This window comes from Shewanella algidipiscicola, from assembly GCF_003605125.1.
GTDB classification, from domain to species: Bacteria; Pseudomonadota; Gammaproteobacteria; order Enterobacterales; family Shewanellaceae; genus Shewanella; species Shewanella algidipiscicola.
Genome location: NZ_QPQT01000002.1, coordinates 230,686 through 346,028, shown reverse-complemented (window position 1 = coordinate 346,028; position 115,343 = coordinate 230,686). Strand labels below are relative to the sequence as shown.

General features: G+C 47.9%; 92 protein-coding genes and 2 tRNA genes (1 of these 94 running past the window's edge). 51 read left to right on the top strand and 43 right to left on the bottom strand.

Annotation, left to right across the window (positions count from 1 at the left end; all coding sequences use genetic code 11):
• Both DVO77_RS03640 and DVO77_RS03635 read left to right on the top strand, forming a co-directional pair.
• Nucleotides 1-773: the 3' end of an ATP-binding protein gene (locus tag DVO77_RS03640; protein ID WP_119977359.1), read on the top strand. It extends 1,195 nt beyond the left edge of the window; the window shows 773 of its 1,968 coding nt (coding positions 1,196-1,968); its start codon lies off the left edge, out of view; it ends in the stop codon at nucleotides 771-773.
• Between the two features lie 4 nt (nucleotides 774-777).
• Nucleotides 778-2,157, top strand: a complete 1,380-nt coding sequence (locus DVO77_RS03635; RefSeq protein ID WP_119977358.1) for a sigma-54-dependent transcriptional regulator — start codon at nucleotides 778-780, stop codon at nucleotides 2,155-2,157.
• A gap of 64 nt (nucleotides 2,158-2,221) precedes the next feature.
• On the opposite strand, the gene DVO77_RS03630 is transcribed toward DVO77_RS03635, so the two are convergent.
• The 5 genes from DVO77_RS03630 to DVO77_RS03610 form a co-directional block, all read right to left on the bottom strand.
• Nucleotides 2,222-3,490 carry a dicarboxylate/amino acid:cation symporter gene (locus DVO77_RS03630; protein WP_119977357.1) on the bottom strand — a complete coding sequence of 423 codons (1,269 nt, stop codon included), beginning with the start codon at nucleotides 3,488-3,490 and terminating at the stop codon, nucleotides 2,222-2,224.
• Nucleotides 3,491-4,073: 583 nt separating this feature from the next.
• Nucleotides 4,074-5,294, bottom strand: a complete 1,221-nt coding sequence (locus tag DVO77_RS03625; protein WP_119977356.1) for a phosphoenolpyruvate carboxylase — start codon at nucleotides 5,292-5,294, stop codon at nucleotides 4,074-4,076.
• Between the two features lies 1 nt (nucleotide 5,295).
• Entirely contained in the window at nucleotides 5,296-5,949 is a 654-nt protein-coding gene (locus tag DVO77_RS03620; RefSeq protein WP_110455897.1) for a hypothetical protein, read from the bottom strand.
• Nucleotides 5,950-9,621, bottom strand: coding sequence for an ATP-binding protein (locus DVO77_RS03615; RefSeq protein WP_119977355.1), 3,672 nt, complete (start codon nucleotides 9,619-9,621; stop codon nucleotides 5,950-5,952). It lies immediately after the preceding gene.
• Between the two features lie 289 nt (nucleotides 9,622-9,910).
• The gene (locus DVO77_RS03610) at nucleotides 9,911-10,621 is read right to left on the bottom strand and encodes a DUF3581 domain-containing protein (protein ID WP_119977354.1); all 711 of its coding nucleotides are present in this window, start codon (nucleotides 10,619-10,621) and stop codon (nucleotides 9,911-9,913) included.
• Between the two features lie 249 nt (nucleotides 10,622-10,870).
• Between DVO77_RS03610 and DVO77_RS03605 the strand changes: the two genes are divergently transcribed.
• The gene (locus DVO77_RS03605; RefSeq protein WP_249038097.1) at nucleotides 10,871-12,052 is read left to right on the top strand and encodes a flavohemoglobin expression-modulating QEGLA motif protein; all 1,182 of its coding nucleotides are present in this window, start codon (nucleotides 10,871-10,873) and stop codon (nucleotides 12,050-12,052) included.
• A gap of 86 nt (nucleotides 12,053-12,138) precedes the next feature.
• On the opposite strand, the gene mrcB is transcribed toward DVO77_RS03605, so the two are convergent.
• Nucleotides 12,139-14,361, bottom strand: coding sequence for a penicillin-binding protein 1B (gene mrcB / locus DVO77_RS03600; RefSeq protein WP_249038096.1), 2,223 nt, complete (start codon nucleotides 14,359-14,361; stop codon nucleotides 12,139-12,141).
• Nucleotide 14,362: 1 nt separating this feature from the next.
• On the opposite strand from mrcB, the gene DVO77_RS19175 reads away from it, so the two are divergent.
• Entirely contained in the window at nucleotides 14,363-14,521 is a 159-nt protein-coding gene (locus tag DVO77_RS19175; RefSeq protein WP_239473198.1) for a hypothetical protein, read from the top strand.
• 21 nt (nucleotides 14,522-14,542) lie between these two features.
• On the opposite strand, the gene hrpB is transcribed toward DVO77_RS19175, so the two are convergent.
• Nucleotides 14,543-17,047 carry an ATP-dependent helicase HrpB gene (gene hrpB, locus DVO77_RS03595; protein WP_119977352.1) on the bottom strand — a complete coding sequence of 835 codons (2,505 nt, stop codon included), beginning with the start codon at nucleotides 17,045-17,047 and terminating at the stop codon, nucleotides 14,543-14,545.
• A 79-nt stretch (nucleotides 17,048-17,126) separates the two neighbouring features.
• Nucleotides 17,127-19,337, bottom strand: coding sequence for a putative bifunctional diguanylate cyclase/phosphodiesterase (locus DVO77_RS03590; RefSeq protein ID WP_119977351.1), 2,211 nt, complete (start codon nucleotides 19,335-19,337; stop codon nucleotides 17,127-17,129).
• Between the two features lie 321 nt (nucleotides 19,338-19,658).
• Here DVO77_RS03590 and thpR point away from each other — a divergent pair, with 321 nt between their 5' ends.
• Nucleotides 19,659-20,192 carry an RNA 2',3'-cyclic phosphodiesterase gene (gene thpR / locus DVO77_RS03585; protein WP_119977350.1) on the top strand — a complete coding sequence of 178 codons (534 nt, stop codon included), beginning with the start codon at nucleotides 19,659-19,661 and terminating at the stop codon, nucleotides 20,190-20,192.
• Nucleotides 20,193-20,257: 65 nt separating this feature from the next.
• Here thpR and pepB read toward each other — a convergent pair whose 3' ends face one another.
• Nucleotides 20,258-21,535 (bottom strand): aminopeptidase PepB, encoded by a 1,278-nt coding sequence (gene pepB / locus DVO77_RS03580; protein ID WP_110455890.1) that lies wholly within the window; start codon nucleotides 21,533-21,535, stop codon nucleotides 20,258-20,260.
• Nucleotides 21,536-21,772: 237 nt separating this feature from the next.
• Between pepB and sfsA the strand changes: the two genes are divergently transcribed.
• From sfsA to DVO77_RS03520, 11 genes are all read left to right on the top strand, one after another.
• Entirely contained in the window at nucleotides 21,773-22,477 is a 705-nt protein-coding gene (sfsA, locus tag DVO77_RS03570) for a DNA/RNA nuclease SfsA (protein ID WP_119977348.1), read from the top strand.
• Between the two features lie 161 nt (nucleotides 22,478-22,638).
• Nucleotides 22,639-23,082: an RNA polymerase-binding protein DksA gene (gene dksA / locus DVO77_RS03565; protein WP_110455887.1), complete on the top strand. Its 444-nt coding sequence runs from the start codon at nucleotides 22,639-22,641 to the stop codon at nucleotides 23,080-23,082.
• 78 nt (nucleotides 23,083-23,160) lie between these two features.
• Nucleotides 23,161-24,054 (top strand): tRNA glutamyl-Q(34) synthetase GluQRS, encoded by an 894-nt coding sequence (gene gluQRS, locus DVO77_RS03560; RefSeq protein WP_162924138.1) that lies wholly within the window; start codon nucleotides 23,161-23,163, stop codon nucleotides 24,052-24,054.
• Between the two features lie 105 nt (nucleotides 24,055-24,159).
• Nucleotides 24,160-25,563: a polynucleotide adenylyltransferase PcnB gene (gene pcnB / locus DVO77_RS03555; RefSeq protein ID WP_162599132.1), complete on the top strand. Its 1,404-nt coding sequence runs from the start codon at nucleotides 24,160-24,162 to the stop codon at nucleotides 25,561-25,563.
• Nucleotides 25,563-26,051 carry a 2-amino-4-hydroxy-6-hydroxymethyldihydropteridine diphosphokinase gene (gene folK, locus DVO77_RS03550; protein WP_119977346.1) on the top strand — a complete coding sequence of 163 codons (489 nt, stop codon included), beginning with the start codon at nucleotides 25,563-25,565 and terminating at the stop codon, nucleotides 26,049-26,051. Before pcnB ends, folK begins: the two co-directional genes overlap by 1 nt.
• Before the next feature lie 79 nt (nucleotides 26,052-26,130).
• The gene (panB, locus tag DVO77_RS03545; protein WP_110455884.1) at nucleotides 26,131-26,925 is read left to right on the top strand and encodes a 3-methyl-2-oxobutanoate hydroxymethyltransferase; all 795 of its coding nucleotides are present in this window, start codon (nucleotides 26,131-26,133) and stop codon (nucleotides 26,923-26,925) included.
• Between the two features lie 31 nt (nucleotides 26,926-26,956).
• Complete coding sequence (gene panC / locus DVO77_RS03540) at nucleotides 26,957-27,805, top strand: pantoate--beta-alanine ligase (RefSeq protein ID WP_119977345.1); 849 nt, start codon at nucleotides 26,957-26,959, stop codon at nucleotides 27,803-27,805.
• Nucleotides 27,806-28,607: 802 nt separating this feature from the next.
• Complete coding sequence (locus DVO77_RS03535) at nucleotides 28,608-30,251, top strand: L-lactate permease (RefSeq protein ID WP_110455882.1); 1,644 nt, start codon at nucleotides 28,608-28,610, stop codon at nucleotides 30,249-30,251.
• 62 nt (nucleotides 30,252-30,313) lie between these two features.
• On the top strand, nucleotides 30,314-33,118 hold the full coding sequence (locus tag DVO77_RS03530; RefSeq protein WP_119977344.1) for an FAD-binding and (Fe-S)-binding domain-containing protein: 2,805 nt from the start codon (nucleotides 30,314-30,316) through the stop codon (nucleotides 33,116-33,118).
• A gap of 355 nt (nucleotides 33,119-33,473) precedes the next feature.
• The gene (locus tag DVO77_RS03525) at nucleotides 33,474-34,010 is read left to right on the top strand and encodes a DUF4124 domain-containing protein (protein ID WP_119977343.1); all 537 of its coding nucleotides are present in this window, start codon (nucleotides 33,474-33,476) and stop codon (nucleotides 34,008-34,010) included.
• A gap of 130 nt (nucleotides 34,011-34,140) precedes the next feature.
• Nucleotides 34,141-34,467 (top strand): DUF4144 family protein, encoded by a 327-nt coding sequence (locus tag DVO77_RS03520; RefSeq protein WP_119977342.1) that lies wholly within the window; start codon nucleotides 34,141-34,143, stop codon nucleotides 34,465-34,467.
• A 38-nt stretch (nucleotides 34,468-34,505) separates the two neighbouring features.
• On the opposite strand, the gene DVO77_RS03515 is transcribed toward DVO77_RS03520, so the two are convergent.
• The 5 genes from DVO77_RS03515 to mpl all read right to left on the bottom strand — a co-directional run bounded on the left by DVO77_RS03515 (nucleotide 34,506) and on the right by mpl (nucleotide 39,019).
• Complete coding sequence (locus DVO77_RS03515) at nucleotides 34,506-35,276, bottom strand: ABC transporter permease (protein ID WP_119977383.1); 771 nt, start codon at nucleotides 35,274-35,276, stop codon at nucleotides 34,506-34,508.
• Nucleotides 35,277-35,290: 14 nt separating this feature from the next.
• A complete protein-coding gene (locus DVO77_RS03510) occupies nucleotides 35,291-36,229 on the bottom strand; it encodes an ABC transporter ATP-binding protein (RefSeq protein WP_119977341.1) in 939 nt (312 codons plus the stop codon).
• An 84-nt stretch (nucleotides 36,230-36,313) separates the two neighbouring features.
• Nucleotides 36,314-36,844: a hypoxanthine phosphoribosyltransferase gene (hpt, locus tag DVO77_RS03505; protein ID WP_110455877.1), complete on the bottom strand. Its 531-nt coding sequence runs from the start codon at nucleotides 36,842-36,844 to the stop codon at nucleotides 36,314-36,316.
• Between the two features lie 18 nt (nucleotides 36,845-36,862).
• Entirely contained in the window at nucleotides 36,863-37,522 is a 660-nt protein-coding gene (locus DVO77_RS03500; protein WP_119977340.1) for a flavin prenyltransferase UbiX, read from the bottom strand.
• Between the two features lie 126 nt (nucleotides 37,523-37,648).
• Nucleotides 37,649-39,019 (bottom strand): UDP-N-acetylmuramate:L-alanyl-gamma-D-glutamyl-meso-diaminopimelate ligase, encoded by a 1,371-nt coding sequence (mpl, locus tag DVO77_RS03495; protein WP_119977339.1) that lies wholly within the window; start codon nucleotides 39,017-39,019, stop codon nucleotides 37,649-37,651.
• Between the two features lie 699 nt (nucleotides 39,020-39,718).
• Between mpl and katG the strand changes: the two genes are divergently transcribed.
• Both katG and DVO77_RS03480 read left to right on the top strand, forming a co-directional pair.
• The gene (gene katG, locus DVO77_RS03485; protein ID WP_119977337.1) at nucleotides 39,719-41,875 is read left to right on the top strand and encodes a catalase/peroxidase HPI; all 2,157 of its coding nucleotides are present in this window, start codon (nucleotides 39,719-39,721) and stop codon (nucleotides 41,873-41,875) included.
• A 333-nt stretch (nucleotides 41,876-42,208) separates the two neighbouring features.
• Nucleotides 42,209-43,243 (top strand): sensor domain-containing diguanylate cyclase, encoded by a 1,035-nt coding sequence (locus DVO77_RS03480; RefSeq protein ID WP_119977336.1) that lies wholly within the window; start codon nucleotides 42,209-42,211, stop codon nucleotides 43,241-43,243.
• Nucleotides 43,244-43,253: 10 nt separating this feature from the next.
• Here DVO77_RS03480 and DVO77_RS03475 read toward each other — a convergent pair whose 3' ends face one another.
• Complete coding sequence (locus DVO77_RS03475; protein WP_119977335.1) at nucleotides 43,254-44,231, bottom strand: LysR family transcriptional regulator; 978 nt, start codon at nucleotides 44,229-44,231, stop codon at nucleotides 43,254-43,256.
• Nucleotides 44,232-44,610: 379 nt separating this feature from the next.
• Between DVO77_RS03475 and DVO77_RS03470 the strand changes: the two genes are divergently transcribed.
• From DVO77_RS03470 to DVO77_RS03445, 6 genes are all read left to right on the top strand, one after another.
• On the top strand, nucleotides 44,611-45,120 hold the full coding sequence (locus DVO77_RS03470; protein WP_110455870.1) for a DUF2726 domain-containing protein: 510 nt from the start codon (nucleotides 44,611-44,613) through the stop codon (nucleotides 45,118-45,120).
• A gap of 108 nt (nucleotides 45,121-45,228) precedes the next feature.
• Nucleotides 45,229-45,717, top strand: a complete 489-nt coding sequence (locus DVO77_RS03465) for a cytochrome c3 family protein (protein ID WP_119977334.1) — start codon at nucleotides 45,229-45,231, stop codon at nucleotides 45,715-45,717.
• 10 nt (nucleotides 45,718-45,727) lie between these two features.
• A complete protein-coding gene (locus DVO77_RS03460; RefSeq protein ID WP_119977332.1) occupies nucleotides 45,728-46,417 on the top strand; it encodes a 4Fe-4S dicluster domain-containing protein in 690 nt (229 codons plus the stop codon).
• Nucleotides 46,414-47,355 carry a cytochrome c nitrite reductase subunit NrfD gene (gene nrfD, locus DVO77_RS03455; protein ID WP_119977330.1) on the top strand — a complete coding sequence of 314 codons (942 nt, stop codon included), beginning with the start codon at nucleotides 46,414-46,416 and terminating at the stop codon, nucleotides 47,353-47,355. The genes DVO77_RS03460 and nrfD overlap by 4 nt, the downstream gene beginning before the upstream one ends.
• Nucleotides 47,356-47,511: 156 nt before the next feature.
• Complete coding sequence (locus tag DVO77_RS03450; protein ID WP_119977328.1) at nucleotides 47,512-48,537, top strand: murein transglycosylase domain-containing protein; 1,026 nt, start codon at nucleotides 47,512-47,514, stop codon at nucleotides 48,535-48,537.
• 332 nt (nucleotides 48,538-48,869) lie between these two features.
• Nucleotides 48,870-49,925, top strand: coding sequence for a LysR family transcriptional regulator (locus DVO77_RS03445; RefSeq protein WP_119977326.1), 1,056 nt, complete (start codon nucleotides 48,870-48,872; stop codon nucleotides 49,923-49,925).
• Between the two features lie 137 nt (nucleotides 49,926-50,062).
• Here the strand turns inward: DVO77_RS03445 and DVO77_RS03440 are convergent, their stop codons facing one another.
• From DVO77_RS03440 to DVO77_RS03430, 3 genes are read right to left on the bottom strand one after another with little or no spacing between them, the layout of a single operon-like run.
• A complete protein-coding gene (locus DVO77_RS03440; protein ID WP_119977324.1) occupies nucleotides 50,063-50,788 on the bottom strand; it encodes an amino acid ABC transporter ATP-binding protein in 726 nt (241 codons plus the stop codon).
• A complete protein-coding gene (locus DVO77_RS03435; RefSeq protein WP_110455863.1) occupies nucleotides 50,781-51,461 on the bottom strand; it encodes an amino acid ABC transporter permease in 681 nt (226 codons plus the stop codon). The genes DVO77_RS03440 and DVO77_RS03435 overlap by 8 nt, the downstream gene beginning before the upstream one ends.
• Before the next feature lie 7 nt (nucleotides 51,462-51,468).
• On the bottom strand, nucleotides 51,469-52,203 hold the full coding sequence (locus tag DVO77_RS03430) for a basic amino acid ABC transporter substrate-binding protein (protein ID WP_119977322.1): 735 nt from the start codon (nucleotides 52,201-52,203) through the stop codon (nucleotides 51,469-51,471).
• Between the two features lie 277 nt (nucleotides 52,204-52,480).
• Between DVO77_RS03430 and rluF the strand changes: the two genes are divergently transcribed.
• Nucleotides 52,481-53,374, top strand: coding sequence for a 23S rRNA pseudouridine(2604) synthase RluF (rluF, locus tag DVO77_RS03425; RefSeq protein ID WP_211328757.1), 894 nt, complete (start codon nucleotides 52,481-52,483; stop codon nucleotides 53,372-53,374).
• A 65-nt stretch (nucleotides 53,375-53,439) separates the two neighbouring features.
• Here rluF and DVO77_RS03420 read toward each other — a convergent pair whose 3' ends face one another.
• Entirely contained in the window at nucleotides 53,440-55,497 is a 2,058-nt protein-coding gene (locus DVO77_RS03420) for a TonB-dependent receptor (RefSeq protein WP_119977320.1), read from the bottom strand.
• A gap of 152 nt (nucleotides 55,498-55,649) precedes the next feature.
• On the opposite strand from DVO77_RS03420, the gene DVO77_RS03415 reads away from it, so the two are divergent.
• The 4 genes from DVO77_RS03415 to DVO77_RS03400 all read left to right on the top strand — a co-directional run bounded on the left by DVO77_RS03415 (nucleotide 55,650) and on the right by DVO77_RS03400 (nucleotide 58,835).
• The gene (locus tag DVO77_RS03415) at nucleotides 55,650-55,916 is read left to right on the top strand and encodes a hypothetical protein (RefSeq protein ID WP_162924133.1); all 267 of its coding nucleotides are present in this window, start codon (nucleotides 55,650-55,652) and stop codon (nucleotides 55,914-55,916) included.
• The gene (locus DVO77_RS03410; RefSeq protein WP_110455859.1) at nucleotides 55,913-56,212 is read left to right on the top strand and encodes a hypothetical protein; all 300 of its coding nucleotides are present in this window, start codon (nucleotides 55,913-55,915) and stop codon (nucleotides 56,210-56,212) included. The genes DVO77_RS03415 and DVO77_RS03410 overlap by 4 nt, the downstream gene beginning before the upstream one ends.
• The gene (locus DVO77_RS03405) at nucleotides 56,209-57,831 is read left to right on the top strand and encodes a PepSY-associated TM helix domain-containing protein (protein WP_119977316.1); all 1,623 of its coding nucleotides are present in this window, start codon (nucleotides 56,209-56,211) and stop codon (nucleotides 57,829-57,831) included. The genes DVO77_RS03410 and DVO77_RS03405 overlap by 4 nt, the downstream gene beginning before the upstream one ends.
• A 287-nt stretch (nucleotides 57,832-58,118) precedes the next feature.
• Nucleotides 58,119-58,835, top strand: coding sequence for an oxidative stress defense protein (locus DVO77_RS03400; protein WP_119977314.1), 717 nt, complete (start codon nucleotides 58,119-58,121; stop codon nucleotides 58,833-58,835).
• A gap of 384 nt (nucleotides 58,836-59,219) precedes the next feature.
• Here DVO77_RS03400 and DVO77_RS03390 read toward each other — a convergent pair whose 3' ends face one another.
• The 4 genes from DVO77_RS03390 to DVO77_RS03375 form a co-directional block, all read right to left on the bottom strand.
• Nucleotides 59,220-60,410, bottom strand: coding sequence for a potassium/proton antiporter (locus DVO77_RS03390; RefSeq protein WP_119977312.1), 1,191 nt, complete (start codon nucleotides 60,408-60,410; stop codon nucleotides 59,220-59,222).
• 134 nt (nucleotides 60,411-60,544) lie between these two features.
• Nucleotides 60,545-61,324 carry a prolipoprotein diacylglyceryl transferase gene (gene lgt, locus DVO77_RS03385; RefSeq protein ID WP_110456751.1) on the bottom strand — a complete coding sequence of 260 codons (780 nt, stop codon included), beginning with the start codon at nucleotides 61,322-61,324 and terminating at the stop codon, nucleotides 60,545-60,547.
• 310 nt (nucleotides 61,325-61,634) lie between these two features.
• A complete protein-coding gene (gabT, locus tag DVO77_RS03380; RefSeq protein ID WP_119977310.1) occupies nucleotides 61,635-62,915 on the bottom strand; it encodes a 4-aminobutyrate--2-oxoglutarate transaminase in 1,281 nt (426 codons plus the stop codon).
• 25 nt (nucleotides 62,916-62,940) lie between these two features.
• Nucleotides 62,941-64,398 carry an NAD-dependent succinate-semialdehyde dehydrogenase gene (locus tag DVO77_RS03375; protein ID WP_119977308.1) on the bottom strand — a complete coding sequence of 486 codons (1,458 nt, stop codon included), beginning with the start codon at nucleotides 64,396-64,398 and terminating at the stop codon, nucleotides 62,941-62,943.
• 117 nt (nucleotides 64,399-64,515) lie between these two features.
• On the opposite strand from DVO77_RS03375, the gene DVO77_RS03370 reads away from it, so the two are divergent.
• Entirely contained in the window at nucleotides 64,516-65,451 is a 936-nt protein-coding gene (locus tag DVO77_RS03370) for a LysR family transcriptional regulator (RefSeq protein WP_119977306.1), read from the top strand.
• A gap of 146 nt (nucleotides 65,452-65,597) precedes the next feature.
• On the opposite strand, the gene DVO77_RS03365 is transcribed toward DVO77_RS03370, so the two are convergent.
• Nucleotides 65,598-66,122, bottom strand: coding sequence for a DUF3087 domain-containing protein (locus DVO77_RS03365; RefSeq protein ID WP_119977304.1), 525 nt, complete (start codon nucleotides 66,120-66,122; stop codon nucleotides 65,598-65,600).
• A 359-nt stretch (nucleotides 66,123-66,481) separates the two neighbouring features.
• Here DVO77_RS03365 and DVO77_RS03360 point away from each other — a divergent pair, with 359 nt between their 5' ends.
• From DVO77_RS03360 to DVO77_RS03350, 3 genes are all read left to right on the top strand, one after another.
• Nucleotides 66,482-67,831 carry a Na+/H+ antiporter NhaC family protein gene (locus DVO77_RS03360; protein ID WP_110456750.1) on the top strand — a complete coding sequence of 450 codons (1,350 nt, stop codon included), beginning with the start codon at nucleotides 66,482-66,484 and terminating at the stop codon, nucleotides 67,829-67,831.
• A gap of 232 nt (nucleotides 67,832-68,063) precedes the next feature.
• Nucleotides 68,064-68,765, top strand: a complete 702-nt coding sequence (locus DVO77_RS03355) for a DUF998 domain-containing protein (protein WP_119977381.1) — start codon at nucleotides 68,064-68,066, stop codon at nucleotides 68,763-68,765.
• A gap of 111 nt (nucleotides 68,766-68,876) precedes the next feature.
• Nucleotides 68,877-69,593: an RNA pseudouridine synthase gene (locus DVO77_RS03350; protein WP_119977302.1), complete on the top strand. Its 717-nt coding sequence runs from the start codon at nucleotides 68,877-68,879 to the stop codon at nucleotides 69,591-69,593.
• Between the two features lie 682 nt (nucleotides 69,594-70,275).
• On the opposite strand, the gene DVO77_RS03345 is transcribed toward DVO77_RS03350, so the two are convergent.
• Nucleotides 70,276-70,677 carry a VOC family protein gene (locus tag DVO77_RS03345; protein WP_110455848.1) on the bottom strand — a complete coding sequence of 134 codons (402 nt, stop codon included), beginning with the start codon at nucleotides 70,675-70,677 and terminating at the stop codon, nucleotides 70,276-70,278.
• Between the two features lie 177 nt (nucleotides 70,678-70,854).
• On the opposite strand from DVO77_RS03345, the gene DVO77_RS03340 reads away from it, so the two are divergent.
• Nucleotides 70,855-71,115, top strand: coding sequence for a DUF5062 family protein (locus DVO77_RS03340; RefSeq protein ID WP_110455847.1), 261 nt, complete (start codon nucleotides 70,855-70,857; stop codon nucleotides 71,113-71,115).
• A gap of 312 nt (nucleotides 71,116-71,427) precedes the next feature.
• On the opposite strand, the gene DVO77_RS03335 is transcribed toward DVO77_RS03340, so the two are convergent.
• Both DVO77_RS03335 and DVO77_RS03330 read right to left on the bottom strand, forming a co-directional pair.
• Nucleotides 71,428-72,306 carry a universal stress protein gene (locus tag DVO77_RS03335; RefSeq protein ID WP_119977300.1) on the bottom strand — a complete coding sequence of 293 codons (879 nt, stop codon included), beginning with the start codon at nucleotides 72,304-72,306 and terminating at the stop codon, nucleotides 71,428-71,430.
• A gap of 399 nt (nucleotides 72,307-72,705) precedes the next feature.
• Nucleotides 72,706-77,259, bottom strand: a complete 4,554-nt coding sequence (locus DVO77_RS03330; RefSeq protein WP_119977298.1) for an ATP-binding protein — start codon at nucleotides 77,257-77,259, stop codon at nucleotides 72,706-72,708.
• 121 nt (nucleotides 77,260-77,380) lie between these two features.
• Here DVO77_RS03330 and DVO77_RS03325 point away from each other — a divergent pair, with 121 nt between their 5' ends.
• On the top strand, nucleotides 77,381-78,292 hold the full coding sequence (locus DVO77_RS03325) for a LysR family transcriptional regulator (protein ID WP_119977296.1): 912 nt from the start codon (nucleotides 77,381-77,383) through the stop codon (nucleotides 78,290-78,292).
• A 268-nt stretch (nucleotides 78,293-78,560) separates the two neighbouring features.
• Here the strand turns inward: DVO77_RS03325 and DVO77_RS03320 are convergent, their stop codons facing one another.
• The 6 genes from DVO77_RS03320 to DVO77_RS03295 form a co-directional block, all read right to left on the bottom strand.
• A complete protein-coding gene (locus DVO77_RS03320; protein WP_119977294.1) occupies nucleotides 78,561-79,859 on the bottom strand; it encodes a cell envelope integrity protein TolA in 1,299 nt (432 codons plus the stop codon).
• 54 nt (nucleotides 79,860-79,913) lie between these two features.
• Nucleotides 79,914-80,624 (bottom strand): hypothetical protein, encoded by a 711-nt coding sequence (locus tag DVO77_RS03315; RefSeq protein WP_119977291.1) that lies wholly within the window; start codon nucleotides 80,622-80,624, stop codon nucleotides 79,914-79,916.
• 10 nt (nucleotides 80,625-80,634) lie between these two features.
• Entirely contained in the window at nucleotides 80,635-81,318 is a 684-nt protein-coding gene (locus tag DVO77_RS03310; protein WP_119977289.1) for a C39 family peptidase, read from the bottom strand.
• A 71-nt stretch (nucleotides 81,319-81,389) separates the two neighbouring features.
• Nucleotides 81,390-82,454 carry a hypothetical protein gene (locus DVO77_RS03305; protein WP_119977380.1) on the bottom strand — a complete coding sequence of 355 codons (1,065 nt, stop codon included), beginning with the start codon at nucleotides 82,452-82,454 and terminating at the stop codon, nucleotides 81,390-81,392.
• Between the two features lie 36 nt (nucleotides 82,455-82,490).
• A complete protein-coding gene (locus DVO77_RS03300) occupies nucleotides 82,491-83,165 on the bottom strand; it encodes a hypothetical protein (RefSeq protein ID WP_119977287.1) in 675 nt (224 codons plus the stop codon).
• Between the two features lie 192 nt (nucleotides 83,166-83,357).
• Complete coding sequence (locus tag DVO77_RS03295) at nucleotides 83,358-84,647, bottom strand: sigma-54-dependent transcriptional regulator (protein ID WP_162924132.1); 1,290 nt, start codon at nucleotides 84,645-84,647, stop codon at nucleotides 83,358-83,360.
• Between the two features lie 442 nt (nucleotides 84,648-85,089).
• Here DVO77_RS03295 and DVO77_RS03290 point away from each other — a divergent pair, with 442 nt between their 5' ends.
• The 9 genes from DVO77_RS03290 (at nucleotide 85,090) to DVO77_RS03250 (ending at nucleotide 95,587) form a co-directional block, all read left to right on the top strand.
• Complete coding sequence (locus DVO77_RS03290; protein WP_119977283.1) at nucleotides 85,090-86,250, top strand: pyroglutamyl-peptidase I; 1,161 nt, start codon at nucleotides 85,090-85,092, stop codon at nucleotides 86,248-86,250.
• Between the two features lie 55 nt (nucleotides 86,251-86,305).
• On the top strand, nucleotides 86,306-86,869 hold the full coding sequence (locus DVO77_RS03285; protein WP_119977281.1) for a SprT family zinc-dependent metalloprotease: 564 nt from the start codon (nucleotides 86,306-86,308) through the stop codon (nucleotides 86,867-86,869).
• 247 nt (nucleotides 86,870-87,116) lie between these two features.
• A complete protein-coding gene (locus DVO77_RS03280; protein ID WP_119977279.1) occupies nucleotides 87,117-87,830 on the top strand; it encodes an endonuclease in 714 nt (237 codons plus the stop codon).
• A gap of 3 nt (nucleotides 87,831-87,833) precedes the next feature.
• Nucleotides 87,834-88,565: a 16S rRNA (uracil(1498)-N(3))-methyltransferase gene (rsmE, locus tag DVO77_RS03275; RefSeq protein ID WP_119977277.1), complete on the top strand. Its 732-nt coding sequence runs from the start codon at nucleotides 87,834-87,836 to the stop codon at nucleotides 88,563-88,565.
• A gap of 46 nt (nucleotides 88,566-88,611) precedes the next feature.
• Complete coding sequence (gene gshB, locus DVO77_RS03270) at nucleotides 88,612-89,559, top strand: glutathione synthase (RefSeq protein ID WP_110455833.1); 948 nt, start codon at nucleotides 88,612-88,614, stop codon at nucleotides 89,557-89,559.
• A gap of 12 nt (nucleotides 89,560-89,571) precedes the next feature.
• Nucleotides 89,572-91,005 (top strand): alkaline phosphatase, encoded by a 1,434-nt coding sequence (locus tag DVO77_RS03265; protein WP_119977275.1) that lies wholly within the window; start codon nucleotides 89,572-89,574, stop codon nucleotides 91,003-91,005.
• A 392-nt stretch (nucleotides 91,006-91,397) separates the two neighbouring features.
• Nucleotides 91,398-92,423 (top strand): methyltransferase, encoded by a 1,026-nt coding sequence (locus DVO77_RS03260; protein ID WP_119977274.1) that lies wholly within the window; start codon nucleotides 91,398-91,400, stop codon nucleotides 92,421-92,423.
• Between the two features lie 288 nt (nucleotides 92,424-92,711).
• Nucleotides 92,712-94,379 (top strand): flagellar assembly protein A, encoded by a 1,668-nt coding sequence (locus DVO77_RS03255; RefSeq protein WP_119977379.1) that lies wholly within the window; start codon nucleotides 92,712-92,714, stop codon nucleotides 94,377-94,379.
• 113 nt (nucleotides 94,380-94,492) lie between these two features.
• Entirely contained in the window at nucleotides 94,493-95,587 is a 1,095-nt protein-coding gene (locus DVO77_RS03250) for a site-2 protease family protein (RefSeq protein WP_119977272.1), read from the top strand.
• Between the two features lie 136 nt (nucleotides 95,588-95,723).
• On the opposite strand, the gene DVO77_RS03245 is transcribed toward DVO77_RS03250, so the two are convergent.
• Nucleotides 95,724-95,810, bottom strand: a tRNA-Leu gene (locus DVO77_RS03245).
• A gap of 66 nt (nucleotides 95,811-95,876) precedes the next feature.
• A tRNA-Leu gene (locus DVO77_RS03240) sits at nucleotides 95,877-95,961 on the bottom strand.
• A gap of 315 nt (nucleotides 95,962-96,276) precedes the next feature.
• Between DVO77_RS03240 and DVO77_RS03235 the strand changes: the two genes are divergently transcribed.
• Entirely contained in the window at nucleotides 96,277-96,405 is a 129-nt protein-coding gene (locus DVO77_RS03235; RefSeq protein ID WP_110455829.1) for a DUF3149 domain-containing protein, read from the top strand.
• A gap of 84 nt (nucleotides 96,406-96,489) precedes the next feature.
• Here DVO77_RS03235 and DVO77_RS03230 read toward each other — a convergent pair whose 3' ends face one another.
• Nucleotides 96,490-97,101, bottom strand: a complete 612-nt coding sequence (locus DVO77_RS03230; protein ID WP_110455828.1) for a superinfection exclusion B family protein — start codon at nucleotides 97,099-97,101, stop codon at nucleotides 96,490-96,492.
• A gap of 455 nt (nucleotides 97,102-97,556) precedes the next feature.
• Complete coding sequence (tcdA, locus tag DVO77_RS03225) at nucleotides 97,557-98,378, bottom strand: tRNA cyclic N6-threonylcarbamoyladenosine(37) synthase TcdA (protein WP_119977270.1); 822 nt, start codon at nucleotides 98,376-98,378, stop codon at nucleotides 97,557-97,559.
• Nucleotides 98,379-99,040: 662 nt separating this feature from the next.
• Between tcdA and DVO77_RS03220 the strand changes: the two genes are divergently transcribed.
• Nucleotides 99,041-100,081, top strand: coding sequence for a porin (locus DVO77_RS03220; RefSeq protein ID WP_119977269.1), 1,041 nt, complete (start codon nucleotides 99,041-99,043; stop codon nucleotides 100,079-100,081).
• An 81-nt stretch (nucleotides 100,082-100,162) separates the two neighbouring features.
• Here the strand turns inward: DVO77_RS03220 and DVO77_RS03215 are convergent, their stop codons facing one another.
• Both DVO77_RS03215 and DVO77_RS03210 read right to left on the bottom strand, forming a co-directional pair.
• Nucleotides 100,163-100,822 carry a thiopurine S-methyltransferase gene (locus tag DVO77_RS03215; protein ID WP_119977267.1) on the bottom strand — a complete coding sequence of 220 codons (660 nt, stop codon included), beginning with the start codon at nucleotides 100,820-100,822 and terminating at the stop codon, nucleotides 100,163-100,165.
• 97 nt (nucleotides 100,823-100,919) lie between these two features.
• Nucleotides 100,920-101,264, bottom strand: coding sequence for a hypothetical protein (locus DVO77_RS03210; protein WP_119977265.1), 345 nt, complete (start codon nucleotides 101,262-101,264; stop codon nucleotides 100,920-100,922).
• Between the two features lie 216 nt (nucleotides 101,265-101,480).
• Between DVO77_RS03210 and DVO77_RS03205 the strand changes: the two genes are divergently transcribed.
• Entirely contained in the window at nucleotides 101,481-103,310 is a 1,830-nt protein-coding gene (locus DVO77_RS03205; RefSeq protein WP_119977263.1) for a serine/threonine protein kinase, read from the top strand.
• Here DVO77_RS03205 and DVO77_RS03200 read toward each other — a convergent pair.
• Entirely contained in the window at nucleotides 103,307-103,888 is a 582-nt protein-coding gene (locus DVO77_RS03200; protein WP_119977262.1) for an FxsA family protein, read from the bottom strand. The genes DVO77_RS03205 and DVO77_RS03200 overlap by 4 nt on opposite strands.
• A 282-nt stretch (nucleotides 103,889-104,170) precedes the next feature.
• Here DVO77_RS03200 and cutA point away from each other — a divergent pair, with 282 nt between their 5' ends.
• From cutA to galK, 4 genes are all read left to right on the top strand, one after another.
• A complete protein-coding gene (gene cutA / locus DVO77_RS03195; RefSeq protein WP_119977260.1) occupies nucleotides 104,171-104,494 on the top strand; it encodes a divalent-cation tolerance protein CutA in 324 nt (107 codons plus the stop codon).
• On the top strand, nucleotides 104,491-106,317 hold the full coding sequence (locus DVO77_RS03190) for a protein-disulfide reductase DsbD (protein ID WP_119977258.1): 1,827 nt from the start codon (nucleotides 104,491-104,493) through the stop codon (nucleotides 106,315-106,317). Before cutA ends, DVO77_RS03190 begins: the two co-directional genes overlap by 4 nt.
• 199 nt (nucleotides 106,318-106,516) lie before the next feature.
• Nucleotides 106,517-108,145, top strand: coding sequence for a cation:proton antiporter family protein (locus tag DVO77_RS03185; protein WP_119977256.1), 1,629 nt, complete (start codon nucleotides 106,517-106,519; stop codon nucleotides 108,143-108,145).
• 651 nt (nucleotides 108,146-108,796) lie between these two features.
• A complete protein-coding gene (gene galK / locus DVO77_RS03175; RefSeq protein WP_119977255.1) occupies nucleotides 108,797-109,978 on the top strand; it encodes a galactokinase in 1,182 nt (393 codons plus the stop codon).
• A gap of 397 nt (nucleotides 109,979-110,375) precedes the next feature.
• On the opposite strand, the gene DVO77_RS03170 is transcribed toward galK, so the two are convergent.
• From DVO77_RS03170 to DVO77_RS03160, 3 genes are all read right to left on the bottom strand, one after another.
• Nucleotides 110,376-110,798, bottom strand: coding sequence for a hypothetical protein (locus DVO77_RS03170; RefSeq protein ID WP_119977253.1), 423 nt, complete (start codon nucleotides 110,796-110,798; stop codon nucleotides 110,376-110,378).
• Between the two features lie 285 nt (nucleotides 110,799-111,083).
• Nucleotides 111,084-112,112 (bottom strand): NAD(P)H-quinone oxidoreductase, encoded by a 1,029-nt coding sequence (locus DVO77_RS03165; protein WP_119977251.1) that lies wholly within the window; start codon nucleotides 112,110-112,112, stop codon nucleotides 111,084-111,086.
• Nucleotides 112,113-112,593: 481 nt separating this feature from the next.
• Nucleotides 112,594-115,113: a S8 family serine peptidase gene (locus DVO77_RS03160; RefSeq protein ID WP_119977249.1), complete on the bottom strand. Its 2,520-nt coding sequence runs from the start codon at nucleotides 115,111-115,113 to the stop codon at nucleotides 112,594-112,596.
• Between the last annotated feature and the right edge of the window lie 230 nt (nucleotides 115,114-115,343).

Genomic DNA, 115,343 nt, shown 5'->3' with positions numbered 1-115,343 from the left:
GGTTGCGCCAGGCCAACGAAGAGGCCAGCCGCCTAGCCTCCCTAGGTGAGCTTTCGGCCGGCATTGCCCACGAAATCAATAATCCCACAGGGCTGATTGTGCATGCCATTTCACTGCTGAGCGCGGCAATCAAGGATCTAACACCTGCTGCAACCCACTACCAAAAGCACAACCCATTTTGGCGCATTGCCGGACTGGCACCAAACGATGCCATGGCCGAGATGGGCCAAAGCTGTCAAACGGTTGAAGAGGCCGCCACGCGCATCAGCCGTATTGTTAACGATCTTAAATGCTACGCTCTGCCCAACTTAGCCCAAGCACATCTGCCTATCGCCCTTAACGATGTGGTGCAAGTGGCGCTGCGCTTAACCAATAACCAGTGTAAGAGCTACCAAATCACCACCAACCTTTGCCCAGCAGATCCACTCATTAACGGCGATGCCCAGCAGCTACACCAAGTGTTGATTAACCTTATTCAAAATGCCTGTCACGCCTGCGACCCTTACACTGGCGCTATCAGTATCACCACCGAGGTTGATGCAGACCAAGTGCTGCTCACCGTGAGCGATAACGGCTGCGGCATGGACCGCGCCACCTTAAAACGCATCACAGAACCTTTCTTTACCACGCGCAGAAATAACGGCGGTTGCGGCCTGGGCTTGTCGGTCAGCAGCAGGATAATCAAACAACATCATGCTCAAATGCAGATCCAATCGAGTGTCGACCAAGGCACAAGCATCCGCTTAACGTTTGCGTTAGTACAACAGGATTAACCCCATGAAATTGGCCAGAAACATACTCTTAGTCGACGATGAAGCCTCATGGCTACGCACCTTAGCCGTCACCCTTAACCGCTTAGTGCCCGAAGCTGAAATCGACACCTGCGTCGATAGTCGTCAGGTGATCAATCGCCTACAGGTGGGCGATTACGCCTTAGTCCTACTGGACTTAACCATGCCTTTCGATTGTGGCGAAACGCTGCTGGCGATGATCCGCAGCGAGTTTCCTAACACCCGGGTGATCATCGTTACCGGCGTCAATGAGGTCGATACCGCAGTGCGCTGCATTAAAAATGGCGCTTACGATTACTTTATCAAAACCGATAAGGTGGAAGAGTTGGCTCAATCGGTACGCCGCGCGCTAGAAGTGGTGGGGCTGGAGCGTAATTACCTGCACATTAAGGAGCGTTTCTTAAGTCGCACCTTAGACAATCCACAGGCGTTTAATAATATTTTGACCTGCGAGCCGCAGATGCTCGATCAATTTCGCTATTTAGAAGCGGTCGCTTTTAGCCCTGAGCCTTTACTTATCTTTGGTCAAAGTGGTACCGGCAAGTGTGAATTTGCCCGCGCCTGCCACAGCCTCTACAGCCCACAAGCGCCATTTTTAACCATTAATCTGGCGGGGATCAGCAGCGAGGTGTTTGCCCAAAAGATGTGTGGTCATCTACACCACAATAGCGATGGCCAAGTCGATGCCGTGGCCGGTTTGCTGCATCAAGTGGGCGATGGTGTACTCTATCTTAATGAGGTAGGCGCCCTGCCACTGGCGGCACAAATCACCTTATTGGATCTGCTCGAAACCAGGCAATATTATCCACTGGGCAGCGACAGTGCCTATCCGGTGCGATGCAAATTTGTCGCCTCGACTCAAGATGATTTACTGAAATTACACCAAGCGGGGCAATTTCGTAGCGATCTGCTGTATCGTTTACGCGCCCATAAAATCAAGCTGCCGCCACTGGCCAACAGGCCGCTGGATATTTCGATGCTGATCAATCACTTCATCGCTCAGGCGGCCAGCGAGATGGCGTTGCCCGCACCGCAACAACCGGCCGACTTGGCCACTAAACTGGCGAGTTACAACTTTCCGGGTAATTTGCATGAACTTAAGGGGATGGTATTTGATGCGGTCAGCCGCAGTGATGGTGTCGCGCTAAATATCTCCCCCTTTATGGAGGCGATTAACGAGCATAAATCGCTGACACAAGCGCCATTAGATACGCTGGTTTTTCCTAAGGTATTGCCTAGTTTAGCCCAGATGAATCAGGCGTTAATTGATGAAGCCATGAGCCGCACCGCCAATAATCAAACCGCGGCGGCGCAGTTACTGGGCATTAGCCAAAGCGCCCTGAGTCGGCGCTTAAAAGGCCATTAATTGCCAAGCAGCATGAGTGGCTTGGCGCCACTCATGCATATATACGTGACTTAGGCGGACTGACTTAAGCAGGCTTAAGCTGCGCCTCTGGTACCTTAACAGTCTCGATGTCGTAAGCCTTTTCGCTGGCGTCGACTATGGTTAACACCGCCGCATCCCCCACTACATTGCAAGAGGTCAACACCATGTCGATCACCCTGTCTAGCGCCGCCACAATCACAAAGGCTTCGAGTGGTAATCCCATCTGATGGATCAACACGCCAATCATCACCATGCCACCACCAGGTACCCCGCCAGCGCCAACCGATAACAAGAAGATACTGAATAACAATGATGGCAACTGCTCCATCATGATGGGAGCGCCAAAGGCATTGGCGACAAAGAAAATCGCGATGGTGACATAAATCGACACACCGGTCATATTCATGGTCGCCCCTAGTGGCACGCCAAAACCTGCGACTGCGGGCTTAACCCCCAGCTTTTCTGTTAAGGTGCGCATGGTCACCGGAATGGTGGCATTGGAGCTTGCGGTAGATAAGGAAAACAAGATTTGCTCTTGTGTCTTAGCCCGAAACGCCTTGGCCGACACCGAGGTAAACAGACTGACGGCGATGGGGTAGATGATAAAAATCCACACCAACAACAAGGTAATGATCACCAGCATATATTCCATCACACTGACAAATAAGCTGGCCTCTAACGTGGCGCCTAACTTCAGCATTAAGGCAAACACCCCATAAGGCGCTAGCTGCATCACCACGCTAATCAGCTTCATCATTAGCTTGTTGCCCTCTTGAAACCCTTGGTTTAACAAGGGAACGGCATCGTCCATCGACTTAATCACCCCACCGACCAATAGCGCCATAAAGATCACCTGAAGCATATTGCCTGAGGAAAACGCGCTAACGGGATTACTGGGGACGATATCGACAATCAGTTGCATCAAGTTAGGTAGCTCAGTGGTGGCTATCACAACGTCAGAACCTGAGGCCATATCGATACCGACACCGGGCTCAACAATCAAGGCCACCGCCAGCGCAGTAGAGATGGCGAGCAGCGTATTAATAATATAAAACCCAAAGGTTTTACCACCGAGGCGGCCAAAACTCTTCAGGTCGTCTAGCTCCAGTACACCACAGACAATGCTGACAAACACCAAAGGCACAACCATCAACATGATCATATTGACAAACATGGTACCCACACCGCTAGCGATTTTGACCACCCATGCGGTTAACTGGCTGGCATCAGCCAAACCGTATTGCAAAATAGTGCCGAGCATGACACCCGAAAAGAGCCCGATAAAGATGCGGGTAGAAAGTGATTTTGTCATCTGTTTGCCTATTAAATTTAGCGTATCTGCTGCACGCTTTTATCTGTGTATCTCATCGATAGAGATTAAGATGTGAGGCGGGTACTCCCCCTGCTGATGCAGAGATAGTGGATCATGCTGGCAAGCTTTTCAATGGCCTTTGAAAAAAACCCCAAAAACAACAAGTAGATAACAATGAAAAATATAAACACTTAGCCCAATATTAACAAGGAGATAGACGGCCATCGCAAAGACACCCATAACACCAAACTTTTACATTGACCCACAAAAACAAACCTAACCACTCAATTTACAACCGGCAGAACCAGTATTTAACACTAACGAGTGGTGATATGGCAACACATAAACTCACAATTAAAAGCAATAACAGCTCAAACCACTGTCGCTTGGGTGTCGCTAGTGAAATACACTAGTCAGCACCGCTGAAAAAAGCGCCGACCCGTGCTGATAATAAGCAATAAAAAAACCATTAAATCAAAGTGTAAACACTTGATTTAATGGTTTTAAGGACGATTGCTTTATTTAAAGGCTATAACTTTTTTGGTCAATAGCGGCTTAGACCCAAGGCGTTATCCTCAGCAGGCTAGGCCAACCAAAGCTCCACATCACGAATAATAAAGTTACCACTGTAAGTGGGGTGCGGCTCACCAATGGGCTCTAATTCAAAATAGCGTCTGTGCTCTTCTGGCAATCCTTCGTAACCGCAGATCACCTGATACAACCAGCTCTCAGGATCCCACTCCAGCGTTTGCTGTTGATGGTATTGCAATGCCGATTGCCTTAAGCCTGAGTCGATCACCGCACAAAAATAATCATCGACCGCCAACTTGAGGGGGTTATCGGCAATTTCAAAATCTTCAGCATCGACCAAGGCAAACGCCACATCATGTTCGCGCACTAAGGTGTCACGCTCGACACGGCTAATGGCTTTCACTTGCGCCACCAGCTGTAACAGCTCAGCCTCATAGCCTGTGTTACTCACATCAACCGCCGCAGGGGCTAAGAGTGCCTCGGCGCGATTAAACAGAACTGGCAACTGCTTGTGGCTGACATGATCTGCCACCTGATAATCGGGATGTTGATCTGTGTATAACAACCAGCCCTTAAGTAAGCGTGTTCGCCCTTGGATCTGCCTAAAACGTCCAAGCAACTCCAATAACCGCCCCTGCACCACACTGAGTTCTTGGGTACAATCACTCAAGGTTTCTTGCAAGGTGGTGACCAGCAATTTACGCAGCTCACGAATATCACCGGCCAGCTCGCCAAGCTCGCTAAATTGGAACATCTCTAAGCCATTGAGCAGCTCACTGACTTGGCTTTGGGCCAATTCGTTTTCGCGAATTTTGGCATTAATGGTGCCGACATAACCAAACTCATTATTAATCCGGCTCCACAATACCCGTATCGAATAACGCAGCCCTTCGGCAAAGCTGTAAACGTGCTCACTCAGATCGGCTAAATAGGCTTCGCTGGCGCTGTAATCTACCGCATGGCGCGCCTCTTTATAGTGGCTCGCCAAGGTTTTGATGGTGGCAAGACCCGAGCCGACATTGGCATCGATTTGCCGATTACGCTCATCACTTAAGGTCTCTTCTAATAGCGCGCGCACCGACCGTTTGAGGCGTAAATCTTGCCCGGGTTTTGGTCGCCACAGGATCTCGGCTTTACGTAGCTTATCGATTGCTGCCGCGTTATCGCCCCCTTCGGCCACTGAGCCCGATAGGTACACATCCATGATAAGTTCGCTATGCCGCCCCAGTAGCTTAAGTAGCGTTACCCCGGATTGGTGTAAGTTACTACTCATATCAGATCAAGTCCCTTTGGGTGGCGGTTTCGGCCTGAGCTTCAAGGCTTAAGCCTTCAGTCTCGTCGATAAAACGAATCACTTCATAGAGGTAATCGAGTTTACCCGTGGCGATGTAGATCTGCTTTTCCACGTTAGGACGCAGCAGATACCCCAGCTCCACCAAGCGTTTAAACACCAACTTAATTTGTGCATCCACCTGAGTACTGCTAGAGCCAAATAAACGGTAGTGGCTGATCTTAGCCAGCTGCTCACGAAACGCGGGGGTATCTTCGATGCGCATCTGCAGTTCGCTTAAGCGCACCGCCGCCCCTTCGCAAAGCGGCGCATCTTGACCACTGGCTTCTTGCACCAGCACCAGCCATTCGACCAAAGGGATCAATGCATTACAGATATCGCGAAACTGAGACGATATCACCTTGCGCTCAGTGTCACCGAGCTGCAAGTAACCACAAAAAAACACTTCGCCTTCACCGGCCGATGCCACTGTACGGTTAATGCGGTTAAGGTACTGCTCGACACTGTCGCGGGTTGTCGATGACTTTAACGCACGCCACGCTTCTTCGTTACTGGTACGGCAGATAAATTCACCGCGCAGCAAACTTTCAATCAATGCGCCTTGGCCGACTAATACGGTTTGTGTGCTAGTACTCATTTATCCCGTCTCCTTGGCAAAACGCTGGCTTAACTTGTCGGCAATCGGATTTAATTGCGGCTTCACGACCTGTAATTTCTTGGTCTGTTTATTGATGATATAGCGGTTAACAAACAGATTTAGCACCTCTGACTCAGGGTTAGGGAATGCCCCTAACACGCTGATATTGTTGTTTTCACAGGCATCAAAAATCTTTTTCACGTTACCGTGGTGTAAGGTGCCTAACTCATCGATAGGCCAATGAATGGTCACATCGGCACGGCCACGCAGTAAGCGGGTAAAAGCCAGCAAGAACTTACATAAAATCAGGTAGGCCATACCATGGCTCGACGACTCATTAAGCTGTCTATCGGTGCGGATGATGAGGTCGCTGTTACCCTCTTTTAGGCGCAGCTCAATCTCTAATAACTTGGCGATGCCACCCGTTAATGCCGCGCGGCCAATAATGTCTAAGGCGCGGCGCATGCTGTTGGTGTAGTGCTCGTCGGGCAATTCGGCAAAGCCGTCGGCTTTCCATTGACGGAACGCCTTAACAAACACCTCAAGCTCTGGCCAAAACTCCAGTTCGCTGATGCGCGAGCGGATACGTACCGCCGACTCGCTCACCCCATCGAGAAACAGCTCTTCACCCACTTCGCGGGTAATACGCGCACTTTGCGAGGCAATACGGCGGTCGATATCGGCTAACACATCGTAAAAGGCGGTCAAATCGATACCAAAGTTACGCCCTTGCTCACGCAGGCCCATCACGGCTTGGGGCACCATCACATTGAGCAGCTGCTCAAGTTGTGGCACGAGCTTGCGATAATCGAGTAGGCGAATGCCTTTATCGTTAATAAAGCTCGACTCTTCGCGCGCACGATCCCAGATCTCCGACAGGCTCGACCCGGACTTACTGGCGATCACCGAATCAAAATGTTCAATATATTGCTTCACCGATCCCAGCAGTTGATCGCGGCGCAGTAACTGATCTTCACCTTGACGCAGGCGCTCAGCCAAGCTGCCTTGCAGTTCATCATTGCTTGCGGGCAATTTTAGCTCGGCCAGTTTACGCATCACGCTGCGCAATTTAGTGAGGTTTTCAGACGCTTCCACTTGAATCGCATCCGATTGCTTACGCTGGCTGTCGAGCTCCTGACGTCGCTGCTTGATCTCGTTGGCTTTGCGAGTCAACTGCTGCTCTAGCTCAGCGACCGCCATCTTGACCTTACTCAGCTCAGTTTGCAGCTTAGGTTTGCGTGACAACCAGGTGTGCTGGTACCAGTCATCGAAGCGCAGCACTTCACTGCGACGCTGTTCGGCTTTGCTGATGTCACTTTCAAGCTGACGTATCTCCTGCTTGAGCTTAACAATTTTGCCTTCATCGACACCGCGAGATTTAAGCTCATCTTTGTACCACTGCTCACAGGCTTTTTGCTCTGCTTTGGCGTCTTGACGGCGCTGGACGATATTGTTTTTCACTTGGGCTAACTGGTTGTCCAGAACCCCGACCACCTCTTGCCAGTAGGCGTTTTTCTCCATGCGGGCTTCGAGCTCTAGCTCTTTTTGCGCCGCTATCCACTCTTGATGCTGGGCATTAAGCTGCTTAATCTCGCTGTCGATACGGCTAAGGCGTTTTTGTGCCTCGGCTTTACGGCCGCTCAACGCTTGATTGATTTTCTCTTGTTCGCTGCGTTTATCATCAAACAGGCGACGCAGATCGTCACGGCTATTCTTATAGGCGGTCTTGGCAAAGGTCAGCTCACGGTTGAGCTCATCGAGTTCGGCGTTGCACGCCACCAGATGCGCTTCGGCCTCGGTTTGCAGCGCCTTGGCCGCCGCCAAGGCCTCTTCGGCTTCACTGTAACGGCTACGCAGCTCCTGCTCTGACGCGGCATAATCAGGGATATCAATGGCTTTAAGATCTAGAGCGATACCACAAAAGCTCTCTTGCGGCTCGGTTATGGTTGGGTGTAAGTCGCTGCGATGCAGTAACTCAGGATTAATCAGCTTACCAATATTGGCTTCCCACCCGCTGACCTCTTTGCGCAGGTATTCAAGCAGGGTGTGAGATTGGGGAAACAGCACATGGTGCAACTCGTCGAGGGCAGTTTGACGCTCAATGACCCTCAGTCCCGCTTGGCGCAGGGCTTCGTTGGCGTGATCGCGTTTGGCTCTGAGCTTGCGCTCATGGCTGCTTAGGCGTTCGACCTTGGCATTGCACACCTCTTGTTCTTCGTCTGCTTGGGCGATCCGTTCATCGAACACGGCCAAACTGAGCTTTTCCGCTTCGCTGTAGGTGACATTGTTAACCTGCATGGTCAACTCGGCGGCCGAGAGCTTGAGCTCATAGGCCTGTTCGCTGTGTTTCGCCCGCCCCGCTTCCAGCTGCTCGCGCCATTGTTGCTCTAGCGCCGCTAACTCGTTACGGCCCTGCTCTTGCTGCTTGTCGCGGGCTTCGCGATGCTTATCTTGCTCTTTATCGAGCTGCTCTAATTCGCGGTTAAGGTTGTCACCAATTTTACTGCGACGCGCATTGTATGCCGCCTCGACATCTTGGTGTTTTTCGGTTTGCAGCTTATGGCGCTCGGTTAAGTTATCTAAACTGGCGCGCCAGCTTGGTAGCTGGTCGAGATCCAATTTAGCCTGCTCAATATCGGCATCGAGAAACGCGCCGTGCTGATCTTCGATTGCGTCTAGATCGGCTTCAAACTTAGTCACATCGCCCTTGGCGGCAGACAAGTCTTGATTGAGCTCGTCGCGCTGCTCGCGCCACTCCTCGTCGAGTTGGCGCAGCTGCTCACCTAACGCCTTGGAGCGTTGCTGATTAAGCTCTTGGCGCTCAACCTCGGCGGTTTCATCTTTACTGTAACCACGCTTCAGGCCGCTCAGGCGCTGCTCGGCGCTGAGTAACTGATTAAATTCCTGTTCGAGCTTGTCGTACTCGGGGCGGATCTGCTCGAATCCTTGGATCAACTGGCTTTCACGGATCCAGGCTTCCACACGCTGTGGATTGAGGCGTGAGCTGGGCGGATTGACCCCATCTTCCTCTAAGATGGCGGCGATCATCGATTTGATGGTCTCCATCTTGCCTTCTTTCGAGTGCACCGCTTTGGCCAGTTTTTCGATATGGCGCAGCGAGTGTTCCTGCTGGCATAAGGAAAACTGCCGCGCATAGGCGCGCAGCTCACTGCGGTTACTGCCCGTGCTCAATAAGGTGCGATCGTTTTGTATGATGGCGCGATATTCTCGGGTGTTGAGTAAATTACTCACCGACACGCCGCTGCGTTTCATCTCGCGGCCCAGCTCTGCCATGTTGTGGCACAAAATCGAGTCGCCTTGCTGAGACTTCACATAGTCTGCTAGCTCAAATGCTTTGGCGATAAAACGGTAATTAACCCCTTTGCCATCACCCGCCGATGCCAGCACCGCTTGGCTATAAAGGCCATCGTCGCGTACATATTCATAGATGATGTAACTGGAATCGTGCGGCAGATACCAACGTTCGAAACTATCACGGGTTGAGGGCACGACCCGGCTCGGATATTCACCATAAAATACTGGTACCAGCCGCTGCAAGGTGGTTTTACCCGAGGCGTTGGTCCCACAAATATTGGTGTGTCCGTCGAGGGCGAGTTCAACAACGCCAGGTAGGTGCGTGTTTATCAGCACTATTCGATTCAAACTAGGCATCTTCTTCCTTAATGCAAACGGCGCTAGGGCGGTCATAGCGCGCATAAAAACCTCCCTACGCCAAGGCATAACGGCAGGTAGCAACAATCTAATGGTCACTAAAGTAAATCAAAGCGACAGGCTTGGCAATCGAGCGGCGCTCGAGGCGCTTTTGGACGTTTAAAAAGCACGCTTACATCGCAAAATCAGCTTAATAATGCGTCAATAAGGTGCAATGAGACGACTTAACCGCGCCCACAAAAAAGCTCGCACTTGGCGAGCCCTTAATATATAGCGGGTCACTTGACCGTTAGGCACCTTGGTAATCGATACGCCGCGCTTCATAACGCGCCACCATGGCGTCCATATCTTGCTCTTCAATGGCGCGCAGGCCACTCAGTACTAAGGTTTTAACGCCGGTGCCCACTAACTTATCACCACAGCGCAGCTCAAATTTAAGGGTGACATCGCCGCGCTTACCATCTATCACTAAAGTTTGCTCCACCAGAGACAGTTCAATGTGGTTAAAGTCCAATGTGACTAAGTCGAAAGCCATGCTCTCGTAGATCACTAATGGACGAGCGGGATTGATCATCACCCCTTGCTCGCGCATTAACGGCACTAATACGTGGGTAAAGTTAAGCCCAGAGAAGGCCACATAGCTGCGAATAAAAGATTCGGTTTGCACATCACACAAGGTGCTGTCGCCGCTACGCTCGACACTTAAATATTGTTTATCTTTATGGTCACAAATGGCAAAACGCTCGCCCACCTGAGGCGGAAACACCAAGGACACCCCATCGCCCACCATGCCTTCAAACTGAAAACGCATCTTTTGGCTCAAGCCATATTGACCTAATACTAAGGCAAACAAGAGATCGCCAGGCACGCAAAAACGTTTGGCTGCCACATCATGGATGGGGTTAAAGTCTTGTGCGACCTCTTTGGCAAAATCACTGGCTTGCTGGGCCGATACCGAAACACTTTGCTGTTCTTTTTTAAAATAAGGGCTTAGAAACATATGGGCTCGTTCAATCAGAGTTATCCAAAATTGGGGGCGCTAGTATATACCTGTTTACCAAAAACACTCACCCGATGACTTGGGGACAGTGATTAGTATAAATCATAGGTGCCACACTATCCCTTTCGCGATCATTTTGGGTCAGCTAGCATGATTTGGTAGCGAAAATGGCTAAGCTGAGTTAGCTTTAGCAACAGACAGATTTTGCACGGCAATAGCACCTCTTGGCCTGCATAATAGGTCTAGGCGATGTCGATTATCGGCATCTATCACCCTCTTTGTGAGATTGAACATTCTATGTCTAATGTGGCGCCTACCCTGTCGGCTATCGACACTCAGTTGCATCAGCTTGTTAAAGATATTGATATTTTAGAAGCCGTTAAACCGCTTAACTACCTGCAACAAAAACAGGCCTTCTTTGATAACCACTTTTCAATTGAGCCTCGCTTTATCTACGCCGATACCTCAATCGATCCGTTTAAGCTCAAACGCGATCTATTTAATCTACCGCTCGAGACGCTAGATGATCCCGATATCTACACCTTATATCTGGACATTGTTGACTCATATGTGGATAAAATCGATCAGTTTAAATCTATTGGCAGCAGTGAGTTTTTGTATGACTCGCTGCGTTACTATGGCGAGCCTAGCGAGAAAGATCTGCGCAATGCCCAGTTCATTTTGCACCTGCCCGATCTCCAACAGGATGGCGATGAGCCCCAGCTCGACGCGCAGGCGATAGGCGAGTTGTTGCAGCAGATGGCGCAGCAAGAAGACTACCAATGGCAGTTGCAGTTTGACGAGACCATGGTGGCCAACGCCTTAGTGTCTGGCACCACAGTGCGTATTAACAGCCATGCCCGCCTGAGTAAAACCGATGCGCTAGCCTTGGCGCATCATGAACTAGGAGTACATTTAGTCACCTCCCTCAATGGTAAACATCAGCCGCTGAAAATTTTGTCGCTGGGCTGTCCACTCAATACCATGACTCAGGAAGGCTTGGCGATTTTAAGCGAATACCTGTCGGGCAATCTTAGTGTTAAGCGCTTAAAAACCTTGGCGCTCAGAGTGATTGCGGTGCGCTCGATGATCGAAGATAAAAACTTTCGCACCACCTTCTTAATGCTTAAAGAAAATTATGGCGTCGAGCCCAACTTGGCTTACACCATTACCGCACGGGTATATCGAGGCGGTGGCTATACCAAAGATCACCTCTATCTCAAAGGCTTTAGCATGATCTTAAACGCCTATGAAAATGAACCGCTGTTTAATCACCTGTTGATGGGCAAAACCTCATTGGCTTATCTGCCCATGTTGTCGCGCTTAATCGCGAAAGGCATTTTATCTGCGCCGAAGTACATTACCCCCGCCTATAAAAACCCAGTGGCAAACAGCGCTGTGAATACCTTTATCACCCACGCCATTCGCTAACATTTGCCGCGTGCCATGCAGCTAAAGCCCATAAAAAAAGGAGGACGCGAGTCCTCCTTTTTTTATCATCGATACAAGCTGTAACCCTAACTGCCGGTCAATTTTTGCCACCAAGACAAGGGCTGACCACAGTTACGCACAGGGCGATAACTCTCACGCAGCGCAGGTAAGGCCATCACATTGTCGCAATCGGCCTCTTGCGCCACCCCGGTATCACGATCGAAATAACCTTGCACCACGCCCTCAACTGGGGTGCGCCTTAAACTGATGGGCGCACGCTGGCGTAAGAACTCCTGATACACCGCCATAGCGCCGCTGCTGCCATAGAGTCCGGTTTTACCATTATCGTCACGGCCGACCCACACTGAAGCGACATTTCGCTCATCGAAACCGGCAAACCAAGAGTCGCGTGAATCATTGCTGGTGCCGGTTTTACCCGCCAGCGTCACCCCAGGAAAGGCGCGGCCTAAACGGCTTGCCGTCCCCGACTGCGTCACTTGTGTCATGGCGTGCCGCACTAAGAAATCGCTGGCCACCGGGATAGCTTGATGGGTCTTAATGGGGCTGCCCGCTAAGGCTTGATTGTCCATATCCAGCACATGGGTCACCGCACTAAGCTGACGGTAACGACCATTATCGGCCAAGGTTTGATACACCTGTGCCACCATCAAGGGCGAGCCATTGACCGCCCCCAATAACATTGAGGGATACTCAGATATTTTATCTGGCCAGCCCGCCTTATCTAAGGTGGTAGCCACCGCATCGGTACCGATAGCCATGCCCAAGTTAACCGTGGGCACATTCATCGACTTTTTAAAGGCTGTTAACAAAGGCACCTGACCCGAAAACTGTTTATCGACGTTTTGCGGTGACCAGGTTTGGCCATGCTGGTTTGTTAGGGTGATCGGCTCATCTTTTAACGGCGTAGCCAACGTGTACTTATCAGCTTGAGTCAAGGCGCTGGCGTACACAAAAGGTTTGATCAATGAGCCTATGGGGCGACGTATCTCGACCGCACGGTTAAAACCATAATAACTTGGCACTTTATCACCCACCATGGCGGCAATACCTGCCGAATACTTATCGGTGACCACCATGCCCACTTGCAAGGCTTTATCGCGCTTAGCCAACTGCTTCATGGTCGACTCCACCGCCGTTTCGGCGGCTTCTTGCGCCATAGGATCTAACGTGGTGTATACCTTAATGCCCGATTGCTGCAACAGAGCATCGCCATAACGCTCGCTCAACTCATGGCGCACCACGGCAAAAAATGCCGGTAACTTTTGCTGCACCGATTTATCAAACTGGCGTAATCCCAGCGGCGAGTCGACCGCAACCTTATATTGCGCCACAGACAACTGCTGCGCCTCCATCAACAACCGCAGCACCAGATCGCGCCTAGCTTGCGCCCGCTCAGGGTAGCGCCACGGATTGTAATAAGATGGCCCTTTGATCACTGCCACTAAAAAGGCTTGCTGCGGCAGGGTCAGCTCGGCGATGGGCCGACCAAAATAGAACTGCGACGCCAGCCCCATGCCATGCACGGCTCGGGCCTTATCTTGCCCCATATACACTTCGTTGAGGTAGGCTTCTAAGATCTCATCCTTGTCATACCGAAAGTCGATAATGATTGCCATTAACGCCTCGCGCAGCTTACGCACAATTGAGCGCTCACTTGACAGAAAGAAGTTTTTCGCCAGCTGCTGGGTTAGGGTCGAGCCGCCTTGCACCGTGCGTCCCGCGCTCAGGTTAACTAATGCGGCACGTACAATCGCAAAGGGATTGACGCCGTGATGCTCATAAAAACTGCGATCTTCCACCAAAATTAACGCATCCACAATCGCCTTAGGCATCTGCTGCGCATCAACAAAGAGGCGATCTTCACCGTCTCCGGCGATCATTCTGTCCAGTAACACAGGTTCAAGGTGGAACACCGCCAGTTGACGATTATCGCTTTGACGCGCGACCGATTCGACCCCCTGGCTATCGAACGTTATCATCACTCGCTGCTCGGCCTGCGAGCCTTGTGGATGCAGAAAAGGCCGACGCCACAGATCGACCCGGGTGCTAGAGGCGGAAAACTCCCCCACCTGACGCGGATTAGCCACCTTGCGATAACCGAGTAACTTGAGCTCGGCGATCAATTGGCTATGGCTCACCGCCGCCCCAGGATAGATCGCCATAGAGCGACTAAACACCTGAGCTGGCAGATGCCATTTCTGCCCTTCAAATTTACGCGCGATAATTTGATCTAAATAGATACTGTAAATAATCAACCCCGCCAGCAGTGCCAAGGATAGCTTCCACACGATGGACCAGATTTTTCGTCCCCAACCGGACGTGGTGCGCGGGGCTGACTTTGACGTACTGCGCGCCTTAGTTTTGGGGCTCGCCTTGGTTGAAGATCGAGCAGGCTTTGCGGCGCGCGGTTTCTTGGGTGTCTCTTTGCTTGTCATCTTAATCCCATAAAAAATAGCTAACGGTGGGTCATTAACCGTTACTTAATGTTTTTTTCTTGGTGAATTTGGTCGGCACCGTATTGGCCGGATCGTCAGGCCACAGGTGCTTAGGGTAACGCCCCTTCATCTCTTTTTTCACCTCGAGATAGGGGCCAGCCCAAAAATTGGCTAAATCGGCAGTCAGCGCCAACGGCCGCTGAGCAGGTGATAACAACGCCATGGTCACCACCAATTTACCTTGCGCCAAGGTCGGGCTTTGCGCCATGCCTAGCGCCTCTTGTAGACGTACGCTCAGTAGCGCGCGCCCCGACGGCTCATATTCTATATTGGCACGGGTGCCCGTCGCCATGGGCCAGTGTGTCGGTAAGTGCTGCGCCAAGGTTTGCTGCAGATCCCAAGGTAAGAGGTTATGCAACAGGCTATAAAAGTCGAGCGCTTGCAGCTGCGTCAAGCGGCGTACATTATCCAGATAAGGTCCCAGCCAAGTGGATAAGTCGGCTAACAATGCCTCATCATCCATTGCGGGCCAGTCGCCAGCAAGCTGATACTGGCGTGCCAAGGCCACGCGCTGACGCAGCTGAGTGACTTTGTCATCCAAATTAAGCATTGCTAGCCCTTTGGCGCGAATTAAACCATAAATGGCCTGTTTAATCTGTGCCGCGTCCAACTGCGCTATCGGCTGCTGATCAATCACAACCGCTCCAACTCGGCGCTGGCGTAGCGCGTAAAAGCGCGCTTGGTTATCATCCCAGCCACAATCAATATGCTCTGTGACCAGCGACTTTAGGCTGTCGTTAAAGCAGGCAGGATCGAGCCGGCTGGCCAGATATACCCGGCCACTACTTTGGCCTTGTGACTCTTGAAAATCGGCCACCACCAGCCAAGGCGCACCACTGAGGCTGTCATCAGTATTGAGCGTCACCCCCACGCCTGCGGCTAATTGATAGCCGCTTACGCCTCTGGCTTTGGCGATTCGGTCTGGAAACGCCAAGGCCAGCAACACGCTAATATCATCGGGATGAGCCTGACTGATGGCCTGAGCGAGATCGCCTTTACCCCGCCCTTGCCCATCAATACGTGTCAAATAACTGCGGGCTAACTGCGCACTCTCGCCATGACGCGCATCGCCCAGATAGCCACTGATATCGGCGCCGCGACGAGCGCGGCTGCGTGACTCAATCACGCCCGCCAGCACTGCCGCTAAGGCCAGCAAAGGTGTACTGCTATCGGCCTGCTGCCACTGCTGCGCCGTTAACAGCATATGCGCCAAACGCGGATGGCAACCTAACTGATACGCGGCGCGGCCATGAGCGGTGATTTTACGTTTTTCATCCACCAGCTGCAGTTGTGTTAATAGCGACCAAGCGACCGCTTCATTGGCAGCCGATGGCGGGCTGAGTAATGGCAATTGCGTTAACGCACTCACCCCCCAATAGGCGCCGTCAAGCACCATGGAGGTTAAATCGCCGAGTACGATTTCAGGTTCATCGGCTTGCAGCAAGCGCCCTTGATCCTCTTGGCCCCATAGCCGAATACAATGACCGGGGCACAAGCGCCCAGCACGACCGGCGCGCTGGGCCGATGACGACTGGCTGATCCGCTTTAATGACAGCCGAGTCACGCCAGTCTTAGGATTAAAACTGGCTTGGCGTTTATAACCGCTATCCACCACCAAGGTGATCCCCTCGATAGTTAAACTCGATTCGGCCACATTGGTCGACAGCACCACGTTACGCCGCCCATCCGTGGCCGGAGCGATAGCGCTATCTTGCTGCGCAGCAGGCAAACTGCCGTAGAGCGGCGCGATATGATACTCCTTAGGATCGAGGCGGGTCGACAGCTGCTGGGCTAAGCGATTAATTTCACCTTGGCCAGGTAAAAATGCCAGCAGCGATCCTTGTGGGTGTTGCTGCAAGGCGGTCACTATCACTTGGGCCATATGCACCAACCACTCTTGCTGAGCCCCCACCGCGCGGTATTCGATGCTCACAGGGTAACTGCGCCCTTCACTTTCGAGCGTCACCGCATTGGGCATTAAGCCATGCAATGGCAGGCCCGCTAAGGTGGCCGACATTGCTATGATCTTAAGATCGTCACGAAACGAGGATTGTAACTCTAACGCCAAGGCTAAGCCTAAATCTGTGGTGAGGTGCCGCTCATGGATCTCATCAAAAATAATCAGTTCATAGCCACTCAGCTCAGGATCCTGCTGGATCATGCGAGTGAGCACCCCCTCGGTCACCACTTCAAGCCGAGTATTAGCGCTCACCTTAGATTCGCCGCGCACCCGAAAGCCGACGGTGTTACCTATGGTTTCGCCGCGCTGCTTAGCAATAAAATGGGCCACATTACGCGCCGCCATCCGTCTTGGCTCTAACATCAATATCTTACCGCTAACTTGCGGCCAATCGAGCAGCGCCAACGGCAATGCTGTCGACTTACCCGCGCCTGTGGGCGCTTGTAAAATCAGCTGCGATGAGCTGGCCAATGCGCTTTGCAAGGCAGGGAAAAGATGTTGAATGGGTAGTGAGTTCACAAGGGGCTATCTGTCGGCAAAAACTGCGGCAAGTGTACCCGTTATGGGCCGAAAAACAAAATACACCTGCGAGCCTAAGTTAACCGCTAGCGTTGAGTTGCTGATGCCAGCCTAGGCCATCACTCGCGCTCAGTTTAGCTAGCGGCATTGGCTTGCCAATAGCGTAACCTTGACCATAGTCGACCCCAAGCTTTGCTAAATGCTTGCCAATCTCGATGGACTCGACAAATTCGGCGATCACTTCAAACTGCATGTCGCGCCCCAGTTGGCAAATAGCGGCCACAATGGCTTGGTCGGCTTTATCCTGACACAGGTTACGGACAAACTGGCCATCAATTTTAACGTAATCAACATCGAGTAATTTGAGGTAGGCGAAACTAGAGAAGCCTGAGCCGAAATCATCCAGTGCCAATTTACAGCCCATGGGTTTGAGTAGGTTAATCAATTCGGTGGCTAAATCGAGCTGCTTTACCGCGGCGGTTTCTGTAATTTCAAAACAGAGTTTACGCGCTAATTCTGGCTCGGCTAACAAGCGCATCTCTAGCCAATGCATAAACTCGCGATCGCCAATGGAGAGCGCCGACAGGTTAACCGATACCATAGATAACCCTTGCCATAAGGCTAAATGGCTCGCTCCCCAGCGCAGCACATTGTCGATCACCCAACGGTCAACTTTGGCGGCGAGGCTAAATCGTTCTGCAGCGGGTAAAAAGATAGCCGGCGACATCAGCTCACCGTTTTCACAGCGCATGCGCAGCAATATTTCAAAATGCAAACCGCTATTGTTTGCCTGTAGCATCTCAATGGGTTGGTAATATAGCTCAAATCTGTCGTTGGCCAGCGCGCCAATAATATCGACCGAGGCGCTCATGTCGGTATTGAGTCGCTCCACCATAGGATCATCGCTGGCATACACATACCAACCGTTACGGCCACTCTCTTTCACGACCCGGCATGCCGCATTGGCACTGCGAAGTAAATCAGAAATGTTGGCTTGAGGATCTTGGCTCTGCGCCAAGCCGATACTGACACTGACGCTGTGTTTGCGCCCTTCCCATGTAAACTCATGATGATTTAACGCCTGACAGATCCGCTCAGCGACTTGCTCGGCAATGTTGCGATCGATATTGGGCATAAAGATGCCAAACTCATCACCACTGAGCCGTGCGACCACATCGCCTCTGCGCACCAGGTGGGTAAGCCTTGATGACACTTCGCATAGCAGCCTATCGCCAGCCTGGTTGCCACTGACATTATTGACCACCTGAAAACGATCGAGATTGATAAAGGCCACAAAAGTACTGCGTTTAGCTGCGCAAGGCTCAGAGTCGATATAGAGGGTTTCAAAATAGGCGCGATTGGGTAAGCCGGTCAACCCATCAAAGTTGAATGTGGCATCTTGCTGCGGGGCTAATGTCTGCGACGCTTCAATGGGCTCAACCATCATCAACAAGGTGCCATCCTCTGCCGATAAGGAGAGAAAAGTCACTCGCGCCCTGTCCTGACTTAGATTGCTCTTCATCTGTAGCTCACAGCTGGCCTGAGTTAATAAGCCATCGCGCACCAACGCCATGGTGGCATAACATTGGCTGACCTCTTGAGGTTGCACTAAGCTGGCGACCTGTTGCAGCATCTCTACCTTAAACGACGTGGCGGCGCAGTGATTATAACGGATCACTCGGTTATCACTAGCAATATGCACACAGCAGATCGGCATACGGTATAAGTGCTCAATACATTGTAATTCACTGCTCTTTACAGCCTGCTGTGATCGGCATGCCTCTTTGGCATAACCCAACATATTGCCCGCCATCGTGAGCGCATTGAGGCTCGACTCACGCCATTGACCATCGCAGTGATAGCGATAAGCCCCAAAAATATACCGATTGCCCAGTACAGGGATCAGCAGCACACTGCGAAGACGTGATACCACAGACTGTAGGCTATCGCCCTCTTCAATCACGCTGGCTACATCTTGGATAATGGTAGGATGAGATAATGACGCATAGGAGTGTAAGCGGCGGCGATTCGCCACCCGGTTTAATAATTTTTGCGCATCGCGCTGACTAAATAGCGTGCCATCATCTTGATACATTGCCTCAATCTGCACGCTCAAACGAGCTGGGGTTAGGCGCAGCAAAAACAAGCCATTGCAGCCGGTGAACCGGGCTATGTCCAACAATGCAGCATCTAACTCGTCGACCAGATCATAACCCGACAACGCAGTGGCAACCTGCTGCAACTCTTGTTCTTGTAATGGCAGACTAAGCTTAAGTTTACTCTGTAACATGTCTAGTCGCTTCCTTATGACCGCTTATTGGATACACATATGATGAACATCAACACTCTCAGAGTCGCGACAATGGATTGCGTACCGTATCATAAAGCCTTGTCGGCGAGCTCATTCAAATCGTTGTTTTGTATATCTGCATCACAAAAAATAGAACACTGCATTAAGAATAAAAATCATAAACTTAAAAAAGAACAATAACACTACCCATAAAGTCTAAGTACACTCAAGTTCAGTATTCCATTGGCGTTAACAGATCGTCAATGGTTAAAGCACAGCTCAAACCAGTGCTCAGCGCAAAGTCAAACGGGGAATAAAAATATGCACAACAGACTGTTTCTGGGCGTGAGCCCCGCCCCAGAGCACATACTGCAATTAACATCGCTGCAGCAAACACTAACGACCGATGGCCAAGCCGTGCCACGCGCCAACTTGCATATGACGCTGGCGTTTCTCGGCCAAGTATCCCCCACGGCCACCACACAGTTAATCGATGAGCTCAATCAGTTAAGCGCACAGCGTAAGCTTAGCTCATTTAGCGTTTGCCTGAATGAACTCATCTTATGGCCTAAGGCTAAAGCCCTGTGCTTAGTGGCTCGGCTTGATGATCCTCACCTAGTAGCATTGCAACACCTTTGTCAGCAAGTGGCTGCGAACCTGGGTCTGCATCAGCAACAGCATCCCTTTACGCCGCACATCACCTTGTTTCGTAAAACCAAACAATTTACCCCGCAGGCGACTGAGCCCATCACACTTAATGCCAACACCCTGCATCTGTTCCAGTCGGTGAGCGATAACACCGGCGTCCACTACCCCATAATGCACTCATGGTCGTTAGTGGAGCCTAAGCCCTAACGATGACAAACGCGCACAAAAAACGCGCCCATGGGGCGCGTTGTTATTTCATCAGCAAGGCAAGATTAATCTTCTAATAGCGCTGCAATGGTGAGCATGCCGTGAGTCGTCGCGCCCGCCGCCCATAGGTCATTAGCGCTATCGGCAAAGGCTGCAGCCAAATCCACATGTAACCATTTGGCCTCTGGCGATACAAATCGCCACAAGAAACCCGCCGCATTGGATGCGCCGCCAGCGCCTCCCCCTTTCATAGGACGGCTGTTAGCAGTATCGGCATAGGCAGATGGACACATCTCTTTATGCCACGGATCTAACGGTAGTGGCCACACTCGCTCTGCAACTATCGATGCTTTAGTTTGCGTCTGTGCCAACAGGTCACTATTGGGGGAGAAAATCGCATTATAGTTGGTGCCAACCGCCATTACCGCCGCGCCCGTAAGCGTAGCCGCATCGATAATCAATGGCGCGCCAGTTTCGCTGGCCGCTTGCAAGCCATCGGCCAGCACCAAACGACCCTCGGCATCGGTATTGACCACTTCCACCGAGACGCCATTTTTATACGTCAAAATATCACCTAGCTTGTAGGCGTGCCCGCTGATCAAATTCTCGGCGCAGCAGAGAAACAATTTCACCCGCTTATTCAGCCCAGATTTAATCGCCAGCCCCAATGCTGCCGTAACCGTGGCCGCGCCGCCCATATCGCACTTCATCCCCAGCATCCCCTCTGAGGCCTTAATGCTGTAGCCGCCCGAATCGAAGGTGATCCCTTTACCCACTAAGGCCGCCGACACAGGCGCATCGGCATCTAACGGATTAAAGTCCAGCTCTAGTAAGGCAGGCGGACGCTCACTGCCCCGGCCCACGGCGTGAATACCAATCCACTTGTGTTGCAATAACGCTTCACCTTCGATGATACGGTAACTCACCTTATCACCACCTATTTGCGTTAACCATTTTGCCGCTTCGGTTGCTAACGTCACTGGTGCCAAGTTTTCGGGAGTGTCATTAATCAACTGACGAGCAAAGTTAGCGCTATCGAGGCGAGCATTAAGCGCCGCTTGCATACCTGCATCACCACTCCAAAGGATCTCTCCCGCCCCTTTGGCGGTAGCAAACCCTTGCGCGAACGCCCACTGACTATTGAGATCCCAGTCGTTACCACACAACTGCACCGCCGCTAACCCTTGGCCACGTAATTTACGGGCGGCTTGTTGTACTTGGCGCAGCTGATCGCCCGCCTGCAGATGGATATGGCCTTGCCCTTGGGTAAAAGTGACATCGGCGCTGCCCCAATGGGCTGCGGGGGCATCGTTAGTCAGGTAGATCTTCATCGTATCGCTCATTATTATTCCTTGTTACGACTGGGTTTATCGACAGCATGTTATGTGCTCTGCCGTCATTTCGCCCAGTATAACCATAAACGGCATCGGGTTTCTAATACCGATATCTGCCTTTATCAATTCTGCAAATTCTGACGTTTCTGATGTTAATGCCAAGCCTCGATACAAATCACAGCCATAGTCGTCATCGGCCTGCTTTGATAGACTTTGCGCCCCGATGCTTAATGGATAGGTCAGATCATGCTTTTTAGCCCCCCGCTTCAACAGGGCACCTTAATCAAACGTTATAAACGCTTCTTGGCTGACATCGAGCTGTGCGATGGCTCGCAGATCACTATCCATTGCCCTAACACAGGCTCGATGCGCAACTGTCTGTTTCCCGGTGAGAAGGTGTGGTTTTCCACCTCAGATAACCCTAAACGTAAATACCCAAATACTTGGGAGTTGGCGCAAACCGATACTGGCCACCTTATTGGTATTAATACTGGTCGCGCCAATGCGCTGGCCGCCGAGGCGATAGCTGACGGAGTCATCACTGAACTGCAGGGCTATAGCCAGTTGCGCCGTGAAGTCAAATATGGCAATGAAAACAGCCGCATCGACCTGCTACTTGAGGACGCCCGCTTAGGTCGCTGCTATATAGAAGTCAAAAGTTGTACTTTATTAGAGCAGCAACAGGGTTATTTTCCTGACGCCGTTAGTACCCGTGGCCAAAAGCACCTGCGCGAGCTAATCGAGATGGTCCATTTAGGTCATCGCGCCGTACTGCTGTTTGTGGTGCAGCACAGCGGCATTGACAGGGTCAGCGCCGCCAAGCATATCGACCCCGATTACGCCCAGCAGCTCTTTCAGGCTCATCAAGCCGGTGTGGAAATCTTGGCTTACTGCACCGAGATGTCCACCGAAGGACTGCACTTGGCTAAATCCTGCCCTGTTAGCGTATAAATCACCGTTAAAAGTTGAATAAAAAGCAAATAGAAGACATAGTCGCAAAATATCAAACTTTACAGCACAAAAAATTTGCGTGGCAAATAGGTTTCTGATATAGATATCGGCCTTTAAATAACAGCCGCCCTACAACGCAAATGATTAACAGGAGATGCGTTATGCCTGAAGGCACTAAAAAACTTGGCGTACTCGCTATCGCAGGAGTCGATCCTTACCAGGAGAAACCCGGTGAGGAGTACATGAATGACGCTCAACTGAATCACTTCAAAAAAATTCTCGATGCGTGGCGTGGCCAACTTCGTGAAGAAGTGGATCGTACCCTGACTCATATGCAAGACGAAGCTGCTAACTTCCCAGATCCTGTCGACCGTGCAGCTCAGGAAGAAGAGTTCAGCTTAGAGCTTCGTGCACGTGATAGAGAGCGCAAGCTGATTAAGAAGATTGAAAAGACGTTACAAAAAATCGAAGAAGATGATTTCGGTTTCTGTGACTCTTGCGGTATCGAAATCGGTATCCGCCGACTCGAAGCCCGTCCAACAGCCGATCAATGCATCGACTGTAAGACGCTCGCCGAGATCAAAGAAAAGCAGATGGCAGGTTAATCTGACTTAAGATGAGCGGGGATTATCCCCGCTTTTTTGTCGCTTTCTTAAGTTAAATTGATTCAGTGCAAAGGCTGCATAGTGCATCTTAACACCTACATAGGCCGATTCGCGCCCTCTCCCTCAGGCCCACTCCATTTTGGCTCGCTCATTGCCGCCCTTGGCAGTTATTTGCGTGCTCGTGCTCAGCAGGGTCGGTGGTTGGTGCGCATAGAAGATATCGATCCCCCACGAGAAGTGCCTGGCGCGAGCCAACAGATCTTACGCACCCTTGAAGCTTACGGCTTGCATTGGGATGGCAGCGTGCTGTATCAAAGTTCACGACTGGACGCCTATGAGGCGCAGTTACAGCAACTGCTAAGCCACAACAAGGCCTATTACTGTCAATGTACCCGCAAGCAAATTCAGGCCATGGGTGCAGCCTATGATGGCCGTTGTGCCCGGCGCACACCGCGCCATCGCCAAGGCGCTATCCGTATTTGTAATACTCATCCCGTGACGCAGTTTTATGATCAACTGCTGGGCGATATCCATATCGACGCCGACTTTGCTAGCGAAGACTTTATTATTAAACGCCGCGATGGCCTGATGGCCTATCAATTAGCCGTGGTGATGGACGATGCCTTACAAGGCGTTACCGAGGTGGTTCGCGGCAGCGATCTGTTAACCTCCAGTGCGCGCCAAAGCACTCTGTACACCTTATTAGATCACCCCACACCTCACTGGCTGCATCTGCCATTGGCCTGCGCCGAACCGGGGCGAAAACTGTCAAAGCAAAACCATGCCCCCGCCATCGACACCCGTGCGCCTCAGGCCAGTATCAATGCGGCACTGGCGTTTTTGGGTCAAGCGCAATGCGATGTGGACGATGTGGATAAGATGCTCACCCAAGCGGTGAGTCAATTCGATATCTCGCGGATCCCTAAACAAACCGAGATTTTGCTGCCTAGCAATCAGAGTGAGCAAACCTGACGCGCGACATCACACCTGTGATACGCCGCAAACGCCGTGGGTATACTCTTTGAGCCATAATTAAGTTATGATAGCGGCCTTATTTTAACCCTGATATCCAGATGCATGTTGAGGTGTCCTATTTTTCGCCGTATTAGTCAATTCTGTAAACAGCTTTTTGACGACAATCAAAACACCACAGAAACCACACAAGCGGGACTAAGCTTAGAGATCGTTGCGAGAAAACATCACGCCATCTCTCGCAAGCAGATTAGCGAAAACGCTATAAAGGTACTCTACCGACTGCACAAGGCAGGCTTTAAGGCCTACTTGGTGGGCGGCGGCGTGCGCGACATTTTATTAGGCCTAGAGCCGAAAGACTTTGATGTCGTGACCAATGCTACCCCTGAAGAGATTAAAAAGCTGTTTCGTAACTGCCGCTTAGTCGGCCGCAGATTCCGTCTAGCCCATATCGTGTTTGGCCGCGATGTTATCGAAGTCGCCACCTTACGTGGTCACCATGTCGACAGCGCCGAACAGATCTCCAAAACCAATGCCGAAGGGCGTCTGTTGCGTGATAACGTCTATGGCAGCATAGATGAAGACGCCGAGCGCCGTGACTTTACCGTCAATGCACTTTATTACGATATCAGTGACTTCTCTATTCACAGTTATGGCGGCGGCTTGCAAGACTTGCAATCGCGCACCCTACGCCTGATTGGCGATCCGCAAAAACGTTACCGTGAAGATCCGGTGCGCATGCTGCGCGCCGTGCGTTTTGCCACCAAACTGGGGATGACTATCGACAGCGCTGCTGCCGACCCTATCTATGAGTTGGCCCCACTACTAAAAGATATTCCAGCGGCGCGCATGTATGAAGAAGTGCTGAAACTCTTTTTCCACGGCCACGCCCAAGATAACTATCACATGATGCGCGACTTTGGCTTATTTGAGCCATTATTCCCCTTAGTGGAAAACATTCTAGTAGAGGACCCACAAGGGCCTGCCACTAAGATGATTGAAGCCATCATGCGTAACACAGATGACAGGGTCAACGCCGATAAGTCGGTGACACCAGCTTTCTTCTACGCGGCCATGCTTTGGTACCCGCTGAGTCAGCGCGCCGATGATATCGCCTTAGAGAGCGGTCTCACCACCTATGATGCCTTTTATGCCGCCATGGGCGATGTGATGGAGCAGCAATGTCGCACCATTAGTATTCCGCGCCGTTTTAGTACCCCAGCGAAAGACATTTGGCAGCTGCAACTGCGTTTCGATCGTAATCAAGGCACTCGCGCCTTTAAGTTTATCGAACACCCTAAGTTTCGCGCCGCTTACGACTTACTGCTGCTGCGCGCCGAGGCCGAAGGTGGCAGCATCGCCAAATCGGCAGCCTGGTGGAAAAGCTTTGTTGAAGGCAGCGAAGAACAACGCAGTGTGATTGCGCGTAGCACCCACAAAGGCAGCAAGAATCGCAACACTAATCGTCGTCGCCGCAGCCCAAAAAAACCGGTTAAACCAGCAGAATAATGACTCGCGTTTATATCGCCTTGGGGGCCAACTTAGCGTCCCCTAAAGCTCAACTTGACCAAGCTTGCATCGCCCTTAAGGCACTAGCAAGTGACGGTCGAGTGGCTGTTTCGCCCTATTACGCAAGTGCCGCCATGGGTGATGTCCCCCAGCCCGATTACCTTAACGCCGTGGCGTGCTTCAACACCTCTCTTGACCCTATCGCGCTTCTCGATGCCTTGCAGGCTATCGAACAGCAACAGGGGCGAGTACGTCATATCCGCTGGGGCGCACGCTCCTTAGACTTAGATCTGTTGCTCTATGGCGCACAACAGATTGACCTACCACGACTGACGGTGCCCCACTATGGCATGAAACAACGCAGCTTTGTGTTAGTCCCGTTACACGATCTTGCGCCTGAATTGGTGTTGCCTTGCGGCACCGCCGTGGCCAGCTTAATTGACGACACCCTCTTAGCTGAAGTGCAACAACTCAGCCCGGATCATTGAACTTAAGCCACAGTTAGCATATAAAGCACACTACTGCGGATATTGAATCCTTTTATTCATTAGATTTAAGACCATCATTATGTCCAAGATAACGAGCGCTACCTTGCTTAAATTTAAGCAAGAAGGAAAAAAATTCACCGCATTAACCGCCTACGATGCCAGCTTTGCAGCGGCTTTCGACAGTGAGGGGGTAGATGTATTACTGGTAGGTGACTCCATGGGAATGGTGTTGCAAGGCCATGATGATACCCTGCCCGTGAGTGTCGATGATATTGCCTACCACACACGCTGTGTGCGCCGCGGTATTAAGCGCGCGTTATTAATCGCCGACATGCCTTTTATGAGTTATGCCACTCCAGAACAAGCCATGATAAACGCCACGACGCTGATGCAGGCCGGTGCCAATATGGTCAAGGTTGAGGGTGGCCATTGGCTGCTAGAAACCGTGACTAAGCTCACCGAGCGCGGCATTCCTGTTTGTGCTCACCTAGGCCTTACACCACAGTCGGTGCACGTCTTTGGCGGCTTTAAGGTACAAGGACGCGATGCCAGTAACGCCCAGCGCATCTTAGATGAAGCCAAAGCATTACAAGCGGCAGGCGCCCAACTACTGGTATTAGAATGTATTCCTGTCGCGTTGGCGAAAACCATTACCGAAGCACTGACCATTCCCGTTATCGGTATTGGTGCAGGCGCTGACACCGATGGCCAAATATTGGTGATGCACGATGTGCTGGGGATCTCCAGCGGCTATATTCCACGCTTTTCGAAGAACTATTTGGCACAAACGGGCGAAATTCGTAGCGCCATTCGCGCCTATATCGACGAAGTGGCGAACGGCACTTTCCCTAGCAGCGAACATACCTTTAGCTAACCCTAAAGGCATTAATACAGGTAGTCGTTAGATGTTTACCACCCAAGATATCGCTCAAATCAGAGAGCAAATTCGCCTTTGGAAACGCCAAGGCGAAACCGTGGCCTTTGTGCCTACCATGGGCAATTTACACTTAGGCCATATGACCTTAGTAAAGGAAGCCGCTCAGCGCGCCGACCATGTCGTGGTCTCTATCTTCGTTAACCCGCTGCAATTTGGCCAAAATGAAGATCTCGATGCGTATCCTCGCACCTTGTCCGCCGATCAGGCTGCCTTAGTAGAGGCTGGCGCCGAACTACTGTTTACCCCCACCCCTGCCATCATCTACCCCAAGGGGATGGAGTTGCAGACCTTTGTCGAAGTCCCCAAGATCTCTGATGAGCTGTGTGGTGCCAGTCGTCCCGGCCATTTTCGCGGCGTCGCCACCATAGTGTGCAAGCTGTTTAATATCGTTCAGCCCGATATCGCCGTCTTTGGCAATAAAGACTTTCAACAGTTGATGGTGATAAAAACCATGGTTGAAGATCTGTCGCTGCCCATTGAGATCGTCGGTATCGACACCATACGAGAACCATCGGGATTGGCCATGAGCTCACGCAATGGCTATTTGAGCGATGAACAAAAACAACAAGCCGCCACGTTAAAACAGACAATGGACGCCATGGCTGAGGCCATATCCCAAGGGCAAGATGTAGAGCAGGCAGTGAGCGAGGCGGGTCAGCAACTGAGTCAAGCTGGTTTTAAGCTAGATTACTTAAGCGTACGTAATGCGGCCAACTTACATCCTATTGGCGCTGACGATAAGCAGTTGGTGATCTTAGCCGCGGCATATATGGGCAGCACTCGTCTTATCGACAATCTCTGTTTTACCCGCAACTAATAGACGAAAGCACTCTTATATGTAAGCACTCGGCAAACATTTAGGGGAAGGCGATATCGTCTTCCCCTAACGCTGCAACCTTACCCTAAAACATATAACCAACCGCCAGACTGAATACTTGGTGCATCGTCTAGCGATATTTTTATGCACTACTGCACCATCCTTCATCGATGCAGAGGCGATGATGGCTAACTGATGTAAGAAATTAAATAACCTGATTGCGCAAATTTCATCACTACCGCCAAGGTTTTGCTTAGGGGACTGCCATTGAGTTATCGCCACCTGCCGCTCGACCTTTATAGACTAACACCTTGAAGTCAAATTAAATTAAATTCAACAACAGCAAAACAAACTACAACAGACAAGACGCAGCGTGACCTACATCACACAGCGCTTATGTCGTTTTATTCTCCGTAACACCCAAAAATGAAATTATCAGATCATACATTTGCATTTATAGGGTGTTTTTCGCTTAAAAAATCATCCAAAACACTATTTTCGACTAACAAAACATCCTAGCACACTAATTTGTTATCAACAGGTCATCATTAAGTGTGATATTAATCACGCTCTAATTTAGCTGCGAACGAGGTGGCTCACAGCCATCTAACCTAAACTTAAGTAATCGTCACATGATGATCTAGATCATATTGGCTTTTGTTGAATTAGCGTTTAGTACGCACCTAAGGCTAATCGAGTGAGCTCAACTCACTGATCACCCCACAAGGCAGCGCTGCACCCATAGAAGTCAGCTCTAATATAATAGTTAGCAATAACACAGTTACGACAGTAAGAGGCAATCATGACCCTACTTCAACTACTCGCCAGTTTAACGCCAGTGATAAGCGTTATGCTATTTTTGGTACTCCTTCGAATGCCAGCTTCACGCGCCATGCCAATCTCCATGGTGATGACAGGTTTAGCCGCCGTCTTTATCTGGCAGATGGACACCACTGTTCTCGGTGCATCGATTGTCGAAGGCTTGTTATCGGCATTGACCCCCTTAAGCATTATTTTTGGTGCCGTGTTCCTACTTAATACCTTAAAATATTCCGGCGCTATGGATACCATTCGCGCCGGTTTTACCAACATTAGCGGTGATGCGCGAGTACAGGTGATCATCATCTGCTGGCTATTTGGCTCATTTATCGAAGGTTCAGCTGGTTTCGGTACACCAGCCGCTATCGGTGCACCGCTGCTGGTATTACTGGGTGTACCACCGATTGCTTCGGCAGTCGTTGCACTAATTGCAGACTCGACCAGTGTCTCCTTTGGTGCCATTGGCTTACCGGTACTATTTGGTATGGAACAGGGCTTAATGTCAGGCGGCGTCAGCATGGCTGCCGAGCAGATAGCCGAACACGGTGGCCACTTCGCTGACTATGCTCAGTTTATCGCCATGCATATGATCACTATCGATCTCATCACAGGAACCCTGATCCCTCTGGTCATGGTGAGCGTGTTGACGGGCTTCTTCGGTCGTAACAAATCATTTAAAGAGGGCTTAGCGGTGTGGAAGTTTGCTCTCTTTGCGGGCCTAGCTTTCACCATCCCAGCGTGGTTAATAAACTTCTTCGCGGGCCCAGAGTTCCCCTCTGTTATCGGTGCGCTTGTCGGTATGGCTTTGGTTATTCCTGTCGCTCGTAAAGGTTACCTACTGCCTAAAACCCCTTGGAATGATTTTGCTGAAAATGACGACCTAGACATCAACAAGGTTGAAACTAAGGCACATTTTTCACAAGTCGCTGCATGGACCCCTTATATTATTATGGCGGCGCTACTGGTGCTATCGCGCACCGTGGCGCCAATTAAAACTTGGCTAACAAGCTTTAACATCAGTTGGACAGGTTTGATGGGCACCGAGCTGAAAGCGGGCTTTGCGACCTTATATGCCCCTGGCGCATTTTTTATCTTAGTGTGCCTGCTAGGCTTCGTGCTGTTTAAGATGAAGCCATCGGCTATCAAACAATCAGTCACAGTGTCGTGCCGCTCGATGTTGCCGACCATCATTTCACTCGGTGCCTCGGTGCCTATGGTAAAAATCTTCCTTAACTCTGGCGCTAACGACTCAGGTCTACAATCTATGCCTGTGGCCCTGGCCGATATGCTAGCAGGCTCTATGGGCGCGGTATGGGCTTGGATGTCGCCTATCGTGGGGATCTTCGGTGCCTTCCTCTCTGGTTCTGCCACCTTCTCTAACATGATGTTCTCAGGCCTGCAGTACAGCGTGGCCGACAACATAGGTATGAACCATGCCATGGTACTTGCCCTTCAGGGCATAGGTGCAAACGCGGGTAACATGATGTGTGTGATGAACGTGGTCGCGGCGGCAACCGTTGTTGGCATGGCCGGACGAGAGTCTGAGATTATTCGCAAGACCATGCCTGTGGCGCTAGGCTATGCCTTAATTGCCGGAACTATCGCCACCCTTTGGGGCGGTTTCTAACCTCCGATACACGGGCTAAGGGCGTGATAAGCGCCTTTAACCCCGATAAAAAGAGTAATATTATGTCGATTAATTATTCAGCCGTCGTCGCAGATTTAAGAGCTAAGCTGGGTCAAGATGCGGTCACTGATGATGCGGTACGTCGCTTTGCGTGGTCAACCGATGCCAGCTATTTCCGGATCGTGCCAGAAGTGGTCGTCCACGCCGAAACGTTAGCAGATGCCAAGTTCACCCTAGAGGTCGCGCGCCAGCACCAAGCTCCGGTCACCTTCCGCGCCGCCGGTACCAGCCTTTCGGGCCAAGCCATTGGCGAAGGTATTTTGCTTATCTTGGGCCATGATGGCTTTCGTAAAATTGAAGTCAGTGCCGACAGTACACAGGTCTCTCTAGGGGTGGCCGTGGTAGGCGCAGATGCTAACTTGGCGCTGAAGCCATTTAGCAAGAAAATAGGTCCGGATCCTGCGACACTGGCATCTTGTAAAATTGGTGGTATCGTGGCGAACAATGCCTCGGGCATGTGTTGTGGTACGGCGCAAAACAGTTATCAAACGATTGCATCGGCCAAGTTACTGTTTGCCGATGGCTCAGAGCTCGATACCGGTTGTGAAAAGTCTAAGGCTGCCTTTAGTGAAAACAATAAAGCGCTGCTCGACTCGCTCGTTGAACTTGGCATCATGACCCGCAGCAACGAAGTGCTCGCGAATCGTATTCGTAAAAAATTCTCAATCAAAAACACCACCGGCTACAGTATCAATGCCTTAGTCGACTTTAGTGATCCATTCGATCTGATCAATCACTTGATTGTCGGCTCTGAAGGGACGCTCGCATTCGTTGAAGAGGTCACCTATAACACAGTTGACGAGGCTAAATTTAAAGCCTCTGCGATGGCGGTATTTTTCAATATGGAAGATGCTGCAAGTGCGATCCCACCGATCAATGGTCAAAGTGTCGCCGCGGCAGAACTATTAGACTGGGCATCCATTCAAGCGGTGACAGGTAAAGCCGGTATGCCCGAATGGCTAAGCGACTTACCAGAAAATGCCGCTATTTTGCTTATCGAGTGCCGTTCGAACGATAAAGAGACCCTTGAAAGCTACACCAAAGATGTGGTGAATAAACTGTCGCACATTGAAACCGAGCGTCCAATCACCTTCACCGATGATCCTGCTGTATTTGGCAAATATTGGGCGATGCGTTCCGGTTTGTTCCCAATCATTGGTGGCGAACGTCCAAAAGGCACCTCGGTTATCATCGAAGATATCGCGGTTGAAGTAGAACACCTCGCCAACGTTGCCAAGGATCTCACCGAACTGTTTGGCAAGCATGGTTACCCAGAAGGGGTGATCTATGGTCACGCGTTAGCGGGTAACTTCCACTTCATTATTACGCCAACCTTCGCCTCACAAGAGGATATCAACCGCTTCCACGCCTTTATGCAAGATGTGGCCGAGATGGTTATCGATAAGTACGATGGCTCAATGAAAGCCGAGCATGGGACGGGGCGTGCCGTTGCACCCTTTGTTGAAATGGAATGGGGCGCCGATGCTTACACCTTGATGAAGCGCATCAAGCAAATTTTCGATCCACAAGGACTACTTAACCCAGGTGTGATCCTTAACGATGATGCCAATGTGCACGTTAAAAACATCAAGCCCTGCCCCGTGGTCGATGACTTTGTCGATAAGTGTATCGAGTGTGGTTTCTGTGAGAAGACCTGCCCCACTTCGGCGCTTAACTTCACCCCGCGTCAACGTATCGCCACCTTGCGTGAAATTGCTCGCCTCGAACAATCTGGCGATAAGCAGGCGGCAGAAGAGATGCGCGCAGCGGCCAAATATGATGTCATTGATACCTGCGCCGCCTGTCAACTCTGTACCATCTCCTGCCCTGTTGATAACAGTATGGGCAATCTGGTACGTAAGCTACGTACGCCTTATATCACCACCACAGAGCAGAAGGTACTGGATTTCCAAGCCAAACATTTTGGCGCGGTAAACCAAGTGATCAGCACAGGCTTCAATGTGCTCAATATCATCCATAAGGTCACGGGTGATAACATCACCAATGGGTTGATGAAAATGGGCCGCATGGTGTCTAAAGAGGTGCCATACTGGAATCCAGACTTTGCCAAGGGCGCTAATCTGCCTACGCCATCGCCGGCATCGCCAGATAAAGAAACCATCGTCTACTTCCCTGCTTGTGGCGGTCGCACCTTTGGCCCAACACCGCTCGACCCTGACAATCGCACTCTACCCGATGTGGTGGTGACTCTGCTTGAGCGCGCGGGCTATAACGTGGTGACCCCAGACAACACCCGTCATCTGTGCTGCGGCCAGATGTGGGAGTCGAAAGGGGACTTTAAAAACGCCGATGCGAAACGCGATGAGCTGATCGATGCGCTAAGCGCCCTGAGCGATAATGGCAAAGTGCCCGTGGTCGTCGACGCACTCTCTTGTACTTACCGCACCCTAACGGGTAACCCTAAGGTTGAGATCACCGACTTAGTCGAATTTATGCACGACAAGATCTTACCTAAGCTGACCTTCACCAAAAAGGTCAACATCGCCCTGCACTTTGGTTGTAGCGCCCGTAAGATGAAGCTTGAACCTAAGATGCAAGCGTTGGCCGACGCCTGTAGCATGGGCGTTAAGCTACCCGAAGGGATCGAGTGCTGTGGTTACGCAGGCGAGAAAGGCTTGTATAAGCCAGAGATGAACGCCAGTGCGCTGCGCAACATCAAAAAGCTCATCCCTGTCGATATTAACGAGGGCTATTACGCCAACCGTATGTGTGAAGTGGGTCTGTCACATCACAGCGGCATCTCATATCGTCATCTAGCCTATCTGCTAGAAGAGTGCAGCCGTTAATCATAACAACTTAAAATAATTTAGGTTTTAAATAACCACACCCAAGCAAACTCCGCGATGTAAGCCTTTTACATCGCGGTTTTTTATATCGCCACGCCAACCTAGATATCACTTCCCCCAAGATGGTTGATTTTCGCCCAAACGGTCAATTTACACACCATTAACAGATGAAACACTAGTTTTCAGCGAGAACTTACGCCATAGTATGGGGGGTAAATTGCTTAAATGGACATGTGACGCTGTTTGAAAAAGGCTGATTGAGCCAGTAAATCCTTAGGCTGCAGCGCTAGGTACTGGTATTAGACGCCTCAACACCCCACATTTTATCGGTGGCAGATAGAGGACGTATCGCCAAATGGAAAAATTGTTATTTGTTGCAGTATCACTGGCTCTGGCTCTGCCTGCACACGCCACCAGTATTTATAAATGCGTCAAAGGTGATAAAATCGTCTTCAGCCAAATCTCCTGCCCCAAAGATTTTAATCAACACCAAGTCACCTACCAACTTGGCATCACCACAGAAACCAGCTCAGAAGCAAACGAGAATGCCCGAGATCCGTTGCAAGCATTACTCAATCAAAGCTCGATTTCAAAAGAAAAGCTATTACAACTTATCGACAGTGAGCTCTACCGTCTTAAACAGGAAAACAGCTATTACGATATTTTGCGCACCAGCGAGCGACAAAAAATCGACCGTAAACGTTACTGGCAAAAACAGGCTAAGGACGACCCGGAGTTTGTAGCCCAGCTGCAAGAGATGAATAACCATTTCGATGGATTGATTAACATAAATTTAGCCTCAATCAAATTATTAACCCAGCACCAAACCCAGATTGAAGCCGAATCGGCCGAGCAGAGTTCGTCCCAAGCGGCCGCGAGCTCCTTGCCCTAACCAATAGATACTAAGCCAACACAGATGTTATGCTCATTACTGCGCTCCTCCTGCTGGCTATGGCATAATCTAGCCAGAAACAAGATTCATGCAAGCGACACTCAACCATCTCGGCATTAAAAGGTAAACCATGCTCCATTGGCCCATACTGGTTAAACACCCAGACGATAACCAACTACAACTGATTGAAGATATAGAGCAATGGCAAGATGAGCTGCCCTTGCTCGACACAAGGTCGGTGGTGATTATCGACAGTCAAAGCCAGAGTTATCGCTGGCAAGTACAGCCCTTAACGGCCGCGGGGGAATTTCATTTGAGTGCGCCCCACAGCTTAGCCAGCATTATCGACTGGGTGCGCTTGCATGCCAGCCAAAATGGTCACTGCTGCACCGCCAAGCTGGGGGCAAATAATATTAGCCGTGTGTTTGAGATACTGAAGTATTTAGAAGAGCGCTAGTGCCTCGGCAACTCACCAAGGCACTGCTATTTGATGCATTAGCTTCTTAAGCCAATACCGCGGCTGATCAGGTAGTAAGCAACCGCCCATAGCGCGCTACAAAAACCCACCATAATCGCAAATGACAGCGCAATGCTAATATCGGCATAACCCAAGAAACCATAGCGAAAGACGTTGATCATATAGACCACAGGGTTGAGCTGCGACACCCCCTGCCAAAAGTCAGGGAGCAAGGTCAGAGAGTAAAACACGCCGCCCAGATAGGTCAGCGGCGTCAGCACAAACGTTGGCACTATGCTGATGTCATCGTAGGTCTTAGCAAAGACCGCATTTATCAGGCCACCCAGAGAGAACAAAATGGCCGTTAGCAACACAGTCACCGCCACCAGCCCAGCATGGTGCAGGCTAATGTCGACAAAGAACATCGCCACTAAGGTGACAATCGTGCCCACGCATAAACCGCGCGCCACGCCGCCGCCAACGTAACCGGCAATCATCACATAATGGGGCACGGGAGCCACTATCAACTCTTCGAGGTTACGCTGAAATTTAGCGCTAAAAAATGATGAGGCCACATTAGAATAAGATGCGGTGATAACCGACATCATGATCAGCCCTGGCGCGATAAACTCCATATAAGAGACACCGCCCATCTCACCGATGCGTTTGCCGACTAAGTTACCAAAAATAAGGAAATACAAAGTCATAGAGATCGCTGGCGGCACTAAGGTTTGTACCCAGATGCGGGTAAACCGGGTGATCTCTTTAATCAAGATACTCTTAAAGGCGGTAAAGTAGACCTGTTTCATGCTTAATCCTGCACTCATTTTGCCGCCCCTTTACCTTGTTCAACCAACTCCACAAATAACTCCTCTAAGCGATTAGCCTTATTACGCATCGACAACACTTCTATCTGTTGGGCGCTCAATTGTGCAAATACGCTATTGATGCTGTGCGCCTTCTCCACGTCCACCTCTAGGGTATGCGGGTCGACTAAGCGACAATTGATGCCATCAAGCTGCGGTAAGGTGTCGAGGTTGTCGCGCAGATCAAACACAAAGGTTTCCCTGTTTAAGCGGCTCAGCAAGGACTTCATGCTAGTGCACTCCACCAACACCCCTTTGTCGATAATGCCGATATTGCGGCACAGCATTTCCGCCTCTTCAAGGTAATGCGTGGTTAAAATAATGGTCACACCTTGCTGATTAAGCTCAGTCAAAAAAGTCCACATCGAGCGACGTAGCTCAATATCAACCCCAGCGGTCGGCTCATCGAGGATCAACAATTTAGGCTCATGCATTAGGGCGCGAGCAATCATCAAGCGGCGCTTCATGCCACCCGACAAGGCGCGCGCTGGGCTGTTGCGCTTTTCCCACAGATCCAACTGACCTAGGTACTTCTTGGCACGCTCAAGCGCCACTTCACGTGATACGCCAAAATAACCGGCCTGATTGATCACAATCTGCTGCACGGTTTCAAACTGGTTAAAGTTAAACTCCTGAGGCACTAGGCCTATCGACATCTTGGCTAATTCTAGCTGTGTATCGATATCGTGCTCAAACACCTTTACCTTACCCGAGCTCTTTTGCACTAAAGAACAGATAATACCTATGGTGGTCGACTTACCCGCCCCATTGGGGCCCAGTAGCGCAAAAAAGTCCCCCGCCTTCACCTTCAGGCTTATCCCTTTTACTGCTTCGACGCCACCCTTGTAGGTTTTTCTCAGCGAGTCGATAACTAACGCATATGGCTCATCGGTCATGAATGATTTCCGTAATGTTGCATTAAACACCAAACAAAAACTCCCGCACTGGGCAGGAGTTTGCAATCGTATCGGTTCGCTCTATTAATCGAGCGGAACCACTTTCGCGATATAAGGCAGGTTACGATATTGCTCAGCATAATCGATACCGTAACCGACAATAAACTCATCAGGAATGGTAAAGCCGATAAAGTCGACCGGCACTTGCACTTCGCGGCGCTCTGGCTTATCCAGTAGTGTACAGAGGGCTAGGCTCTTAGGTGCGCGCAGCAGTAACAATTCGCGTACCTTATTTAAGGTATTACCTGAGTCGATAAGATCTTCGACGATCAATACATCGCGACCTTCGATATCCGACTGCACATCTTTAAGGATCTTCACATCCCGTGAACTGGTCATGGCATTACCATAGCTAGATACCGACATAAAATCGATCTCCACATGACCCTTAATACGGCGACACAGATCCGCCATAAAGACCACAGACCCTTTTAGCAAACCCACCATTAATAGACGCTCGCTGTCGGCGTAATGGGCATTAATTTGGTCTGCAAGGATATCCAGTTGTTGCTCAATCTCATCAGCCGAGATCATCACTTCGGTGGTGTGTTTCATACTACTCTCAAAATTGTCTTAATTGTCGCTATTGCTGGCACTGTGCTTATCATAGCCCCAACGCTTAGTTAACGCGTGGTCTACGCCCAGATGGTCTAAGATCCGGGCGACCATGAAGTCTACCAGATCTTGTACCGATTTGGGATCATGATAAAAGCCCGGCGCCGCTGGCATGATGGTCGCCCCCAGCTTAGACAGCGATAACATATGCTCTAAGTGTATGCTGCTAAAAGGAGTTTCCCTTGGCACTAAGATCAACTGGCCACGCTCTTTTATCACCACATCGGCGGCGCGTTCGAGCAAACTGTTGCTCATCCCCGTCGCCACTGCCGCTAAAGTGCCCGTACTGCAAGGGCAGATCACCATCTGCTTAGGCGCAGCCGAGCCAGATGCCGGCGGTGAAAACCACTCCTCTTTGCCCAGCACATGCAGTTCACCATGAATATCAACGCCATTTTCCGCAAACAACGCCAGCAACTGCGCCTTGGCTTTATCGCCATTGGCACTGAGCTGCACGCCATGTTCGGTGGCCAGCACGACCCGCGCTGCGCTGGAGATCATCAAAAACACTTGGTAGTCGGCCACCAGCAAACATTCGAGTAACTTAAGCCCATAGGGCGCACCCGAGGCGCCTGTCCACGCTAAACTGATCGCCTTGGCCTTTCTTGGATAATTCATCACACTCTCTTTAGCTGCTGTAACTGAAATAGTGGTAAGTTGGAATGCCCTGAGCAATAAGCCATAAGAGATAAGTGAACTCAAAACTCGCCACTCAATAATTGCCGCTTAACACTCAGCCCTTAGTTAACTTAATCTGTCGAGCAACTTGCCATGTAGGCCGCCGAAGCCGCCGTTGCTCATCACAATAATGGTGTCACCGGGTTTGGCTTCACTCGCCACCGCCTCCACCACATCCTCTATTTGATACAGTACCACCACAGGCAATGCCGCCTTAGCCATCGCCGCCTCCACATCCCAATCGATATTATCAGCCTGATACAAAAATGCCGCATCGGCCAGCGTCATCGACGCCGCTAATGTATCTTTATGCACGCCACGTTTCATGGTGTTCGAGCGCGGCTCTAACACCACTAGGATACGCCCCTCGCCCACCTTCGCCCGGCAACCTTGCAAGGTGGTGGCAATCGCTGTTGGATGATGGGCAAAATCATCAAATATGTCTATGTTATTAACAGTGCCTATCAGCTCCATGCGGCGCTTGGGCGGAGCAAACTTCGCAAGCGCCTCGATAGCCGCTTGAGGTTTTACGCCTACATGGCGCGCTGCCGCAATCGCCATGGTGGCGTTTTCAACATTATGCTGCCCAATCAATTGCCAATCTAAGATGCCTTGCGACTCTCCCTCGAAAAACAGCTCGAATCGGTGACCATCATCGCGTTGCAGCTCGGTATGCCAACCCATATCGACCGAATTAACACTATAGGTTTCCTGCTCACTCCAGCAGCCCATAGCGATAACTTCGCGCACCGCAGCGCTGTCGCTTGGCCAAATGATTTTGCCTTGACCCGGCACGGTACGTATTACGTGATTAAACTGACGCTGGATCGCTTGTAAGTCATCAAAAATATCGGCGTGATCAAATTCAAGGTTGTTAATCACTAAGGTGCGCGGCTGGTAATGGACAAACTTAGAGCGCTTATCGAAAAAGGCGCTGTCATATTCATCGGCTTCGACCACAAAAAAGGGCGAACCACCCAAGCGCGCCGACACCCCAAAGTTTTGCGGCACGCCGCCAATTAAGAAGCCCGGCTCGTAGCCACACTCTTGTAAGATCCACGCCAGCATACTAGCGGTCGAGGTTTTACCATGGGTGCCCGATACCGCCAATACCCAACGCCCCGGCAAAATATGTTCGGCTAAAAACTGCGGCCCCGAGGTGTATTTCAAACCACGATTAAGCACCGCCTCCACACACGGATTGCCCCGGCTCATGGCATTGCCAATCACCACGATATCGGGTGCATCATCTTCACTGTGCCCAAGCTGACTGGGATCAAAACCTTGGATAAGTTCAATGCCCTGCTCTTCGAGCTGAGTGCTCATAGGCGGATAGACGTTGGCATCGCTGCCGGTAACCTTGTGGCCATTGGCTCTGGCAAGGAGTGCGAGGCCACCCATAAAGGTGCCGCAAATGCCTAAGATGTGTACATGCATGGGGTTGGCTCTGATGAGGAATAATCAGCTGGTATTCTAACGATTTGGGATACCATTGTCAGTTAACAATGGTTTAAATAACTATTTGAGTCGTGGCTGGAGCCACTAGGAATGTTTTTCAAATTCCGTTTGAATGGCTAGCGCCGAGAGTGCGGCCTTACGGCCGCATAACCACATCAACAATAAATCCATATTAAATTTTGATATCACCAAACTCGTGTTGTGGCTACAAAATTCCCCATCGAAGTTGCCAAAAGGCGTTGGAATAAATGGCGTAAGTCTGGGCTTGGATACCCGGCTAGCTTTCGGCTTTCCCTTAAAAAGAATGGATGTACCATCGGAAGTGTTAGCTATTTATCCATAAGCATGAGGAAGTACAACTTCATCTGGGGCGGCATGGGGAAATGCAAGAGGGGGGATTACTGTTGATCCCCCCTCTTGCCTTGGTGTGGAATGCCACGACATTAACCCAAACTCTGTTTGGAAAAGCTTTTCTTAGCCGCAACACCGCACAAATCCCGCCCAAAAACTCAGTCGAAAGACTGCAATCTTCTAGGTAAACCGCACTTAAGAAAACCAATCACCACAATCGCCGTAACCGGTTTTACATCTAGTTTGAAATGAACAATAGTGTGGAGTGTACTTATTGATAGCGTTTAGATAGCAACTTCTTTTTACAAGAGAATAGGAGATTGACCAATGTCTAAAAACAAATGTCCAGTGATGCATGGCGGCGCCACTGAGAGCAGTATGTCCAATACCTCGTGGTGGCCGAAATCATTAAACCTCGATATTTTACATCAACATGATAGCAAGACTAACCCTATGGGTGCAGACTTCAACTATCGAGAAACCCTCAAGAGTCTTGATGTTGCTCAGCTCAAAAAAGATATGCATGCATTGATGACCGACAGCCAAGACTGGTGGCCCGCCGATTGGGGGCATTATGGCGGCCTGATGATCCGCATGTCTTGGCATTCGGCCGGTACCTATCGTATCGCCGACGGTCGAGGTGGCGCCGCTACCGGTAATCAGCGTTTCGCGCCCATCAACTCTTGGCCAGATAACGTTAACTTAGACAAGGCACGACGCCTACTTTGGCCAATCAAAAAGAAATATGGCAACCAGCTTAGTTGGGCCGATTTAATTGCCTATGCAGGCACCATAGCTTATGAGTCCATGGGCTTGAAAACCTATGGTTTCGCCTTTGGACGAGAAGATATCTGGCATCCCGAAAAAGACACCTATTGGGGAGCAGAAAAAGAGTGGCTGGCGCCTAGTGGCAGTGAAGGCAGCCGTTACTCGGGTGAACGTGATTTAGAAAACCCCTTGGCAGCCGTCATGATGGGGCTTATCTATGTTAATCCTGAAGGGGTCGACGGTAAGCCAGATCCACTGAAAACGGCTCATGATGTGCGCGTCACCTTTGAACGCATGGCCATGAACGATGAAGAAACCGTGGCCCTTACCGCCGGGGGACACACTGTAGGCAAGTGCCACGGTAATGGCGATGTAGAGCTGCTTGAAGCTGAGCCAGAAGGGGCAGAAGTCGAAGACCAAGGCCTTGGCTGGTTAAATAAAACTAAGCGTGGCATTGGCCGTGATACAGTATCGAGCGGTATTGAAGGCGCATGGACAACTCATCCTACACAGTGGGACAACGGCTATTTCAAGCTGTTACTTAACTATGAGTGGGAGCTTAAAAAGAGCCCCGCAGGGGCTTGGCAGTGGGAGCCCATTAACATTAAGGAGGAAGATAAGCCCCTTGACGTTGAAGGCTCATCTAAGCGTTACAACCCCATAATGACCGATGCTGACATGGCCATGAAAATGGACCCTGAATATCGCAAAATCGCTGAGAAATTCCATAAAGATCAAGACTATTTCTCCAAAGTATTTGCTCGCGCCTGGTTTAAACTGACTCACCGTGACTTAGGGCCAAAAGCACGCTATTTCGGCCCCGACGTACCGAAAGAAGAGCTGATTTGGCAAGACCCTATTCCTGCTGGTAAGACTGACTATGATGTTAACGCCGTTAAAGCTAAGATCGCAGCAAGTGGTTTAACCGTCAGTGAAATGGTGACGACCGCATGGGACAGTGCCCGCACTTTCCGCGGCTCAGACAAGCGTGGGGGTGCCAATGGTGCACGGATCCGATTAGCGCCGCAAAAAGATTGGCAAGGTAATGAACCGACACGTTTAGCCAAAGTGCTTGGTGTACTCGAAGGTATTGCAAGCAGTAGCGGAGCGAGTGTCGCCGATGTCATAGTGTTAGCGGGTAACTTAGGCATTGAACAGGCAGCCAAAGCGGCGAATGTTGAAATTAGCGTGCCGTTCGCTCCGGGGCGTGGTGATGCCAGTGCCGCTATGACAGACGTTGACTCTTTCGATGTGTTAGAACCCATTCATGATGGTTTCCGTAACTGGCTTAAACGAGATTATAGCGTCAGCGCAGAAGAGTTACTGCTTGACCGTAGCCAATTGATGGGGTTAACGGCGCCAGAAATGACCGTATTACTTGGTGGGATGCGGGTTATTGGCACTAACTATAACGGCACCCAACATGGGGTATTTACCGATCGTGAAGGTGCGCTAACCAATGACTTCTTCGTCAATCTGACGGATATGAATTATGCATGGAAGCCTGCCGGTGAAAACCTATATGAGCTCCGCGATCGGGCCACCGATACGCTAAAGTGGACCGCTACGAGAGTGGATCTGGTGTTTGGCTCTAATTCGATTCTTCGTTCGTACGCAGAAGTGTACGCGCAAGATGACAACCAAGAGAAGTTTGTCAAAGACTTTGTTGCCGCATGGACTAAGGTGATGAATGCCGATCGCTTCGATTTAGCCTAGCCGCAAACCCGTATTAGCACATCAGCGACTCTCACTATGTGCTAATACTCATTTCAACTGAGCCATAATTTGTGATGAGTGATGCCTAGGCATCATTCATTGCTTTTCCCTGTCACTAGCCTCGTGATTGCTGCGCTTACCCTAGCCTTGCGCCGTGACATCTATCATAGCCTACTAAGTCATAAGTCTGAGTATATAAAGCCTGCTCTCGACAATAAGTGCATTCTTAAGCCATAAATACACAACTATCAATCAGGGTTACTGATCTCAAGCACAATTCGCAGTATATTATTGCCAATCCTCTTGCTACCGACTCATGGAACTCAATTCTCAATGGATGCTGAACTACAACGGGTGCAAGCCGAACTCGCGGCGCTTAAACAGCGTAACGCCGCGCTCGAGCGAGAAAATGCTAAGCTCACCCTGCTTAATGCTCGCGCCGAAGAGAAATTGTGTGCCGCCCTCGATGGCACCGGTTTATGCCTTTGGGAGCAGCATATTCCCAGTGGTAATTTAACCATCTTCAATCGACCTTGGGGCGAGTTGTTGGGTTTTAGCCGCGAAGAGCTGGCAGCACATATCAGTAGCTGGAAACAAAACTTACATCCAGATGATAAAGAGTGGGTGATTAAGGCATTTGAAGATCACGTCAATGGCCTAACCGATGAGTATCAAGCGGTGCACCGTATGATCCACAAAGATGGCTCAGTCTCTTGGGTGTCCGATCGCGGCCGTGTCATTGAATACAGCCCTGATGGAACAGCACTGCGAATAATGGGGACTCATATCGATATCACTCAAGAAAAGCGTTACGAACTTGAGTTAGCCCAACTGGCCTTAAGCGATCCGCTCACCCACCTCAGTAACCGCAAAGCCATTACCCAAGCCTTCGAAGAACATCAAGCACAGACCAGCAGTGGCGGGGCCTTATTTTTTATCGATCTTGATGATTTTAAAGGGATCAACGATGGCTTAGGCCATAAATTGGGCGATCTACTTTTAATCCATGTGGCAAATACCTTAACCAATCTAAGTCATAGCGGCCTAAATGGTCAGTCGGCGCATTGCGCTCGGCTTGGCGGCGATGAGTTTGTTGTCCTGATCCCAGCCATAGATGAAGCGTTATTACACCAGTTCGCTCAGACGATACTCAATGTTTACCGACAACCGCTAGAACTCGAGGGGCAGTTGGTCTCTCTGGGGTTAAGTATCGGCATTTACCGCTTTAATCACACTGACACCTTCATCACCTGCTGTGAGTATGCTGATACTGCCATGTACCAAGTCAAAAAGCAGGGCAAGCACGCCTACCGTTTTTGGCGCAGTAAACCTACAGCCCCCGCCACCAGCGAACAACTGACCAATTGATCCCGCTCACTTAGTGCACCTCTTGCTTAATCAGGGCTACCACAGTTTGCTTAAGCCAATCGAAATGCGCACTAGGATGGCGTTTGGCACTGACAAGATAGAGCCGTGGCAGAGGGTGATCCGCATACAGTAGTGCAGTGTCTATGGTCGATAAACAGCACACATGCAAACCGGGTAGTAGATAACTTTGTTCATACACCTTGCTGTAAGGCACTATGCTGAGAGTGTGATTGTCGGCCAAATAGCGGTAAAGATCATGAAACCCAAGGCTGGTTTGCATATTGTCGCGTGGCGCAAGATGACAAGCGCATTTTTGCTGGCGGCAATAGGCCTCAAAAGGATCCAGTGCAGCCTTATCAAGTTGATTAAATGCACTTAAATAAGGATAGTTCGCCATATTGGCTAAGCTTATCTCCTGCTGCAATATTGGGTGTTCTAGGCCGCACAACAGATAGAGGTGTGATAACGCTTTCAATGGCATAACACTAAGGCGTTGATCTTGTTGCAGCGCGCTCGGATTAGACTCACTCACTACCGCCATATCGATAAGGCCATTGGCGATGTCATCTAATACCGCTTGTGAGCCGCTACGCAGCTCAAAACTTATCGGCAAGTGCGCCTCGTTTATGGCCGCGCTCAATTGCTGGGGAAAATGGGCGATCAAGAGATCGCTGACATAGATCACCATCGCCGCGTGTGATTCGGCAGCATTAATATGATTTAATTGATAAAGGTGCTCTGAGCACTGCACCAACTCCTTCACAATTGGGTATAACTGGCGGGTAAATTCGTTGGGTTCGAGACCATGTTTTTTTCTAATAAACAGCGGATCATTAAACATCATCCGCGCATGCTGTAAACAACGGCTAACCTTAGGGGCAGGTATATTCATATCGATGGCCACTGACGAGGCAGAATGCTTTTCATACAAATTAACCAGTATATTAGCACTGAGCATATCTAAACTATCTAGAGTTATATTTTTCATTTTAAAAATACCTCTACCGATTTAAAATACACCAGATTAAAGTATAGTTAATAAGCGAAATCCGACAATAACATTATTGACAACTCATGCACAAATTAAATAATGTGCAGCTAATAACTTTAAAATTCATATATTTATATATGAAAAGCAAAAACACCAACTTTAAACAACTAAAATAGATATGCCGCAAATAATTAGATATTTATTAATTGAGATTGGCATATCCACCTCACGATAATCTACAAGTTGAAATTATAGAAATTAACTATCAGATCATGCGCTAACTTTTAATAATTTGATTTCAATAATTATTGTAAATATCACACATGAAGCAATAATAAAATAGAGAGAAAAAGCTAAGTCCCCTTGGAGGTTTATCATGAACGCCACCGCTACCGTTATTTTAAGTTATGCTTTTATGTACTTTGTTTTATTTATTATTGTGCCTCTCGTTATCGTGACCTTCGTAATGACGTGCATTAAGTTCTTTAGATCAACTGATGTACAGATGGTTGATGCGGCCGTAAGCATCAAGCCTCATCTGCTTGATCAAGAGTCAATGCAGTTTCTAAAAAGCTTAAAATCGATCGCGAGCAATCGCTACGATGTGCTGTACGGGGCGTCTCTGGTTAACGTGGTTGATATTGATGATTCGATTAAAAACCACGAAGAGGTACAAGACTTCATGGAACATTGCCACCTAGATTATGTGGTCGTCGACAATGAGTCTTCGGCAGTTAAACTGGTGGTGAGCGACACTGATCGCAGCTCACCTGAGCAGGTTAAGTTTATCGAAAAATGTTTAGATTACATTGGGGTGCAATTTATCAAGTTAGATAAACATAAGCAGTGTGATGAGATGCTGCTACGCAATGCACTCGCCGCCTAATGATTAACATTAATCTCGCTGTCATTGCCCAACCGAGCGTCAACCCAATACCTTGGCGCTCTCACCTCCGCCCGAGGTCATGCTCACCCTAAGGTGTAAGGATACGGTATGTGCCACATCAGCCGTTACATCTCAATACTGCTCACGTTTAGTGCCGCCGCATTAATTTACTGTACCCAACCTGTCATTAGTGTTGCCGCCGAAGTCACGGCAATAACCAATACAAGCGCCAGCAGCGATACCTGCCTTAAATGCCACAAACGTAATGGTCAGATGCTCGGCTTACATGGCAACCCAGGCTTAGCCATCGTCTGCCAAGACTGCCACGGCGAAAAGGGCAACCACCCCAAAAAAGGGGCTTCCCTCAACCAGTTTGGCATCGACAGCCCTTTGTCTGTCCAGCAGCAAGCGGCCGTGTGTCTTACCTGTCATGATAATGAAACCTTGGCCGACGCCGACTGGACTCACAACGTCCATGCCGTGCGCGTCGGCTGCGCTCAATGCCACCAACTTCATCCAGAATCCGACCCTATGTTGTCGTTAAGCCGTCAGCAACATAGCCAGTTATGTGTTACCTGCCATAAGGTCAATCCATAGGAGGCCTGTTATGCTACATTCAAAACGCCAGTTTCTTAAAGGATGTGGGGCGCTGCTGGCAGGGGCCTCTGTATATGGTATCACCCAGTCTCCGTTAGCAGAGCACAGTGACACGAGCTCAGAGGCTGACATTAAGTACGCCATGGTACACGACGAAAATGCCTGCATCGGCTGTAACGCCTGCGTTGAAGCCTGCCGCGAGGTCAATCAGGTGCCCGAGGGGGTAACTCGGGTCAAGATTGAGCGCCGCGGGCCCTTTGGCGAGTATCCCAACCAGAGCTACCGCTTTAGCCGAGTGTCTTGCCAACATTGTGAGGCCGCGCCTTGCGTCAGGGTTTGCCCCACAGGCGCCGCTTATATTGACAAAGACACGGGTATAGTCGCAGTACATGAAGAGCGCTGCGTCGGTTGCCAATACTGCATTGCTGCTTGCCCTTATCAAGTACGCTTTATTAACCCAGAGACTCGCACCGCCGACAAGTGTGATTTTTGCCAGCAAACTCAGTTAAAGCAAGGGTTACAGCCAGCCTGCGTGCTCGCGTGTCCAACCAAGGCATTGACCTTTGGTAACCTTAAAGATGCCGATTCTGCCTTAGTCCACCTGCTTAAAAGTAAGCCCACCTACCGTGCCAAAGTGGACTTAGGTACGCGGCCTAAGCTGTTCCATATCCAAACCATCGATGGGGAGATAATGCTATGAGTGCTTTTCATTTTGAAGGCCTGGTATGGCATTGGCCTATTGCCATCTATCTGTTTTTAGCGGGCTTGTCTGCTGGCGCAGTGTTTTTTGCCATCATGCTCAAACATGTTAAGTTAGCAGGCGAAGCCTATCATTCACCCTTTGTGCAAGCGGCGGCGATCATCGCTCCCTTAGCCGTATTTGGCGGTTTAGGGATCTTGGTTATCGATTTAACCAAGCCACTGGATTTTTGGAAGATTTTAGTGTTTTACAATATCACCTCTGTGATGTCGATGGGGGTGCTGGTTCTCATGGCTTATCAGGTGGCGTTATTTGCTTGGATTGCCTGCATCTTTAACAAAGGGATCTTGCAGTTATTAGGCGACAAGTGGATGTGGCTGCAGCGCGGACTTCGATGGCTAGTGGCCAAAGAGGCCGCCATCACAGGTATCTTAGTAATATTATCGATTTCCTTGGGCGCCTATACCGGCTTTTTGTTGTCGGCGCTGATTGGCTTTCCACTCCTGAATAATCCGGTATTACCCTTACTGTTTTTAATCTCGGGGCTCTCCTCTGGTGCAGCGGCAACCTTATTGGGCGGTGTGTTACTGCGCGGTAACCCTAATGGGGTTGAGGTGCGCTTTATTCATGGTATTGAGATCCCGCTGATCTTGGTGGAAATGGGCCTATTATTTACCTTCTTTGTCGGGTTGATTTTATCGGGTGGACAAAGCCAAGTGGCGGCCCTGAACGCTATCGGTTACGGGTTCTGGGGCTGGGTATTTTGGGGCGGTGTTATCGGTATCGGTTTAACCTTGCCACTGGCCTTTAATTTATGGATGAAGGTATCGGCCGACCGTAAATTTACCTATGTCGCGGTCACGGCTAGCTTTAGCCTGATCGGGGTATTTTTACTGCGTAACTTTATCCTCTATACCGGGCAGATGACCATCGCCTAGGTGATACCATCAGCACTTGGCATAGGCCTTATCTCGCCAGTACGCACCATGAGCAGCTGCGTACTGGCGCTCATCTTTACCAAACAAGCATTGAACCCCAGCACGCCGAGCACGTATACTGCTTACGAATAACACCTATGCTTAATGCGTTGATAAATGAATAAATATCATACTATTGCTGGCTTTTTTTTGCTGTATTGCTGCAATGCATTAAGCCTAGATCTGAGCCAATATGAGGACGATGTTGCCGCGTTACTGCGCGAGTATCAACATAACGCTCCCAGCTTAGCGCCCTCGGTATTAGTGCTTAATCAGGCCGAGCAAGAGCACACCTATGTCGATTTCGAACGCGGGCTGATTGTGGTTGAAAGTGTGAATAAAGCCTCGCTCAAACAAGCGGTGATCCAAGTGCTGCTGACTCAGATCGATCCCGAAGTGATCGATGCCAAAACCGCCCACGATTTTGGCCTCATCAATGGTAAGCAGAAGCCCTTTTTTTGGGGGCAGGTACACGATCAAGATGGCCACCCCATCGAGTTTCATTGGCGGGCGGCGCGCTTTGCCGACTACCTTATCAATCAAAACCTTAATCAGCAAAGTGCCACCCCAGCGGCCCGTTTTCGAGTGGCAATTCGCATGGTCAACAATCACACCCAAATTGCCGGCAACAAGTATATTGAGTTTGTGCGCCAGTCGGCACGTACCTACGGGATTAAACCTGATTTGATCATGGCGATCATGGAGACCGAAAGCGCCTTTAATCCCTTAGCCAAATCACGCTCTAATGCACTAGGGTTAATGCAGATAAAGGCCAACACCGCTGGGCGGGATTATTTTAATTTAATTAAAGGCTATGCCCATACGCCGTCAGCGGCCTATTTATACCATCCACAAAAAAATATTGAGGTCGCGACCGGTTATTTACACCTGCTCTCTAGCCGTTACCTTAAGGGCATTGACGATCCACAAAAGCGCGAATACGCGGTGATATCCAGTTATAACGGTGGCACAGGTAATTTATGGAAGAGCCTTAATCCCCGTGGCGATCGTCGCCAAGCCCTAGTCCGCATCAATAACATGACTCGCAGCGAATTTTATTGGTTTTTAACTCAGCGCCATATTCGACAAGAAAGCCGTAACTACCTAAAAAAAGTCACTAGCAAACGCCATAAATACCTTTAGAAGACATAAGCAATCATATCCTTAGCTAACAGGCTAGTTGCAGCGCTCAAAATGTGACCACCCATGCAGTTTTATTCTATTAGTGGTGCTATAACCACTCAACAAAGGATGGTGCCCAGCCTTACCCATTGATAAACACCACCACGGCTATACGCCCCTACTGATGAGTCACAGTGCTAGGGCGAATAATCGATGAGTACGACAAACTAACACAGGCTAACGCCCTGTGAGTGTATCCGTCATATACGTCTACTGCCCATCCTAAGCGAACAGTGAACCTTATCGGTGGCCCATCACCACCCCCAGCCACTGACAACGCAAGGAGCCAGGCTATGTACAAAAAAATCAGCCGCTTAGATTACTTTACCTTACAGGTATTTGTCGGCTTGGTTGAACTTAGAAATGGCATCGCGGTTGCTGAAAAACTACTGACTACTCAATCTAAGGTCAGCCGCTCATTGATGTGCCTGCGTGAGGTATTAGAAAATGAGCTATTTATCCGCCAGCAATATGGCTTTGAGCCCAATCATATTGCGCTACGCCTCTACCCCATGGTGCAGACCATTCTTGAGCAATACGACAAAATTATCGCCATCACCATAGGCAAAACCTTAGAGCCATTTCAGTTGACGATTGCCACATACGAACAGTGGTCATTAATGGTGATGAATAACCTGAAACACACCTGCCATTGTATTGAAGGCGGGGTCAATATCAATGTGATGCCATGGTCAGAAAACATCAGCCAGCGCTTGTGTCAGGGTAAAGTTGATTGCACCATCTCCACCGAACCTATCCATCATCCCATGGTGAATAACATTAAATTGGGTGATATTGATCATTTTTTTATGGTGGCTAGAAGCGGCCATCCGATCTTGAGCTCGACACAACCTCTGGTCGATCTATTTGACTACAACATCACCTTAGTCAACACCAACCTACATGAGCAGCAATTACACGGCATAGAGCAGTATGCCCAGGCCCATAATATCGATCTTAATATTGTGCTGCGAAGCCCTAGTTTGCGTATGTTGGTCGACCATACCAGTAGAAGCGATGATATTTGCCTGCTGTCATCTGTGATGTCACTGCCCTACTTTGAGCACCGCAGCGATGTGGGGTTTATCGATGTCTCCGAGCAGTGGCTTGCCACCAGCGGTCTGCCCTGTGACAGCTATTATCTGCATTGTCATCAGGGGGTGATTGAACCTCTGGCTAACTGTTTAAAAACCATGCTGACCGACAAGTTGCACGACATGCAAGCACGCTATCATGGCAAAACACCATCGCTTAACTACACCAAGCTTAAACCTGTGTGCGGCGAAGGTTGTGGTTGTAATAGCGACTCTCGTGATGCGACTGGCGGCTCAAACGGCAAACCGCTTTAAACTCAAGGCGCTGGGCGCCGCGTAAAATGCAACCAATAGCAAGGCAAGCTCGCAAGCTTGCCTTGTTAATTTGCTCAAGAATAGAGCCTTTTTATCGATAGATAATTAGGGGCATAATATCAATATAGACTAACCGACTAGCGTAATACCTTGCTTAAAAATGCCTGAGTACGCGCCTCTTTAGGGGCGCTAAACAGCGCTTGCGGTGAGCTATCTTCCACCACATAGCCCCCATCCATAAAAATCACTCTGTCGGACACATCTCGCGCAAAGCCCATTTCATGGGTGACAATCACCATGGTCATGCCCGCTAACGCCAAGGACTTCATCACATCGAGTACGTCGCCAACCATTTCAGGGTCGAGCGCCGAGGTAGGCTCATCAAATAGCATTAATTCAGGCTGCATCGCCAAGGCACGAGCAATGGCCACCCGCTGCTTTTGGCCACCCGATAAGCTGGCAGGATAAGCATTGGCTTTATCTTGCAAACCGACTTGTGCCAGCAACTCCACCGCCTGACGGTCGGCCTCAACTTGGTTCATCAAGCCGAGCTTTACTGGGGCTAAGGTAATATTTTGCATCACGGTTTTATGAGGAAACAGATTAAAGTTTTGAAACACCATCCCCACTTTTTGACGCAGCTTATCGATGCAGGCGCCTTTAGCCGTGATCGACTGACCATCGATAACAATATCACCTTCGGTCGGCTGTTCTAGCAAGTTGATACAGCGTAAAAAGGTACTCTTACCGCTACCACTTGGGCCAATTACACTCACCACTTCACCGCGGGCAATATGCTGACTAATCCCCTTGAGCACCTGATTATCACCGAAGCTCTTATGTAAATTGGTTATCTTAATCACTTTGCTTTAGCCTCTTTTCCAGTTTTGACAGCATAAAGGTGAAGCTGTACGTCAGTAGCAGGTAGATGATTGCACAGGTAAATAGCGGCACACTGTCCTCAAAGGTACGGCTACGAATGATTTCGCCGGCGCGCATCAAATCGACGCCACCAATAAAGCCTATGACCGCAGTCTCTTTCAGTAGCACGATAAACTCGTTGCCAAGGGCGGGTAAAATCTTCTTTACCGCCTGCGGCATGATCACCTCTTTCATGGTCATCCCAGGAGACAAACCTAATGACCGCGCCGCCTCGGTTTGCCCTTTATCCACCGCTTCGATACCAGCGCGAATAATTTCAGAGATATAGGCGCCGCTGTTAAGGCCAAAGGCAATAATGGCCGCGGTTACCTTGTCGACATCTAAAGAGGATAATACGATAAAATAAAGGATCACTAACTGCACAACCACTGGTGTACCGCGGATCACACCTACATATAAGTCGGCAGGCCAACGTAGATACCACTTAGATGACATCTTCATCATGGTGGTGGTAATGCCTAATATCGCCCCTAAGATCATGGCGAAAAAGGTGACCATCAAAGTGACCTTGAGACCATTTAAAATCAGCAAGATACCTATTAAGCCGTCGTCACCTATCGGGGTGAACAGCGAAGTGTTAATTGCATCTATCATGGATTGCTCACTTCATATGTTGGGCGATCAGTGCATCATACTGGCCACTGACCTTCATATTGGCCAAGGTCGTATTGATACTCTTAAGTAGCTCAGGCTGGCTCTTGCTCACAGCAAACCCATAAAACTCAGGCTCGAAGTCGAGGCTGATAAGTTTCAACTCTGGATTTTTAGCTAGGTAGCTAGCCGCAGGCTCACTATCAAATAGCACCAAATCCACCTTGCCATTTTTCAGCTCTTTAATAGCTTCAAAACCGGTATTAAAGGCGGTTACCTCTTGGGTATATTGCTTTGCCATGATGTCGGCCGTTGACCCTAACTGCACCGCAAAATGCTTGCCTTTAAGGTCATCAAGGCCGTGAATAGCTTCATCATTTTTATTCACTAACACCACTTGGGTTGCTTCATAGTATGGCGCCGAAAAATCAACGCTTTTTTGGCGTTCGGGGGTGATGGTCATCCCCGAGGCGATAAAATCAATTTTACCTGAGTTTAATGCCACGATGAGCGAATCAAACTTCATATTTTCGACCTTTAAGGTCTTGCCGGCGTCTTTAGCTATCTGACGCGCTAAATCTATATCGAAACCTTTGATTTCATCGCCACTAATACCACCGACATATTCAAAAGGTGGGAAGGCTGCATTGGTTCCAACCACGAGTACATCATCACTTTTACCACATCCAGTTAACAACAAGGCTACAACCAAGCTAAAACTGCCTAATAACACGGATTTGTTCATTGTAAACTCTCTTTTTCTATAAATACCCCAACAGCCACAGACTATAAGCACCCGCCCTTTTCATGTCAATAAATATGCTATTTATTCGATTATTAATTCACTTTCAAGTTATAGATGTGGTCCTCTTCCCGTCAGATGACTGATAGATAGCGTGAGCAAACACCATTTTGTGCCACCCAATGACAGTGAATGTGATAGCATTTACACCTACTGCGCCCTGCAATTGGCGCCCATTATTCGGAACGCGAAAGCGCTCCTCTTTTCAAAGGAAGCCATTGTGAGCGAAGCTGGGATCCGTCTTAACAAGTACATCAGTGAAAGTGGTATTTGTTCTCGCCGAGAAGCCGATCGTTTTATCGAGCAAGGTAATGTTTTTATTAATGGTAAACGTGCTCAAATAGGCGACCAGGTCTCATTTGGCGATAAGGTGAAAGTGAATGGCCGCGATATTGAGCCAAGAGACGCCGACGACTTGGTATTTATCGCCTTAAATAAGCCTGTCGGCATCGTCAGCACCACCGAAAATGCCGAGCGCGATAACATCGTCGACTTCGTCAATCATAGCGAACGAGTGTTTCCCATTGGCCGCTTAGATAAAGACTCTCAAGGGCTGATATTCCTCACCAATAATGGCGACTTGGTCAATAAAATTTTGCGTGCTGGCAACAATCACGACAAAGAGTATGTGGTGACAGTGAACAAGCCGATCACTGAGGCGTTTTTAACAGGCATGCGCGCTGGCGTGCCCATGCTTGGGGTTATTACCAAGAAATGTAAGGTAGAGCAGATCTCTACTTTCGTGTTTAAAATCGTTCTGGTACAAGGCCTTAACCGTCAAATCCGCAGAATGTGTGAACATTTCAATTTTGAGGTGACCAAGCTTGAACGCCAAAGCATAATGAATGTCTCCTTAAAAGGATTACCTTTAGGAGAGTGGCGTGACTTAGATGAGGAGGAACTTTCAACCCTGTTTAAGCTTATCGAACACTCTTCATCTGAAGATAAGAAAAGCCCCAAAAAAGCGGTAAAAAAGCCTGCCAAGAAACCCAATAAATCGCTACGGGATAAGATTGAAGGCCCCGAGCACTTTATGCAACATCATGGTAAAAAGAAAAAACCTGCTGGCGCGAATAAAGGTAAGCCATCCCACTCTAGACGCCCTAAGCGTTAGCGCTCAATATAAAGATAATGCAACGAGTCGATTAACCCGTTGCATTATCGATTAGCCTACCTGCACTAAAAGTTATACGCGACCGATACGCCAATGTTTCTTGGATCAACGATTGCCACATAACCATCAGTATAATTGCGTCTAGGAGGTTGCCTGACCGTCACGGCTTGCTCATCGAATAGGTTGTTGACGAAACCACTAATACGCCAGTTTTCATTTTGATAATCGAGGTTAAAACGTGTGATCACATAGTCACCCGCGACTCGTTCCTCGCTATTATTGATATCACCAAAGTATTCACCGACATAATGCCCAGATACGCCTAAGGTTAACTCATCATTTAGCCAGTACTTTAAGCCTACATTCGCGGTAACATTAGGCGCGGAATTAAGCTCATTACCTATGATGTCACCATAGGCCTGATCGGCCGATTTAATCTCACTTTCTAACAAACCAAAGCCACTGGTTAACTGCACATTATCAGTTAGCATCGCGGTCAATTCAACCTCGAGCCCCATAGTCTCCGCCTTATCAATATTGGTGATCCTACGTTGGCGATTCGATGCTTGATAACCCTCAAAATCGTTATAGAACAAATTGGCATTCAAGCTAATATTGCCATTAAAGAAATGACTGCGTGAGCTGATCTCATAGGTATTAACCGACTCTTCGTCATAATAGTAATACTGATTATCGGCTGAAAGCGCACCGCCACCAGAGTTGTAACCTTGACGCGCACTGATCGATAAGGTGGTCGAGTCATCAACAAAATACTGTAAGACGAATTTAGGTAAGGTCACGGTATTATTCTTATTTAACTGCTCATTGAACTCTTCACCAGTTGATAACACGGCGAAATTACGCGTTTGCTCCTCATGCATGACTCTGCCACCGAGGGTCAGCCCTAGATGTTGGCTCAACTGATAATAAAGCTCTGCGTACACAGATTCAGACTCACTGGTGTCATCACCTTGATAGGGATAGCTTCCAACGCTAGCGAAGTCTTGGTTACGTTTATGAAGAGACAAACCGACAAAGCCATTAAGGCTTGGGTCATCTAAGCCAAAACTGTATTTTCCGTCTAAGGTGTAGCTTGTATCATCCATGGCAACATACTGCTGGCTGGTGACTTTAGGTTCGTAGGAGTTAAATCCCCATTGGTAATCCATATAGGCCACTAACAGATCGACACTTTGACTCTCACTAAGTTGATAATCAAATTTAACCGAATGAGTATGGGACTCGGTATCCATATATCTGTGCATGATCGACTTAAAGGCCCATGGATCATCACCGGAAAAAAATTTGCGCCCGGTATTGCCCTTCTCATGATTGTAGGAGTAACCGTAAAGCACTGTTAAATCTGTTAACCCTGCAGGTTGCCAGAGTAATTTTGCTCGCCAACGATTGGTCGTCAGTTCATTTTGGTCAAAGCTATCGGGATTACTTGCATAGATATGTTCTTCTACAAAGCTATCGCCGGTGACATTTTGACCACTTACGCGAAATGCCAGTTGGTCATCTAAAATCGGCCCAGATAGCATCACCGCACTGTCGAGGTAATTATCTTGATTACGATAACCAATGCGAGCCGCACCATTCCAATCAAATGTCGGATCTAAAGTCTTAATAAAGACGGTACCACCAATGCTATTGCGTCCATTTAACGTAGATTGAGGGCCTCTAAATACTTCAACTTGCTGAATATCCCAAAGGCCTGTATCTCCAGTTAAATCGGCGATAAAGGGTTCGGCCACTCCATCAATTAAGGTTGAGACCCTAGCATTAGCACCACCAGAAAAGGAGTTAAACCCTCCTGCGGCGCCATTACCCGTCACACCTCGAATATCGGGAACTGAGCCACTCAAGGCCACCACATTTGGGACCTCGGCGAGCAAATTTGAAATCGATTGATACTGGCCACTATCTAAGATCTCTTTATCAATCACAGATACCGATGACGTCGTGTCTTTAAGACTACGTTCCATTTTTTCCCCGTGCACAGTGATCACCTCCATCGGCTTCACGGGTGCATCGTCTGCTATCGCATAGGTGGTCAATAATAACGGTGAACAGAGCAAAGTCAGGGTGGGGAGTTTTTTTTGAAGCGCCTTATTGTTCATATAAACCCTCTGGTTAAGGCAAGAAAGGTGAGACGTAAATTAACAGGCCAATAATTTACGTTAACCAAAGATTAAATACAATTGAGAATCAATATCATTTACATTACTATATTTGTCAGCTTGAATAACTAACGTAACAAGGAATGAATACCGTGATGTTTCAGTTGATGGCTCTAGTACTGAGTTTTATAGGTACGGCCCTTATCTACTTAACCCGCAAACACCAGCGGGTACTGCGTCAACCTCTACCAACTCCGGCAGCCCTGATGGGATGGAGTTTACTGCTGGCAGCATTGCTCAGCTGGTTACAATTGTTAACCACGACCGCAGCTATATTCACTTGGTTATTTACCGCCATTAGCCTATGTGCCTGCATTCCATTTATCACCTTAATCAGCAAAAAAGAGCGCTCTTCATGAAAGTGTTATCTCCTGTCAATAAGATCCAACCGCAATGGTGGCAAAAAACGCTGATCGCTAGCCTGTTAGGATTCAGCTTGGCTTACGGCATCATAGGTTTATTCGCCTGGTTTGGCCCCGGAGGTATAGATGCGCCGACCAAAGTGCAATTTAATATGTGGCTGGTTTGCCTATTGTGGCTGTGCATTTTCAGCTTGAGCTTTATGTTCAAAACTGCACGTAATGCACTGTTTTATTTAGGCGTAGCAAACCTAGCAAGCCTGCTTTTATTCGCCGTTTTGAGGTGGTCGCTGTGAAAATTCGTTCCGATATCCTACGCACATATCAGTCTATCCATACGTGGACAGGCATCATCGCCGGCTTATTTCTGTTCATCGGATTTTATGCCGGGTCATTGACCATGTTTAAACCCCAGATTACTCAATGGGCAACACCACCTAGCCATCATTTACCCCAAGTAGACACTTCACAGCTTGATGATTTAGTCAAACAAGCGATGGCAAACCACGATAAAGCCAAACAAGGTTTTATCATTAGTTTCGACCAAGATAAGTCTCCCATGGCCTGGTACGAAAAGGGCGGTGGACGCGGCCTAAGACTCGACGATAGCCTGACTCAGGCGAGCCTCAATGACGATAATCAATTGACCACAGTGGCCAGTTCGAGCAACAAACTGGGCAGGCTCATCGATCAACTACACCGCACCGCAGGGATACCGGGTAAGATCGGCCATGAAAGATTAGGGGTATTAGTACTGGGTATCGCATCGCTACTCTATTTCTTGACGCTCGTCTCAGGGGTGATTTTTTTACTGCCCACAATGATGAAGACCCTGTTTGCGCTGCGTAAAAATAAGGGCGCTAATCGCTTTTGGCTCGATAGCCATAACCTAGTGGGGATCTTTAGCCTCCCCTTTCACATCATTATCGCTTGGAGTGTCGTCATATTTGCCTTTCACGATGTACTCTACGGCGGGTTAAGTCTGGTCTATGGCGATAAGCCGATGTTCTCCCCCAGACCCCAGTCAAATATCAGCTATTCGGTTGCCGATCTGCCCCCCGTCACCAGTTATCTAGAGAAAATCAATGCCATGAGCGAGGGCTACCGCATAAGCTCCATGGCGTTCTCTAGGCTGGACAGCAGCAACCCAAGCCTTGCGGTAAAACTGGTTAGCGATAATACCATCATGCGCGGCGGCTATAGCGATTACATCTATATGAATCCTTATACCCAAAAAATCGCTTTCAACACCATTGCCAACGACGAGGCTGGTATCTATACCGCCATCGTTAATAGCTTTTTCGGTCTACACTTTGGTAACTATGCCGGTTACTTTGGCCGTTGGCTTTATTTCGCTATGGGGTTGCTAGGTGCCTTTTTGTTCTATAGCGGCAATTTATTGTGGCTCGAAAAGCGCCGACAAAAACAGGGACAACAGACTCGCTCAAGTTACCTGATGGCCGCGTTAACTGTAGGTGTCTGCTTGGGTTCGATATTAGGCGTTTGCGTCGCGATACTCGCCACGAAATGGCTCTATATATTTGAGCTTCAAACCAACTACTCTTATCTCTACTGCTATTACCTTAGCTTCTTTGGCGCTATTGGCTACGCTTTATGGCGCGGAGCGGCAATTGCGGCGATTCACTTATTACGGAGCTTAGCGGCCACCTGTTTACTGATCCCGCTGACATCCCTAGCACTGGCTTCTCCGCTATTATTTGAGACGTGGTCCCTAGGGGGACTTTATGGGGCATCGGTTGAAATTGTGGCAACAATATTTGCATTGCTGTTTTATATTGCCAGCCGAAAAACATACTTAAGAGCACATCGGGGGGAGCCAAATAGCATTTGGGCAATAGCCACCAAAGCCGAAACTGTTCAAAGTATATCGCCTTTAAAGGCCGAGACGGCTTAAGCCTTAAGCCAATAACAACCGCTAAAATTAAACTCATAGCTGACATAAAACCAGCGCAGTCACTCAAAGTGACTGCGGCTGGCTCCCCTAACGCAACTGCCTGTGCTCAGTCTTTTAAACTTCATTTAAGTGGGGCAATATGTTCGGCACACCAAACAACCTATATTCAGGTTAAATAAAAAATTCACCACACTTAACCCTTTTAGCAAACTCGGCCGTTTATAACGCATAGGATTGACAATCTCTAGGTTCAATCAATGACTAACATCCTTATTTCGGAGTAAACAATGAAAAAAACCATATTAGCAACATTAACGGCGAGTTTGTTGAGCAGCACCCTGGCTATCGCAGCCACAAAGGCTGAAGCCAATGAACTCAATTTTCCCCATATTGAAACCGTCGGCACCAGCCAGGTGATGGTTAAGGCCGATATGGCGGAAATTAATGTCGAAGTGGTCAGCGAGGCTAAGACTCCGGCAGACGCTAAGGCTAATTCCGATAAGGCGGTCGCAGACTTTTTAGCCCGTTTAGCCGAAGCAGGCGTCGAACGCGACCAGATCCACAGCGCCAACCTTTCACTGCAAGCCAAACAGCAATACGACAGTGACACTCACACCACAACCGAAGTGGGTTATCGTGCCAGTCGTCAAGTGACCGTCACAGTAGTGGAGCTGAAACAACTAAATAAAATATTAGATACGGCGCTTGAACAGGGGATTAATCGAGTTAACAATATTAGCTTTACCTCGAGTAAAACCGACGAATTAATCGCACAGGCACGCAAACAGGCGATCGCCGATGCCCAGCAAAAAGCCAAGGCCTTAGCCGCCGAATTTGGTACAGAGGTAGATAGAGTATGGCAGATCCGTTATTACGATCAGCGTCAGGTACAGCCGGTGATGTATCGCATGGACGCCACACCAAAAGGCAATGTTGCCGAGAGCTATCAGCAGGCACAAACCACGGTGAGTGACCGAGTCGAAGTGATCTATCGCTTGAAATAAGTACGGTTAACTAGGGCCTGTTGATCTTTGCGGGTTGAATCTTGTTCGAGACAAAAACGTGTTAATTGAGGCGAGTGGATTGCAGCCTAGCCATCTAAGCAAAATACACTTAACAAAGAGTAAAACGTTTTTAGCCGAACCCTTCGGGCAGCGTTTGTTGAGTATTTCTACTGCGTTATCAGCTTGTTATATAGAATTACTACACCACAAAGCGCTGCCTTGAATCAATACTCAATCATTCGCTGCAAAAATAACCTTGAAAGATCAACAGGCCTTAGATAGGCCGCCTCATCTGATATAGATACTGCATATCAGATAGGGCGGCAAGCTAGATCTCATTGATAAACTCAGCAACATCGACTTTTAACAATCTATTTCAACAACTTAGTCATCTTGATTCAATTGAAGCTTTTTGGCTAGCGGCTCAATAGCCGCCCCTTGAATGACAATAGAAAATAGCACCATAAAGAACACGATATGCACTAATTCGATGGCGCCATCGACTCCTGCAGCCGCCGGAATTAACGCAAATACAATTGGAGCAGCCCCCTTTAAGCCTATTGATGAGATAAACAGCCGCTTTTGCCAACTGGCCTGCCTAAAGGGCAAGTAACACAGCTGCACCGCTAACGGCCGCGCCACAAACATCAGCAATACTGCCGGCAGCAGTGACAGGGTAAACACCGACATCAAGGTTTGGGGAAACATCTGCAGCCCCAAGACAATAAACATCAATGACTGAGCTAACCACGACATGCTATTAAAGAAGTGGCGCGTCACCTCGCCGCCACGCTTGATTCCATTGCCTAACACGACCCCCGCAACGTAAGAAGCAATCAAAATATTGCCGCCCGCGAGTTCACTGCCGTAGGCCGCAAGCACAAAGCATGCTAATACGAACACAGGGATCAGACCATACTCTTGCAACTGAATATGATTAAGCGCCCATACGCCCAGCTTAGCCACCACGAAAGCAATTAAGATACCAAACAGAATTTGCAGCACTAAAGTTTGGCCTATCTCCCATGCCGATATTGCTTCATTGGGCGCGAGGGCGATACCGGTTAAAATCATCACCATCACCAGCGCGACAGGATCGTTGGTGGCCGATTCAAACTCCAAAATACGATCGGTCTGCTGCTTTAATTTGAGTTTTTTCGCCTCAAGGATTGAAAACACCGCGGCCGCGTCGGTAGATGACACCATCGCCGCAAACAACAGACAAATAATCGGGCCCCAGTTGGTGAGCGGATAGAGTAATAATGCCAACAAGAGTGTTGTCAGCACCACGCCAAAGGTCGCCAACACACCGCCCTCTTTGTAAGCCAATTTAATGCTCTCGGTGGAGGTATTAATACCGCCCACAAACACGATCACATTAAGGGCGACCCCGCCCACCATCGAAGTGACGGCCAAATTATCATACACAAAATTAAATTCGCCATTGCCCAGCGCTAAGCCTACTCCCATAAAAATCAGTAAGCTTGGCAGCCCAAAGGTTTTAGACGGATGATGTAATAAAATACCCACGGCAATCAATGCCGCAATTCCCAGTAAGATAATTTCGTAAGACATCGATATCCTTTTTTAGACGGCTAAAGAACTCAGCCTAAGAAGACGCATGGGCGCCATCGATTCTATAACTGTATATGGCTGATGAGCCCAACCTCCACCAGCCAAACACGTAATGCAGACTTAATAGGTTAAGCCTAACGCCGTGTTAAATAAGGCCGCGCTAATAAGACAACCCCAACGATTAAGAAAGGCACGCTCAACATCTGCCCAGCACTAATGGCCCAATCTTGGGCGTAGGCCGCCTGCTTTACCTTGATCTCTTCGATGATAAACCGCGCGCTGAACACCAACACTAAAAATAGACCGAAAATCGCACCTTGTTTTTGCTTCATCTGCGTAGTGCGATAGATGAACCACAGGCTGATAAAGATAATTAAATAAGCCAACGCCTCATATAACTGAGCCGGATGGCGAGGTAGGCGATCGATACGCTCAAAAATGATCCCCCAAGGCTTATCTGTCACCACACCTAAGATCTCTGAATTGGCAAAATTGGCCATGCGCACAAAAAAGCCAAAGATGGCGGTGGCGATCGCCAAGCGATCGAGTAAAAACAGAAAGGGTAATTTGGTCTTAGTATGATAATAATACAGGGCTAATATGGCCCCTATTCCACCGCCGTGGCTGGCAAGTCCACCTTCCCAAATCGCTAAAATTTTCAGCGGATGGGCAAAATAATAGCCAGGATCATAAAACAATACATGGGCTAATCGCGCACCGATAATGATGCCTACCACACAATAAATCAGTAGGTTATCTAACGACTCTACATCTAAACTTTCACGTACATAAATACGCTTCATCACCTGAAAACCGCTGGCGATCGCCAAGGCAAACAGTACGCCATACCAATGTATTTTAAGTCCCATGAACGAGATCATCACAGGATCGATATTCCAAACTATGTGCTGCAAACGCTTTACTCCATAAGGTGCAGGCCGAGTGACCCGCTTAAATAATCTGCCAGTAGGCATTTTCACGCGCTTGGCGCGCTTATTCAAGCTCATACTATGGATTAATCGCGATAAATTAGCTAGATAACCTGAGTCTTACCAGCATAAAAAAGGGCTTAGTCACGAGTGCGACTAACCCCTTGATACCATGCGTTGCTGTGCTCGCAATCGCATTCGTTCTCGGCTAACGTTTGAAGGGTAAAATACTGGCTAATGATGCTCCATTTACGCCGCAAACAAGCCTATTAAAATCATGGTTATTTGACTGGTATTATGTTGCCACAGCAGTAAACAGCTGATTAAATTTCTCCAGCCCTTCAAGCATAATCTCATCACTAATGGTTAATGCGGGCAAGAAACGGATCACGTTACCGTAAAAACCACAGGCCAGTAGCACTAAGCCATGCTCGGCGGCATTGGCGATGATCGCTTGAGTCAGTGCAGTATTGGGTTGCTCTTTATCACCATCGACAAACAGCTCCATGGCGATCATTGCGCCTTGATTGCGCACCTCGCCAATCAGCTGCGGATAACGCTGTTGCAGCGCGGTCAAATGCTGGTTAAATGTCGCACCAATCTGCGCCGCACGCTCCACTAAATTTTCTTCGGCGATGACCTCTAGTACAGCCAGTGCCGCCACGCAGCCCACGGGCGAGCCACCATAAGTGCCACCAAGACCACCGGGAAGCGGCGCATCCATAATGTCGCTCTTGCCCACCACGGCCGCCAGTGGGAAACCGCCGGCAATGCCTTTCGCCATGGTGATAAGATCCGGCTCCACCTGGGCATGTTCGAAGCTAAACATCTTACCGGTGCGGCCAAAACCACTTTGAATTTCATCGGCAATTAATACAATGCCATGTGTATCACACAGCGCGCGCAATGCCTGTAAAAATTCAGGCGGCGCAATATAAAAGCCGCCTTCGCCCTGCACTGGCTCAACAATAATCGCCGCCACATCGCAAGGAGCGATATCGACCTTAAACAGGTTTTCAATCGCTTTAAGTGAATCTTTCACGCTCACATCATGCAGCGCCATTGGATAAGGCGCGTGGAAGATATCACCGGCAAAGGGACCAAATTGATGCTTATACGGGCTGATTTTACCCGTTAGCGCCATGGTTAAATTGGTGCGGCCATGAAAACCACCATTAAAAGCGATAACGCCGCGACGTCCCGTGTGCGCACGGGCGATTTTGACGCAGTTTTCCACGGCTTCGGCGCCAGTGGTCACAAAAATCGCTTTCTTATCACTCGGCCCCGGGGCGATAGCGGTCAGCTTTTCGGCTAGCTCCACCGCCGATTCATAAGGGTTAACCATCACGCAGGTGTGGCTAAATTTATCCAGCTGCGCCTTAACGGCTTCGACTATTTTTGGATGGCTGTGACCGGTATTACATACGGCGATGCCTGTGCCAAAATCGATATAACGTTTGCCTTCCACATCCCACAGCTCAGCATTGCTGGCACGTTCAACATAGGCGGCATAGGCGTTGCCCTGACCTCGGGCGATGGCGTTCACTTTACGTGCTTGTAAATCTGCGTTGCTCATTTTGAAATCCTTTAATCTTATTGAGTTACTTATCCAGTCCGCCAAGGCACAGGTACTTAATTTCTAAATAATCATCGAGTCCATATTTTGACCCTTCACGGCCATTACCCGATTGTTTTACGCCGCCAAAAGGCGCAGCCGCATTAGAGATAATGCCTTCGTTGACGCCAACCATGCCATATTCAAGTCCCTCGGCAACACGGAAAATACGGCCAATATCGCGGGCATAGAAATAAGCGGCTAAACCATATTCGGTATCGTTAGCCAGCGCCAAGGCTTGTGCTTCATCGTCGAAACTAATGATAGGTGTGACAGGGCCAAAAATTTCATTACGTGCCAGCGCCATCTCATTGGTGACGCCGGTGACTATCATAGGCGCGAGAAAGCTTTCGCCTAACTCACTGCGCCCACCGCCAGCAATCACTGTCGCGCCACTGGCCACAGTGACGTCCACCAGCTTTAGCACATCGTCAACCGCGGTTTTAGAGATCATCGGGCCAACGGTGACCCCCTCGCTCAAGCCATCTCCAACCTGCAAACCCGCCACGGCGGCGCTGAATTTCTCGGTAAACTCGGCGGCCACCTTGCTTTGCACTAAGATGCGGTTGGTACACACACAGGTTTGACCCGCGTTGCGGTATTTCGACACCAAAGCGCCCTGCACTGCGGCGTCGATATCGGCATCATCGAATACGATAAAGGGCGCATTGCCACCCAGCTCCATCGACACTTTTTTTACACTGGTGGCGCACTGGGCCAGTAAAATTTTGCCCACCGCAGTGGAGCCGGTAAAGGTAAACTTAGCCACGTCTGGATGCTGGGTAAGCACCTTGCCCATACCCGCAGCGTCTTCACCCACCACAATATTAAACACCCCGGCTGGGATCCCGGCGCGCTCGGCCAGCTCAGCCATGGCGAGTGCCGACAAGGGAGTCGACGGCGAAGGGCGCGCCACAAAAGTACAGCCTGCCGCTAAGGCCGCTGCGGCCTTACGAGCGATCATCGCGTTGGGGAAGTTCCATGGGGTAATCGAGGCCACCACACCAACTGGCTGCTTGATCACAATAATACGCTTGTCACTGGCTGGCGCTGGAATGGTGTCGCCATAGACACGCTTGCCCTCTTCGGCAAACCAATCGATAAAGGCCGCGCCATAGGCAATTTCACCCTTGGCTTCTGCCAGCGGCTTGCCCTGCTCTAGGGTTAATATGCGGCCCAAATCATCTTGATGTTGCATCATCAAGTTAAACCATTTACGCATCAGTGCGGCGCGCTCATTGGCGCTCTTTTTTGACCACGCTGGTAGGGCTTTTTTAGCGGCCACTATCGCCGCTTGGGTTTCATCACAGCCAGCATTGGCCACCTCGGCCACCACCTGTTGATTGGCGGGATTGACCACCGTAAAACGGTCGGCGCTATCGACCCAGTTACCGTCGATATATGAGGCGAGCTTGATTAACTGGCTATCTTTAATTCCCTGCATAAATACTCCAAATCAAAAGGGCTGAGCTTTTAGTCACTAAATTTGTCTATTGAATAGCAAAAGCAACTCAGGTTAAATACAAAATAATCAACACAATGTTTTATGACGGTAAAACTTATGAGCAAGCAATCGATCATCCCTAAGGCTGTCACCGAATATGACCTACGCTTGCTGCGCATTTTTCGCACCGTAGTGGAGAATGGCGGCTTTGCCGCAGCCGAAGCCGAACTGGGTGTCACCCGCTCGACCATTAGCGTGCATATGTCCAACCTTGAAAGCCGCATGAAACTGAAATTGTGCAGCCGAGGCCGTGGCGGATTTGCCCTGACCGAGGCGGGACAAGCCGTGTATCACGCCTGCATAGAACTGTTTGACTCACTCAATGATTTCTCTATGTTTGTGAATAACCTAGGCGAGGAGCTGATCGGCGAGTTGGTGATCTTATGTGCCGATCAGTTAGATCACACCATGCAACAGAAACTGGCACAGGTGGTGGCCTACATCCATGCGCGCCAACCCCAGCTACACCTGATTTTAGACGGTGAAGCGCTGCACCATATCGAGAAATCGTTACTGCAAGACAAGGCCCATGTGGGCTTACTGCCAAGCTATCAGCAGGTTGAAGGATTGCACTACCGCACACTGTTTAGCGAGCCTATCTATCTGTGCTGCAGCGCTCAGCACCCCTACTTTAAGCTCAGTGATGCCCAGATCAGCGCCGAAATGCTGTCAAAAACCGCCTCTATCCACCCTGGCGTCGATATCGATCCCGATGGGCGCGAGCAATTAAAACGCTTAAATTTGTCGGCAAAAGCGTATCAGTTTGATACTCGTAAAACCTTAATTTTATCGGGCTGCTATATTGGATACCTGCCGCTAAGCTATATCCAGCAAGAGCTAGAGGCGGGTCAGATGAAGATAATTCACGGCGATGCCGCCAGTTATCCGTTTAATTTGTCGATGGTGTATAAGCACTCGGCGCGAGAAACCGCCAAAGTCGAGCTGTTGATGGCGGCGTTTAATGAAGTGTTTGGCCTAGATATGCCCAGTTAGGTCCTATCAAGCCGTTAACTTAACAGCCAGCAGAGCACTCGCCAGTGTTTGCCTTTCATCACCAGCTCGGATGCCTAGGCCCTAAATTCACCGGCTCATCGGCAGACTGAAAGCTTGCCCCCAAGATAGGGCTATACGAGTTCCCCCTAAAAGCGCGTTAGTAACTCGGCGCTAAAATCTTGCGCGCCTACCGTTAGCCCTAAACGCTCAATCTGCTGATTAATCCGGTTTAGCTCAACGTCCACCTCACCTAGGGTCAAGGTGTTGTCATCTAACAGGTAAACAAATTTTAAGCTAGTGTAATAGAAGCTCAAAATAATCAACGCATTGATATCGTTGTTCTGTGCCGCAAGTTTAATGGCTTTTAGTTTTCGATAGATGCGATTATGCAGCGCTTTTAAACGCGACACATAATAGATCTCTTTAAAATAGTCATGATGCCGCTGTCGATATAACACCCCACCACATAAAGCAAAAGCTAACAGTACGCCTAAAAAATTAAGATGAAAATTACCCGTCGATTCGCCTGTCGCTACTTCAACTTGGCCCCATAACCTGATCAACAGCTGGCCCATTAGTAACGACAAGAAAGCAAGGCAAGCAATAAACACTATGATCACACGGTTTAAATGTTCACGGTAGGTGATCTTGTCTATTTCGATTAATTTCATCTGACGTCTCTGTAAATAACCCAAAAAATAAGGCGTAAGATTACCATGGCTTACCCATAAAATGGCATTACACCACTATATTTAAACCAGGTGTAATTACGCTCATTGCCTTGTCGAGTCGAATTACATGCGATGACGTGATAACAGATTTAACAGAAACAAAACAAATAGCAGTAAAAACATCTAGACGTCTAAATTGACAGACGTCTTTCAATCTCATATCCTCTTGCTTAATTGAGATGACCACTATCGCATCGAGGCGATAGGTTCCTGCAAGGAGGGCATGGGAACCCTAGGTCAGCACCTTGTTTTAACGACACGTACTCGCCTAGCGAGGCTAAGCAGTGAGAGAGAACACATTGACAACACCGACACATGAGCAACATGCCCCCGCTTCTAGTGAGCCACAGGCTTCTTTTATTGCCTTAATACCCTTACTGGTATTTTTAGCCTTATTTATTGGCGCTGGCGTCTACTTTCAAAACCAAGGAGTAGACTTTGCCTTTTATCAACTTCCTAGTGTCATCGCCATTTTACCCGCCATCATTTTGGCCCTACTGATCTCTAAGCAGAAGCTCAACCAAGGGATAGAAACCTTTATCGCCGGTATTGGCCATTCCAATATTATTGCCATGTGCTTAATCTATTTACTGGCTGGCGCATTTGCCTCGGTCGCTAAAGCGACAGGCGGCGTTGATGCCACCGTCGCTTTAGGACTGTCGTTAGTCCCCTCTAACCTGTTGCTTCCGGGATTTTTTGTCATCGCCGCCTTCATTGCTACTGCCATGGGCACCTCAATGGGCACTATCGCCGCTGTAGCACCTATTGCGCTCGGCGTGGCTAACGAAGCCCAAATTGAGCTAGCGGTGATGGCCGGGTCGGTGATCTCCGGCGCGTTATTTGGTGATAACTTGTCGATCATTTCTGACACTACTATTGCGGCGACTCGCACCCAAGGCTGCCACATGAAAGACAAATTCAGAGAAAACCTGATTTTTGCTATTCCGGCCGCCATCATCACCATGATCTTCTTTACCCTAGCAGGCCAAGGTCAAGCGGATGTTGCGCCACAAGAAATTGATTTTATTAATGTCATCCCCTATTTAACCATTTTGGTTTTGGCAGTCTCAGGGCTTAACGTGTTTGTGGTACTGACTGTGGGCATATTGCTTGCTGGTGCGACCGGGTTATTCACCAGTGACTATGACTTCATCATCTTTGGTAAAGATATCTACGCAGGTTTCACTAACATGCAGGAGATCTTTATTCTATCTATGTTAGTCGGTGGACTCGCGGCCTTAATGCAGCAACAAGGCGGCTTAGCTTTTGTTAATAAACAGATTGAAAAATTGATCGCCCGCTTTTCCAAACATAAAGGTGAAGCATCGACGCGTGCCTCTGAACTGGGTATTGCAGGCATGGTTGCCCTGACCAATACCTGTGTGGCAAATAACACGGTATCGATTGTGGTAACGGGTAATATCGCCAAAGACTTAGCAGAGAAACATCAAGTTACGCCTAAACGTGCGGCCAGTATCTTAGACATCTTTTCATGCATAGTGCAGGGACTGCTCCCATATGGCGCGCAGGCATTATTGATCGCCTCTATCTTTGCCATCAGCCCCATTGAAGCGGTGAGCCACGCTTGGTACTGCATGGTATTAGCACTGGTTGCTATTGCAATTGTGATTTTACGTAAGCGCCATTAATGCAGCGCAGACACATAGAGAAACAACTGTTAAGGAATTAATTGCAGTTGTGTATTAAGCGTTAATTATGGTTTAAACTACCACCTTAGGAATATAAGGCGACTACTCACCCTATCGTTAGATGCATCTGTAAATAAACGATATGAGACAGTGATGACTGATCGCCGAATGAATCAAGGGAGTGCAACTACTGCACTCCTTTTTATTTATCGCAATCCTAACTGGCGATGTTATGACAAGATATAACCCCATCAATTACGATTTCCACCGCATGGTGATTTTTACTATTTTAGCTGGCACAGTCGTCGCCATTGTAGGAATATCCATTACCTTACTCGCCCAGTACCAATTGATGGGCAACTTGATTTTTAGCCAACTCCCTAGCAATTTGGGCAACTATATTCGCTCGCCACTGGCATACATTTTTAACATGGGGCTGATCCTCACCGGCATTTGTATGTTACTGGCCATGTACGGTTTACAGCAGTTGCACTTGAACCAATTTAGCCACACCATTGCCCTGGTGGGATCCGCGGTAGGCATTAGCATCATACTCATGGGGATCTACCCGATTAATTACCTGTTTGAGCACAGATTATTTTCAACCACTTTTTTAATCAGCACCCTAAGCCTCTATTGTATTAGCTTGTTAGGCCATATTAATCATAAAAATATCTGCCCAACGCCACTGATGATCGTCAGCCTGTTAGGCGTATGCTGCGCCTCGGTACTCGCGTTCATGCTCAACTGGGATAGTTTAAGTTTTGATCCCTGTCCCCATGGCGAACAGGTCCCCTGTGTACTGACCTATCTGCTGTGGTGTCAAATCCATTTAGTAACCATCTGGTGCATCATACTGGCGCTCAGTATCAAGAAGCTGGCGAGAAAAAGCTATCACGACTCGATATCGGCCAAGCTGGCTGTCACCTGGTAAACACCCACGACCAATTAAGTTACTAGATAAATAATTTAAACAGTTAATCGATTGAAGTATCTGACTATAATAAGCTTTTCTATCCCTATTTTAATTTAATCAGAGTCCGTCATGCGTTTAGCTCAATATATCGCCCTTACCGGTTTATGCTCTCGCCGCGGTGCGACCCGGTTTATCCGTGATGGCCAAATCAGCATCGATGGCCGCCTAGCTAATCATATCGACAGCGTTACCCTAATCGACACCCCGCAAGGCCAAGCGGCGCAGCAACACATTTGCTATCAAGGCAAACCTTTGCCCGCAGTGGAGCACAAGCAATATTGGATGCTCAACAAGCTGGTCGGCACCGACTGCCGCCTGCTGCCCCACGACCCATCTAGCCTGTGGCATCTACTGCCCAAGCAGCCGCGCCTTTACCCTGTGGGGCGGCTGGATAAAGACTCACGCGGCTTATTACTCTTGACCAACGACGGGGAGTTGACACAGCGTTTAATGCACCCCGATTTTCACCACCGTAAACGTTATCGAGTGCGACTCAATAAAGCGTTCGATGAGCTATTTCTTACCCAGATGGCTGCTGGGGTTAGCTATAAAAACCTCACCACCTTGCCCTGCCAAGTACGGCGTTTAGATGACAGTCAGTTTGAAATAGTACTCACCCAAGGGTTAAACCGCCAAATACGCCGTATGAGTCAAGCATTGGGTTATCGGGTAGTCGACCTTGAGCGTGTGGCCATTGAGTCTTTATCACTTGGTGACTTACCGCCTGGACAATTGCGGCAACTAACAGATCATGAGCTAACCGCATTGCAGGCCAGTATTGCATAAGGGCTCGGCCTAGAAATAAAAAGTTGGCATTTTTGAGTTTTATTTGAGTAGCGTTTGGCGTATTCGGTGTTGGAGTGAGTGAAGCCTAGCTTCGGGCTCACGAAAGAGCAACAGGGATTGTCGAACTGACTTGTAGACATGGACGTTATTCCAGCACGTCCATGTGGGAACGGCGAAATCATCCATGATTTCAAAGGCTAAAACCGCACTTACCCTGGGTTATTTCCTCTGAGATAGATAAGTCGGTATAGGTATGGCGGTGGGGGTTGGTGGCATGGATGCCACCGTCGAGCGTATAGGGATATACTTGCAGCGACCCACCGAAATACCTGCACGAAAGGCCTGCTGCAGGCAATTGGTTGCCATAAAGGTTAACGCTACCATCAATAAATAAAAACTAACTCGACTAAATGCTACAAGCCAAAAATGCCAGCCCCTTCATTCGAAGGCCAGAACACTTCTGTCCAAAAATAATTTAGCTTTTAATGGTTCTGTGGATACCAATTACGGCTAAATCAAAGAGAGTGATAAGTCGGTATAGGTATGGCGGTGGGGGTTGGTGGCATGGATGCCACCGTCGAGCGTATAAGGATATACTTGCAGCGACCCACCGAATTGCCAGCCCGGAAAGCCGCGGCAGGCCATTGAAAATCAAATGCTACAAGCTGCCCTTTGGATAGCACTAATTCGAGAGCTTTAACTCGATCACATTCCCCTCTGGGTCGTTGATATAAACCGAGCGCCCGAAACCTTGGGCCCCATAACGCTTGGCGAATCCCTCTGTAGTGATGTCAAACTCAGCGAGATAACCCAGTAATGCCTGCTCATCCATAGAGGTGATGAGCAAGCATACATGGTCGACATTACGGCCATCTTGCTGCGGTGCCTTGCCACCGAGACGGCCGAGTTCACTATCGCAAGTGACAATATCAATGAGGGCGGTGCCTGCACGCAGTTGAGTTAAGCCTTCTTCTGCTAGCTGCCGCTCCAGATGGCAACCAAGTACCTGCGTATAAAAATGCAGCATAGCCTCAAGCTTGGTGGTACGAAAAACCACATGGTCCACTCCCTTAACCTCTATCATACGCTGTGACCTCCTATGATGATGGTGCCGTTATTTATCGCTGATTGCTGTAAGAGTAACCAGTTGATTGTCCACTTAAACACAAATTGCCCCTGTTATTCAAAAATGGGGCTTAGCTATTTTGTTATTGATATGATTTAGGGTAGCTTGTGTTTATCAGCTTTGATGGAGCCTTTTATGAAACAAGGTAAGCATGACGCACAACTGTTAAAACTCGCCATGGATATTGGTGTAGGTTACGCAAAAAAACGCGGATTTGCCGATTTCGGCAAAGGCATCTCTCCTAAAGATAAAGTCGAATGTATCTACCGGCTGTTAGTGCAAGATAAACTAATCCAGCCCTTGGCCACAGACAAAGAAGATGGGCCGAATATGAAGCACAAATTGATCTTATGGATCAGTCGACAGCTGCCAGAAGATCACCCGCTGCTTAACTAAACATAGCCATAGGCGTTGGTCACTCGACTGATGCCTATGCTCTTTTGCCCCTTGCCACGCCACTCATTACGCTACAACCATGACAACGTATTGGCTAGCGATCCATTGGGATCTTGCAGCCTTGATTAAGTAACTTACTGTATTAAATAGCTTACTGTTTATAATTATTAGGGATGCTGATGACCAACAGCATTCATATTGACGCCTATAACCTATAATTAGTCATCGGCTAAGCATTTGAAAGAAACCTTGTCTGTTAATTGCGGTGGCTAATATAATTAACCACCGTGAAGACACTATCACTGATAGGCGTTAAACCGATGGCGTCACTAGTTGATCGTCGGCAGGGATCACCAACACATTGCTACGGATACGGCTCAGCATGGCTTCGGCAGTATTACCAATAACACAGCCAAGCAAACCACGGCGCTGACGAGCCCCAAGCACCACATAACGAGCCCGTAAACGACAGGCCAGTTCATATAAACACAGATCCGGCTCACCCGCTAAAATATGAATATTATCCTGCGGCAAGCCAAGCTCATCGAGCTGAGATTGATAACGCTGATGAGCCTCTTTAACCAGAGTGCGGGGATTGATGACATCCATATCCCTGAGGATCTTAGGTACTCTTACCACATAGGCCAGATGTAATACGCACCCAGTGGCCTTGGCAAGTTGGCGAGCATAGGCAATCACATTATGGTTAAGTTGCTGTTTTATCGGTTTATCACTGCCTAAATCCACCGCCATCAGCACGCTATTGGCGCGATTTAATGGATTATCGGTCAATAGCATCAGCGGAATTTTTACATTACGGATCAGGTGCCAGTCCACAGGTAAGTAGTGGTCGGCATCCTGAACGGCTTTAATCATAAGATCAAAGCCATGGCGCATAGAATGATGACAGGCATGTTCGAATAGATCTTTAGTCCACACAGTGTTGACTGGAACATCGTCTATCTTAAGTGATTGCAGCTGCGCTTCAATGTCACTGTTACGCTGCTTCATTATTTGTAATTTCGCCGCAGCGGCAAGACGAGGGCTATAACACTCTTTGCCACTAAAAGACTCATAACTATAGTCAAACACCTCGGCCGTTTTACCCAAGGCACTAGCAAGCTCCACTCCTGTGGCAATTGCATCGGCTTGTTGCTGCTTTTTTTGCGAAATGATAAACACCTTATCCATGGTTTTCTCCTACCGCTAAACCTTAAGTTGAGCTTAGTCACGGTTTGTGACTTACGCCTTGATCTTGGTCATAAAATTAACCAAGCTCACTATCATATACACCATTGTGGCAAGAGGCCAATATTGCCATAGATAACTCTGTTCTGGCACTCTGTTTAGGCATACCCCGTAATGGCACGCAAGGGCAAACGGCATCATCGCTGGTCACTATCCACTGTGGTAGACGAGATGCTAACGGGACGCTTAATCGGCCCGAGCTTGCTCAACTGGCACAGTGACCTTGCCTAAAAAGAACACCTAAGCGTCTCTAGCACTCCCCCGCTAAATGGGTAGCAACAGATAAAAAAATACCCATCATTCGATGGGTATTTTTATTAGCTTAACTGGCTCTCAGTGGCATCAGTTAACGGGTGACACCACAAACAGTAGTTCACCTTGTGAGACCTGCTGACCGTTGCTGTTAAGAATACGCTCAATGCGATATTGCTTATCTTCAGGGTACAGCACAGCGCCTTGGCGGTTAAAGCCTGCAAGCGTCACCTGTGAGAACATTTTCATCGCTTCGGTTAACGCCAGCGTCTGATCGACAGTAACGATGTCACCCTCTTTGACGAAGTCCGCTTCACCCGGTGCTGGCGAGGTATAGAAGATACCCGCACCTTGTGCCAATACTTTTAGCTCATTACTCTCACCGACTCGTAGCGACTCGGTATCGACACCCACAGTTTCCGCTGCCGCTTCCATTTCGGCAATCAGCTCAGGAATATCCAGCTCAGCCATGAAGCGTGGCAGATAGTTAGTGTCATACACCCCTTCGTTGAAGGTACCATCTTTTAAGATACGCGTGAGCAACGGAATATTGGTTGCAATACCTTTAATAACCACTTCGTTGGCAAGATAGTCATGCAGCTTGTTGATCACATCTTCGCGCGACTCACCACGGCAGATGATCTGGGCGATCAAGCTATCATAGTATGGTGATACCTCTTTACCTTCACCGGCGATAGAGATGATTTCGATATCATCGCGCTCAGGCATCGCATATTCGGTGATCACCCCTGGATGCGGTAATAACTGCAGTATACCATTGCTGTCTAATGCCGCTTTCTCGGCAGTGACACGCACTTCGATAGCATAGCCAATCTCTTGTGGCTCAAGGTGCTCAATAGAGCGACCCGCGGCAATGTCGAAACCGGCGCTGACGATATCAATACCCGAGGTTGCTTCAGTAACCGGATGCTCAACTTGCAGACGAGTATTCATCTCCATGAAGTACACTTCATTGGTATCGAGGTTGTAGATAAATTCTACCGTACCTGCACCCATGTAATCGGTGGCGTCGCCTAATGCGCGCGTGTATTCCATCACCTTCTGCTTAAGCTCATCTGGCAACATAGTCGAACCAGACTCTTCAATCACTTTCTGGTTGTTACGTTGTACCGAACAGTCACGTAACCCCAGTACCTTAGTGTTACCAAACTGATCACGCAGTAGCTGCACTTCAATATGGCGTAAAGAGGTAACATATTTCTCTAGGTAAAGGTCACCATTACCAAATGCCGCCGCCGCTTCGGTAGAGGTCTTTTGGAATAGAGAGATCATATCTTCTGGGCGCTCAACAACTTGAATACCCTTACCGCCACCACCTTGTACCGCTTTAAGCAGCACAGGATAGCCAATTTCGCTGGCCACGTTGACCGCTTGCTCTGCGTTGGTCAAGATACCGTGACTACCTGGAACCACAGGTACATTTTGCGCTTGCGAGGTTTTAATCGCATTCGACTTGTTACCCATGGTCGTCATGCTATGCACACTAGGGCCAATGAAGTTGACACCGTTATTAACACATAATGCGGCAAATTGCGGGCTTTCAGACAGGAAGCCAATACCTGGGTGCAGCGCATCAACTTTCTCATATTCAGCAACTTTCAGCACTGAGTATGCGTTTAGGTAACTTTCATCAGAAGTGTTACCACCGATACAGACCAGCTTATCGTTTTCATCAAGCATATCGGCTGGTACCGAGGTCATATCGGGATCTGACGCCACTAATACCACGCTAATGTTGTTGTCATGAGCCTTACGGATTAGCTTAACCGCAGTACAACCACGAGCATGAACCAATACTTTCTCAATAGGCTTCATCAACTGACGAGGATCATCTTGTACTATCTCATCCTCGGCCACTTGCATTTCAGGCACTAAGGTTGAAATGGCATTGCCAATAACATCTTCAATCTTAGCCGTTGGCTTAGGCATTAATGGATCGATACCGCTAAGTTGCTCATCTATGGTGTCGCTAAATGGATTGGTGACCAAGGCGTTCATTGCGCCCGGAACCTTAGACAGATAATTCGACAACGTCGAGGTCGACGGCAAGTATGCTGGCACTACCATCTGGCCTGCAAATGGCATATTAGTGCCCGACAGGTAATATGTTTGCACCAAAGGATGGGTCACAAAACTGGCCTGAGCACCACCGGTACAGTCCCCGAAACCAAACATCAAGACTGGCAGTTCGTTATCACGAATGAAACGAGTAATACGGTCGTTCACCACCGCCATAGAGAACAGCGCCGCCGCCCCTTCTTTAGTCTGCATACCACCTGAACTGATGAAACAGATAACTGGCAGTCTGCGTTTAGCACATTCGATCAACAAGGCACTGAATTTCTCGGCGCTGGCCATATCGAACGCACCCGCTTGGAATGCGGTATTGGATACGGCGATACCCGCACGAATAGTTTGCCCCTTGTACTCAACATTGGCGGTCCCCGTGATCAAACCGCATGGACGAATGCCTTTATCGAGTGCATCTTCAATCGATAAACGGAAACCTGGGAAATTAAGCAGGTTAGCCGACATTTTGTCGCCGTTTAGCTCATCAAAATCACTGAAGAATTTAGCAATGACATTTTCCCAAGTCATCTTACCCTTGCGCTTCTCATCGCGAAGCACTTTCTGGATAAGCAGATCTTGATAACCCATGGTCAAGCGGTTCCAGAAGTCTTTACGACGACCAATGCGCACAGGGTTGATGGCACCAGTGTAGTCGCTGCTCTTCTCTTCGCTGGCAAAATACTCAGGCAGTAGACGCTCGAAGAAATAGGTCAAGATAACGAATAGACTGTCGTTAAGTTGCGGGAAACCGACGCTCTTCCACTGCTCTGTTTTAGTCAGCAGATCGGCACGGTTTGACTGCGACATGAAATACTTCAGCCACTTATAGAACTTGTTCTTATCGTTAGCAGTATCTTGTTTAGAGATAGCGCGATCGATTGAGTCATGTAGCAGGTTGTCGACAGAGGCGCGCGATAAACTCTTCGTCATCATGGCTTCTTTCGCGATTGAGGCTAAGTTACCCACCACGTTGTCATACAGCGCATTGAAAATTAAGATGTTATAACATTGCCAAATAAAATCTTCGCGCAGTTCGTCATGGACGATCACATCCAGAACCGTCAGCTGATTAAGCTCTGGCCAATCGGCTTGTGTCACTTCATCAGGCAAGCTTTCTAGATATTGGATTAAGCCTTTGAAGTTGTTTTCGGCGTTGCCTTTCCAACGGTGGTATAGCGACCAACCGATATTAAATAACAGTGCCTTACGCGCCTTCTTATAATTCTCTTTAGGCTCACCTAAAATAAACCGCGTCAGCATGTTTCGTTCAGTAGACACATCATCGCGCTTGGCGGTAAAGTTGCTCCATAACTTATTAAGATCTTCATCGTAAACCAGTTTATCTGGGCTAGATAGCCAAGACTGGAACACCTTATCTTGCTCTTGCTGAATACGCGCCAGCAGATCGCCCTCTGGTACGCTCACCTTAGATAAGCGGCCATACTGCTCTTGAGAAATCGAATGAATACGGCTACGCAGGGTTAAGTAACGCAGATAACGATAAGAGCTACCGAATAAATTGAGGTGCATCGTTGGGTTGTCAGCAACCGATAATCCCGCCTGCTCTTCTAAGGCTGACAGGTTCTTCGACGGATGCAAGAAACGATTTAAGCTGCGGTCATAATGTTCACGTAAATCTTTCGACTCGCGCACAAACTGCACCGCGGCATTCTCGACCGCTTCAATACTGCTAATGATCGCACGGCGAAGATTATGCTGACGCTCATCTTTATCCGATGGTGAAAAGTCGATAATGCCATCGATACAGCCCGAAGTGTAAAGCTCTTCTGGCGATACGCCCACCGACTTAGCACACTCTTGCCATGACAAGTTGTACTTACGCGCAATGCTTTGCAAACCTTGAGGCTGAATGGTGTTAAAAATACCATCACGCAGTGACAACAAAATGTTGGCCGCGGCCAAGGGGATTGCACCACCAGAATAGCCAGCACCAATCACGATACCGACCGTCGGAACATCGACGTTGGCACTCTCGGCAATGGCTTTAGAAATCGTATGTGCTTGGTTTTGACTGTTCGCCACTTCACCGGCATCGGCACCAGGGGTGTCAATAAGGTAAACAATAGGCATAGACAATTCGGCAAAGTGACGAATGGCCGCACAAGCCGCTATATGATGCTCAGGCATCCACGCACCATTACTAGTGGTGCGCTCTTGAGCAATAAAACCGATACGGCGAGTGCGAGTGCCAAAATTGAGCTCAACCTCAGCACTGTAAAATGGGCCTAAGTGTTTATCTGTGATCAACTTGCCCTTGAGATCGGCAATAACGCGCTTAGCGCCAAGGCGGTTTTTATCTAAGGTGGGTTGAATCACTTTAGCAACGTAACCGTCTACGTCTAACTGTTCCAATTCCTTAAGATTAGACTGAATCGTCTCTTCACTTAATAAACCGTTAATCTGCTCTGACAGACTCTGCTTACTGTGTTTTGGAAACAGAGAAAAATCTTGTGCCAAATGTTCTGCTTGAAGAAAAAGCGGATCGGCAGTTTGAACCTGAGTCGTGTTTGTGGGCTGATTGGTGCTGGTCATCAATTGATCCTCTGCTTTAGCCTCTAAAATTTTTAGCCCATAAATATAACTTTGTTATAGGGTCAAATGCTATTAAACTGACTTAGACGCTATGTTCCATTTTTGAGACAGTGATAAAATAATGCCAGATTTGAACGGTATGATGCTATTCGCAGCGGTAGTGAGGGCTAAAAGCTTCTCTCAGGCGGCTCGCGATATCGGCATGCCAAAATCCACCATAAGTCGTAAAGTCGCCCAACTCGAAGAGCAGCTAGGCGTACGTTTATTGCAACGTGATACCCGTAATTTAAGCCTGACTCAAGTGGGTGCATTATTTTATCAACATTGCAGTAGTATTAACGATGAAGTCGAAGCTGCCAAGGCCACCATTGAAAATACACATAATGATGTATCTGGTTCATTACGTGTGGCTATTCCGGTTTCCTTTAGCCAAGAGCTCATCGCTAACCTATGCAGTAGCTTTATGCGCTTATATCCTAACGTGGCACTCGACGTCCAATTTACCGATAATGATGTTGGTTTAGTGGGTGAAGGTTATGACATCGCCATCAAATATGGCCCGCTGCAATCCTCTGACTTGGTGGCGCGTTTATTGTTAGAACGTCAACCCATATTAGTGGCCAGTCCAGCATATTTAAAAGCCAAAGGCACCCCTGCTACACCACAGGAACTGAGCGAACATCACGGTATTTTACTTGGTACTTCGCGCTCAGCCCCAATTTGGCCGCTAGGAAAAGGCCAACGTAAAACCATGGTCAATTTTAAACGAAAAGTGAGAGTAAACAGCGCCATCATGGTGAAACAACTAGTATTAGATGATTTTGGCATTGCTATGCTATCTAATTCTGTGTGTAAAACCGAGTTAGCTAGCGGCAGCCTTGTACCACTTCTGCAAGACTGGCCCATTGAGCCTTTCAAAGTGTATGGGGTGTATTCGAGCAGGCGTCAGCTGGCGACGAACATTAGTGTGTTCTTAGATTTTTTTACTAAACGCTTCAGCAGTCATGAATCGCTGCAGTCATTAATGATGTAACAGCGCTCATCATTCACAATAGTGACTAAGCTGAACCACCAAGCTCTCTCAACCGCCGCGAATCCTTAAATGGCATGGTATTACTTGCTATATGATGCCTTGATAAAAAAATAAAAAATCGGCAATAACTAAAATAAAATGGCTAACACTTTTTAATATTAGCCATCTAAGATTAGTCCGCCGCTTGACTCAATTTCACATAAATTAATCACCATAGCGCTATCATCGTCATATCTTAAGCAAGATCCCCTCTGTAAACTGTCAACTGCTAGAAACGATACGGGAAACGTAAACTTAATTGATAATCGGGTGAATCCTCGGTTAAACCAGCACCAATGCTTGTGACCATAGACAGGTTCTCAGTTAGCGCCAATGTCGCGCCAAGGCCAAGCGATGCGGTATTGGTATCTGTCCTAGTGATATCTTGCCAATCACTGCCTTTAGGACGCTGCTGAGTTTTAGCGTAAAACCTCTGGTTAAAGCTCATGCCAATACTCATTCTTTCTGACACCGCAAATGCAAGCCCCAAACTGTAATCAATGTAATCCCCCAAATCGATCTCGCCGGGCGATAATCCAGGTAACCCAGATAGATCGCCATACTCTTCAGGGATAAAGGTGCCGTAGTTGAGATTAAAAAATACAATCGCGGGATCATAGGTTTTAGCCAAACTAAAACCGGTTGAGAGCCCTAACACGCCAGCACCCGTCGCAATATCCACAGGATAAGTTAAATTACCCGACTCAGACGATTCTAGCTCAATACCAAAAGGATCTGTCCCCGTGGGCAAACGTACCCTGACGTTCCAAACCCAATCGGGCCAACCATTACCCTCGGTCATTACCCGATAGTAAGCGGCTAAACTCATATCTCCAATTTGTCCACCCTCAACCTTGGCAGACTCATATAATTGGCTCGAATTCCCCTCCCCTACAGACTCATATTTATTAAGGCGATACACATAAGGAAAACCCATTTCGAACTGCCATTGGTCATTGAGAGTATAGCGCGTAGTTAAGTCAAGCTGGACCGTATTAGAGCGTATTCTATCGAGGTTTAAGTTACCTAGAAATATGGCATCCAATGCAAGAAAACCACGCAAAACCAAATCCTTACGCCCATAATAGCTGTAGGTCATAGAGGATTCGACAGTTAACTTACGATCAAACACATTATGCGCCTCTTGCAACACATCATCTGTACTGCGAGAGCGTTCCGGTTCCTTTTTCACTTGTGCTACCGGAGCTGAAGACGCTGATTCTTGAGCACGCGGTTGTTGCGGTTGCCGTTCGATCGTTTGAGCTGCTTGCTCCTGCGCATCTGTGGTATTACGTTGAGACTGATTAAGCGTTGCTTCTTTCGCTAAGATTTTTTGCGCCATTTGATTAATGGCTTGCTGCTGCATCTGTGCTTGTTTATTAAGGAAGATGAGCTGTTTTTTTAGCAATTGAAGCTCGTCAGCTTCAGTCATTGAAGCTTGATTTTGATCGTTATCAGCCGCGAAACTGGGGAAATTAACACACGCAATCGATGCTAGCAGGGCAACCTTAGTCCATTTGACGTCCATTGATCGTTATCCTTGATTAACTTTTGTGGTCTTAGGTATAGACTCGCCTGAAAACTATAGACCAATTCCCATGATGTCGCGTACCTGTAAGCCCATTAATTGTCGCTCTTTTATTCCAATATCAACTCCTTGATAGCGTATTAATGAACTGTTAGTAATTTGATTAAACCCACCAATAATATTGATTGATTGCATCAACTGACCATTACCCTCTTGAGATAATACTCCTTGTGCAAACGATGCTGATTGCAAGTCGACCCGATAACCCAATTCACCGCTTTTAGCAGAATAGAGCACATTGCCGCTACTGTTAACTAAGGTTTGTCCTAATATGATTTCGACACCATTAGCCAGTGGAGCTAATGCTCCCTGAGTGATATCGAGTTGATTGTTTACGTTATTAAAATCACCTGTGATTTGAATTTGTTGCTGCAAGCCACTCGCCTGTCCAGAAGTGGACAGTCCCAACGAGTTATCCGTTAGCGCCCCTTTATCGGCAATGGTAATGACAAGTTCGGGACGATCATTTGATGCCGACATCTCAATTTGCATGCTCACCTGCTGAGCGACCCCCTGAGCATTGAGATATTGGGTTTGCATCAATAAACCAAAGTAAAAGTCTTGGCCATTTTGGGTGTATTTCCCCCTCTGCTGAGCCAACTCCTGATCTGATAATGGCGCTTGTGCATCAAAAGCATCTAATGGCAGATTGGATGCTAAAGCTGAATTGGCCAATAAAATCCCTGTTACTAAGCAAAATTTCATTTTGCCTCCTTTAAAGCATGTCTGCATATTGGAAACCAAACTCTAATAGTTCAGCATCGGTTAATGGCTGCATAGGGCTTAGCACGTTATACGTTAATCTGTTTCTAGGCGTTATAAGCGGATTATCTTTAATGTATTGATTACCTATAACGACAAAGACAATTCCGTTCCATTTGTTGGCAAACTCTTCATACTCTAGAATACGATTTCCAAGTGCGGGGTCGCCAAGAAAAACCTGATTTTCAGTAAACCGTCTCATCACAACAAAATGACTGTACCCACCATCATTTAACAGCACTATCGCCGGAATTTTTAACAGTAGAAGCTCTTTAACCCCCACCCTATATCCTCGGCCACGCATATTCTGCGTTGCTAAGTAACGTTTCATATCTAACAAGGAAAAACCTTGCTCTTGCACTAACTCAATATCTGCAATCTCGAGCATACCCAATAAGACATGCTCTTCGGTTATCTCATCTTGACCATATCCATACTTAAGAATGCTAGCTAAACTGGCTGCACCACATGAAAAGTCTGTTCTTTGCGGCACCACAAATTCAAACTTACGCTCTCTGATACTTTGGATATTTTTAGTGTAGTTCCCCATGCCGGGGATCATGCCAGTCAACATTATTTCAGCTGCAATGGCATATTGATAAATGCCTAAACACAGGCATAACAATAAATACTTCATCTGGGTGTCCTTAGTGATGCAGTAGCTCAAAGCATCTTGAGCCACTGCGATACTAAAAGAATGCTGAGTAATTATTGTTCAGATACGATAGCTCCTCCAGTCATGCTTGTAAGAGACAGGTTGTTTGACTGTAGGTTGCCAGTACCCGACGCCATATTGACGCCAATATTACCTGACGCATTTTGGAAAGCACCACCCGCTATAGCAACGGTATTAGTGGTTTTTTGAGTAACGCTTTCAATAACGAAAGGCATTGAACCAGTCACAGTACCAGCTAACTCAAGTGTACCTGATTCATCAAAATCGAGAGTATCACCACCTGGGTTTTCACCGTCCATATCCATATGACCCCACAATACGGAATCGTCACCATCATCATGAGCCCCATTATCCTGCCAAATTTCTGGATAAAAACCACCATTCTGAGTTGAACTTCCTGCATAGGTACCCGATGCATCTAATGTTAACGTCACATCAACAGATTCAGCTGTATTCTGCAAAGCGCTTTCATTTAAAGTGATATTATGACCTGTAACTTGGGTGTTTGAGACCGTCGCTTCACCTAAGCTACCCGTATGTGCTGAAGCAGCCATATTATTGGCTTGAACATTGTTGGCACCTGATGCGATGTTCACACCTATATTACCCGAAGCCCCATTGAATGCTGAGCTACTAATGCTGGCACTATTGGTGGAGGCATAATTCCCAGTACCATTGAATGTACCACGTTGACTACTGAAAATTTCAGCATCACCAGAGCCAAACGCAAACGAGGCATCTATCGATGCGAGTGCTGCAGAATTCCCTTGCACATTATTGTCGCCCGCCGCTTGGTTTACCCCAATATTACCGCTGGCATTACTAAAAGCCTCATCGGAAACTGAAGCCGCATTATCAACGTAAGAGTTACCGACAATATTAGCCCCCACTTCTTGATTATTCTCAACTACAGCCATACCTAAGCCATTAACCCCGATATCACCTGAAATTTTAACTTTACCTTTATACTCAAGATCCTTGGTAACACTCACTTCCTTTTTGAGCTCAACAGAACTATCTGAATCTGTTTCACCATTGGCAAACGCATTGGCACTAATTGCTGCACTAATACACATTACTAAGGTTAATTTCTTCATTTTCATTTCCATTTTCCATTTCTCCATTAGGATGATTTAATTCCCACTTGGTAACTGCAGCGAGAACTGATTTATGGCGGTGTTACCATCGCCAGAAATTTGGTTGATTTGCACTATACCTTGCACATTTTCAAAACTATCAGAAGCGATAAAAGACTGATTATTATCAAGATGACCAATAGGCAAAGCACTGGGACTGGTCACACTTTCAAGTGACTTGTCATCGAGACCAAAACCAACAACAGATTGAAGCGCTATGGCCCCAAGATTAGCTTGAATGTTTCCTTGGCCACTGACCTGATTGATACTGATCAGCCCTTGGCTATTTTCAAACGCTAACTCTTCGATTGACGTTTGATTGATAGCATCACCGTAAGTGCTGTCGGCAATGTAAGGGTTTTTCTGATTAGAGAGGATGACGACTTGCCCACCGATCGCATGACTATTGGTTTGTGAGTTTTGAACGCCAGCTGATTGATTAATTGCTACTCGACCCTGAGCATTTAAAAAAGCCTGCGGCGCGATGATGGCTGTATTGCCTGGAAAATCAATGGCATAGCTCTGGGCATCAACACTCAGGCTTGCCACACTTGAGCCATCTACGTTGGACTCTCCCATATCAGGGCTATTATGATTCGTATCGGCAATAACAGTACAAGCCATCGCGCTAAATAATAAACATAAACACCGTTGTCCGTAACTTAGTCTCATTTAGCCCTCTTCATCTAGATTAGTAGCAATCGTCTAATGAATAGAGCAAATAACAGGCCAAAAAATGAAGCTTTAAAGATCAACACCTTATATTATTAATAAAAAAAACGTCTCAAAGTTGATACAAAAAAAATAATAAGACCTTGATCTTATTATTATTGAAAATTAACATCAGCGTCTCAAAACTGAGAATTAAGAATCGATTGCATAAATGTCATGCTTATCAATTAGGCGATATAATGTTGCTCTTGATATTTGAAGATCATTTGCCACAACATCCATTTTTCCGCTGTGTTTCTCCATGACTTGGATAAGGGTGTTTTTTTCTACTTCATCTTTAATTTTCTTTAAGCCTCTAGCAAAACAGGATTGATTAATTGAATTTTCAAGTTCTAGATCAGAAGCTTGTATAATACCGGTTTCGCATAGTAGTACCGCACGACGAATACGATTAATTAATTCACGTACATTACCTGTCCACTGGTGCTCTAACATAGCGGTTTTAGCTTGTTCGCTAAAATGACACCCCCCTACAGCATACTCTGCGGCATATTTCTGACAAAAGTGCTCAGCAAGAGAGATGATATCCTCCTTACGATCTCGCAGTGGTGGCAACTCAAGCGTGAGGCCATTTAAACGATAAAACAGGTCTAAGCGAAACTCACCGCGCTTAATCGCTGCATCTAAATCGATATGTGTCGCGGCCACAATACGCACATCAACAGAGGTCGGCTGACTTCCACCGACTGCATCAAAGGTACCTTCTTGTAAAAAACGCAGCAGATTAACCTGTTGATCCAGAGGTAAGTCGCCTACCTCATCCAAAAATAACGTGCCGCCATGAGCTTGGCTTATTTTGCCTTTATGCCGGTTTATGGCTCCAGTAAAAGCCCCTTTTTCATGGCCGAATAATTCAGATTGCACTACACCTGAAATCAATGACCCGCAATTTACCGCAACAAATTCACCTGATGTACGTTGAGATTTTTGATGTATTTCGCGAGCAATCAGCTCTTTACCCGTGCCACTTTCTCCACGAATAAGAATAGGGATATCGGTTGGTGCCGCGCGATAAATCTGTTTACTCAAGGCCTGCATCACCCGAGAGCACATGATAGTTTTTGAGGGAAAATGTAGGGAGTTATTAGCTTGGGCTGCACACCTTAAGCGTATTCTAATCAAGCCTAATGCGTGCCCTAATATGCGTGTTAATCTATCTACCTCAAATGGTGCAGTATGGTAATCCCAAGCATATTTTGAAATAAGCATTTGAATACTATTGACTTGTAACTGTTTATTTTCAACCAACATTAATACTAAGGTATTTTTATTTAGCTGATTAAGTATCAATTCTGCCCAATCGGTTTGATCCACACCTCTTAAATCCAGTAGTAATATATCTATATTGAAATTAAAACTTTGCATATTCTCAACATCATGAAATTCGGTAAAAATACCATGAGTCTTTAACCCTTTACACAACCCATCATCATAAATATGCCCAATAACGCTAAGACACCTCATATCAAACTCCCTTTATTGGCTCTCAACACCATGACCGCACCTAAACTTATCGACACCATTGAAAACAAAACTAAAAGCACAATTAAATACCAATGCAAAATTAAATATTCAACTTTACGGATGATTTAAAATAAGAAAGTATAGTAATAAAATACTATTTAGATAAAATAAATTTTATTAACTCAATTTAATGAAAAATACATAACATCCTATCCTTAAACCTCGTTAGTCACCCGATGGTTACCATGACATCCTAGTGCTATCATCATTGAGCCTAGGTAACTTTCCATCGTCGTTATTCTGATGCATACTGAGGTCAAAATAGCACCATGTCATAGCAGTTTAGGCAACTGATATTGCGTGTATTTACCGCACAAATAACCCTTGAAAGGATACGGCAATGATTCACCTGCGCTCGGCACTGCTATTCACCTTGCTTGCAACAAACCTTATCGCCTTACCTACATTAGCTAAAACAGACGTTGAAGAGGCGCGTTTACCTAAGGCCAGTGCGGCCATGCCAAACGTAGTCAATCGATATCAGGCGATGATTGATGACTTACGGCAAAAATACTTACGTCAGTCTGACGAACTAGTGATGACCCAGATGGTTGCTCGTCAGGGTGAGCGTTTGTGGCAACAAGCGGTCAGGGACGTACAATCTGGCGGTCAGGATGATAGGCCGCTCTATTGGAGTCGTCTAGCGATGAAAACTCAACTAAAACAGCATCAACCTGCATTTAACATTGCCCCCTGGCAACGCAACATATTGCTTAACGCTGTAGAGAAATCCTCCCGTGGCTTTAGCGACATCAATTTCAAACCTAATAACCAAATTCGCATACTCTTAACGGGCTTCGATCCCTTCTTTCTCGATCGCGATATTGACCAAAGTAACCCCTCAGGCTTAGCTGCTTTAGCTCTAGATGGTTACCACTTCACGGTTAATGGCAAGCAAGCTCAAATTGAAACAGTTATGGTACCAGTTAGATTTGCCGACTTTGACCAAGGGATCATTGAGTCACTTCTCACCCCCATCTATCGCGATAACCGCGTCGATGCTATTTTTACCGTCAGTATGGGTCGAGATAACTTCGATTTAGAACGCTTCCCAGGCCGTAACCGCAGTGCCGATGCTCCCGACAACCTCAACATCATGACGGGGGCGACCCCAGCCGCACCTAAAGCACCATTACTAGAGGGCAACACCTTAAACGGCCCTGAATTTGTGGAGTTTTCATTGCCAGTAGACGCAATGCAAAACATCGAAGGACGCTGGCCAATCAATGACAATCGAACTGTGACCACATTAACAAAAGGAACTTTTAGCGCCGACTCATTACTCGAGTTGCAAAATGCAACCTCGGTTGAAGGCTCTGGCGGCGGTTATCTCTCCAATGAGATCTCCTACCGTGCCGTGCTGTTAGGGCAGCAATTTAATAGTGCCATTAAGGTAGGCCATATTCACACCCCGCGGGTCAGTCGCCACGATCCCGCCACTGAGATGGCGATTGTCGATCAGATAACCACTATGGTCGAAGCCGCAGCAACTCGGTTATAATCCCCAGAACCAACAGCGCCCCTAACCACACTGGGGCGCAAACATAAGATTTAAGATGTATCAACGCATTAACACACTAATTAAGAAAGGTATGACGCTTAAGGCTTGCTTATCACCTGCTGCAACAACACAATTGCCACAGACAGACAACCAAGCACAAATACTGGCCCAAGTTGACCTTTGTTACCAACATGCTGAGCATCAATTACAGCGCCGTTTTCCTCGCCCAGAAGTTAACTTTAAACTCAGAGGTAAAAGTGCTGGTACAGCGCATTTACAACTCAATAAGTTGAGGTTTAATGCCGTCTTACTCGAAGAAAACCCAGAGATATTTTTAACTCAGGTCGTCCCCCACGAGATCTGTCATCTGCTCGCCCACCAGCTTTATGGCCGCGTCAAGCCCCATGGCATTGAGTGGCAAACCCTAATGACAACTCTGTTTAAACTGACACCCAGCACAACTCACAGCTTAGATACCCGTTCAGTACAAGGAAAAACCTTCGCTTATCGCTGTGATTGTGGCCCGGTTTCGTTGAGCATTCGCCGTCACAATAAAGTGGTACGAGAGCAAACTCGTTATCGCTGCCGGCGTTGTAAACAGACCCTCACCTCGGCTTAGTCGAGCACGAGATGACCAAGATTATCGACAAAGCAACGCAACATCGAGCGACGGCGGTTCTCCTCGCCGCTTGCTTAAGCTGCGCCCCATCCCGTAAAATCGGCACCAAACAGCCGAAGTGCTGTCATTAAGCTTGCCATGGCCCTGCCGCGTCACTCGCCACTGTGCCTGGCAAGCTTTGTTATCTTTTTAGGGATTAGATGTGTTAAGAAATATTTATGCTCGGCACCATTTGGTGCTGAGGGCAATGGCGTTGCTGGTATTATCACTGGTGTCGGCCAATACCCTTGCCTCGCACCCTAGCAGTTTTAACCAAGCCAAAAAAATTGCGCGCACGATTTACAGTCAAGACCTTACCACCACCAGTTTTTATTGCGGCTGCGATATCACCATTAAGGGGAAGCTGTGGCAACCGGACTTTAATCGCTGTGGTTACCAGGTGCGTAAGCAACAAAAACGCGCCAGCAGAATTGAATGGGAGCACATAGTGCCCGCGTGGGAGTTTGGTCATCAACGCCAATGTTGGCAACAAGGTGGCCGTAAACATTGCGGCAAGAGCGATAATCTGTTTAAAAAAATGGAAAGTGACCTGCATAATTTGGTGCCTGCTATCGGCGAAGTCAATGGCGATCGCAGCAACTACCGCTTTAGCCAGTGGAACGCAACACCGGAGCAGTATGGTCAATGTGCCATGGTCGTCGATTTCAAGTCTCGTAAAGTGGAACCACCACCCCATACCCGTGGACAGATCGCGCGTACCTACCTTTATATGCAGCAGACTTACGGCTTACAAATTGCCAAAAGTCAGCTAAACCTGTTTAAAGCATGGGATAAAACCTATCCAGTTGATACTATTGAGTGCCGACGCGATAACGCCATCGCCACACGTCAGGGCAACCATAACCCATTTGTGCAAAGCCAGTGTCAGCAACAAGCCAAGATACAGCAAACTGCGGAGTAGCAGATGAGAATACCCAGAATTTACCAAGCAGGCTCCTTAGACCTAGCCTCTAGCGTTATGCTCGATGCTGAAGCGGCTGGACATGTAGGCCGCGTACTGCGAATGGGCCCAGGTGAACAGCTTGAACTGTTCAATGGTGATGGTCACAATTATGTAGCCGAGATCGTCAGTGCCAGTAAGAAAAATGTCGAAGTGAAGGTCTTAACTAAAACGGTTAACGACAATGAATCACCACTGCACCTGCATCTTGGGCAAGTGATCTCCCGCGGCGATAGAATGGACTTTACCATCCAAAAGTCAGTTGAACTGGGCGTGAATACAATAACACCTCTATTTTCAGAGCGTTGCGGAGTTAAATTATCGGGCGAACGCTTAGAGAAAAAGATTCAGCAATGGCAAAAAATTGTGATTAGCGCTTGCGAACAATCGGGTCGCAGCGTGGTCCCTGTCGTGCGACCCGCCATGGCATTAGCAGACTGGAGCCATGAGAGTAGCACCGCCATTAAGCTCAATTTACATCCAAGAGCCTCACACGGTATCAAAGGCTTAGCACTTAATACCACGCGTGTACGCCTGCTGATTGGCCCAGAAGGTGGATTATCGGAGCAAGAGATTGCGCTGACAGAACAAGACAACTTTACCGATGTGCTCTTAGGCCCAAGGGTACTGCGCACCGAAACAGCAGCCTTAACTGCCATAAGTGCACTACAACTTAATTTCGGCGACTTGGGCTAACCCAATCGCCACAACGAATGCGCCACAATTGAATAAGGAAAGAGAGATGATTAAGCTTGGCATCGTGATGGACCCCATCAGCGACATCAACATCAAGAAAGACTCTAGTTTCGCCATGCTGATGGCGGCCCAATCTCGGGGTTATCAGCTGTTCTATATGGAGATGCATGATCTTGCCATGGTCAATGGCGTCGCCATGGCGACCATGCGCCCATTAACAGTGCAGCAGGATGAGCAAAACTGGTATCAGTTAGGTGACGCCGTCGACACCCCGATGGCTGAGCTCGATGTTATCTTAATGCGCAAAGATCCGCCGTTTGATACCGAGTTCATCTACGCCACTTATATGCTGGAGCGCGCCGAAGAGCAAGGTGTGCTAATCGTCAACAAGCCGCAAAGCTTGCGTGATGCCAACGAAAAACTGTTTACCGCTTGGTTTAGTGAGTTTACCCCTGAAACCATAGTGACGCGCGATGCTGCGCGTATTCGTGCTTTTTATCAACAAAAGGGCGATATCATCTTAAAGCCATTGGATGGTATGGGCGGCAGCTCGATTTTCCGCGTGAAGCAAAACGATCCGAACCTTGGGGTGATCATCGAAACCCTCACCAACCACGGTCAGCAATATGCCATGGCGCAAGCCTTTATCCCAGATATCACCTCAGGTGACAAACGGATCTTAGTGGTCGATGGCCAACCTGTGCCTTATAGCTTGGCGCGGATCCCGCAAAAGGGTGAGACCCGTGGTAACTTAGCCGCTGGCGGTAAAGGTGTGGCGCAGCCTTTGTCTGAAAGCGATTGGGCCATTGCCAATGCGATTGGCCCTGAGTTGAAAAAACGTGGACTGATTTTCGTCGGTTTAGATGTGATTGGCGACAAACTGACTGAAATTAATGTCACCAGCCCAACCTGTATCAAAGAGATCCAGGCAGCCTATGACGTCGATATTACTGGCATGTTGATGGACGCTATCGAAGCTCGTATTAAGTCATAACCTGGAGCCATGATGAAGTTATCAACGCTTATAGCCACCTGCTCACTTGCTGCGGCGCTGCTGCACAGCAGCATGATAAGTGCCAATCCATTATCGCCAGAGGCGGCACCTAGCCGTCCTAAAAATATCGTGATCATGATCGGTGATGGGATGGGGCCTGCTTATACCAGCGCCTACCGTTATTATCAGGATAATCCTAACACTCAAGAGGTTGAGCAGACTGTGTTCGATCGCCTCGCCATCGGCAGTGCCAGTACTTATCCGGCAGCGGTGAGCGGCGTGGTAACCGATTCCGCCGCCGCGGCCACCGCATTGGCGACTGGGGTCAAAAGTTATAATGGCGCTATATCGGTCGATACCGATAAGCAACCCATTGATACCATCATGGAGCTGGCGAAAAAACGCCATATGAGTACTGGCGTGGCGGTCACCTCGCAAATCAACCACGCCACCCCCGCCGCCTTTTTGAGCCACAACGAGAGTCGCCGCAACTACCAAGCATTAGCCAAAAGCTACCTCAATACCGATGCAGATGTCCTGCTTGGCGGTGGGAAAAAGTATTTTCCAGCCGCCCTCATTAAAGAGTTTGAAGCTAAGGGCTATCATTATCTTGCCGATTTCAGCCAACTCTCACAGGTAACGCAACCTAAGGTCATTGGGCTCTTTGCCGATGTGCAATTACCCTGGGCGATTGATGAGCCTGAGGCCAATCGTCTTAGCCTGATGACAAGTAAAGCCCTTGAATTACTCTCAACTAATCAGCAAGGTTTTGTCTTATTAGTCGAGGGCAGCCTTATCGACTGGGCCGGCCATAACAAGGATATTGCTAGCGCAATGGCGGAGATGCATGAATTTGCCAGAGCCATAGAGGTGGTTGAGCAATACATTCGTAACCACAAGGACACCTTGTTAGTGGTGACGGCCGATCACAATACGGGAGGGTTATCGATAGGTGCTAATGGTGACTATCGCTGGGACAGCCAAGTATTACGTAATATAAGTGCCAGCCCTACGACGATTGCCACCGAGGCCATAGCCGCCGATGACTGGCGCACCGTAGTTGAAAGTCGCTTGGGTTTATCACTGAATGAATCCGAGACTCGCCAACTGGCAAATGCTCGGATGCAAGGCCACAAGGTACTCGATAACGCCATTAAACGCCTTATCGATACCCGCTCTAACACTGGCTGGACAACCGATGGTCATACAGGCATGGACGTGCAAGTCTTTGCCACAGGCCCTGCGGCAAGCCTATTTTCTGGTTATCAAGATAATACCGATATCGCCAACAAAATAATCAGCCTATTACCCAAGGTGATACCAGCCCAACAATCCCAAAATCAAGACGCTCCAAAAGCGACAAAGATAACAGGGGTAAGCCAAGAGCCCAAAGGCCAATCATTAACACAAAAGCCTAGCGCCATGAATGCCACGCTCACCCAGTAACAAGCACTTACCACAACGCGATTAGCCCTTAATGTGCTTAACTTTACGGCTTAAGTTGGCGAAATACATAAGGGCTTAAGTGCTGAACTTGGCGTTGGCAGCCTAATGCTGGCGTGCAGCATGGTTAAGTGCGTACGCAATATGTGCCAGATATCAGCAAGTGACGATTAATCACCACCTTCAATTTATACTCCAAGCACAAGGTATAGATGATGGTGAAGCAGCAAGATGCCAAGCATTAACAAGTCGCTACTCCAGACTAAAATAGACTTAACTCTATATAATTAATAGGTTAGACAAAAATCAGCTCGAAAGCAGAATAAAATGATTACTTATAATCTCTACCCATGGGATATAATCAAAGCAAATTTTCCCTATGATATTGGTTATTCGTGCTATCTAATCCATCAAAACTGATCGAAAGAAACAGTGATCTACTTAAATCAAAAGATGTTTTACTGCTCAACATTGAAGGTGACCTATTAGCAAAAGAGCTACAGAGCGTCGCGAACACGGTCAGCACCTTAGCACTGGATTTCAATCACCATTTACAACTATTACCCTATGAATCAGCGAAGTTGCAACTGCATTTTGGCCATCAAATGGCTAATGATGAACGTTTCGATTGTGTGGTGCTGTTTTATCCCAAGTCTAAAAGCTTAGCCCCTTACCTGCTGAATTTGGCCGGCCTGCATCTTAAACAGGGTGGTCAACTGCTCGTGGTGGGTGAAAACAAAGGCGGAGTGCGCTCACTAACAAAACAGCTGCCAAACTACTTTGATGCCGCGAGTAAACTTGATAATGCTCGTCACTGTTTGTTATTTAGCGCCGAGCTAATAGAAGTTGCACCAAAAATGAACCTCAATGATTGGGTCAGTCGCTATACACTCGATACTCCGCAAGGCGCATTAACCATCTGTAACTTGGTGGGGGTATTTAGCGAAAAACGCTTAGATGACGGCACGAAATTATTGCTTGAACATCTGCCGAGACTCTCGGGTAGAGTGCTCGATTTCGGCTGCGGTGCAGGTGTGATTAGCGCCGCCTTACTCAAGTCAGATCCCGCTATCACTATGGAATGTGTCGATATTAACGCCATGGCGCTGGCCTCATGTGAGCTCACACTCGCAGCTAATAATATGACAGCTAAAGTCTATCCATCAGATGGTTTAGCACAAACCCAGGGGCAATTTGACGCGATTATCTCTAATCCCCCGTTTCATGATGGCTTACATCACACTACGAATATCGCGACGCAATTTGTACAAGATAGCGCCCAAAAACTCACCCGCGGTGGTCAATGGCATATCGTGGCCAATCGCCACCTGCCCTATAGCGAGGCTATTGCTAGCACTTTTAAGGGCGTCAATGTCAGCGCAGAAAACAACAAGTACAAGGTGTACTCGCAGCGCAGCTAACCCCTTGTCGGCAATGATGTAAATACATAAACAAGCCAGGCGACAACCGTCGCCTGTTTTTTTTACTACAACCTAGTGTCTGTTACTGTAAAGCACACCCGACTAACCGCCGAAAAGCATAATCCTCCACCAAAGCCATCGGGCCGCATTACTAAATAATCCAATGATTTAATTTGATTAATGTAGCGCGACCCAGCTCAATACTTAGTAAATAAAGGCTTCATCGGCTAAACTTTATGCTGTTATACTCAAGAGACTAATTATAAGAGTCAACTTGTGGAAACACTTATGCTGTCCCCTGAACTAATCGAACTAAGTAGTGATGGTACATTAGCTCAACTCAAAGTGACCCCGGCTATCCATGGCCCCATTTCCGTAGAAATGATTAACCAGCTACTTTCGCTAGGTGAATTCACCAAGCTATATCCACTTAAACCTGTTATCGACAAAGCGGTCATACAAGTCAACCAACTTATCGGTCAAGATGATGGCCACAAGCCACAACGGTTTAATATTGCCGAGCGCCGTGATGGTAAACTTGAATTCAAGATCGCCGACGACAAGATGAGTGCCGCCATGACACTCACCGCAGCATGGGGTGGTAAGGAGATCACCTTGCCCGATATTCTTAATGCATTAAAAAAACACGCCATCTGCATGGGGTTAAGCAAGCTAAAAATCCAATCAGCACTGCAGCAATTAGCCCAGCTACGCCCAGGGGAGCAGTGCACCGAAGTGATTGCCAATGGTAAGCCGGCAATTAACGGTACCCACGCCAGCATTGAGCGTAAAGTGCCTCTGGCCCGAGAGCGCTTACTGCAACCGCAAAAACGCGAAGATGGCACCGTCGATATGCGTAATCTCGGTGCCGTCATCATGGTCAAACCGAATGACGTGTTAATGGTTAAAACACCTGCAACTAACGGCTCTGCCGGTTACAAAGTCAATGGCGATAAGCTACAGCCTGCGGCGGGTAAAGATATCAAAATGGTTGCCGGTAATGGTACTAGCTTCTTGAAACATGATAGTAATACCCTCATCGCTAGCGTGGCTGGCCAGCCAGTCGAAACCAGTAACGGCATGCAGGTCGATGATGTTTTGCAAATAAAAGATGTCGATATAGGCTATGGTAATGTCGATTTTAAAGGCAGCATCTTAATCACAGGTGACGTCCATGAAGGTATGGTCGTAAAAAGCAGTGGCGATATAACCGTCATGGGCTTTGTCGACTCCGCCTATCTCAATGCCCAAGGGGATATCACCGTCAGCAAAGGGGTGATCGGCCGTCAGCTTAAGGATGAGCAACTTTCGACCACCTTAGAAGCTAAGGGGCAGATCTCGGCGCAATTTGTGCAATATTCTAATTTAACGGCCGACAAAGATATCCTGATCACCAAACAACTGCTGCATAGCCATACGGAAACCCAATCAAGGCTCACCGTCAGTGACGCCAATGGCCGTCGAGGCGACTTAGTCGGCGGCATAGCCAAAGCCAATAAAGGCATTAAGGCGGTAATTATCGGCGCTACTGCGGGCACCAAAACAGAAATCTATTGCGCTATGCACTTAGGTGACCTGAAAGAAACATTAAAACAGTTGGATCACGGCATTAAACAGATGGTGGTCGCTAGGCTCAACATTGAGTCGAGGCTAAACAAGTTGCCACCGAAAGCAACTTGGCAAGATGATGAATTGATGGTTGAACAAGTCAAAGGGATGCTGGAAGAGAAGCGTCGCATTGCCGCCGAATGCGCCCGTGAGGAGGTTGAATACAACTTACTAGAGCAAGAAGTAGAAGATTACTATCGGCAATATCGGGTCGAGGCTGGTAAACATATTTTTGCTAATGTCGAACTACACATAGGTCCTGCCCACCAGCGAACTCAGCGCGAACACGGCTTCTGTATTGTCACGAATCATAATCAAGAGATAAGCTTCGACTATAACCGCCATTAAGCGCCCCAACGCCCCATCATTCACAGGTATAACTTAATGTTATGCCTGTTTCATTTTTAAGGCGTTTACAGGCATAATTCGCCCCATATGATGCTAATCAACTGAGATATAATGTGGAACTCCTTAAGATAGAGTGTTTGGGTAAAGAACTAAGATTAGAAGGCTCAATGGCAGGCTGGCAACAACTGTATTGGGGTGGACAATTAGTGTCGGCACTACCAGCATCAGCCAACAATGAAGGCTTAAAACAGCATCAGTTTGAACTAAAAAGTCCATCGGATGATGACCAGCCAAGCATCACCATCACGCTTTCTATCGACTTAGCATGGCAACCTTTTCATCTAGAATACAGTCTGTTAAAAGATGATGACCTCATCATTCAAGGCAGCCGTAACAGCAAAGACATAGAACAACAAACGCCGGTACAACCGATAAAAGCCAAACCACAATTTAGCTGGGTTGGCTTAGGTTCATTGGGATTTAAATTATTTAAGAGTGCCAAAGTGATCAAAGTGGTACTCGCTGGCGCCAGTGTGGCCGCATACTCTTGGCTATTTTCGTTCCAATTTGCCATGGCGCTTATCGCCTGCTTGGTGTTTCATGAATATGGCCATATCCGCGCCATGCAATATTTTGGCATGAAAACTAAAGGGATTTACCTTATTCCTTTTATGGGCGGCTTGGCGCTTAGTGACGAAAAAATCAATACTCGTTGGCAAGATGTGGTGATTTCTATCATGGGGCCCACCTTCGGCCTATTGATGTCGCTGGCATCCTTATTGGTTTACTGGGTCACCGGCAATATCTTTTTTGCCGGACTAGCGGCCTTTAATGCACTACTAAACCTATTTAACCTGTTACCTATTTTGCCCTTAGATGGCGGTCATATTCTTAAAAGCATCAGCTTTTCGATGAACAGCACGCTGGGACTGATGGCCTGTATCGCTGGCGCCGCAATTGGCGTGTTTATTAGCTACACATTAGGTTTAGCACTGCTAGGTTTCTTGCTGTTAATTGGCAGCATGGAGATAGTATTTGAATGGAAAACACGCCATCAGAGCCACCTACTGCCGTTAGACAGATATGGGCAACTCTTCTCGGCGATTTGGTATCTGTTAACCGTGGGCGCGTTAGTGGCTATCATCTGGTATTTTGCCGGTAGCGGCGACGAGATGCTCAGTCTGCCACTGAAGATACTACAAAGCTAATACCTAGACTGTACTAACTTAAACAACATAAGAAGGTGGGCCTAGCCTGCTTTCTTATGTTTCGCATCGACATGCTCAAATTGCAGGCATAAAAAAACCTGCTATAAAGCAGGCTAATGTCTCTCATCGATCAATTTGGTACAGATGGCGAGACTTGAACTCGCACGACCGTTAGGCCACTAGCACCTGAAGCTAGCGTGTCTACCAATTCCACCACATCTGCAATGTCATTGACAAAAAAACCTGCCACAGAGCAGGTTTCTTATCTCTCTATGAGAGTATTTGATAATGGTACCGAAGGACGGACTTGAACCGTCACTCCCGAAGGAAACGGATTTTGAATCCGTCGTGTCTACCAATTCCACCACTCCGGCTTATCAAATAGACCTTGCTAAAACATCTCTGCTGAGCAAGTGAAGCGAATTATACCTTCGCTTTAGCCAATGGCAAGTCTTTTGAACACGATTAATGGTCGAGTGGATAAATTTCAGCCGCATGGCTTATGAACAGAAACTTAAATGGTGGATTGGAGGCAAAATAAGGCGATCGCCAGCACAGATTTAACCAAATCATTGCAGATTAGAAATGCTTTGACATCATTAATTGATCAAGATCAGCATAAATCACATCTAATAGCGCTAATTTAGCCATGACATCTTTATAAACATCTGCGAAAGAGGACTTCTCAAATGGCATTTTGGTTAGATTTAATGTTCGGCAACCCCATTGGTTTAATGTCTATGTTGGTTATCTTTACCACCATTGGAATAATGTCATACATCATGTGGCTGTTTATATCGAAGTCAAAACCAGAATAGATAGGGCTTTTTAAGGCTCAGTGTTAATACACATTTCTAATGCAAAGGGGGCTCAAGCCCCCTCTTTTTTTATACCGCAATAACTTAAGCTGCGTGTTTACGGCTTGGCACCATGCTGTGAATAAAGTGTGGTCTCGCTTTCATCAACAACTGGATCTGCTCTTGATTTGGCTCACCTTGCGGCAAGCGTAGCACTTGGCGGTTAAGGTGGCTTCTGGCGGCCATTGATATTTTATAATCGGCAGTGGGCCCTTGAATCGCATAATGCTTTTGGTTACCTAAGTATTCTAAAATATTGCTCTCGAGTAAGCTTTTCACTGCCGCTTCATTTTCGGGCAAGGTCAAGATAGTCTCACCTTGTAAGAAAAACTCTCGTAATAATGCTCGCTCAGTCGGATCGAGTAACAACACTTTCTTTTCAATCACCTCAACAGTACGCTTCCCCTTGAGATGAGTAATCGCCTCGTCAATAAAATAGTTAGCAACCTTCATCAACAGATAAGCCACGCCAAGAAGCAGCACTAACCCAATAATGTGCGCATTATCATTGACCACCCCCTCTAACTTAAGTGCACTAATCACCGACAGAGGGGCAAACATCAAGGCCGCACTGACTAATGTTAGCCATAGGATTAAGTTAAACATCACTTGCTGTGGCGTTGCATGCTTAAAAAGAGTCAAATTCAACTTTTCCATTTTTAGTATCCAGTGTCAAAAAATCTGCAGTAGCTTAGACAATGCAAATTAGATACCAGAAATAGGCAGAATAACGCCCAAAATAAAATAAAGTTGCATGACTTAAAAATAGACCCACTGCGCCACGAGATGACTCAACCCCCATAGGTGCTTTTACTTTATAGGCTTGTACTATCTATATGCTATGTGGCCTATATGACGGCCGAAATGGCTCTTGAGTTATTCGCCTTAAGTCACTCGGGCAGCAACCTTAGTGATAGCCTCCTTAACCTTTGCGGCAATCACTTCACCGCCATAGGCGAGCGCGACGCCATGAAATACGATTAATATTCACCATTCACATGACGCTTATAACACCCACTCAGTCAATATACTGATAGCATCTGTAACATCCGTTCACTGACCATGCCATCACTGGTTAAACAGTTTGCTGAACATCACCCCGTAAGCCCGTTTTACTTACTATAAGTTTTAGCCGCAAGCTTGCTCAGCACTCGACTGACGGCGACAAAACCAAAGGTACCAGTCACGACAGTCACTGCCCCAAAACCTGAGGCGCAGTCCATACGCATGCTGCCTTCGGCCGTCGCCTTGGTATTACAAACGCTACCATCACCTTGAGGATAAACCAGTTGCTCGGTCGAGAACACGGCTTCAATACTAAAGCGGCGCTGCACATTTTTTGAAAAATGGTATTCGCGGCGCAGTATATTTCTGACTTTGGCCAGCAAGGGATCTTGGTAGGTCTTTGCTAAATCAGTTACCTGTACCTGGGTAGGATCCGTTTGGCCCCCCGCCCCACCCACAGTGACTATGGGTAACTTTTGACGCTTGCACCAGGCAATAAGCGCCGCCTTAGGTTTTACCGCATCGATACAATCGATAACATAATCGAGCGAGCCGCCGGCTTTTTTACCATTAAAATACTCAGCAAGATTATTAAGAGTAATGAAATCTTCTACCTCATTAACACGACATTCAGGGTTTATCTGCCGAATACGCTCTGCCATCACAGCCACTTTAGACTCACCTATGGTCTCTTTAAGCGCATGTAGCTGCCTATTGGTATTTGTCACACAGATATCATCGAGATCGATTAAGGTAATTTCGCCTATGCCGCTACGTGCTAATGACTCTGCCGCCCACGTGCCAACGCCACCAATTCCCACCACTGCGACATGTGACTGCGCAAACAAGGTTAACGCCTTAGTGCCATAAAGACGGCCAATACCAGCGAATCGATTTAAGTAAGCATCTGTAAGTGTTGGCAAGCTCAAGCTGTACTCCAAAATAGAGATTAAAAATAGAAATTAAAGACATGTCGATTTTATCCTAAACACCCACAAAGCGAAAATAAAACCCTGTAATACACTCAGAGTGAATCATAACCTGAACACGGTATGAGGCGATTCCGATTAACATTGTCCCGTTCGACATCGACCGTAGCGCGTAGCCCATGTCGGCACCCCACTTTACCTAACAACACGGTTCAACACGGTTCAACACGGTTCAACACGGTTCAACACGGTTCAACACGGCGTAATATAGCGAGCTTTGTTGATCAAAATACAACTGAACAACAGGATTATCACACTTGGGGGCGCCATTACTCGGTAAACAAACTACAATGTTAGCTCCTGCTTATTGAGCAATACTCAATTAACCTTGTTAATGAGTCGCTTGAGTGTGTTAACAGGAGAATAATTGCGGCTTACGCCTGACGATTACTTTTTACACAAGGTGAGCAAATTGTTTGCAAAACTTGGCTAAAAACCTATCTCAATGGGTAAAAGTTTGATCTGAGCCACAATTTTAAAATTATAAAAAGGTACACTGCTGACCATCTTGTTGCGGGTAGGGATGCTCGTAACAAAATGTGGAAACGATGTTAATAAACATTACAAAATGGAACAGAACTCAGTTCTTGGGAGCACAACACATGAAAAAATCTTTAATCTCTGCATCAATCGCCTCTGTACTTACTTTGGCTTCATTCGGTGCGCTAGCCGATGGTCCTAACTTTTATGGTCGTTTAGACTTGTCTGTGACTAACTCAGATAAAGGTTTAACCACCCAAAATGGTAAAGAAGGTACTGTATTAGAAAATAACTTTTCACTTTTAGGTGTGAAAGGTAGCGAGAAGATTGCAGACGGTATCGACGTTGTTTACCAAATGGAATTCCAAGTTGAAAATACAGCCGGGTACGAAAAAGATGGCAAAGATTATGTTTTTAAGGCGCGTAACACTTTCCTAGGCCTTAAAACTGCAGCTGGTACCGTACTTGTTGGCCGTAACGATACTGTATTTAAACAAGCCGAAGGTGGAGTTGACCTGTTTGGTAACAGCAACGCCGATATCGACCGTTTAGTTGGCGGTCAGACTCGTTCTGCAGACGGTATCTGGTACTACTCACCTAAGATTGCTGACTTAGTGACTATTAACGCGACTTATTTACTTGAAGACAATCAATTTGACAAAAATGGCAATAAAATTGATGAAGAGCAATATGCATTTAGCGCCACTTTAGGTGATAAGAAGTTCAAAGCGCAAAACTACTATGTAGCAGCGGCTTATAACAAAGGCATTTCTGGTATCGATGCCTACCGTGGTGTCGCTCAAGTTAAATTAGGCGATTTCAAAGTAGGTGGTTTATTCCAAAACTCTGAAAGCGTTGTCGATGGTTCAGAAGATGGCAACACTTACTTCGTTAACGTAGCTTACAACCTAAACGGCGTTAACCTAAAAGCTGAATACGGTAAAGATGAAGCGGGCTTTGGTAAGTATTCACAACTAGCTAACAATGGTACTGATATTGATACACAAGTTATCACTGTCGGTGCTGACTACCGCGTAGCTAAATCAACACTAGTATATGGCCACTATGCTATGTACGAAGGTGATTACAAAAACGCTGGCGGCGTTACTGTAGATTTAGAAGATGATGATGTATTCACTGTTGGTGTACGTTACGACTTCTAATCGGCTGAGTCTCTGACTCTAGTTCGACAAAAAGGCGACCTCTGAGTCGCCTTTTTGCTACTTACAATTGGACATAATAATTTAGCCCTTTCTCACTAAGCGATACACAGATTCAGTTAACCAAGGCACCTGCTTGCTAATAAAGCGTGGGTTTTGAGCCAACACATCATCACAGCGCAAGCGTTCAATCTCGAAGTATTCGCTCATGTTAGCCATCACCCAATCATCAGACACCGCAAACGGTGGGCCATTAAGGGCGGCCTGAGGATAATCTAAGGTAATGAGTAAACCAATACTTTGGGGGGCGATAAGCTTGGCTAGCTGCTTAACATATTGCTGGCGCATCGCTTCGGGCCACGCAATTAACGCGGCTCTATCATAAAAGGCAGTACAGTGGGCTGTCAGGTGAGTCGGTAAGGTAAATAAGTCACCTTGATAAAGGGTAATCTGTTCGGTGCAATAACGCGTATGTTCCCCGAGGGTTTGAACCTCGACACTTAACTCATTGTCGGTGAAAAACTGTTCTACGGCAGCTTGATTGAGCTCGCAAGCCACCACTTCCAGCCCTTGTTCGGCCAAATAACACAGATCTAAACTCTTACCACACATGGGCACAAATACACTTGCCCCCGATGCCACATTTAACTGCGGCCAGTGCTCAATCAATAATGGGTTGACCTCACCTAAATGAAAGCCTATCTGTTTCGATGCCCACTTTTCGTGCCAAAAACTTGGTTGCATATCTAGCTCCGCTGCGACTCATGACAAATAATCTGCGGGGTACTTTACTGCCAAGTGTAGACGGGTGCAAAACTAAGCTTAATTAAATGTACGAAAATCAGGCAATATTCAATACCTTTTGTACCCGTCTGAGCCAGACGCAGTTTTCACACTCACAGTTGCGCCGCGACAAATGGTGTGGCGTTAAACTCGAATCGATAAAATCAACCGCAATCAACAACTGCTGCCTTAACTCCTGCACCGATTTTTGCTCAACGGCCACCAGCTCATCATTATGGTTCATCCAAGTACATTCCATACCTTGGTGACAATGAATACATTGCAGATCTGTGCTGTTAAAAAAACCGGCATGGGGGCAAAACTTTAACTCCATCGACTGCACAATACGCTTTCTGGGGTAGTCCAATAACTCTATTAACAGGGCTTTATCGGGTTGTGACATCACACCCTCCTATTGTTCGGATATCTGCTCTTAACTTAAGCGGTTAATATTTATATTAGCTTTAGGTTACCTTTATGGCTGTGGATCATAATTGATGTAGGTCAACATCAGCAGCGAAAAAATCAGTTAGGAGTCCCAAGTATGAAAAATCTAGCTATTGTGCAGTTGCCTTTGTTCTTGTTATAAAAACCATATTCATTATTAACGACAGCGACCATGGCTAATCTCAGCGCAGCGACGCCACAGTTACAGCATTTCTATATCTCTGAAGAGCAATCTATCTATCTGCTTAAGGCGGATGATGCGCGTAAACATAAGGCCTGGATCCGCCTGTGTAAGCAGCAATTACTCAAATTAGGGTATCGAGAGATAGAGTTGGTTGGCAAAGGCGCTTACGGCTTTGTTTTTGCTGGCGTCGATGCACAGCACAATGCTCACGTATTTAAATTTTCCCGTATGACCCTGCCGCAACACATTCAAGACCGCCTCGAAGAGGAGGCCTTTATGCTGTCGCAGGTGGTCCACCCCAATGTGCCACCTATGATTAAATTTGAGCGTGTCGGTAAGCAGGGCATTTTAGTGATGGCAAGGGCCCCTGGAGAAGACCTCGATAAGCTTTGCCTGCGTAAAGGAGCGCTACCTGTGGCAATGATCATGAGCATTGCTCGGCAGCTCGCTAATATTGTGCAGTATCTACATCACGGCCGCCCCCTCGTCCATGGCGATATTAAACCCTCTAACTTAGTTTACGATGTTGACAGCCAGCAGCTGTCATTAATTGATTGGGGCTCGGCAGTCTTTGCCCAGCGTGATGGCCAAGGCAACCCGGTAAATGGCAATGTGATGGATCTGCTCTCAAGCGATCAACAACATACTAATGCCCGCATGGGGGATGTCTATTTTATTGGGGAAGAGCAACTCAATGGCGCACTGTCGAGCCCAAGGTTTGACGAACAAGGGGTTGCGGCAACCTTATACGCCTTGGCTTCTGGACAAGCGAGCCGCTTTGGCAGCAAGGTGATCCCAGCCACCAGTATCGGCTTGCCTATTGAACTCGCCCGCACTTTAGATGGCATGCTCAGTGACGACCCCAAAACCCGCAATCAAGCTGGTGACTACTTTCTCAAAAGCATGGCTCATAGCCATCGGCTGCATCTACCCGAGTTACCCCGCCCCCCCCTTAAACCTGACATACCAGTGTGGTCACTGCCCCGCAGCAAGGAGGTCGAAACCGTCAGTTACAGCTCGCGTAAATCGTTTCTTAAAGAGCACAATAGTGACGACCCCATCGCTAAGATGGACGATCTACAGCTTGAGAAATATTATCGCAACTTTATGGCGGGTATGGGGGATACCGAGAAAGGCTTTATCGCCGCCGTTGGCCGAGTCGGGCAATATTCCATCGTCGGTGGGCTGGCAATTCATTGGCAAGAGTCTGGCGTTTATATCGACTCTAATCTCGCGACCTATAACCGCGATGAAAAAGCAGCGTTGGTACTAGCCGTGAATAATATGGTGACCTTAGCCCGAGGGATACGTCGCATTGGGGTGTTTAAGGCCTGTTTCTTTAATGCTCGAGATACATTGCATCTCGAACGCAGCGATACCAGCCAGCCCTTTAAGCTCAGCCCAGATCAACAACTCCCCTTTGAAGTGGGCGATGTGCCGTCATTAGAAGATAAGTCGCGGCTACACTCTTATTTTGAAGATGGCCGCGATCCCGATGAAAATCTCGAACTCCCTAAAGCGATTATGACTGAGCTGGGCTGGATAAATCAGATTCATCATACTGGCTGTATTATTTTTGAGGTGCTTCCCCACCACATGAAAATTCACAGCTACTTACGCTTGCTGAACCCAAGGAAACAAGCAGCATTTCGCGCCAGTTTAGACAGGATCTTAAGCCATGTGGATAAAATTCAGGGCAAAGGGGTCTCAGGTTTTATGAAACTGCCTTATAAAAATACTCGCCGTTTTAACCATATCGACAGCAAACCCGAGCACTTTTACCCTAAAAATCCTAAGGCACTGCCCACAAAAGATTAGTGTTTGGGTGGCTGTTTATCATCACTCTTCGCATTATCTTGCTTGTCGTCCAGACGTTGAGTATCAGACTCATCATGCTTGTGTTCATAATCGCCATCGAAGGTATTGCCTTGATCGCCATTAAACGGATCCTGACCAAAAGGCGAACGCCCACTTGCTGAGTCGTGAGGATTAAAAGGCCCTTGACCAAAATTGGCGTGAAAACCGCCTTGGCGCAGCACTTTTAATTGCATACGTTTATACAATAACGCCGCCAGTGGAATACGGGTTATTGGAGTCAGTAATAGTAAGCCGATAAAGTCAGTCACAAACCCTGGGATCAGCAGCAGCAACCCGGCGATGGCCAACATCATGCCCTCGACGATTTCTTGTCCTGGCGCCTCACCTCTTGCCAGCTTTTGCTGTACCTGCATTAGGGTATGGATCCCCTGACTACGCACCAAAGAGACCCCAACTACGGCAGTCAGTAAGACTAATCCCACCGTAGTCCAACTGCCTAAGGCTTCACCGACACGGATCAGTACGTTTAACTCAATGACTGGTACCAGTACAAAGATCACTAATAGAATAAAAAACACACTGACCTCACTAAATAATTTTTAATTCATTGAAAACTAAATGGGGCTGAAGGGGTCTACTTTCAAGCTGGGCAATAAAACCTAGCCATTCGGCCTAAGCAAATTACCTTGGATAATCTCACTATTTTAACCGTCGTTTAATGCAACCAGACGGTAAAAGTCGTAAAGTATCCGCCATTGAGAGTGACGCCATGCTCGCTGCGATGTGTCGCAATATTTAGGTATAACACCAAGCATCCACGACTACAGCGCAAAATCACAACCTAAGAAGACGATATTAACATGCATGATACCTGTTTATTAGTCATGACGACTTGCCCAAATCAAGACAGTGCTATCGCCATCGCTCGAGCCTTAGTCGATGCTAGACTCGCAGCTTGTGTGCAACTGTCTGCGCCAGTGACCTCGGTTTACCTATGGCAAGGCAATCTGTACGAAGAGCAAGAGATCTCATTACAAATAAAATGCCTCAGTCAAGCCTACGATGAGGTTGCTGAACTGATATTAACTTTACATCCCTATGATGTGCCAGAACTTATCGCTACCAAGATAGCTTATGGCTCTGCTGCTTACTTAGATTGGATAAAAGAAACTACACAAATATGAAGAAAATACTGTTTATTGTTCTCGCGTCATGTCTGCTGCTTGCCCCCGGTGTACAAAGTGAAGGCATTTTCGGCGCCAACAAATTCGATTTCCTAAAGGATGAACCCAAACTAATGCCTGTGGATGAGGCATTCGTTTTTGATTTCAAACAACAAGACCAACACCTTGAGCTCAGCTGGGTAATAGCCGATGGCTACTATATGTATCGCGACAAACTTAAGTTTGAAGCGGACGGTGCCACGCTCGGCGAAATACAATTGCCCCCAGGCAAAGCCCATACTGATGAGTATTTCGGCGAACAACAAGTCTATTACACTTACGTTGAAATTCCGCTGGCCATCAAACAGGCTGCTAACAATAGCACACTCAGCGTGACCTTTATGGGCTGCGCCGAAGGCAAACTCTGTTATCCGCCAACCAAACGTAACGTACAGCTCACAGAAGTTGCCGCTAACGACGGCGTGCTACCAGTCAGCGATAACACCACGATTGAAGACACGGCGGCCAATAACCGGTCAGAACCTAGCGCCCCTATTACTGAACAAGATTCCCTAAGCCAGATGTTATCAGGCGATAATTTGTTGTGGACCTTAGTGATCTTTTTTGGCTTAGGGATAGGCCTAGCATTAACGCCCTGCGTATTCCCCATGTACCCCATTTTGTCGGGCATTATTGTCGGTCAAGGTGAAAAGCTATCAACGGCCAAAGCATTTAGCTTGTCGATGGTTTACGTACAAGGTATGGCAATCACCTATTCCTTACTTGGGCTCGTGGTCGCCTCGGCGGGAATGAAATATCAAGCAGCCCTGCAACACCCTGCGGTATTGATTGTATTGGCTATTTTGTTTTTCGTACTCAGCTTATCCATGTTTGGTCTATACGACTTAAAACTGCCCTCAAGCTGGCAAGAAAAAATGAACCGCCTCTCCAACAACCAAAAAGGCGGCAATGTGGCAGGCGTGTTCTTGATGGGCGTGCTTTCTGGTTTAGTCGCTTCACCTTGTACCACTGCACCGCTCTCGGGAGCACTGGTGTATGTGGCGCAGACAGGCGATCTACTGCAAGGCTTTTTGGCGCTATATGTATTAAGCATGGGCATGGGCTTACCACTACTTATCATTGGCTCCTCAGGTGGCAAACTCCTGCCAAGGGCTGGCGCATGGATGGATGTGATAAAAACCATCTTTGGCTTCCTGCTGATTGCCGTGTCCATCGTGATGCTAGGCCGCATTTGGATCGGGCTCATCTCAGACCTGTTATGGGCACTATGGGGCGTGAGTTTAGTCGGTTACCTGATGCACCAAAATAAACAGACTGAATTTACCTGGAAGCAAACCGTACGTTCAGTTTTACTATTATTAATGCTGTTAGCTAGCTTCTCTTACGGCTTCCAAGCGGTCATGAGCAGCCTGGGTTTCCAAGCCCATAACGGCAATCAAACGAGTGATCACATGGTGACCCACAAAACCATTAAGTCACTGGCTGACCTGCAAATGGAAATTGAGGCCGCCAGTGCACAAGGTCAACCTGTGATGCTAGATCTCTACGCCGATTGGTGTGTGGCTTGTAAAGAGTTTGAAAACATCACCTTTAAAGACTCAGCTGTGCAACAGCGTCTAGCCCAGATGGTATTTTTGCAAGCCGATGTGACCAAAATGGATCAACTCGATGTAGAGCTGTTAGAGCATTACGATGTGTTGGGACTCCCTAGCCTATTGATGTTTGACGCTCAAGGGCAGTTACGTGATGAACTGCGTGTCACTGGCTTTATGAAGCCAGCGGCATTTGCCAGCCATCTCGATCTCGTCATAGAGAAAAAATAGCAATAACCCGCTCATTTAATTTAGCTTTAACAAGCCTCCCTCGGGAGGCTTGTTTATTATTAACACCGCAATCAATGGGATACTGCCGCAGATAAAAAATGGTTCTGTACGGTGATTTTTTATTTATTGTTAATCTAAATCTTATATTATAAGCGCTGTTTAGTGTCATGGAACACACCTCATCCCCCCAAGGAGCAACATGGAACCAGCCATACTCATAATCACCTTAACTTGCGGCATCTTAGTCAGTCGTATCGGATTACCCCCCTTGATAGGCTATTTAGTGGCTGGCTTTATTTTGTTTTTGTTTGGCCTAGATGAAACCAGCTTGCCCCTGCTGGAGCAGCTCGCCAACTTAGGTGTCACCCTGCTGCTGTTTGCTATTGGATTAAAGTTGGATCTGCGCAGCTTATTTAAAGTCGAGGTTTGGGCAGGGTCTAGCCTACATTTAATTGGCTCTATGCTATTTTTAGTCCCCCTGCTGAAACTGCTGGGTCTGTTAGGACTAGAACAACTTAGCGGATTAGCACTCGATCAATTAGCCCTTCTCGCCTTCGCCTTGAGCTTTTCCAGCACGATTTTTGCCGTCAAAGTGCTTGAAGATAAAGGCGATATGCAATCCCTGTATGGCCGAGTCGCTATCGGTATTCTGATCATGCAAGATATCTTTGCGGTCGCATTTTTAACTATATCTAAAGGTGATATGCCCTCTATATGGGCTCTGGGCTTGTTGTTACTCCCCCTTGCTAAGCCGCTTATTTATAAAGCATTTGATCGTGTTGGCCACGGTGAGTTACTGGTCCTGTTCGGCTTAGTAATGGCGTTAGTTGTCGGCGCAGGCCTATTTGAGTTAGTTGGCTTAAAACCAGATTTAGGCGCCTTGGTCATAGGTATATTATTGGCGGGACACGCTAAATCATCGGAGCTGGCTAAATCACTATTTTATTTTAAAGAACTATTTTTGGTTGCCTTCTTCTTAACTGTCGGCCTAAATGGATTACCTAGCTTTAGCGATATTGGCCTTGCCGCAGTGTTAGTCTTGGTGGTGCCAATTAAGATAGTGCTATTCCTCTACCTACTGACCTACTTCAAGCTGCGCTCGCGCACCTCATTGATGACCTCATTTAACCTAGGTAACTACAGCGAATTTGGCCTCATTGTAGCAGCGGTGGCCACCAGCAAAGGCTGGTTACCAGCCCATTGGATGGTCATCTTAGCGGTGGCGTTAAGTCTCAGTTTTCTCTTTGCTGCCCCGTTAAATGCAGCTTCCAGCCGTTTATACCAAAAGTATCAAAGTCGGCTACAGAAGTTAGAGCGCCATCCACTGCACCCTGAAGACAGGCCCATTAGAGTCGGTAATCCACGCTTTTTAATTTTAGGGATGGGCCGAATTGGTTCTGGAGCCTACGATGAACTGGCCAATAAGTTTGAAGGCGAAATATTAGGAATTGAACATAAACAGGAATTAGTCGATTTTCATCGAGCAGAAGGTCGAAACGTGGTGCAGGGGGATGCATCTGATACCGACTTTTGGGAAAAGCTCGACCGCGCACCAAATCTAGAATTAGTGCTGCTGGCGATGCCTCACCATACAGGTAATGAGTTTGCCGTAGAGCAACTTAAACGTCTCGATTATCAAGGCAAGCTAAGTGCTATTGTGCAATACAGTGAAGATGCAATATCCCTTAAAGAAGCGGGCGTTCACAGCGTATTTAACCTCTACGAAGCCGCTGGTGCGGGTTTTGTTGAGCATGTGGTACATGAACTTAAGTCCGGTCAACAACACGAAGCCGATATTGTTATCGAGACCCAAGCGAACGCCAGCTAATCATCTGAGCATCAGATGATATTGGCTACCTGCTATGTCCTTGATAGCAGGTAGCGGCTTCCCCTTTGCTCGCGCCGTTTATGACCCTTTGCTCGCACCGCTTATGACTAAGTAGCCAAGCGGAAAACTCATCTCACCTGCAGAATCTCGACATGGCAACAACGCTCCCAACGCCTTTCCCCCTCGTATTGCTGTCAACTGCGCCCCCATAGACCCTAGGGCCGGTTGATCTTTGTTGGTTGAATGTTGTTCGAGATCAAAACGTTTTAATCGAGGCGAATGAATTGCAGCCTAGTCATTTAAGCAAAATGCACTTAACAAAGAGTAAAACGTTTTTAGCCGAACCCTTCGGGCAGCGTTTGTTGGGTATTTCTACTTCGTTATCAGCTTTTTATGTAGAAGAATAACTACACCACAAAGCTTCTGCCTTGTATAAACACCCAACAATTCGCTGTAAAAATAACCTTATAAGCTCAACAGGCCCTAAGATTGATATCATATTCGTCGATAAGCAAAAACTGCGTTACACAATCGGTAAACTCATGATATAAAAATGACAAGGAACGAATCACGCTCCAACAATGGCGTGAAAATACTGTCACCGATACTCGGTGCAGAGAGTGCTCACCTTTTTCTGAGAAGCTTGATAGCATGGCAAATCCCGCGCAACGCGCCAATAAATTATTTGTGCAAACCTTTGGCACCAATGCTGACGATCTCTATCGTGCCCCTGGGCGTGTCAATTTGATCGGTGAACATACCGATTACAACGACGGTTTTGTATTGCCTGCTGCCATCAATTTTCACACTATCATCGCAGTAAAAAAGCGTGAAGACGATCGCTTTAGAGCGGTGTCGGATGCCTATCCAGGCAAAATTAACAGTTGGCACTTTGGCCAAGAAGGCAAGATGGACCCTGAGGATGGGTGGATAAACTACCTCAAAGGCTTTACCGCCGCCATGGCTGCCTCAGGCCTGCCAGCAAAGGGGATGGACATAGCTGTAGTAGGTAACGTGCCACTAGGCGCAGGGCTATCCTCTTCAGCCGCATTAGAAATTGCTTTCGGAACAGCCGTCAACGATTGCAGTCAGCTACGCTTATCTCCATTAGCCGTAGCCCAAATGGCGCAGCGTGGTGAAAACCAATATGTGGGTTATGCCTGTGGCATTATGGATCAAATCATCAGCGCCATGGGTCAACAAGATCATGCATTACTAATTGATTGTGAAGATCTCGACAGTGAACCTGTGCCAATCCCCGAAAGCCTAAGCCTGATTATCGTTAACTCGAATCTACCGCGCGGTGAAGTCGAGGCCCAAGAAGCGATACGTCGTCAACAGTGTCAGCAGGTGGCAGATCACTTTGCTATCGACAGCCTACGTCACTTAGACTTAACGACCTTAGAAGCCGCTCGCACAAAGCTGCCGGAGCTTATTTATCGCCGCGCACGCCACGTTCTCAGCGAAAACCGGCGCACTCAAAATGCCGCCCATGCATTGCAAGCCGGTAACATTGGCCGCTTAAGTGAGTTAATGGCGCAATCTCATGCATCGATGCGTGATGATTTTGAGATAAGCTTGCCGGAAATCGATACCTTAGTTGAGATCATAGCTCAAGTGGTAGGCCAACAAGGTGGCGTGCGTATGACGGGTAAAGGATTTGGTGGTTGCGTCGTCGCACTGGTTGACCATGAACTGACCGACGCAGTAGTGGCGGCGATTGAAGCCCAATATCAAGTGAAAACGGGGATAGAGCCGACTGTTTATCTTTGTTCGGCCAGTGGCGGAGCAAGTCGAGTTGACGAAAGCTGGTTCGATGACGAACTCTATTAACCGTCAATGAGTCACGCTTAACGGTTAAGCGATGCTTGCCCTTTGACCTCCTCGATAACAAACACGAGGATATGGGCTAAAGGCCTGCTGCCGTTACGTGGCTGCGAATGATTTAATCGAAACAGGTTTATGACGGCGCTAAAAAGAGGGAGCCACAGTGTAAACGGGAACAAATGCCGTTGCTCACACAGCAGGGAGCACTAGCCACTAACATAGATTTAAAACATTATAGCGTTCAAACATTCGATGGAGTAAAGATTGGATGGAGTAAAGATTGAGGCTAAGCATCTTAGGCAGAGGCCCTAGTTACGCTAGAACCTCATACCCAAATGACAAACACGAACATCAAACCTTATACCTAACTGACAAGCGGGTTGATACAAGTTAACACTTAATTTTAATCGTCATCCGACCAATCGTCGAAGCCATCATCATCGAGACTATCGACTTCCAGCTCGACGTCATCGTCGTCATCAGAATCAACATCGACATCAATTTTCACTTTCTTAGGGGCCGGCGCTGGCTTAGCATGAATAGCTTCAACCCAGGCAGAATGCTGGCGCATAAACTGCTCTCGGGTAACCTGCCATTTAGCATCATATTCAGCTTTCGCGGCTTTGATCTCCTCATCCGTAAGGTCATGCAGATTTACCTTAACGATATCAACTGCATATTCAATCACGGCATCTCTTGCCGTGTTGTAAAGATAAACGCGTCCCGCTGAGGCTTCAGGGAATTCTTTATCATGAATGAGAATGGTGTTACCTCGTGCAGTACGAAGCTCACCATACCAGACAGATTCTGTAGAAGTGTCATACATATATGCTAATACCCTTAAATCAACACATACCAATATAAAGTTATTAAGCTGACAATTTCGTTAGCTTAGTCATTGTCACCACGCAGAAATATTCTGCAGCGATGCTTGCGCACATTCTTAATAAATATCGGCAGAAATCAATAGCCAAATCGATCTATTTCATCTAATTGCTATCAAATTGTGCATTCTATCGATACTAATATCGAATTTAGCCGATCAAATCAGTTATTCAAGTTTTTTCTAAGCCTAAGCACCATCAAGTTCTATCGTGCCGTCGCTTCGCTGCTAACCCGATAATTCACCTGCCGCAGCCATCTTAAGCACTATTTTACCTGTGTGTTGACCAGACTCCATCAAACGGTGCGCCGCAACTACCTCACTAAAAGCAAACTCGGCAAACAGCTGAGGCACCAGAGGCTGGGCTGAGGAAGTAGCAAATAAGGGCCACACTTGCTCACGCAATGCATCAGCTATTTTTGCCTTCGCCGCCACCGATTGCGGTCTAAGTGTGGCGCCTGTCCAGGTAATACGCTTAGCCATTAAGCGAAACACATCGACATTCGCCGTTGCGCCGCGTAACAGTGCTATGGTGACTAAACGCCCCTCGAGCCTTAGCGCTTTCAAATTAAGATTAATCATATCGCCCGAGGCCATGTCGAGCACAACATCGACACCATCAGGAGCAATAGCTAAAATCTGCTCGAGTAATGTGTCATCTCGGTAATTAAGCGCGTGATCGGCGCCTAAATCGAGGCAATACTGACACTTTTGCTGGCTTGAAGAGGTGGCGATAACCTTAGCACCCAATTGCTTAGCTAGGGCTATCGCAGCTGAACCTATACCGCCCGAGCCACCGTGAATTAGCACAGTCTCTCCAGCTTGCAAACCACCGCGCATAAATAGATGCCCCCACACGGTAAAAAATGTCTCGGGCAGCGCCGCCGCTTGTGCCAAATTAAGCCCGTTAGGGATAGGTAAGCAATGAGCAGCCCAAGTCACCACCAGTTCGCCATAACCACCACCAGGCACCAAGGCACAAACCTTATCGCCAATACGCCACTGCGTTACCGACTCCCCGAGGGCGACAATGGTACCCGACACTTCAAGGCCTAATACTGGGCTAGCGCCCTCTGGTGCAGGATAAAGCCCTTTACGCTGAGCGATATCGGGGCCATTAACCCCAGCATAGTGCACCTTAATCAATACCTGATCGGGTGCAGGTAACGCCACCTCCCCCTGAGTCAAAGAGATCACCTCAGCCTCGCCAGGGTGACTAACATGCGCCTGCAGGCAAGATAGCTTACGTTTATTCATAGATGACTCTCTTCGATTAATGTGGGTGACAAGCACTAAGTCACCAATGGCTATGGTTGACACTTAATGCTGTTTATCGCTCAGCGTCAGCATAGAGATAGGTGCATAATGATAAGGCAAATCTGCTCGCCTTAACCTAAGGTTAAGCCTGTTCATACCGGCGCGATAATAAAATGTGTCTCAGTAATGGGCAATTCAACCCTCTACATTCAAAAACATAACACTATTGACACCATCAAGCCTTATTTAGCCTGTTCTCTGGGAGAAATAATTTTATATCATCTTATTTTTAATACATTTTAATTATTTATCTGGCGGATCTTATTTAACGTTCCTCACTGAAGCAATAAAAAAGCGGCCCGTAGGCCGCTTTAAATAAGCGCATTTTAGATCATAAGCATTATTGCTTTAAGGAGCGTTTTAACACTCAGTGTTACAACGCTAAAGTGGCAATCGTGAATGAACTAGCGTTACCAATAAACTAGAACTGCACCGTAATAATATCAGAGCACAAGTTGCTATCGGTTTCACAGATAACATAGCCAAATGCCTCGCCTTCCACAGTGCTAAAACGGTCACGGTAATTACCATCGTTAGCCGTTGTGGCGATCGCTTCGCCATTGCGGTAGATAACAACAGACTCGCCTATTGCACCGTCCCAGTTGAGATCAACCATGGCGCTGCCTCGACGCGAAAGCTTAGTTCGAACCTCACTTGCGCTAACAGCACGCTCAAATAACTCGATATCGTTTGAATAAGTGTCGGTTCTACCTTCGCTATCAGTGACCATTAGTGTAACGGTATACACACCAGCACCCGCATAGCTGTACATTGGATTCATTTCACTAGACAAGCCAGCACCGTCACCAAAGTCCCATTGATAGCTCACAATATCATCGTTAATGTCGGTACTGGTGTTGCTAAAGTTAACATCGAGCCCTTCAATAGCATACTCAAAGCTTGCTACAGGAGCAGCTGGTGCAGCGTCACCTAATGCAGTGATCACTAATCCCCAATTATTAAGGGTTCCCGTGTCTCCGCTAACATTATCGGTAATCGATAAGGTCCAGTCGCCTGTCGCCATTTCGCCATCGAAGTCACTTAGCACCCATGACTTAACAATATCATCAGCACTGCCGCCATCTCGATTATGTAACACCACTTCGGTGCCAGCAGGAGACGTTAGCTTAACCACAAGATCGCCAATCCAAGTATGAGTAATATTCACATCGGCTGTTAAACCAAATACAAAAACAGGATCGGCAACATTAATAATGCTGGTGATCCCCTCAGAATTATCATCAGGAATCGCAGTAACCTCCTCGTTGTCATAAGGAATATCATTCAACCCTTGTGGATAGACAGACAATGAAACCACTTTTGACTTCACCGTTGCCCCATCATCACCAGTCACGACTATTTGATAATCTCCCCACGCCGCTTCAGCTTCAGTGGCGACATTTAGGGTAAAGTCATCACCAGCGCCTACTGTCGATGATGAAAGTGACACGCCATTGAGTGCAGGTGTCGTTTCAACGGTCAGCGCGACCTCACCATCCCAACCTGCTACGCTACCCACACTAAAGTCATAACTGACCGCGCTGCCAGCCTCAACCCTTTGTGTCATCGGGGTTACCGTAAAGCGGTAACCCGGCTCAGGATTAGCTTGTTCAAGTGCATTAGCCACATTTAGACGAGTACCAGCCACCGTTTTACCAGTAAGCGCCGCATTAGCGTCGCCAGAGATCATCAGCAACTCTTTCATCTCGACCGGGCTTAGATCTGGGTTAATGGACCAAACAAGAGCCGCGGCCCCCGCAACATGAGGAGATGCCATCGAAGTACCAGAATAAGAGGCATAGCCACCGCCAGGAACCGTCGATAAGATTGAGCTGCCGGGTGCGCCCATATCAACACTGGTTAACCCATACTGCGAAGTACCCGACATATTGTCATTACGGTTAGTGTTGGCAACGGCAAAGACGACATCCGACTCGTAACTTGCTGGGTAGCTAGGTACGGCATCATTATCTTTGCCATCATTACCCGAGGCGGCAACAAACAAAATACCGGCTTCACCACCAGCGTTAATTGCATCTTTCAATGCCTGACTAAATGCACCACCACCCCAAGAGTTGTTAGTGGCTTTGATGTTTACCCCATGATTAATTTTTAAATCAGTCATGTAATCGATACAAGCAATGGCGCCCGCGGTAGAGCCAAAACCGTCAGCATCGAGGAACTGACAACCAATAATACTGACATCCCAGTTAACTCCGACTACACCAACGCCATTATTACCTGTGGCACCGATAGTGCCTGACACGTGAGTGCCGTGACCATTACTGTCCATAGGGTCACCATTGTCATTGACAGCACTGTAACCATAAATATCATCGATCACGCCATTGCCATCATCATCGATACCATTGCCAGCGATCTCCCCTGGGTTAACCCACATATTCGCTTGCAGATCAGGGTGGTTATAATCTACGCCACTATCAATCACGCCGATGACGATATGACTATCACCTGTGGTGATATCCCACGCCTCAGGAGCATCAATATCGGCATCGGCTGTACCGCCATCTTGCCCAGTATTATTTAACCCCCATAACGATGAGAAATTAGGATCATCAGGCGTACCGCTTACCTTAATAACATAGTTTGGCTCAGCGTACTTTACCGCAGGATGGCGACTAATAAGCTTAATTGCTTGATCGATATCTGTGCCTTTACGTAATGACAATCGAGCCAGCTTACCATTGAGTAATTTAGCGAAGCGGTCATCCACTCCGTCAGCATTTGCATCACGAATTGTCGCGTTAACGAGATGCTGAGCCGAGGCACGCTCACTTGGCGTGGCATTGTCTTTATAAACCACTAACAGCGAGTCTTTTACATACTCATGCTGAATGGACGTTTTGGCGAGCGCTGGGGCGGCTGAAACAGCGATAATACCGGCAATCGCCGCTGTTAAAGGTGTCAGTTTGTTTATCATAAACACGTTTCCTATTAGTCCTTTATATTTTACGAACCGGTACTCCATACATCGACCAAGCCGTTAGGTTGTCATCAATTGACACCCTAATCCTCAGCGAATCGCCGGCGAGAGTTAACGCGGAGATTGTTGCCACATAAGCCAAGATTAGAAAAGAGGCTTGCGACGCTTTAATCCTTAACTACTAGTAACATGGGCTAGGCCTTACCAAGTAAACCTAACGCCGACAA

Bases quoted from the DNA above. Each gene is read 5' to 3' on its own strand.
- DVO77_RS03635 (WP_119977358.1), top strand. From the start codon at position 778: ATGAAATTGGCCAGAAACATACTCTTAGTCGACGATGAAGCCTCATGG.
- DVO77_RS03630 (WP_119977357.1), bottom strand. From the start codon at position 3,490: ATGACAAAATCACTTTCTACCCGCATCTTTATCGGGCTCTTTTCGGGT.
- DVO77_RS03625 (WP_119977356.1), bottom strand. From the start codon at position 5,294: ATGAGTAGTAACTTACACCAATCCGGGGTAACGCTACTTAAGCTACTG.
- DVO77_RS03620 (WP_110455897.1), bottom strand. From the start codon at position 5,949: ATGAGTACTAGCACACAAACCGTATTAGTCGGCCAAGGCGCATTGATT.
- DVO77_RS03615 (WP_119977355.1), bottom strand. From the start codon at position 9,621: ATGCCTAGTTTGAATCGAATAGTGCTGATAAACACGCACCTACCTGGC.
- DVO77_RS03610 (WP_119977354.1), bottom strand. From the start codon at position 10,621: ATGTTTCTAAGCCCTTATTTTAAAAAAGAACAGCAAAGTGTTTCGGTA.
- DVO77_RS03605 (WP_249038097.1), top strand. From the start codon at position 10,871: ATGTCGATTATCGGCATCTATCACCCTCTTTGTGAGATTGAACATTCT.
- DVO77_RS19175 (WP_239473198.1), top strand. From the start codon at position 14,363: ATGGACCAGATTTTTCGTCCCCAACCGGACGTGGTGCGCGGGGCTGAC.
- DVO77_RS03590 (WP_119977351.1), bottom strand. From the start codon at position 19,337: ATGTTACAGAGTAAACTTAAGCTTAGTCTGCCATTACAAGAACAAGAG.
- thpR (WP_119977350.1), top strand. From the start codon at position 19,659: ATGCACAACAGACTGTTTCTGGGCGTGAGCCCCGCCCCAGAGCACATA.
- pepB (WP_110455890.1), bottom strand. From the start codon at position 21,535: ATGAGCGATACGATGAAGATCTACCTGACTAACGATGCCCCCGCAGCC.
- sfsA (WP_119977348.1), top strand. From the start codon at position 21,773: ATGCTTTTTAGCCCCCCGCTTCAACAGGGCACCTTAATCAAACGTTAT.
- dksA (WP_110455887.1), top strand. From the start codon at position 22,639: ATGCCTGAAGGCACTAAAAAACTTGGCGTACTCGCTATCGCAGGAGTC.
- pcnB (WP_162599132.1), top strand. From the start codon at position 24,160: ATGTTGAGGTGTCCTATTTTTCGCCGTATTAGTCAATTCTGTAAACAG.
- folK (WP_119977346.1), top strand. From the start codon at position 25,563: ATGACTCGCGTTTATATCGCCTTGGGGGCCAACTTAGCGTCCCCTAAA.
- panB (WP_110455884.1), top strand. From the start codon at position 26,131: ATGTCCAAGATAACGAGCGCTACCTTGCTTAAATTTAAGCAAGAAGGA.
- panC (WP_119977345.1), top strand. From the start codon at position 26,957: ATGTTTACCACCCAAGATATCGCTCAAATCAGAGAGCAAATTCGCCTT.
- DVO77_RS03535 (WP_110455882.1), top strand. From the start codon at position 28,608: ATGACCCTACTTCAACTACTCGCCAGTTTAACGCCAGTGATAAGCGTT.
- DVO77_RS03530 (WP_119977344.1), top strand. From the start codon at position 30,314: ATGTCGATTAATTATTCAGCCGTCGTCGCAGATTTAAGAGCTAAGCTG.
- DVO77_RS03525 (WP_119977343.1), top strand. From the start codon at position 33,474: ATGGAAAAATTGTTATTTGTTGCAGTATCACTGGCTCTGGCTCTGCCT.
- DVO77_RS03520 (WP_119977342.1), top strand. From the start codon at position 34,141: ATGCTCCATTGGCCCATACTGGTTAAACACCCAGACGATAACCAACTA.
- DVO77_RS03515 (WP_119977383.1), bottom strand. From the start codon at position 35,276: ATGAAACAGGTCTACTTTACCGCCTTTAAGAGTATCTTGATTAAAGAG.
- DVO77_RS03510 (WP_119977341.1), bottom strand. From the start codon at position 36,229: ATGACCGATGAGCCATATGCGTTAGTTATCGACTCGCTGAGAAAAACC.
- hpt (WP_110455877.1), bottom strand. From the start codon at position 36,844: ATGAAACACACCACCGAAGTGATGATCTCGGCTGATGAGATTGAGCAA.
- DVO77_RS03500 (WP_119977340.1), bottom strand. From the start codon at position 37,522: ATGAATTATCCAAGAAAGGCCAAGGCGATCAGTTTAGCGTGGACAGGC.
- mpl (WP_119977339.1), bottom strand. From the start codon at position 39,019: ATGCATGTACACATCTTAGGCATTTGCGGCACCTTTATGGGTGGCCTC.
- katG (WP_119977337.1), top strand. From the start codon at position 39,719: ATGTCTAAAAACAAATGTCCAGTGATGCATGGCGGCGCCACTGAGAGC.
- DVO77_RS03480 (WP_119977336.1), top strand. From the start codon at position 42,209: ATGGATGCTGAACTACAACGGGTGCAAGCCGAACTCGCGGCGCTTAAA.
- DVO77_RS03475 (WP_119977335.1), bottom strand. From the start codon at position 44,231: ATGAAAAATATAACTCTAGATAGTTTAGATATGCTCAGTGCTAATATA.
- DVO77_RS03470 (WP_110455870.1), top strand. From the start codon at position 44,611: ATGAACGCCACCGCTACCGTTATTTTAAGTTATGCTTTTATGTACTTT.
- DVO77_RS03465 (WP_119977334.1), top strand. From the start codon at position 45,229: ATGTGCCACATCAGCCGTTACATCTCAATACTGCTCACGTTTAGTGCC.
- DVO77_RS03460 (WP_119977332.1), top strand. From the start codon at position 45,728: ATGCTACATTCAAAACGCCAGTTTCTTAAAGGATGTGGGGCGCTGCTG.
- nrfD (WP_119977330.1), top strand. From the start codon at position 46,414: ATGAGTGCTTTTCATTTTGAAGGCCTGGTATGGCATTGGCCTATTGCC.
- DVO77_RS03450 (WP_119977328.1), top strand. From the start codon at position 47,512: ATGAATAAATATCATACTATTGCTGGCTTTTTTTTGCTGTATTGCTGC.
- DVO77_RS03445 (WP_119977326.1), top strand. From the start codon at position 48,870: ATGTACAAAAAAATCAGCCGCTTAGATTACTTTACCTTACAGGTATTT.
- DVO77_RS03435 (WP_110455863.1), bottom strand. From the start codon at position 51,461: ATGATAGATGCAATTAACACTTCGCTGTTCACCCCGATAGGTGACGAC.
- DVO77_RS03430 (WP_119977322.1), bottom strand. From the start codon at position 52,203: ATGAACAAATCCGTGTTATTAGGCAGTTTTAGCTTGGTTGTAGCCTTG.
- DVO77_RS03420 (WP_119977320.1), bottom strand. From the start codon at position 55,497: ATGAACAATAAGGCGCTTCAAAAAAAACTCCCCACCCTGACTTTGCTC.
- DVO77_RS03410 (WP_110455859.1), top strand. From the start codon at position 55,913: ATGAAAGTGTTATCTCCTGTCAATAAGATCCAACCGCAATGGTGGCAA.
- DVO77_RS03400 (WP_119977314.1), top strand. From the start codon at position 58,119: ATGAAAAAAACCATATTAGCAACATTAACGGCGAGTTTGTTGAGCAGC.
- DVO77_RS03390 (WP_119977312.1), bottom strand. From the start codon at position 60,410: ATGTCTTACGAAATTATCTTACTGGGAATTGCGGCATTGATTGCCGTG.
- gabT (WP_119977310.1), bottom strand. From the start codon at position 62,915: ATGAGCAACGCAGATTTACAAGCACGTAAAGTGAACGCCATCGCCCGA.
- DVO77_RS03375 (WP_119977308.1), bottom strand. From the start codon at position 64,398: ATGCAGGGAATTAAAGATAGCCAGTTAATCAAGCTCGCCTCATATATC.
- DVO77_RS03370 (WP_119977306.1), top strand. From the start codon at position 64,516: ATGAGCAAGCAATCGATCATCCCTAAGGCTGTCACCGAATATGACCTA.
- DVO77_RS03365 (WP_119977304.1), bottom strand. From the start codon at position 66,122: ATGAAATTAATCGAAATAGACAAGATCACCTACCGTGAACATTTAAAC.
- DVO77_RS03355 (WP_119977381.1), top strand. From the start codon at position 68,064: ATGACAAGATATAACCCCATCAATTACGATTTCCACCGCATGGTGATT.
- DVO77_RS03350 (WP_119977302.1), top strand. From the start codon at position 68,877: ATGCGTTTAGCTCAATATATCGCCCTTACCGGTTTATGCTCTCGCCGC.
- DVO77_RS03345 (WP_110455848.1), bottom strand. From the start codon at position 70,677: ATGATAGAGGTTAAGGGAGTGGACCATGTGGTTTTTCGTACCACCAAG.
- DVO77_RS03340 (WP_110455847.1), top strand. From the start codon at position 70,855: ATGAAACAAGGTAAGCATGACGCACAACTGTTAAAACTCGCCATGGAT.
- DVO77_RS03335 (WP_119977300.1), bottom strand. From the start codon at position 72,306: ATGGATAAGGTGTTTATCATTTCGCAAAAAAAGCAGCAACAAGCCGAT.
- DVO77_RS03330 (WP_119977298.1), bottom strand. From the start codon at position 77,259: ATGACCAGCACCAATCAGCCCACAAACACGACTCAGGTTCAAACTGCC.
- DVO77_RS03325 (WP_119977296.1), top strand. From the start codon at position 77,381: ATGCCAGATTTGAACGGTATGATGCTATTCGCAGCGGTAGTGAGGGCT.
- DVO77_RS03320 (WP_119977294.1), bottom strand. From the start codon at position 79,859: ATGGACGTCAAATGGACTAAGGTTGCCCTGCTAGCATCGATTGCGTGT.
- DVO77_RS03315 (WP_119977291.1), bottom strand. From the start codon at position 80,624: ATGAAATTTTGCTTAGTAACAGGGATTTTATTGGCCAATTCAGCTTTA.
- DVO77_RS03310 (WP_119977289.1), bottom strand. From the start codon at position 81,318: ATGAAGTATTTATTGTTATGCCTGTGTTTAGGCATTTATCAATATGCC.
- DVO77_RS03305 (WP_119977380.1), bottom strand. From the start codon at position 82,454: ATGAAGAAATTAACCTTAGTAATGTGTATTAGTGCAGCAATTAGTGCC.
- DVO77_RS03300 (WP_119977287.1), bottom strand. From the start codon at position 83,165: ATGAGACTAAGTTACGGACAACGGTGTTTATGTTTATTATTTAGCGCG.
- DVO77_RS03290 (WP_119977283.1), top strand. From the start codon at position 85,090: ATGATTCACCTGCGCTCGGCACTGCTATTCACCTTGCTTGCAACAAAC.
- DVO77_RS03285 (WP_119977281.1), top strand. From the start codon at position 86,306: ATGTATCAACGCATTAACACACTAATTAAGAAAGGTATGACGCTTAAG.
- DVO77_RS03280 (WP_119977279.1), top strand. From the start codon at position 87,117: ATGGCGTTGCTGGTATTATCACTGGTGTCGGCCAATACCCTTGCCTCG.
- rsmE (WP_119977277.1), top strand. From the start codon at position 87,834: ATGAGAATACCCAGAATTTACCAAGCAGGCTCCTTAGACCTAGCCTCT.
- gshB (WP_110455833.1), top strand. From the start codon at position 88,612: ATGATTAAGCTTGGCATCGTGATGGACCCCATCAGCGACATCAACATC.
- DVO77_RS03265 (WP_119977275.1), top strand. From the start codon at position 89,572: ATGAAGTTATCAACGCTTATAGCCACCTGCTCACTTGCTGCGGCGCTG.
- DVO77_RS03255 (WP_119977379.1), top strand. From the start codon at position 92,712: ATGCTGTCCCCTGAACTAATCGAACTAAGTAGTGATGGTACATTAGCT.
- DVO77_RS03235 (WP_110455829.1), top strand. From the start codon at position 96,277: ATGGCATTTTGGTTAGATTTAATGTTCGGCAACCCCATTGGTTTAATG.
- DVO77_RS03230 (WP_110455828.1), bottom strand. From the start codon at position 97,101: ATGGAAAAGTTGAATTTGACTCTTTTTAAGCATGCAACGCCACAGCAA.
- DVO77_RS03220 (WP_119977269.1), top strand. From the start codon at position 99,041: ATGAAAAAATCTTTAATCTCTGCATCAATCGCCTCTGTACTTACTTTG.
- DVO77_RS03215 (WP_119977267.1), bottom strand. From the start codon at position 100,822: ATGCAACCAAGTTTTTGGCACGAAAAGTGGGCATCGAAACAGATAGGC.
- DVO77_RS03210 (WP_119977265.1), bottom strand. From the start codon at position 101,264: ATGTCACAACCCGATAAAGCCCTGTTAATAGAGTTATTGGACTACCCC.
- DVO77_RS03205 (WP_119977263.1), top strand. From the start codon at position 101,481: ATGGCTAATCTCAGCGCAGCGACGCCACAGTTACAGCATTTCTATATC.
- cutA (WP_119977260.1), top strand. From the start codon at position 104,171: ATGCATGATACCTGTTTATTAGTCATGACGACTTGCCCAAATCAAGAC.
- DVO77_RS03190 (WP_119977258.1), top strand. From the start codon at position 104,491: ATGAAGAAAATACTGTTTATTGTTCTCGCGTCATGTCTGCTGCTTGCC.
- DVO77_RS03185 (WP_119977256.1), top strand. From the start codon at position 106,517: ATGGAACCAGCCATACTCATAATCACCTTAACTTGCGGCATCTTAGTC.
- galK (WP_119977255.1), top strand. From the start codon at position 108,797: ATGGCAAATCCCGCGCAACGCGCCAATAAATTATTTGTGCAAACCTTT.
- DVO77_RS03170 (WP_119977253.1), bottom strand. From the start codon at position 110,798: ATGTATGACACTTCTACAGAATCTGTCTGGTATGGTGAGCTTCGTACT.
- DVO77_RS03165 (WP_119977251.1), bottom strand. From the start codon at position 112,112: ATGAATAAACGTAAGCTATCTTGCCTGCAGGCGCATGTTAGTCACCCT.
- DVO77_RS03160 (WP_119977249.1), bottom strand. From the start codon at position 115,113: ATGATAAACAAACTGACACCTTTAACAGCGGCGATTGCCGGTATTATC.